Origin of the sequence: Streptomyces yokosukanensis (genome assembly GCF_001514035.1) — a bacterium.
GTDB classification, from domain to species: Bacteria; Actinomycetota; Actinomycetes; order Streptomycetales; family Streptomycetaceae; genus Streptomyces; species Streptomyces yokosukanensis.
On the sequence record NZ_KQ948222.1, the window covers coordinates 1 to 95,843 of the forward strand.

The following is a 95,843-nucleotide window of genomic DNA, read 5'->3' on the forward strand; positions in this document are numbered from 1 at the left end:
CTAGGCGGGCGGATCTTCCAGGTCCGCCCCGTTCGGGCCCTGCACGTAGCGCAGGACGCCCCACATGCCGTGCTCGTCGGCGTGTGGGGCGTCGTTCTTGCACGCCTCCAGTTCCTTGCCGAGGGCTCGCGCGTCGATGCCGGAGCCGATCAGGACGAGCTGGGTGAGGCGGGCGGTGGCGGGCGGCCAGGGCTCGGGGTAGAAGCGCAGGAACCGGCCGACGGCATGGACGGCGTACCGGTTGACGGTGTCGTGGGGTCCGAAGTCGACGTAGCCCTTGACCCGGTACAGCCCCTCCGGGCGGCTGTCCAGGAACCGCATCAGCCCGCGGGGTTCCATCGGCAGGTCGGCGACGAAGGACAGGCTGTCGTAGCCGGCGTGCAGATGACCGGCGTGGTCGTGGTCGTCGTCGCCGTGCTCGTGAAGGTCGTCGAAGGACAGCTGGCCGATCCGCTCCCGGCTCGGCCTGCAGTCGAAGAGGAACTCCGGCTCGATGCGGCCGTAGGTGGCGGGGACGACGGCGGCGCGGTCGGTGAGGGAGCCGACGAGGCCGAGGACGCGGTCGGCGTCCGGTGCCCGGTCGAGCTTGTTCACGACGACGAGGTCGGCGAGGGCGAGGTGCCGGTCGATCTCGGGGTGCCGGGCACGCGTGTCGTCGAACTCGGCGGCGTCGACGACCTCGACGAGACCCCCGTAGACGATGCCGGGATGCTCGCTGGCGAGCACCATCCGCACGAGTTCCTGCGGCTCGGCGAGCCCGCTGGCCTCGATCACGATGACGTCGATGCCTGCGGCGGGCGCGGCGAGCCGGTCCAGGTAGAGGTCGAGTTCGCTCGCGTCGACGGCACAGCACAGGCAGCCGTTGCCGAGCGAGACGGTCGAGTCGCCGAGGGCTCCGGCGACGGCCATCGCATCGATCTCGATGGCCCCGAAGTCGTTGACGATCGCTCCGATGCGACTGCCTCCGCTGCGGTGCAGGAGGTGGTTGAGGAGCGTCGTCTTCCCGGATCCGAGGAATCCGGCGAGTACGACGACGGGGATCTGCTGCGGGGTGCGACTGCTGCCCAACGGGCGCCCTCTCTTCCGTGGACCGACTGCCGGACCAGGATAAGAGGGGCGCCAGGGGCGGGCTCACCGCAGAGCGGGCACCGCCGCCGCCGGCTCCGGTCCCACATACCGCGCCACCGGTCGGATGATCTTCGAGTCGGCCGCCTGCTCCAGGATGTTGGCGCTCCAGCCGACCACGCGTGCGGCGGCGAAGGTAGGGGTGAACATCTCGCGGGGCAGACCGCAGAGTTCCATGACCACACCGGCGTAGAACTCGACGTTGGTGTGGAGTTCACGGCCGGGTTTCAGCTCGGTGAGGATCGCCTCGACCCGGCGCTCGACCTCCACCGCGAAGTCCACGCGCGGACCGCCGAAGCCGAGGGCGATCTCACGCAGCATCCGCGAACGGGGGTCCTCCGTGCGGTAGACGGCGTGCCCGAAGCCCATGATCCGCTCGCCGGCGAGCACGCGCTCGCGGATCCAGGCGTCGATCCGGTCCGGCGTGCCGATGGCGTCCAGGGTGTCCAGGGCCCGGCTGGGCGCGCCTCCGTGCAGCGGTCCCGACAGGGCGCCCACGGCTCCGGTCAGACAGGCCGCCACATCGGCGCCGGTGGAGGCGATGACGCGGGCGGTGAAGGTTGATGCATTGAATCCATGATCAATGGTTGAGATCAGGTACTGCTCGACCGCACGGGCCCGCCGCGGATCGGGTTCCCGGCCGTCCAGCATGTACAGGTAGTTGGCCGCGTACGGGAGATCCTCGCGCGGCTCGACCGGGTCGAGGCCCTGCCCGAGCCGGTACAGCGCGGTGAGCAGCGTGGGCACGGCCGCGCAGACGGCCACGGTGTCGGCGCGACGCCGGTCCGGGTCGATGTCGTAGACCGGTCGCAGTTCGCGCGCCGAGCCCAGCAACGACAGCGCCGTGCGCAGCCCGGACAGCGGGCCCGAGAGCCGGCTCGCCGAGGCGATCGCGGGCAGCGCCGCACGTACCCCCTCGGGCAGCCGCCGCAGCGCCGAGGTCTCGGCCGTGAAGGCGGCGCGGCGCGGCGCGTCCGGCAGCGTGCCGTGGACGAGGAGATGCCAGACGTCCTCGAACCCACGGGTCTGCGCGAGCTCGACGGCCGAGTACTGGCGGTAGTGGTAGAAGCCTTCCCGTCCCCGGACGTCGCCGATCTCCGTCTCGGTGACGACGACTCCGGCGAGACCGCGCGGTGCGTCGATGAGCGGGGTTGCGGTCCTGTTGATGGCCATGGTTCTCCTCCCTGGACTTGATCCGACTGTCCATGCTTGACTGATTTCTTGTAAATATTGATTCGATCAACCCTGCGATCAAGATGCGGAGAGACGGCTACGGTGACACCCATGCGTGATCACGAACCCGCTCCCGGCCGTCCCGGCCGAAGGCTGACCACCAAGGAGACCGCCGAACTGCTCGGCGTGAAGCCGGAGACGGTGTATGCGTACGTGAGCCGGGGCCTGCTCAGCAGCAGACGCGAGCCCGGCGGCCGCGCCAGCACCTTCGAGGCGAAGGAGGTCGAGGCCCTCGCCCGGCGCCACCGGCGCGAGGCGGCGGGAAGCCCCGGCTCCGGCGGGGACCTGTCCGTCCGCACCCGCATCACGCTGATCGACCGGGACCGGTACTACTTCCGGGGCGTGGACGCCGTCGAACTGGCCCTGCGGCACTCCTACGAAGAGGTCGCGGAGTGGCTGTGGACGGGCCGGCTGACCCCGGGCGTGACCTTCTCCGTGCCCGGCCCCACCGTCGAGGTCGCCCGCCGCGCGGTGAACGCCCTGTCCGAGCATGCCTCCCCCACCGACCGGCTGCGCGTGGCAGCGATCGCCGCGGCGGCCGAGGACCCGCTGCGCTTCGACCTGGCGGAGGGGGCCGTGCTGAACACCGCGCGGATCCTCATCCCCACACTCGTCTCCGCGCTGCCACCGGTCCTGTACGCCCACCAGGACGACGGTCCGCTCGCCCACCGGCTGTGGAGCAGGCTGACCGGGCACCCCGCCGACGAGGCGTCCCTGCGGGTCCTCGACACCGCGCTCGCCCTGCTCGCCGACCACGACCTGGCCGCCTCCACGCTCGCGGTCCGGGTCGCGGCCTCGGCCCGCGCGCACGCCTACGCGGCCGTCTCGGCCGGGCTGGGCGTCCTGGAAGGCCCCCTGCACGGTGCCGCGAGCGGTTTGGCCCACCGCATGCTGCTCGATGTGCTCGACCAGGGCACGGCGGTCCCGGTGATCGCCGACGAGCTGCGCGCGGGCCGCCGCGTCCCCGGGCTCGGCCACCGGCTGTACACCGGCGAGGATCCCCGTGCGAGCGTGCTGTTCGACCTGTTGGAGCAGGTCCCGCGCGCGGAGCCGGCCCTGCTGGCCGCCCGGGACATCGTCGCCACAACCGCCCGGCACACCCCCCTGCACGCCAACGTCGACCTGGCGCTGGCGGTGTTCACCGCGTCCAGCGGCATGCCCGCCACCGCCGGCGAGACGATCTTCGCCGTCGCCCGGACGGCGGGCTGGATCGCACACGCCCTGGAGGAGTACGGCGAGCGCCCCCTGCGCATGCGCCCCGTCGGCCACTACGTCGGCGCACGGCCTCCCCGGCCGCTCCCGGAGGCGGATGAGCCGCTCCCGGCAGCGGAGAGCGGTCCGTACCCCCATTCCCTGCCGGAGTAGGACACACCTCCCTCCTGGAGCAGGACCGGCTACGGCCGGAAGTCGCCCCGGAGAGAGTCAGGTTAGGCTCACCTCTGTGAGTAGGTGCGCGACCGTCTCCCGGAGCCTCGACGAGCCCGTTTCCGGTACGGCGGCCACGGCGACGACGTGGCTGCTGCTGGAACAGCCCGGCCCATGGGGCGTGAAGGCGCTCACTTCGAGCCACCTGGACCCCGCGCTCGGCCGGGCGCTGGAGGCGGCCGCGGAGGGGACCGGCGTACGCGTGGCGCTCATCCGGCGCCCCGGGCGCCACGCCGACCCCGGCAGGGCCGCCGTCCGGCAGGTGTACGCCGCCCACACCGTGCCGGGCCGCGTATGGCTGCACAGCGCCACGACCCGCGATCCAGAGCAGCTGCTCGGCCTCGACTTCGCCGCACTCGGCGCCGGTGACCACCGTTCCTTCGGCGCCGCGCTCGGCGGGCGCCCGCACCACGGCGACCCGCTCGCGCTCGTGTGCACCAACGGCAAGCGCGACCGCTGCTGCGCTCTCCTCGGCCGCCCGCTCGCCACCGAACTGGCCGCCTCGGGAGTGCGCGGCGTCTGGGAGGTCACCCATCTGGGTGGACATCGCTTCTCGCCGACGGTGCTCGTCCTGCCGTACGGCTACGCCTACGGCCGCGCCGAGGCACACACCGTCAAGGAGGCCCTGCACGGTGTCCAGGAGGGGCGCGTGGTGGTCGAGGGGTGCCGCGGCTGCTCGGCCTGGGAACGGCCTGGCCAGGCGGCCGAGCTGGCCGTCCGCTCGGCCGCGGACGAGTACCGGGCCGGCGTGCTGAGCGTCGTAGGGACCGAGGGCGCGGCGCCGCACTGGGAGATCACCGTCGCACACGCCGACGGTCGCCGCTGGCGGGTGACCGTGGCGCGGGGCGCGTCGCTGCCGCCCCGCCCGGAGAGCTGCGGTGCGACGGCGTTGGGCGCACCCGCGCGGATGGACGTCGTGTCCGTGCGCGAGCTGCGCCCGACGGCGCTGGCGAGCTGAGCGGCCGCTTCTTTCAAGAACTGGTCAAGAGATCCCCACCACACCCCCTGGGGCCTGTCGGGCGTTCCCACGTACCGTCGTGGCCATGAGCTCCACTCCCCCCGCGCGCCGTCTGCGCCTCGGCCTGCCACGGCGGGTGTTCTCGCAGGTGCTGCTGATGCAGGTGGCGATCGCCGCGGGGGTCGCGGTGCTCGCGACCGGGCTGTTCCTCGCCCCGCTCAGCAAGCAGCTGGACCACGAGGCGATGCGCAGGGCGCTGGCCATCGCGCAGACCACGGCACAGGACCCGCAGATCGCCGAGGGCATCCGGGCCACCCCGCCGACCAGGGACGGTCCGGTGCAGAAGGAGGCCGAACGGATCCGGAAGGCCACGCACGCCGAATACGTCGTGGTGCTCGACCGGAACTGGGTGCGCTGGTCGCACCCCACGCCCTCGCAGATCGGCCGGCCGGTCTCCACCGACCCCCGCGACGCCCTGGGCGGCAAGGAGGTCATGGAGATCGACAAGGGCACCCTGGCGCGCTCGGCTCGCGGCAAGGTGCCGTTGTACGACGCCGAGCACCGCATCGTGGGGGCGGTATCGGTCGGTATCGCCTACGACAGCGTCCGGGCGCGGCTGATCAGCGCGATCCCGGGCCTGTTCGCCTACGCCGGGGGCGCTCTCGCGGTGGGTGCGCTGGCCGCCTGGCTGATCTCCCGCCGGGTCCAGCGACAGACCCGGGACCTGGCCTTCTCCGACATCTCGGCGCTGCTCGCGGAGCGCGAGGCGATGCTGCACGGCATCCGGGAGGGCGTGGTCGCACTCGACGGCGAAGGCCGCGTCCGCCTGTTCAACGACGAGGCGCGCCGGTTGCTTGGCATCGACGACGCGGCCGTCGGGCAGACCCCCGACGAGGCGCTCGGCGCGGGCCGTACGACGGACGTCCTGGCCGGCCGGGTGACCGGCACCGATCTGCTCACCGTGCGCGGCCAGCGCGTGCTGGTCGCCAACCGTATGCCCACCGACGACGGCGGTGCCGTCGCGACCCTGCGCGACCGCACCGAACTGGAGCAGTTGGGGCGCGAACTCGATTCCACGCGCGGTCTGATCGACGCGCTGCGCGCCCAGGACCACGAGCACGCCAATCGCATGCACACCCTGCTCGGCCTGCTGGAGCTGGAGATGTACGACGACGCCGTGGAGTTCGTCGGCGAGGTGGTCGGCGACCACCGGGCCACCGCAGAGCAGGTCACCGAGAAGATCCAGGATCCGCTGCTGGCCGCGCTGCTGGTCGGCAAGGCGACCGTCGCGGCCGAGCGCGGGGTCGCGCTGTGGGTGTCGGAGCGCACCTGGCTGCCGGACCGGCTGATCGATCCCCGGGGTCTGGTGACAGTGGTGGGCAACCTGGTGGACAACGCCCTCGACGCGGTCGCCGGCACCCTCCACGCGCGCGTGGAGGTCGAGTTGCGCTCCGAGGGCCGTACGGTCGTGCTCAGGGTGCGCGACACGGGCCCCGGGATCCCGGCCGACCAACGGGAGTTGATCTTCACCGAGGGGTGGTCCACCAAGAAGCCGCCCGCGCACGGCAAGCGCGGCATCGGGCTCTCGCTGGTCCGCCGGCTCGCCGAACGGCAGGGCGGGGGCGCGACGGTGAGCGCGGCGCACGGCGGTGGCGCCGAGTTCACCGTGGTCCTGCCGGAAGCACTGACGGAGGCCGCACCGCAGCCGGCGGCACCCGAAGAGTCCCCCGCACCCACTGCCGTCGCCGAGGAGGAGACGCGATGATCGAGGTCCTGGTGGTGGACGACGACACCCGTGTCGCCCAGGTCAACGCCGCGTACGTGGAGAAGGTGCCGGGATTCCACGTGGCCGGCGAGGCGCACAGCGCGGCGGAGGCGCTGCGCCTGGTGCAGACGCTGCCGCGGCTGGACCTGGTCCTGATGGACCACTACCTGCCCGACGACACCGGTCTCGCGGTCGTCCGGGAGATGCGCCGACGCGGCCACCAGACCGACGTGATCATGGTGACGGCGGCGCGGGACGTGTCGACAGTCCAGGCCGCGATGCGACAGGGCGCGCTGCAGTACCTGGTGAAACCGTTCGCCTTCGCCGGCCTGCGCGCCAAGCTGGAGGCGTACGCCGAACTGCGGCGCACCCTGGACGGCGGCGGCGAGGCCGAACAGGCGCAGGTGGACCGCATCTTCGGCGCCCTGTCCGCGTCCTCCGCGCCCGAACTGCCCAAGGGCCACTCCCCCACGACGGCCGAGCTGGTGCGCCAGGCGCTCATGAGTGCCGAAGGACCGCTGTCCGCCCAGGAGATCGCCGAGCGGACGGGGGTGAGCCGGCAGACGGCCCAGCGGTATCTGAAGCTGCTGGAGCGCACCGGGCGGGCGCGGCTGACTCTCAAGTACGGCGACGCGGGCCGCCCGGAACACCGTTACGTGTGGGCGACCCGCGGCTGAGCGAGTGTCACACCGCGGTCACTTGGCCGCCTTGACGAACTCGGTCGTGTACGTCTTGCTCAGGTCGACGTTCGCGTTCTTGATGACGGGGTTGAACGCCTTGAGGACCTTCTCAACAGTCTCCGGGCCTCCCTTGGGCATCACTCCGTCGTCGGTGAACATCGGCAGGGTGCTCTTGACCGCCTGCGCGTAGAGCGCCTTGTTCCCCTGGGAGTAGTCGGCGGGCATCTTGGCGGCGATCTCGTCGGCGCTGTGGGTGGACATCCACGCGAGCGTCTTGACGAATGCATTGACCAATTTCTGGACAGTGTCCTTGTGTCCATTCACCCAGTCCGTCTGCATGTACAGACTTGACGACGGGTACGGCCCGCCCAGCGCCTCCTGTGAGCCCTCGGGAGTGCGCATGTCGAGCAGGACCTTCCCCGCCTTCTTGTCGAGGATGGTCGCGACGGTCGGGTCGGTGGTCATACCGCCGTCGATCGCCCCCTTCTGGAGGGCCGCGACGAACGTCGGTCCGGCCCCCACGGCGACGGGCGTGAACTCGCTGACGTTCACGCCGTTCTTGACCGCCAGGTACTTGGTGAGGAAGTCGGTGGACGAACCGAGTCCGGTCACACCCAGCTTGCGGCCCTTGAAGTCCTTGGGCGACGTCAGACTGCCCGCCGCCTTGGCGGAGACCACTTCGACCTCACCGGGCGCGTGCGAGAACTGCACGACCGACTCGACCGACTTGCCCTTCACCTGGAGGTCGAGCGTGTGGTCGTAGAAGCCGACCGCTCCCTGCACCTGGCCGGAGACGAGCGCGGTCTCGGCCTGCACACCGGCGGGCTCGCTGAGGAGCTGGACATTCAACCCCTCTGCCCCGAAGTAGCCGAGGCGCTGGGTGAGCATCGCGGGCAGATAGATGACCTTGTCCAGGCCACCGACCATGATCTTGACGGTCTCGCCCTTGCCGCCGCTGCCGGTGTCGGCCGTGGAGCCGGCCGCGTCGTTGGCGCAGGCGGTGAGCGAGGAGAGCGCGAGCAGGCCGACGGCGGCCAGGGAAGCGTATCTGGCGGGGTTGCGCATGGGGTTCACGTCCTTGTGAGAGGGCGGTGCGGGGCGGGCGTTGGGGGCGTGCGGGGGGCGTGGAGGCGTGGAGGCCGGTCCGGAGAGGCGCGGGTGACCGTCCGGAGCGGTGTGGGGGCCGGCCCGGACAGGTAGCGGTCGGCCGTCGGGTGCCGGTCAGCTGTCGGATGCCGGTCAGCTGTCGGAACCGGCGGGCCTCCAGCGGAAGATGCGGCGCTCGGCGAAGGTCAGCAGCCCCTCGGCGGCCAGGGCGACGACGGCGAGGATGACCATCGCGGCATAGACGCCAGCCGAGTTGAAGGTGTTCTGCGACTGGGCGACGAGCAGGCCGATGCCCTTGGTCGCGCCGATGTACTCGCCGACGATGGCGCCGATGAGCGCGAAGCCGAAGCTGACGTGGAGGCTGGTGAAGATCCAGGAGGTGGCCGACGGGATGACCACCTGAAGTGTCACCCTGCGGTCGCCGGCGCCCAGGATGCGGGCGTTGGCCACCAGGTTGCGGTCCACCTCCCGGGCGCCCTGGAAGGCGTTGAAGAACACCGGGAAGAAGACCAGCACGACGGCGGAGGCGACCTTGGAGGACGGCCCGAGCCCGAACCAGATCAGGAAGATCGGCGCCAGGACGATCCTGGGGATCGAGTTGAGCACCTTGATGTATGGACCAAGGACCTCGGCGAGCAATCTGATCCGCCCGAGCGCGATACCCAGGAGCACACCGGCGACCACACCGATGACCCAGCCGAGCAGTGCTTCGTACAACGTGTACCAGATCTGCTCGCCCAGCGAGCCGAGCGCGGTCCCGTGCGTCACCCAGGTCCAGATCTGGTCCCAGATCTTCGAGGGCATCGAGAAGTTGAACGGATCGATGATCTTCGCGCGGGAAAGCCCCTCCCACAGGCCGAGGACAGCCACCAGCAGCAACACGCGCGCGGCCGTGACAAGGGCCCTGCGACGGCGGGCGGCCTGGGCACGGGTCTGGGCGCGGCTCGGCTTGTCGGTGGGCTTGGTCTTGTTCAGTGCGGCCTGGGCCTCGGGCATGACGTCAGGCGACATGGGCGGCACCTCTTTCGCGGGTGATGCGGACCTCTTCGCCGAGGGACTCCCAGATCTCGCGGTAGATCTCGATGAACCGCGGCTCAAGGCGCACCGACTCGACCTTGCGCGGCCGGGGCAGGTCGATGTCGAAGATCTGCTTCACGGTCGCGGGTCCGGCGGTCATCACGACGACCTTGTCGGCGAGCGCGATGGACTCCTCCAGGTCGTGGGTGACGAAGACGACGGACGCGCCCGTGCCCTCCCACAGCTCCAGCAGTTCGTCCGACATCAGGGCCCGGGTCTGCACGTCCAGCGCCGAGAACGGCTCGTCCATCAGCAGGATCTCGGGGTCGTTCACGAAGGTGGCGGCGAGCGCGACGCGCTTGCGCTGACCACCGGAGAGCTGGTGCGGATAGCGGTCCTCGAAGGCGGCGAGCCCCACCCGGGCCAGCCACTCCCGTGCGCTCTGCCTGGCCTCGGCCTTCGGTACGCCCCGAAAGCGCGGGCCGGCCATGACGTTGGACAGGACCGTGCGCCAGGGGAAGGTGGCGTCCTGCTGGAAGACGAAGCCGACCTTGTCGCCGACGCCGTCGACCGGCTCGCCGGCCACCAGCACCTCGCCCTCGGTGGGCTCCTCCAGACCGCTGACCAGGGTCAGGGTGGTGGACTTGCCGCAGCCGGTCGGCCCTACGACGGCCACGAACTCGCCGCGCCCGACCGTGAGGTCCAGACCGCGCACGGCCGTGTGCAGTCCCCCGGACGGGGTTCTGAAGGTCTTGCTCGCGCCCCGCAACTCGATGGCGGGGCTGGTGTGTGCGCTCATGGGCCGGGACGGTAGGTGGGGCCCGGACACGGCAGGAGTCTTGTGAGCACAAGCCGTTCTTTTGCTCGCGAGAGCCTGTTGTGCTCATTTTGCTCGCGCTACAACTGCGGAGCCGAAACACGGGCTCAACGCTCGTCGGCCTTGAAGGAGAGGCCTGATGATTGACGTCCTGGTCGTGGACGACGACTTCCGCGTCGCTGAGATAAACGCCAAGTACGTGGGAAAGGTTCCCGGCTTCCGGGTGGCCGCCCGCGCACACAGCGCCGCCCAGGCCTTGGCCGTCGTGGAACGCGGCACCATCGATCTGGTCCTGCTCGACCACTATCTGCCGGACCAGACCGGCCTCGACCTCGTCCACCGCATGCGGGAACAGGGCCACGGCACAGACGTCATCATGATCACCGCGGCCAGTGATGTGACCACCGTCCAGCAGGCCATGCGCCTGGGCGCCCTGCACTACCTGGTCAAGCCCTTCACCTTCGCCGCCCTGCGCGCCCGCCTCGACTCCTACGCCGCCCTGCGCCGCACGGTGGACCGGGTCGGCGGCCGAGGTCTGACGGGGCAGGACCAGGTCGATCGGATGTTCGGCGCGCTCCGCACGGCCCCCGCACCCTCCGCAGCCGGCCTGCCGAGCGGCCAATCGGCGCCCACGACCGATCTGATCTGTGGCGTCCTGCACCACGCCGGCCAGCCGCTGTCGGCCCACGAGGTGGCCTCCAGAACCGGTCTGAGCCGCTCCACGGCCCAGCGCTATCTCCGCCACCTGGAGCAGGTCGGCCGTCTTCGGCTCTCCCTGAAGTACGGCGACACCGGCCGCCCGGAGCACCGGTACGCGTGGGTGGCGCCGTAGCGGCCCGTACGACACCGCCGGCGGCCGGCGCCGGTGTCCCCCTCCCGGGGCAACGCTTACCTGTCGAGGAGCGGCGAACGGGGACACCTCCCGCGCCCTCGATGCAGCAGGAGAGCGTGCATGGTGTCGCGCGGCTGGGGGTCCCCTCTGGGGGGAGGGAGTTCGACGACACCCCCTAGACCGCTCCCGCGCCGGTCAGTGAGCGTACCTCCGTCTCGGCGTACTTGGCCTCGTCCGCGACCTCGTCCGAGGTGATCGTGCCCAGCCAGCCGGCGAGGAAGCCGAGCGGGATGGAGACGATGCCCGGGTTCTGCAGCGGGAAATACTGGAAGTCCACGTCCGGGAAGAGCGAGGCCGGGCTGCCGGACACCACCGGGGACAGCAGGACCAGCCCGAGCGCCGGAATCAGCCCGCCGTATACGGCCCAGACCGCGCCTCGGGTGGTGAAGCCGCGCCAGAACAGCGAGTAGAGCAGCACCGGAAGGTTTGCCGACGCGGCGACGGCGAAGGCGAGGCCGACCAGGAAGGCGACGTTGAGATCACGGGCCAGCAGACCGAGCGCGATCGCCACGGCGCCGATGCCGACCGCCGCCCACCGTGCCACGGCCACCTCGCTGCGGGCCGTGCCCCGCGATCGCCGCAGCGACGCGTACAGATCGTGCGCGACCGACGCCGACGAGGCGAGGGTGATGCCGGCGACGACGGCGAGGATCGTGGCGAAGGCGACGGCGGCGACGATCGCGAACAGGACCGTGCCACCGGTGGAGCCTGCGCCGCCGCCCAGGTGCAGGGCGAGCAGCGGTACCGCCGTGTTCCCGGCCGCGTTCGAACCGCGTACCGCCTCCGTGCCCACCACTGCGGCCGCCCCGAAGCCCAGGACGATCGTCATCAGGTAGAAGCCGCCGATCAGCCCGATGGACCACACCGCGGAACGGCGGGCGGCCCGCGCGGTGGGCACGGTGTAGAAGCGGGACAGGATGTGCGGCAGTCCCGCAGTACCCAGCACGAGGGCGAGACCCAGGCTGATGAAGTCGAGGCGCGCGGTCCAGGTCCCGCCGTACTTCAGGCCCGGCGCGAGGTACGCCCTTCCATGACCGCTGCGGTCCGCGGCCGTGAGCAGCAGGCGGTCGAAGTCTCCATGGAAGCGCAGCAGGAGAAGCACGGTCAGCGCGATCGTGCCGCTCAGCAGCAGCACCGCCTTCACGATCTGGATCCAGGTGGTGGCCCGCATCCCTCCGAGCGATACGTAGATCACCATGAGCGCGCCGACCCCGACGACCGCCCAGGCCTGGTCCGCCGTGCTCGTCCGCCCCAGCAGCAGGGCCACGAGACTGCCCGCGCCGACCATCTGCGCCACCAGATACAGAACGGAGACCGTGACCGAGGACGTGCCCACGGCGATCCGCAGCGGCCGCTCGCTCATCCGCGCCGCCACCACGTCGGCCAACGTGAACCGCCCGCAGTTGCGCACCAGTTCGGCGGCCAGGAACAGCACGACCAGCCAGGCCACGAGGAAGCCCACGACGTACAGCATCCCGTCGTACCCGTACAGCGCGATGAGTCCGGTGACCCCCAGGAACGAGGCGGCCGACATGTAGTCACCCGCGATGGCAAAACCATTCTCCATGGGGGAGAACAGCCGCCCTCCGGCGTAGAACTCCTCCGCGGAGCCCTGCCGACGACGGCTCACCCACGTCGTGATCCCGAGGGTGACGGCCACAAAGCCGCTGAACAGCACCAGCGCCAGCGTCTGATGCTGTCCGGTCACGAGACGTCTCCCCGCACCCCGCGGGTCAGCTCCTGGGTGTCCCAGCGCAGCTCCAGCGCCGCCCGGTCCCTGCGCAGCCGTGCGTGCCGGGCGTAGGCCCAGGTGAGCAGGAACGTGGTGAGGAACTGTCCGAGTCCGGCCAGCATCCCCACGTTCACCGCTCCCGCCACGGACCGGGCCATGAGCCCGGGGGCGGTCGTGGCCGTGATCAGATAGCCCACGTACCAGGCGAGGAAGACGACGACTCCGGGTACGACGAACCTCCGGTACCTGGTCCGCACTTCCTGGAAGGCCGCGCTACGCTGCACCTCGATGTACACATCGCGGGCGCGAACCGCCTGTGTGCCGTGCTCCCCACGAGCGGGCGGCACCGCCGGTGCCCGCGCTCCGGTGCCGTCCACTTCGCCCCAGCCGGAGGCCATCGCGTCGTACCAGGGGTCCTCGTACGGCACGTCGCGGGAGGGGACGCCGGGGTCTGGATGGTTCTCGGCCGAACGCTCGGAACCGTCCCCGGCTCCAAAGGCCCGGCCGTTGCTTGACTGCATGCCCAAGGATGGACAGATCGGGAAGATCCCTGACTCTTCTTCCTCCGGCTCTTCACCCCATCAGGTGATTCACTGCGTGGGCGGCCGCACCAGTCCTTTGCTGTAGGCGTAACGCACCGCCTGCGCCCGGTCCTTGAGGCCCGTCTTGGCGAAGAGATTGTTGATGTGCGTCTTCACCGTCGCGGTCGACACATGCAGCTTGCGGGCGATCTCCTGATTGCTGAGACCTTCGGCGATCAGCCGCAGGACCTCGGTCTCGCGCGCGGTCAGTCCGTCGGGAGTCGCCTCGGTGGTCGCCTGCGGGCTGGGCTCGGGCTGCGACAGCCGCTCCAGCAGCCGGCGTTGGACGCTCGGAGACAAACCGGCGTCCCCCGACAGCACGCTCTCCACGGCACGCACGATCTCGTCACCCCCCGCGTCCTTCGTCAGATAGCCCCGGGCACCTGCCCGCAGCGCGGGGAACAGCGACTCGTCGTCCGCGTACGTGGTGAGCACGACGACCTGGGTGTCCGGGTACTGCGTCCGGATCCGCCGGGTGGCTTCCACTCCGTCGCACCGGGGCATCCTGAGATCCATCAGGACGACGTCCGGGGACAGTTCCCCCACGAGTTGCACCGCCTCCTCGCCGTCTCCCGCGGCACCCACGACCTCCACACCGGGCAGCAGCCCGAGCAGCATGACGATGCCCTCCCGGACCACTGTCTGGTCGTCGGCGACCACCACTCGTGCGGGCTTCTTCTCCCCTTCCACCTGGGTCATACAGGCACCTTCAGCGTCACCACGAACCCCTCCTCGCCCGGCCCCGCGTCCAGTGAGCCGCCCAGCAGCTCGGCACGCTCGCGCATCCCCAGCAGACCGTACCCGCCCCCTGAGCCGGTGAGTTCGCCCGGCCGACCGCCCGAGTCCCGTACGTCCAGCTTGACTTCGTGCTCGCTGTAGTCGAGTCGCAGGTGCACCTTGGCGCCATGGGCGTGCTTGCGGACGTTCGTCAGCGCCTCCTGCGCGACCCTGCGCACCGCCTGGGAGGCCTCGGCCGGCAGAGGTCTGCGCTCACCCGTCACGGTGACCTCGGCTCCGTCGGCCCCGCTGACGAGTTCGCTCAGGAAGTCCTCCAGCGGGGTCAGCTCGCCCCGCAGCGCCGACAGGGCCTGCCGGGTCTCCGCCAGTCCGTCGCGCGCCATGCCCCGGGCGGCCACCACCCGCTCCAGGATCTTCTGGCGGTCCGCGCCGTTCTCGATCAGCAGACGCGCCGCCTCCAGGTGCACCAGCTGGGCCGAGAGGCTGTGGGCCAGCACGTCGTGGATCTCCCGTGCGATACGGGCCCGCTCGGCCAGCGCCGCGGACTCGGCCTCGGCCGCCCGTGCGGCACGCTCCTGGGCGAGCAGCCGCTGCGCGTTGCCGCGGGCTTCCGCGTCCAGCCGCAGGACGTATCCGGCGAGAGCCATGCCCGTCACCGAGGCGGCCGTGGTCAGCCAGACGTCGTTGTTGAAAGCGGAGTAGGCGGCCAGGCCGACCGCGGTCACCGGGGTGGCGGCCGCGAGCGGCAGCCGCTCCAGGGCGGTGATCCCGCAGCCGCACCAGAGCACCAGCGCCAGTGCTCTGAATCCCGTGGCCTCAGCGGCGACCGCGATGCCCATGAGCGCGGCCAGCATCGACAGGGAGGGGACCATCCGATGCTGGTAGGTGGCCCGGAAGAAACCCCACGCCAGCCCGGCCGCGGCGACGACCCCTGCCGCCGCGGCGAGTCCGCTCCAGACGCCGAGATGTCTCTGGTTGAACGCGCCCCACAGCAGTAGGGCGATCACCAGGGCCCTCACGGCCCAGGCGAGCATGCGCCGGGGCCGTGAGATGCCCACGCGGCCGAGCGCTTCCGGCGACGGCCAGCGGGTCCAGGCGTTCTCCGTCACGCGCGCTCCCTCCTGACCGACCGCATGTCGTCACCGTACGCCGGGGCGGGACGGCTCGCGGCGCCGAGGGGCTGTGCCCGCCAGACCAGGATCCCGCTGCGGACCAGCAGGGTGGCGGCGAGGCCGAGCATCAGGGCGGAGCTGTCCTGGTGAAGGCCGAAAGCGCGGCCGATGGCGAAGAGAGCGATCCGCGCGCCGATGCCCACGACCCATACGGCGATGCTGGCCTTGGTGCTCCTGGTCCATACGACGCCGTCCGGTTCCGTCCAGATACGGGTCGTCCAGGCCCATCCGGCGCCGGTGGCCAGACCGACGAGCAGCTCCACCACAAGGAGCACGGCGGATTCCGTGCGGTGATGGCTGTCGAGGATGCCGGGCTCGCGCAGTGCCACCACGGCGAGGATCACAGGGAGCAGCCACCAGCGCCGGTCTGTGTTGATCGCGCGGGCGCGAAACTGTCGCGCGATCACTATGGCGGCGACGGCCACGATCACCAACGCGTTGACGAGCCCGGACATCAGAGCCTCCGTGAGCGAGAAGACGGTGCCGGGAGCGGGCGCCGCCGACACCTACGAAGCTACGGAAAGGCGCAGGTCGGGAGATCGGAGCCGGGGTGGATCGCGGGTGGAAACCGAAAGCGGCTCCTCTCCACCCACGGGTGTAGATCCCATGAGTGCGAACCCCACGACGCGGATCCCACAGCCGCATATACCGGGCAGACGCGGAAGCGGACGTGAGTCGAGGCAGTACTGCATGACCGACCGGCGCAGGACGACCCACCCTCGCCCTCCGCCGGTCCCAGGTCCCGTCGGTCACCAGGTCCCGTCGGACCCATCCCTGCAGGCCCCGCGCCCCGCCTCGGGCAGTGCGCGTCGGCCATGGCCCAGCGCAGGGACTACGCGTCGATGCGCGACCGGTCCAGCGTCGCGGCCGAGCTGGAGATGAACTCCTTGCGGGGCGCCACGTCGTTGCCCATCAGCAGGTCGAAGACCTGTTCCGCGGCCTCCAGGTCGGAGAGGTTGATCCTGCGCAGCGTGCGGTGACGCGGGTCCATCGTGGTCTCCGCCAGCTGGTCGGCGTCCATCTCACCAAGACCCTTGTAGCGCTGGATGGAGTCCTTGTAGCGGATGCCCTTGCTCTGGAACTCCATGAGCTTGTCGCGCAGCTCGCGGTCCGAGTAGGTGTAGACGTACTTGTCCTGGCCCTTCCTCGGCTGGACGATCTCGACGCGGTGCAGCGGCGGCACCGCGGCGAAGACCCGGCCGGCCTCGACCATCGGCCGCATGTAGCGCTGGAACAGCGTGAGCAGCAGGCAGCGGATGTGGGAGCCGTCCACATCGGCGTCGGTCATCATGATGATCTTGCCGTAGCGAGCCTGGTCGATGTCGAAGGTCCGGCCCGAGCCCGCTCCTATGACCTGGATGATCGCGCCGCACTCGACGTTCTTGAGCATGTCGGTCACCGACGACCGCTGCACGTTGAGGATCTTGCCTCGGATCGGCAGCAGAGCCTGGAACTCGGAGTTCCTGGCCAGCTTGGCCGTACCGAGCGCGGAGTCACCCTCGACGATGAACAGCTCGCTGCGGTCCACGTCGTCGCTGCGGCAGTCGGCGAGCTTGGCCGGCAGCGACGAGGACTCCAGAGCGGTCTTCCTGCGCTGGGCGTCCTTGTGCTGGCGGGCCGCGACGCGCGTACGGGCGGCGGCGACCACCTTCTCCATGACGACCCGGGCCTGGGCGGCGGCGTCCCGCTTCGTGCTGGTCAGGAACGCCTTCAGTTCCTTGGTGACCACGTTGTTCACGATGCGGCGCGCCGCCGAGGTGCCCAGGACCTCCTTGGTCTGGCCCTCGAACTGCGGCTCGGCCAGGCGCACGGTCACGACGGCGGTGAGCCCTTCGAGGGCGTCGTCCTTGACGATGTTGTCCTCGGCCACCCGCAGCAGCTTCTTGGCTCGCAGCACATCGTTGAAGACCCCGGTCACGGACTGCTCGAAGCCGGAGACGTGCGTACCGCCCTTGGGGGTGGCGATGATGTTGACGAAGGACCGGACGGTCGTGTCGTACCCAGTGCCCCAGCGCATCGCGATGTCCACGCCCAGCTCACGGGTGACCTCGGTGGGGGTCATCTGCCCGTGCTCGTCCAGGACGGGGACGGTCTCCTTGAAAGTGCCCTTGCCCGAGAAGCGGACGACATCGCAGACCGGCTTGTCGTTGGCCAGGTACTCGCAGAACTCGCTGATGCCGCCGTCGAAGCGGAAGGACTCCTCGCCCTTGCTGCCGCCCTCACCGAGGCCGAGTTCGTCGCGCACGACGATCGTCAGGCCCGGCACCAGGAAGGCGGTCTGCCGGGCGCGCTGGTGCAGCGTGTCCAGGGAGAGCTTGGCGTCCTTGAGGAAGATCTGCCGGTCGGCCCAGTACCGCACGCGCGTGCCGGTGCGGGTCTTGGGGATCTTCTTGGTCTTGCGCAGACCGCTCTTGGCCTCGAACTTCCCGTCGGCGCCGTCGGTGGCGAAGGCACCGGGCACACCGCGGCGGAAGCTGATGACGTGGGTCTGGCCGCTGCGGTCCACCTCGACGTCGAGACGGGCGGAGAGGGCGTTGACCACAGAGGCACCGACGCCGTGCAGACCGCCGGAGGCGGCGTACGAGCCGCCACCGAACTTGCCGCCCGCATGCAGCTTGGTCATCACGACCTCGACGCCTGACAGGCCGGTCCTGGGCTCGACGTCCACGGGGATGCCCCGGCCGTTGTCGCGCACCTCGACGGAACCGTCGTCGTGCAGGATCACCTCGATGCGGTCGCAGACGCCCGCGAGGGCCTCGTCCACGGAGTTGTCGATGATCTCCCACAGGCAGTGCATCAGACCGCGGCTGTCGGTCGAACCGATGTACATGCCCGGACGCTTGCGCACGGCCTCGAGGCCCTCGAGGACGAGCAGGTGCCGCGCGGTGTAGTTGGAACCGTCCCGGTCTGCTCCTGCCAGCAGCGCTGTGGACGGCACGGACGTATCGGCGGTCACGCGGTTCGCTCCTCGCTGAATTTCAGTTGACCCCCTACTGGGTAAGGGGACGGCTTCGGTCGCCGCTCAGAGGGTACCGAGGCCTGGTAGAGCCGGTGTAACGCCACCCTCGTCCAGAACTCAGACTAGTCCAGGCTCGCATACATGTTCGATCCCTCGATGGAGTGAAGTACATATCACGTTCCCTTGGAGGCATGAACCATTTAGGCTCCGGGCACGTCCTCATGAACAACAGGCAACCCGGCCTGGAGGACCGAGACACAACACTGCGCGAAACCGTAAGCACCATAAGAGACGCACTACGGCACATTCGCCGCCAACCGGCAGCAGACAGCCGCCCCGGAAGATTTTTCGAGGAAAAGCCACGAGCGGGAACGTTTTCGGGCTGGTTGGATGTTGACCCTGGTACGACAGCTCGTCGAGCTAGAGAAGAGGCGACGTGACTACTGTTCTGACCCCCGCGAGCCCGCTGACGGCCGCCGATCGCTGCGACCGCTGCGGCGCCCAGGCATACCTGCGCGTCGTCCTGCTGAGCGGCGGAGAACTGCTCTTCTGCGCCCACCACGGTCGCAAGTTCGAGCCGGAACTCAAGAAGATCGCCGCTGAGATACAGGACGAGACGGAACGACTGACTACCGTTCCCGGCATCGCTTCCGAAGAAGAGCGCTGAACCTCGCACACACGACGAGCCAGCCCCGGCACAGACCGGTGAACGGGCGGCCGCTTCCTCTGCGGGAGCGACCGCCCATGCTCATGTCTCCGAGCGGGCCTTCAAGACCCCTTGTGGGGCAGTTTCCGGCCCGCTGAGGCCGCGTCCAGGCCCCGGACGACCTCAGACACACGCGTGTACACACCAGGGCTGCCCTGCCTGCCGCAGCCGCTCCCCCAGGACACGAGCCCGATCAGACGCCCGGCCGCGACCAAAGGGCCGCCACTGTCTCCCTGACAGGCGTCCGGGCCGCCGGCGGCCTCTCCCGCGCAGAGCATGCTCCCCGCCTGGAAGGTGCCGTCGGGACCGCCCGGGTAGGCGCGGGCACACTGGTCGTCGGGGAGCACGCTCACATGTGCCGCGTACAGCCTGCGCGCGTAGGCACCCTCGCCGGTCGTGTCCCCCCACCCGGAGACGAGGGCCTGCGTGCCCGGCTTGTAGGCCGGGTCGCCGGCGCCCGCCATGGCCACGACCGCGCTCTGCGGCAGCGGCTTGGCCAGGGTGAGTACGGCGAAGTCGCCGGTGTTGGTCCGGCTGTCGTACCCAGGATTGACCCGGGCGTCCTGCACGGCTATCTCCTGGCCCTCGCTCGACAGCAGATGGGTGCGGCCCGCGATGACCTTGAGGTCGCGCACACGGTTCGGGGGTGCCCCGAGGACCCCCTCGGCCAGGCAGTGGGCCGCGGTGATCACGGTGGTGCGGGCAACCGCCACACCGCCGCAGAACTGGCCTGCGCGTGTACCGCCGAATCGGTCACGGCTGGACAGCGCCACGGTCCAGGGGGCCTGGGAAACGTCGATCGGGAAGCCTCCCACCACCACGCTGTCGGCGGCCACGGGGGCCGCGCCGACCAGGGGTATGGCGGTCAGGGTGGCCGCCAGGACCAGCGGCCGGATCAGTGCGCGGGCAAGGGAAGGGCGCATGCATGCTCCTCACTCTGTGTTTCCACCGGAAACCCCAGAGTCAGCCATGTCGGCTCGGCGCGCAGCACGAAGGCCCGGCTCCCGCGAGGGGGAACCGGGCCTTCGCCGTCGTGGGACCGCGACCTAGTCGAGGTAGTCGCGCAGCACCTGGGAGCGCGACGGGTGACGCAGCTTCGACATGGTCTTGGACTCGATCTGGCGGATGCGCTCACGCGTCACGCCGTACACCTTGCCGATCTCGTCGAGGGTCTTCGGCTGACCGTCGGTGAGACCGAACCGCATGGAGACGACGCCGGCCTCGCGCTCGGACAGGGTGTCCAGAACGGAGTGCAGCTGCTCCTGCAGAAGCGTGAAGCTGACGGCGTCGGCGGGGACGACGGCTTCGGAGTCCTCGATCAGGTCACCGAACTCGCTGTCGCCGTCCTCACCCAGCGGGGTGTGCAGCGAGATGGGCTCGCGGCCGTACTTCTGGACCTCGATGACCTTCTCCGGGGTCATGTCGAGCTCCTTGGCCAGCTCCTCCGGGGTGGGCTCACGGCCCAGGTCCTGGAGCATCTGGCGCTGCACGCGCGCGAGCTTGTTGATGACCTCGACCATGTGCACCGGGATACGGATGGTGCGGGCCTGGTCGGCCATGGCGCGGGTGATGGCCTGACGGATCCACCAGGTGGCGTACGTGGAGAACTTGTAGCCCTTGGTGTAGTCGAACTTCTCGACCGCGCGGATCAGACCGAGGTTGCCCTCCTGGATGAGGTCCAGGAAGAGCATGCCGCGGCCGGTGTAGCGCTTGGCCAGGGAGACCACCAGACGGAGGTTGGCCTCCAGGAGGTGGTTCTTGGCGCGGCGGCCGTCCTCGGCGATGATCTCCAGCTCGCGCTTCAGCTTCGGCGCCAGCTTGTCGGCGTTGGCCAGCTTGTCCTCGGCGAACAGACCCGCCTCGATGCGCTTGGCCAGCTCGACCTCCTGCTCGGCGTTGAGCAGGGGGACCTTGCCGATCTGCTTCAGGTAGTCCTTGACCGGGTCTGCGGTGGCGCCGGCCGCGGCGACCTGCTGCGCGGGCGCGTCGTCCTCGTCCTCGTCGGACAGGACGAAGCCGGCGTTCTCGGCGCCCTCGGGCTCCTCGGCGACCTTGGTGTCCTCGAGGACCTCTTCCTCGAGAATCTCGCCGTCGTCCTTCTTGCCCGTGGTCTTCTTGGCGACCGTCTTCTTCGCGACGGTCTTCTTCGCCGCCGCCTTCTTGGCGGTCGTCTTCTTGGCGGCGACCTTCTTGGCGGGTGCGACTTCCTCGGCGGAATCGACTGCGGCCGCAGCGGTGGGCGCCGCGGAGGCGGCCGTGGTGGCGGTGGCCTTCCTGGTCGTCACCGTCTTCGCCGCGACCGTCTTGGTGGCGGTGCGCTTCGCCGGACTCTTCGCTGCGACGCTCTTGCGGGTGCGCTTGGGCTCTGCGGCACTGACCATCAGCGTCACACCCTCTTCCTCAAGAATCTGGTTGAGGCTGCGCAGTACGTTCTTCCACTGAGTGGCCGGAATCTGGTCAGCTTCGAAGGCCCGACGCACATCGTCGCCGGCGATCTGCCCCTCAGCCTTTCCCCGCTCAATGAGCGCCATGACAGAGACGGACTCGGCGATCTCCGGCGGGAGCGTACGGGATGTGCTGGCCGACACGAACAACCTCTCGGAACGTTGGAAAACGGCTTCCGGCACCGTCCACTGCGGACGGCAGCCGACCACCGGCCTGGGGATGGGCCGACGGTGCGGGCGGGGCCGGGAAGATGCACAGCGCCTTTTATGGCGTCCGTATTCCCTCCGCGGCTGTCACCTCTTAGGTCATCGCGCTGTTTCCACAAGCGTTACGCCCAATCTGCGTGGCCCGAGTCACACCCCGTAAGCGGTCAAAAGCAGTCAGACACGGACAGAGGAGATCACCGATGTCGTCATGCCCGGTCACGCACATGAGCTGCGGTGGCCCGTCGCACCGCCGGACCCCGCCGGACCGCACAGGGTCCGGCGGGGTCCGGCGGGGTCCGGCGACGGCCGGCACGAGCCCCGCACCGCCACGAGCACCACGAGGACGCCGCACACCGGCGACCGCACCGCCTTGGCCGCGCGTCAGTGCTCGCGCGGGGCGGGCACCACACGCTCGACCTCGGGGTGGACCGTGAGCAGTTGACGCATGGCCGCCTCGGCCGCCGCGCCGTCGCCGGTGCCGAGCGCGTCGACGATCCGCGCGTGCTGCGCGAGTGACGTCTCGTTCGCCCGGTCACAACCCGTGACGGGGCCGCCGGAGACCTGGAGGGCCGCCGAGACGATCCCGGAGAGGTGCTCCAGCATGCGGTTGCCGGCGGTCTGGATGAGCAGGCCGTGGAACTCGCTGTCGGCGCGCGAGTAGGTCAGCGCGTCGCCCTGGGCCATGGAGTGGCTCATGATCTCGACCATGTCGCAGAGGCGCTGCTGCACCTCCTCACGTCCGTGGCCGGCGGCGAGGCGGGCGGCGAGCGGCTCGATCGTCCACCGCAGTTCGCTCAGCTCGCGGCGCTGGTCGTCGCGCTGGGGGCCGAAGGCCCGCCACTCGATGATGTCCGGATCGAGCAGGTTCCAGTCGCTGACGGGACGCACGCGCGTGCCGACGTTCGGGCGGGCGCTGACGAGGCCCTTGGCCTCGAGGACACGGAGGGACTCGCGGACGACGGTACGGGAGACCTCGAAGCGCTGGCCGATCTCCTCGGGCACCAGCGGGCGGTCCGCGCCCAGGTCGCCCGAGACGATCATCTGTCCCAGCTGCTGAACGAGTTGGCCGTGCAGTCCGCGTCCGCGGCTGCCCGCGGCACGTCGGCCGACGCGGCCGAGGTCGGGGTCCGCGCCTTCCCAGGAGGGCACTCCGACGCGATCGGGCACCTGGGGCTCCGCGTAGGGGTAGCGGTCGAGTTCGCCCGGGCCGGCCAGACCGGAGTCGGTGGAGCGGGCGGCGGTCATCATGGTGTGCGCAAGGGTACTCACGGATCCTTTGTCGGCTCCGCCTCCAACTCCCTTGAGGTCTTTGGTGAAAAGCACACGAAAGGGTGATCGCTCACCCCGTCGCAATTGACGCCTTATCGGAAAGAAATGGGCGTTCCGACGGGGAGTTGTGTGCATGGCGAGATCGGAAGTGCGCGTATGACGGTCACCGGAACCGGGTGTGCAGCGTGGTGCACACGTACGCGCACAGCAGCGCCGCCAGCGACAACACCATGGCGCTGCCCACGGGTTGGGCGAGCACCCGCACCATCCCGAGCAGGTAGCGCTCGCCTCCGAAGGGCCACTGCAGCAGGAGCACCTCGCGCATTCGCCCGGGGAGTCCGGCGGCCACGCGCAGCGACGGCCCCTGCATCGCCTTGTGCACGAGGGGGACGACGGCTACGGGTACGGCGAGTACGGCGGCCATGCCGCCCGCGGTGGACCGGAACACCCCGGCCGCCAGCACACCGGCCCAGGCGCAGCCCACCATGAGAGCGAACCAACTCGTGCTCAACGAAAGCCAGTCGGCGGGAACTTGTGCCAGCTTCCGCCCGTAGACGAGGTAGAGCACTTCGGCGTCGCAGCCCATGGTGAGGAAGGCCAGCAGCACCGCGGTGGCTCCGGAGACGAGCAGTTTCGCGGTGAGCAGCCCCAGTCGGCGGGGCACGGTGCCGCGGTCCGCCGCGAGGGCGGGGTGGCGGAACTCGTCCCCGAAGGCCAGCGCTCCGAGCAGTCCCGCCGCCAGGGCCGCGGGCGGCAGCGGCAGCTCCCGGGGCCACGCGGCGAACAACCGCTCCTGCGGGGTGTGGCCGAGCCGGGCGAGCAGTACGGCGGTGAGCGCGGACACCAGCAGTACGGCGCCGCAGGTGAGGAAGCCCACGCCGATTCCGGCCGCGCGCCGGATCTCGTAGCGCAGGGGACGGAGGGGGCGGGGGGCAGGGCGGACGGAGATGGGAGGCGGAAGGGGGGACATGGCATCGAAGGAGCGGGGGCCGTCGGTCCGGCCGACACGGTCGTCCTGCGGCTGACGGGCGCCGGATTTCCTGGCGCCGGGGAGGCGGGTACGGGGCGCGGAGTCGCCCGAGGCCGTGGTGTTCGCGCTGCCGGTCCGCCGCTCCTGGACGGCCGGAACCGCACGACGCCCGGCATTCGCGTCGGCCGTCGCGTCGGCGTTCCGGCTGCCGTCGGCGCCTGCGAGCACCTCGGCGGGAACCGCTTCGGCATCGGCGCCGAGCGCGTCCCCGTGCTCGGGATGCCCGGGCTCCGGGCCGCCGTCTCCCGGTCCGGCGAGTCGAAGGCGACGGACCGAGTCGGCGCCCGCTCCGGGCGCGTCCTCGCGGCCGCCGGGCTCGACGCCGTCGTGCGCCGGCCCGCCCGCCGTCCTGCCGGTTTCCGATTCCGCGCCGACCGGCGACGCGCCCGCGGACGGTACCCGCGGGGTGGTCTGCGTGTGCCCGGTCCCCCGCCCGGCCCCGGACGCCTGTTGGTGCGCCGAGTTCTCGCCACCGACGGTTCGCGGCCGCTCCCCCGCCGGATGCTTCTCACCCAAGGGCTCGCCGGACGCGGCCCGCCGCGGCCCCGGAGTGTCCCGTGCGGCGCTCTCGCGGTCCTGTGCCGAGAAGCCGAACGGCAAGGTGCGCCGTTCTTGCGCGGAAGGATCGGACGCCTTGCCACCAGGCTCTTCTGACGGTCGGTCGGACGCCGCGGCGGCATGTTCCGGCGCCGGCGAGTCATTCGCGGACGGGCCGGCCTCCGCAGCCGACAGGCCGGGCGCCGAGGCGCCCGTCGCCGACGCCGCCACACCGAGTCCCGAGCCCCCCGGCTCCGTCGTGGTCAAGCCGCGCGCGGTCGCCGCAGGTTCCACCGCTGGCAAGCCGCCCACCGTCGCTTCCGACTCCGTCGCCGGCAGACCACGCACGGACTTCTGCGACTTCCGCCCCAGCAGACTGCGTACCGCCGCCTGCGGGTCCGCCGACGACGAGCCGGGCACGGCACGGCCCCGGTCCGCGGACGCCTCGTTCTCGACCTCCGCGCCCGCCCCTGCCTCCGCCGCCGCCAGCGAGACATCTTCAGGTCCGGCACCGGCTCCCGGTCCCATGTCACCGACTTCGTCGGCGAGTTGGTGGACGAGGATGCCGTGCCGGAACGCGGTCTCGCCGACATCAGCGGTCGTGGAGCCGTACACCGAGAGGCGGTTGCCGCCCTCGCGTACGACCTCGACGGAGCGGCGCGCGGTACGGGCCTCTTTGGTGAGCAGGGTCGCGAGGCGGGCCGCGTGCGGACTGCGGACAGCCACACGCGGGCGCAGCCGGGTACGGGCGAACTCCCTTCCCGCCTGGTCGGCCACGAGACTGCCGTCTTCGAGGGTGACGACCCGGTCGGCGGCGCGCGCGGCCTCCTTGGGGTCGGCGGTGGTGCACAGCACCGTGCCGCCCTGGTCGGCGTGGGCCCGCAGCATGCTGTGGAGCCATTGCGCTTCACGGCGGGAGAGACCGTCGGCGGGTTCGTCCAGGACGAGCGTGTGCGGGTCGGGCAGCAGGGCGCAGGCCAGGCCCAATCTGCGGTCCATTCCGCGCGAGAGGGTGCCGAGGCGCTCGTCGCGGAGGCTGACGAGGCCGACCGCTTCGAGGACCTCGTCGGCCCGGCGCGCGCGAACTCCCGAGGCCGCGCACAACATACGCAGATGGCCACGGACCGAGCGGCTCGGATGCCCGGGGACGTCGCCGAGGAGTACGCCGACTTCTCGCGACGGATGGGCGATCCGGTGCAGGGGGCGCCCTCTGAAGTAGGCGATGCCACGCCCCTGTTGCAGTTCGAGCATCAGCCTGAGCGCCGTCGTCTTGCCCGCACCGGCGCCTCCGAGGAGCACGGTGACATGTCCCGCGCGCGCTTCGAACGACACGTCGTCGACGGCGGGCCGGTGCGCCTTGCGGGAAATGCTGGTCAGTCCGAAGGCCTGGATCACCTGCAGCAAGATAGCGCGCAATGTCCAGTTTTTCTGGTATATCCCGATCTACTGCCGTGTGCGATGCGCTCCGTGCGCCGCGCGTGCCCGGTTCGGCGAAGCCCGTTGGGCCATCGGGCCTGCCCGCCCGGTCGTCCATGCGGGCCGACCGCGAACGCGTCAGACCTCCGTGCGCAGCGCCCGCGTCAGACCTCCGGGCGCAGCATCGGAGGGTTGAGCAGAGTGGCGCCGCCGGCTCGGAAGAGCTGTGCCGGCCGGCCGCCCTGGCGCGTGGTGGTCCCTCCGGTGGGGACAAGGAATCCGGGGGTCCCGGTGACCTTGCGGTGGAAGTTCCGCGGGTCGAGAACCACTCCCCACACCGCTTCGTAGACCCGGCGCAGCTCGCCGACGGTGAACTCGCTCGGACAGAACGCGGTGGCGAGCGACGAGTATTCGATCTTGGACCGGGCCCGCTCCACACCGTCGGCGAGGATCTGCGCGTGGTCGAAGGCGAGCGGGGCCACGGGCTCGCCGTCGCGGCCGTAACCACCCTGTTGGAGCAGTTCCTCGACCGGCGCCCAGCGTGCGTTGCTCGCGTCGCCTCCCGCGCGCGGAGCGGGCAGATCGGGTGCGAGGGCGAGATGCGCAACGCTCACCACACGCATGCGCGGGTCACGCTTGGGGTCCCCGTAGGTGGCGAGCTGTTCGAGGTGGGCTCCGTTGTCCTGGGCCGGGGCCGCGGGATCATGTGCGCACAGCCCGGTCTCCTCGACCAGCTCACGAGCCGCCGCCTGGGAAAGGTCCTCGTCGGCCCGCACGAAACCGCCAGGCAGCGCCCAGCGCCCTTGGAACGGGGCCTCGCCCCTGCGGATCGCCAGCGAGCACAGGGCATGGCGGCGCACGGTCAGCACGACCAGGTCCACGGTCACGGCGAAGGGGGGAAAGGCTGACGGGTCGTAGGGCATGTCGCGATCATAGTCGTCTGCCTGACGATAAACACTCCCTCCGCCGTTCGCATCGGTGGCGGTCCGCTTCGTTCCTATATGAGGCGCAGGACCGGCTCCTGATCTTCGTCCTGGTGGCGTCGTACGAGGTCAGACTCCCAGTTGCAGGCCGTCCGCCGCCTCTTCGACCATGGCGAGGCCCAGCCGGCTCACCCGCACGGCGAACGGAGCCCCGGCGACGCGCAGCCCGGTCAGACCCAGTTCACCGAGCGGCGCGCTCCGTATGGGCGACAGGGTGACCGTACCGGCGGGGGTGTCGGGGCGGATTCCCGCGAGTGAGGTGAGCATCGCGATCGCGGAGGCCGCTGCGGTGGCCGCCGGCCGGCAGGCCGCGGGGTGCGGGAGGGGAGCGCTCCCGCTGAAGCGCTGTTCTCCGGCGAACATGTCCGGCAGCCGGTGGCCGAAGTGTTCCGCCGCGTCCAGCAGTCCTCTCAGCAGGCCGCTCGCTTCTTTCTCGAAGCCGGCGGCGGCCAGTCCGGCGACCGCGAGTGCGGTGTCGTGGACCCGGACTGCTCCGGTCCGATGGCCGAACGGGTTGTGCCCGCACTCCTTGGCGCCGAGTCCTCTCAGCCCCCAACCCGCGTCCAGGACGGGGGTGCCGAGCAGCCTGGCGAGCTGTTCGGTCTGAACGGGATCGAGAAGGCCGGGGGCGAGCCGACCGGAACCGAGCAGACCCGTGTCGAGGAGGTGGACGGCGGTCGAGCCCAGGTGCGACACGGGTCGACCGTCCGGCGTCAGGGCCGCGGCAGGGCGTCCGCCGCCGTGGTCCTCGATCCAGAAGTCGGCTCGGAAGGCGGCTTGCAAGGCCTGGGCCCACTGGCGCAATTCGATGGCGCCGGGCCGGTCGAAGGCGTCGAGGAGATCGGCGCCGAGCAGCGCCGCCCGGTGCGCGTGGGCCTGTGTGTCACAGCGGGCCGGGCCCCCGGGCTGGGGGTCGGGGAGGTAGGGGCCGTCACCGGCGGTGGTCCGCAGCCAGGTCAGACAGCGTTCCGCGGCGGGCAGCAGCTCTCTCGTCTCCTGCTCCGGAAGTCCCCAGCGTCGGGCCTCGGCGAGCAGGACGGGGAAGAGCAGGGTGGCCTCGGTGCCCGTGCAGCCCGGTGGGAGGAGCGGGCCGGCGTCTCGTCGCGGCCCGGGGATCAGGCCGGCTCGTGGGCTCCGGTCGGCGAGCTGGGTGCGGGCCAGAGCGCGCAGGGTGCCCGCGGCCAGCCGGGTACCGAGCGGCAGGGCCATCCGGGCCGCCGCCAGGGCCTCGGCGGGGGCCAGTCCGCACCGCCAGGGAGCGCCCGCGGCGAGGTGGATGTCGGAGGGGTGGGCGGGGTCACGCAGAAGCAGGGCCTGGAGGTCGGCGACCGCCGCCTGCAGCAGCGGGGCCACCCGGGGGTCGTCGCCGCTCGCCCGGGCCGGGGCGAGCGGGCTGGTGGTGGTATGTCCCGCCGGCCGCAGCGGTCCCGCGCCGTCGAGCCGCACGCGGAGTTCGACGGCTGCCGTACCGCCGGGCGGCAGTTCCACCTCCCAGCGGAGCAGTCCGGCTGACGCGAGGGCGTCGGAGGGCGGCGGGTCGGCGATGACGCAGGCGGCGGCACCGGCCATGGCCCAGCGCAGGCCCGAGTCGTGGACAGTGGCGGGGAGTTCGGGGCCTGCCCTGCCGGAGGCGATGACGGCGAGTTCGGCGAGGTCCGTACCGAGGGCCACCTCGACGGGCAGTCTCAGCGCTCGCACGGCGGCGTTGCGCAGGGTGATCCGTTCGGTTCCGTCGGCACGGCGGGTGCGCTCGACCACGACATCCGGATCGGGGCCCGCCGCCGGGGAGACACGCAGTGTTCCCACGAATCGGGCACTGTCGGCGCTCGTCATCCTGGCCTGCACGGGCAGCGGTTCGCGGCCGGCGACCCGAAGCTGACAGCGTGACAGCAGGCGCCTGCCACCACGGTAGAACCCGTCCAGTCCCCGACCGGTCAGCTGCCCCTCACCGGAGATCGCGAGGCCCGGCAGGGCGACACAGACCAGGGCGGCGTGCGTGGGCGGCAGCTCGGGCGCCGCGCTGCCGCCCTCCGGCGCCCGTGCCGCCGGGGCGGTGATGGGTCGACGCCCGCGTCCCGGTGCCGGAGTCAACGGCCTTGGGCGGCCTGCCGACGGGCTCGCCCCTGGGGCTTTGGTCGATGGCGGAATGCCGATGGTCTGCCGTGTGATGCCGGCGACACCGTCCGGCGGGAACCACTCGCGCCTGTCCCAGGGCGGACGTTCGCCGTCGGCAGCTGAGGACGTGGTCGGCTGCTGGTGCATGGGGTGGCTTCCTCCGCGCTCGGTGCGCCTCGGACGTGCTGGGCGAACAGTGGGACGCCCTGGCGGACGAGGTTCGTACGGCGGCAGGGCCCGTCCAGGCGTTCCGCCACTCAGGTGAACGGAGCAGAACTCGTCCGGGTCACGGCTCGCCTCCGGGAAGCCGGTCGAACGGCGGTGGGACGAGACAGCGCCGCCGCTGCTCGAGCGGCCGACGAACCGGTGCCACCAGCGTGCGCGCGGCGGACCGAGGCGTCGGCGGCGAGCAGTCGGACTTGCCCGGTGGGCAAGGCGTCTCAACAGAGCGACGCTGCGGCGGCAGGCCCACCGGCGGGCACGCGACCGGGACCGCAGTGAACTCCTGGGGCAGGTGACGCACTCTGTGGTCTGCCCTGAGGCACCGTGCATCGTGCGTTCGCAGACCTCCACCTCCTCGAAGCGGTACCGGCCCGCGCTCCCCACGCCGACGGTCACCTGTCCGCCTCGGGCTCGCGGGCGTCGTGCCCCTGCAGATCCGCACCGGTCGTGGTGTCGCGCGCCTCGGCCGGGCGCGTGCGCCTACCACCCGTGCCGCGGCCGCCAGGACGGGAGGGTTGGGCCTGCGACGGGTCGGGGCGGGAGCCGGCCGGCCTGAGCCGTCCGCCCGTGTTCCGAGCGTTCCGAGCCGCACAAGGCGCCTCTGCGCCATCAGCCGGTCGCACTCGGCGCCGGCGGCGAGTGCCCGACCCTCGGCGCGCATCGATGCCCTGATCATCCGTCCGCCCGCCCACCGCGGGAGGCGTCGCGTCTTCGGGTGCCGAGAGCGCGGCCCTGGCCGGTTCCTCCTCCGCATGCTGCTGAGCGCCGATCTCAGCCGGTGCCCGTCCCGGGCGCCTCGCAGGGTCCGCACCGTCCATGCGCCCCGATCCCGCCTCGCGACCCTCGCGGCCCGCGCGCAGGCAGCGACGGACCGCTTCCGGGTCGAGGCCGTCGTTGCAGGCCTGGTGCAGCAGCCGGGCGAACAGATAGTCGGGATCGGCGCCCAGCGCCATGGCCAGCGCCTCGCGGGCCTCCAGGTCGTCGCCTGCCGACCAGGCGACCCAGCCGGCCAGGGTCAGCGGAGCCGCGGCGTGTTCGCCGTAGGGTCCGACGCAGCGGCGGGCCAGAGCGCGCCAGAGCCGGAGGGCCGGACCGGCCTCGTCGCCCTCCATCCAGGCGGCCGCCCGGTCACGGGTCGTGCGGTCCTGGAGTCCGAGGATCAGCATGGCCGCCTCGTCGTGGGCGAGCAGGGCGTCGTCGCGCATGTCCGCCGGATGCGTGCCCGTCACCGGGGCAGCGGCGGCGAAGCGGCGGAAGATCAGCTCGGCGAGGCCCAGGGTCTCCTCCGCCACATCCGTACGGGACGCCGCGTCGAGCATGCGGGGCACCAGGGTCATACCGGCCGCGTCCAGGGCGATCTCCTGCTCCAGGGCCGCGGCCGTCTCCCAGGGCTGCAGCCTGGCACGCAGCTCCCTGAGCGTGCCACGCACTTGGATGCCGGCGTAGGTGGCCGCGGCGGCCAGCACGGACGTGCCGGGAATGCCCATCGGTGTGCCGTCCGCGGGGCAGCAGCCTTCGGTCGGGCAGCAGTACGACCAGAAGCGGCCGTCGGAGATGCACAACGCCTCGATGACCGGTACGTCGAGGTCGCCGCACTGGGTGCGCAGCAGGTGGGCCAACCGTGCGAGCCGTCGTTTGACGTCGTGGCCGGACTCTCCCGGGGACGGTTCCTGGCAGACGTAGGCAACCATCTGCTCGGGGCGGGCGCCACGCCGTCGGCTGCCGGTCACCAGTCCGTGGGCCAGCTGGCGTGCGGCCGCCTCCCAGTCCTCCTCCTGCGCGGGGATGCCGAGCCGCGCCCGGCCGCCGAACCTGCCCCGGCTCTCACGGTCGTGCAGGGCCACCAGCACCATGCTGTCCTCCGGGCGGTAGCCGAGGAGATAGGGCAGGGCGTCGGCCAGCTCGGCGGGGGTGCGCAGTGTGACCTGGGCGTCGTGCGGGGGCGGTCCGGAGCAGGGCTGCGGCCCCGAGATGTCGCCGTTTTCGAGCGGTCCGGTGGTTTCGCTGTGATTCGTCATGCGCCGACGATCTCGCGGATCCTGTTACTCCGCTTGAGCCTGTGGACAAGTCGAATCAGGGACACGACAAGCCTGCCCGGGTTTTCCACAGCCCCGGCCGGAGCCCGCCCGATTGTCAGTCCCGTCCTGTTGCATCGAGCGCATGGAGCACACGAGTTGTGTCGGACACGTCCCACACCCGCCGGCAGCCGCCGCGGCGGCTGCCGGACGCATGCGCGCCGGCATCCGGCGGAGAGAGGGACCGGTGCCGGCCCAGCACGACGCGCTGGGGGAATCCCGCCCCCCCCACGGCGGCGTCGGACGAGAGCCGTCGCCGTGCTCAGCCCGCTGCGGCGAGCACGAGCGGCAGCACCTGCCCGCTGCCGGCCCGGCGGAGCAGGCGGGCCGCGACCGCGAGCGTCCAGCCGGATTCGGTGTAGTCGTCCACGAGCAGGACGGGGCCGGGCGAGTCGGCCAGAGCGGCGGCCAAGTCGTCCGGGACGGCGAAAGTGCCCGACAGCGCCCTGAGGCGTTGGGCCGAGTTGCTGCGGCGCGCCGCGTGCGTGCCGTTCGGCCCGGTGTACGTCAGGGCGCCGAGGTAGGGAAGGCGGCCGACGGTCGCGACTCCCCTGGCGAGGGAATCGACCAGGTGCGGGCGGGTCATCGACGGTACGGACACGACTCCGACCGGCCGGGCCGAGGCGTCCGGGACGTTCGGCGCCCAGCCGCCCGCAGAGCGAGCCCAGTCGGCGAGGACGGCCACCGCGGCCTGCAGCACATCGTCGGGGACCGGGCCGTCGGGGGTGTTCTCCGCCAGCAGCGGACGCAGTCGGTTGCCCCAGCCGATGTCCGAGAGCCGGCCCAGGGCGCGCCCGGTGGAGCACTGCTCGCCGGCCGGGATACGGCCCTTGAGGTCGATGCCCAGGGCGGGCATCCCCGTCGGCCACATCCGGCGCGGCTCGACCTCCACGCCCGGGCGATCCAACTCCTTCGTGGCGCCCTTCAACGCCTCGGCCGAGACGGCGGAGCCGATCCACGAGCCGGCGCAGTTGTCGCAGCGGCCGCACGGGGCCGCTCCCTCGTCGTCCAGTTGCCGACGCAGGAACTCCATCCGACACCCGGATGTACGAACGTACTCGCGCATGGACTGCTGCTCGGCCGCCCGCTGCCGCGCCACCCAGGCGTACCGCTCCGTGTCGTACACCCAGGGCAGGCCGGTGCTCTCCCAGCCGCCCTTCACCCGCTTGACCGCGCCGTCCACGTCGAGGACCTTCAGCATCGTCTCGAGCCGGGTGCGCCGCAGATCCACCGCGGCCTCCAGGGCCGGTACGGACAGCGGACGTCCCGCGTCGGCGAGGGTCGAAAGGGTCTGGCGGACCTGCGCCTCGGGCGGGAAGGCCGTATCGGCGAAGTAGCGCCAAATCGCCTCGTCCTCCGTGCCCGGCAGCATGAGGACGTCGGCGTGCTTCACCCCGCGGCCGGCGCGGCCCACCTGCTGGTAGTAGGCGATCGGCGAGGACGGTGAACCGAGATGGACGACGAAGCCCAGGTCCGGCTTGTCGAAGCCCATGCCGAGCGCCGATGTGGCAACCAGCGCCTTGACCCGGTTCTCCAGCAGGTCCGCCTCGGCCTGCAGCCGGTCGGCGTTCTCCGTGCGGCCCGTGTACGAGGCCACCTCGTAACCCCGCTGCCGCAGATAGGCGGTGGCTTCCTCGGCGGCGGCCACGGTCAGCGTGTAGACGATCCCGGAGCCCGGCAGCTCGCCGAGGTGCTCGGCGAGCCAGGCCAGGCGGTGTGCGGCGTCCGGCAATTGGACCACTCCCAGCCGCAGACTCTCCCGGTCCAGCGGGCCGCGCAGCACCAGGGCCTCACCGGCGCCGGTCCCCAGCTGTTCGGCCACATCCGCGGTGACCCGGGCGTTGGCGGTCGCGGTGGTGGCCAGCACCGGCACGCCGGGGCCGAGCGCGGCCAGCATCGCGCGCAGCCTGCGGTAGTCGGGGCGGAAGTCGTGGCCCCAGTCGGAGATGCAGTGCGCCTCGTCCACCACCAGCAGTCCGGTCGTGGCCGCCAGCCGGGGCAGCATGTGTTCCCGGAAGTCCACGGAATTCAGGCGCTCCGGACTGACGAGGAGGACGTCGGTCTCGCCGCGCTCGACCTCCTCATGGATCGCGTCCCACTCCTCCGGATTGGCCGAGTTGATCGTCCGCGCCCGGATACCGGCCCGTGCCGCGGAGTCGACCTGGTTGCGCATGAGTGCCAGCAGCGGAGAGACGATCACCGTCGGGCCCGCGCCGCGCCGCCGCAGCAGCGCGGTGGCGACGAAGTACACCGCCGACTTGCCCCAGCCCGTGCGCTGCACCACCAGCGCACGCCGACGCTCCTCGACCAAGGCCGCCACCGCCCGCCACTGATCCTCCCGCAACCGCGCCGAGCCCTCCGGGGCACCGACAAGCTCGGCAAGGACGGCATCGGCTTCGGCACGCAGCTCCACGGTGTCCATGAGCCCCATGCAACCCGATTCCGAGGGCCGTCGGCCAATTCACTCGGCGTGAGGGCATCGCGCGGACTAGCCATCCGCCCGGCGCCGATGGACTCGTCCCGAACGCCTGCGCCCCGCCACAAGGATCCTCCGTTGACGCGTTTACCCAGGTCAGAGCCTCGGTCCCGACTGGGTTTCGTATGCCGTGCTCATGCCGTCGCCTCCCGGCTCCTCCCTGTCCGTCTCCTTCGCCGTCCCTTCTCCTTCTTTCACCGGACGGCAAGTCCTGCCCCTGCGCCGGGCGGCGGGCGCCACGGCGTCGGAATCGATCTCGGAGGGAGGCATTCCGGCCGGTGAACAGGCCACCCCGGGCAGGCTCCGGGGCGAGTGTCGGACATCGGCCGGGGCATATTGTCCGTCTCCGCGCCTCGTCTATCGGGCGCCGGACACGGTCGTGCCGATCGCGCGGGCTCCCGCTGTTCGGCTCGATGGAGTACGCCGAGGACACGCCGCGGGTGCCGCGCGGCCCAGCGTGCGGCGGTTGAAAGCCCACGACGGCGCACGGGCGGTGTCGCCGCCGGCTGTGGCCGGTCCTGGCCGATCGGGTGCCCTGTCCCGGCAACCGTACGAGGCACGAACCGACGCCTCAGGCGTCGCCGGGCTAGCCTTTGGGTAGGGATATAAGCCACGCACGAGCAGATACCACTCGGTGGCCCCAATTGCTCGTTGCCGCATCCAAGTTCGACAGGAAGAATTGAGGTCCGCTCCCCGCACGGCTCGTCCGTGATCCGGTTGGGCTCTGCTGCGGTGCGCGGTCCCTCGCATCCGACCTCGCCCGCAGTGTGGGCGCGTAGCCGAAGGGAGGAACGTGACCTTCGGATTCGCCTCGTCCTCGGCGGGCACGTTGTCGACGTCCGCGTCCACCGCTTCCGCCAGTCGCCTGCTCGAGCCGGCCGAATGGGCCGCCGCCGGAATCCCTCTGCTTCGCAACCCCCGAGAGATCGTCAGCGGGCTGCATGCCCGCCATCGGCCGAGAATCTCCACGGCGATCGTGGCGGTGCTCGATCCGGAGGAGCGGCTGTGCGCCAGCGCTTCGTTCACGCGCCGACCGGCCCCGGCCGACGGCTGGATGTTCCGCAACGCATTGCTCGCGCAGCTGCGCCGGGTGATTCCGCACGACCTTCGGCGCCGGACCCCGGTGCGCACGGCCATCCTCGTCTACTGCCGTGAGGGCGACGCACGTTGGACGGAGGAGGACGGTGCCTGGATGTGGGGCCTGCGTGACGCCTGCACGCTGCACGGGCTGCGGTGCGGGGCGTACATCACGCTGACCCACGACGGCTGGCATGTGCTGGGCGAGGGGCGCAGTGGACGCCGTCCCAGCGCCGACTCCACGCCGGAGCCCTTCGCCGTGGCGGAGGCCCCGGCTCTCACACCACGCACCGGAGGCCCGGTCTCCGAGGTGCTGCGCCGCGCGGCGGCTCGCTGAAGGACGCGACGGTCTCAGCCCGGGCCGCCGCCAGGGGCCGCAGCGGGCACGCAAGTCCGTCCTGCGCCCGCTTCTCTTCCCTCCCTCGCCAGGGACAGCGGGAGCCCCGGGGCCGAGAAAGCGGAGGGTCGCGCCACTGCCGAGAAGCAGGCCGACTCATACGCCGCCCACAGCGGTCGTACGCGCCGTACACGATCCGCCGGCCACGTCGCCCCCGGCACGGCTGCACGGCCTCGGTCACCGAGCGGCCGGCCCCGGCAGACAGTGTGACGTCAGCCGGGGCCCGGTCCGGCTCCCGCCCGGCGACCGTGACTCCACTCAGGACGTCTTGGCCTGCGGCCGGGGAGCCGCTCCATGACCGGAACGGCCGCCGGTCGTCCGGGCATGCCAAAGGCCACGCCGTGCGCACACCGCCGAAGCGGCACTCTCGTCACCCCGGTGCCCCGAGGCGCCGGACCCGGCTCAGAGGCCGGCGCCCAGCACCGCGTTGATCTGCTGCGGATCGCCGCAGACGATCAGCAGGGCACCGGCCCGGGCGTGGGCCAGCGGAAGGGCCGAGGCGGCAGCGGAAGCCGGGCCCCCGTTGACGGCCACGACGACCACGGGGCGGGAGGCGGCACGGGAGACGATGGCTGCGTCCGCGCAGAAGACGTCGTCACCGGCGTCGTGCTGCGCCCAGTAGGAAGCTTCACCGAAGGACAGCTCGTGCTCCGCCCACGGATGCTGGGCACCAGTGGTGACGACGAGCACGTCGCCCGGGGCGCGGCCCGAGTCCAGGAGCAGGTCCACCGCCTCGTCGGCGGCGTCGAGCGCGCCACCGGGCGAGGCCGGGATCAGCTGGATCTGCGGGACGGCCGCCGTGGCGGCGGGAGCGGCCGGGCCCGAGGGGACCGGCTTGGCCGGAGCCACGTCACGCGGCGCACGCTGCACCGGCGGTGCCGGCCGCGGAGGGCCGGGACGACCGGGGCGGGTGGCCGCGGGGCGGGGGCCGGGTACGGGGCGGGGGGTCGGCGCGGTACGGCCACTGGCCGGAGTAGCGCGGGGACCCTGGGCACTCTCGTGAATCTGAGGCTCCTCGGGAATGAGAGGCATGAGCTGATATTTATCAAACATTGGTGCGGCGCGGGTGACCGGGTGGCACATCAGTGCGACCAGAAACGTCAGAAATCGAAGCCGAGCTGGCCCTCGATCTCCGGAACGCTTCCGTCCGCCCCGCTGCGAACCTTCTTGAGGTGCCGCCACTGAGGCAACGCATCAAGATACGCCCACGACAAGCGGTGGTGCGGGGTGGGCCCCCACTCCTCCAGTGCGGCTTTGTGCACGGGCGACGGGTACCCGGCGTTGTCCGCGAACCCGAAGTCTGCATGGTCGACACCCAGTTCGGCCATCATTTTGTCGCGCTGAACCTTGGCTATCACCGACGCCGCGGCCACGGCCACGCACGATCGATCGCCCTTGATCACCGTGCGAACCTTCCAGGGGGCGCCGAGGTAGTCGTGCTTCCCGTCGAGGATCACGGCGTCGGGGCGGACCGGCAGGGCGTCCAGCGCACGGACCGCGGCGAGCCGCAGTGCCGCCGTCATCCCCAGGTCGTCGATCTCCTCGGGAGAAGCATGCCCCAGCGCATAGGCCGTCACCCATGTCCGCAGGACCTCGGCCAGTTGCGTGCGCCGCTTGATCGTCAGCAACTTGGAGTCGGTCAGCCCCTCGGGCGGACGACGAAGTCCGGTGACCGCGGCGCAGACGGTGACAGGTCCGGCCCAGGCGCCGCGCCCCACCTCGTCGACACCGGCAATGACCTTTGCTCCGGTCGTGGCGCGCAGGGAGCGCTCGACGGTGTGAGTAGGCGGTTCGTACGACATGGCGCCCTTAGCGTACGCCGCCCGGATCATCACCCGACACCCCGGTCGCCCGACCGCCGCACAGATCACCGGCGCGCGGGCTCAGCGTCCGTAGGGCCGGAGCAGCGGGAGCATCAGCGCGTCGATCATCTCTTCCAGATCCTGATCACTCCATTCGCTGGCGCACATCTTCGAGCGGTACATCATCATGGCCGGAACGGCGTCGAGCACATAGCCGTTGAAGGCGTCCGAACGAACCTCTCCCCGCCCTATTCCACGGGTGATGACCTCGCCGAGGAGCCTGACGGTCGGCTCCACCACACCTCCGACGATCACTTCCTGGAAGCGCTCCGCCTGAACTTGATCGCACTCGTGAATCACCGAGCGCAGCGCCACGCCGGGCAGCGAGTACATGATCTGTCGCACCTGCCGACACAGAGCCAGGAGGTCCTCGCGCACGCTGCCGAGGTCCGGGGCCATCTCCACCCGAGGCAGTCCGGCCACCAGCGCGTCCGCGACGAGGTCCTCCTTGGATGTCCAGCGGCGGTACACAGCGGCCTTGCCGGTCTGGGCGCCGGCCGCGACCCCTTCCATGGTCAGCCCTTTCCAGCCGACCTCGCCGAGCTGTTCCAGTGCGGCGTCCAGGATCGCGCGCTCCAGCACCACGCCGCGCCGACGAGGGGAAGCCGCCCGGGCAGAAGCGGCCGTCCAGCGCGAGGTAACCATCCGTGTATCTCCAACATGCAAGGTGAGCGGGGAATCCGGGGCGAGTGCACCGCGACGCAGCAGCAGGGGACGCGAGGCGGGGCACGGGATTAAGTGAACGCTTGCGTTCACTGTCGAGGACTCACTACCGTGGACGCGACAGTGAACGTGATCGTTCACTAACGTCTTCGTGGGGGACCCATAGTGACAACCTCTCAGCTGCTCAAGGACCCGAAACCGGGCGTGGCCCGCCGGGAGGGGCATCCCGGCATCGCACTCACCGTCATCGCAGCGTGCCAACTCATGGTGGTACTCGACGCGACCGTTCCATCGCGCGTTTCACCGTCCCCGTCTTCGTCGTCGTCCGTGAGGAACAAGCGGGGTTCGACCACGCCCTCGACCAGCATGTCAGGCAGCGGCGGCTCTTTCGACGGTTCGGGCACCGGAACGACCGGAATCGTCTGGAACCCCGCCAGCACCTCCACCACTCGCTCCCACGTGCCGTCCGCGTTCCAACGGGTCCAGCGGCTCATGAGGGACTTGCCCACGCCATGATTCATGCGGGAAGCGGCCTCACTCCACTGCTTCGCTGACCGCGCTTTCCAGAGGATCGCCTCGACCGCGTCACGAACTGGTAGCTCGGTGGACTTCCCCGATCCTCGGCCGGTCCTCGTGACGATTGGTTGGATCAACACCCACGCCTGATCGGACACCTCAGCCGGAATGCGCAGACGGCGCTCTTTGAACCACGCGCCCACGGCACAGCCCGAGCGTCCCTTGCGTACCGGGACGGGGCTCTGGAGGGTCACCTTGACGTCGATGAGATCGATCACATCCGCCCGGTCCTCGTCACTCATCAACGGCATCTGGGCACGGGCTCGTTCGGCGAGGGCACAAAGATCCCTGGCCCGGCGCTCCGCGGCTCCCGTCTCGCGCTGCCATGCGACGGCCTCCTCGCGGAGTTTGCTCAGCTGGCCAAGTTCGGCGTTCATGGGCGCGGTGGCCTGGGTCACCAGTTGGACCGCGGCGTCTTGATCCAGCCCTTGCCGTGCGGCTTGGACTGCCGTGACGGACATCACCGTGGCGATCGCCTTCTCCTGGACCACGATCTGGGAGTCGAGTTCCTCGATACGGTCAGCCTGCCCGCTGCGCGCGCCGAGCGTGACATCGGCCCACTCCCGGGCCAGCTCCATCAACGCCTTCCGATTCTTGAGGAGCTTGCTGATCCGCCGCCACACCTCCTCCTCGATCCGTTGGGCATCGATCTGGCTACAGCCGCACGCCGGGCTCCCCGGGTGACGGACTTGTTTGCCCGAGCAGGTGTACTTCCGCCTGTCTGTGGTGGTCTGGAGCTGCCCGACGTAGTGGGCTCCGCATCGGCTGACGATGCGCTTGGAGAGCGGGTATACATGCGAGCGTCGACGCAGTGCTCGCTGCGCACCGATCCGGGCGGCCGCTTCCTTGAGCTCCTGGACTTCCTCCTTCGTGAAGACTTCGTCCAGCTCGATGACCACGGTGGCCCCGAAGACGGGGTTGCCGTTCCTGTCGACCTTGGTGCCGCGCCCGGATCGCGCGTCCTTGGAGCGCGGGTCCCTGAACACCTGCACTCCTTCGAGTACCGCGCGGGACATCACGCGCGCCCGGAGGTTCTCCCGGGACCAGGGGACTCCCGAGAGTGTCAGCATGCCCTCCGCGTTCAGGGCGACCGCCGCCTGGGTCCAGTTCTTCAGCTCGTGCACGAGAAGGTACCGGGCGCGCCGCAAAGTGATCGCTTCACCCTTCGGAACGTCCTGCTCCTGGTAGACGTCCAGGACCAATCGGCTCTCGCCCTTCTTTCCCTGGTCCTGAATCCGCCAGCCGAACGGCACCGTGCCACCGGTGTAGCCGCCCTCCTCCGCCTTCTCCTGAAGGCCTCCCTGTGTGCGGTCCCGGATCTTCTCGCGCTCGTCCTCCGCATAGTCGGCGCCCTTGCGCATCTTCGAGCGACCCGTCGGGGAGGTGTTGTCGTAGTCGTCCTTGACGACGGCCACGAAGACACCGAGGTCTTCCAGCTCCCACACCCACGGCCAGAACGCCCGTCCTCGGCGGCCGATGGCCCGCTCCTCGTAGACCACGACGACATCGAATGGGCGGGGCTCGGTGCGGGCGTCCCGCATCAGCCGGCTGAGGTCCTTCCGTTTGTGCGCCTCCAGGCTCCCGCTGAAGCCCTCGTCGGCGTACGTGCCTGCGTGCGACCAGCCCTTCGCCTCGATGTACTTGGCCGTCTTCTTGCCCGTATAGGCAATGCCGTATCCCTTTGCCTGATCCTCGGTGGACACGCGCAGGTAGTCCACGGCTCGCAGTTGAGGAGCGGAGGTTGCACGCCGATCGGTGCCGACGCTGTCCGTGACAAGTTCTGTCATCTTCGTCCCAGATACTCAGGGCGTGACGGGATCCCGGAGAGCTGTAACCGCGCCCGGGATCGCATGCGGACAGGCAGCGTAGCTCTGTTCTCGCAAGAGCGCCGGTACACTCTGACCAGGCTGTTTACCACTATTCGGGCTCGTGGTCGTCGTCGCAGTCTTCGCGCAGAGCGTTGCCGAACAGGATCCGCGCGAAGCGGAGTCGTTCGGTCCTGCTCCAGCGGCCCGCACACCACCGGACCGTGATGCGTCCCGCTCCCATGTCTGGGAAGCGGTCCTCCGGGCCGGGCTTCACCGGGCCGGCCGGGGCCTTGGGCGAATCGAGCTCGCGATCTGTCGGAGCAGTGGGGTGCTCCAGATCGACGCGCGGGCCGTGTTCCATGTTGTGCACTCGGCTTGGCGCCGGGCGTTGCTCCATCAGCATCCACCGTCCAGGGCACCGTCAAGCTCCGCATGCGAGTCTGGCGCCCAGCCGCCATGGAGAAGGATGTCCAGGGGGTGCGCTGCTTGAGCGGGGACAACAGCGCCACCGAACACGGGGAGTTGGGTGACGCGGGACAGGCCAGTGCCGCCGGTCACCCATCGCTGCGGCAGAAGCATCCATTCGCCGAGCTCGGGGGACAGACATCGGGTTCCGGAGACGGTACGGCTGAGGGCGGGGCCGCCGATGACGCTTCTCCAGCGTCGGATGGCGGAGAGACACTCGGCCCACCACTCGTTCCCGAGACCGGTCAGGTCCGCCAGTAGCACGCTCAGCGCCCGTATGCGGGTTTGATCGGGTGAGCCTCCCGTAGACCGCGGGCAAGGTTCCACGGGGCGAGGACTGCGGGTTCCAGCCGGAGTGGAGAGCAGGCCCCGGACATGCGCGATCACCAGGTAGGGGCCGAGGACCCTGATGGTGCTGGCGATGTGGTGCCACAGGCCAGAGCGGGTGCCGCGGGCGAGCGCGGTCCGAGGGCTTACCACGGAGAGGCCCGGGCAGGGAAATCCAGCTGTGAGTACACACACGAGTTCGGTCTGCGACCCGTCGATGGTCCGGATGTCGCCCCAGCTGAGACTGCGGGGCCAGTGCCGGGCGACGACCTGAGCTGCGCGGGGGTCAGCTTCGATGTGCCAGGCGATATGGCCTCCGAGTGCGGCCTGGACACCAAAGTCCAGGCCGCCCGCGCCGGAGCACAGCGAACCGATCAGCAGATCACCGGCGGCCATGGCGGGATCCGACGGCGCAGGTGCGCGAACGGATAGCGCGGCGTGTGTGGGGCTTGCTCATGGATCCTGCCGTGCACCGTGCAGGACCAGCTCCGCGGTCGCCGTGGCTGAAGCACGGTCGGTTGATTCCTGGCCGGGCGAAGACCAAGACGTCCTCGTGCTGGATCACCGCGAGCGGGATGCCCTGGCGGCGTGCGTCGCTGACGTTCTTCATCTGGAAGAACGACGGGCGTGTGATCACGCGGCTGTCGCGGATGCCGGCGAGTAGCGCGACGCAGCGTTCGGCGGGGATGAGTCCGGCGGCCTGGCCGGCGGCGAGGACGGCGGAGGGCAGGTCGATGAGTTCGCCGCGCTCGCGCCACGGGCGCGTGGTGACGACGACGGTCCCCCCGGGGCGCACGACGTGTCGGCACTGGGCAAGGATCTGGGTGAAGGCTTCCAGGAGCCGGTCGGTGGAGACGTGGGCAAGGTTGGAGGGGTCATGGCTATAGCGATAGTCCCTTTTCACCACGCCGCGTTCGCCGGTCTCACGGGTGGAGCGGACCTGTCCGTGTACGGAGTTGCCGTAAGGCGGTGAGGTGACCACGAGGTCCACCTCGCCGTGGAGGGCGGCGGGCAGGATCTGGGAGAGCTGTCTGGCGTCTCCGCAGTGCACGGTGCTGGTACCGGACCCGCCCTCCCGGCTGGCGGAGGCGGCGTTGAGGCGGGCCAGTCTGGCCCACTCGGGTTCGTACTCGACGCCGAAGGCGCTGCGGCCGAGGTGGACGGCCTCGACGAGGGTGGTACCGATGCCGCACATCGGGTCGAGGACGAGGTCGCCGGGGCAGGTGTAGGTGGAGATGGCATGGGCGGCGATCCGCGGAAGCATCTTGGCGGGATGAGCCGCCGAGCCCGGCACGTAGCGGCCTTTGCGCTGCGCTGGGGCCGAGGTGGGGGCGGTGTTCCACACCGAGAGCGGGGAGGGCATGGGCGTTCTCCTCTGCCTTGGCTTACCCGTGACGGATCGCCGAGAGGGCGATCAAGTCGCAATGGGCAACCCCGCGGGAGGTGTCCGCGGGAAGGGCGGGTACGAGGCGGTCGCCAACGGGGTGGGCGTAGGCGACGACGATGTGCTGGAGGTAGCGGAAGCCGGCGGTGCGGGCGGACGCGATCAGCGTGCCGAGCGGGTCGGTGAGGCGTCCGGCCTCCCGGCGCTGGCGGGTGGCCAAGAACAGAAGCCCGCCTGCGGGGAGGAGCCGGTGGCCACGGTGGAAGAAGCCGTGCCAGCCGTCCTCCAGGGCGTCGGCCATCTCGGTTCCGCCAGCCGCCAGGTCGTCGCTTTGGGCGGGGAGGGCGTCGGGGTGAAGTTCGGCGAGAAGGACGGACAGCCTTTCCGTGCCGTCCTCGTCGTCGGCCGTGGCCGTGAAGGGAGTGGTCGGGATACGGGCGTCCATACCCGGTGCCGTGTCCCGGATCGCGATCTTGAGGAGCGGAACGGGCCGGTGGCCGGGACGTCCGACGAAGTCGGTGCGGATCTTGTCGATGGCCCAGGCCGGCAGCACCGCGCCGGGGATGGGAGCGGCGTTGGGCTCGTCCGGGCCAGGGAGCCAGACGGTCGTGGGCAGGGGATGGCCGGTACGTGGACGGGGAGTGATGGAGTTTGCCATGGGCTGAGCGGCACCCGGAAGCAGGATCCGGCCGTGCTCGTGCTGACGTGAGTAATAGGGAGTCGGTGGCTGATCTTTGCCACCGCTTCACATGTGTTCGATCTCCCGGGCAGTCGTACCGCGATCGTTGCAGGCTCCCTGCTTTGCCTCAGCGTGTAGCGCATTTACGCAGTTCATCTTGTATGCGAGCCAGTCGCGTGCCATCTGCGAGCCACCACCGAACCGGTGAGATCCGCCTCTGAACAGAGGCTCGGATCAAGGTTGAGAATTTCTTTGTTCGATTCGCGTTGGTCCGTCTGAGGCGTCACTCCAGGCCGTCGCGAGAGAGCCCGGGCCGGGCCATCGCACATGCCGGTCCATGCGACCGGCGGTGACTCGGCACTGGTCTGTAGGTGGGTCGGCGGTGACACGGAGGCCTGGGAGGGGTGGCGGCGGAAGTAGTCCACGTCCTCATGGGAGATGCGCCATGCACCACCGTCACCAACCCCACCGTCCCGACGCCCGCCTGCAGAGCACCCTTCGTTCTCCGCTCGGGGAGCTGGAACAGGAGTTCCTGGCCCTCGCCTACGGCGCGGAGCCGCTCTCCTTCCCCGCGCACATGGTGTCCGACGAACCCGACCGTGCAGCGTGGCCGGTCGACCGGGTCCGCACTCATCTCGCTCATCCGTCCACCCGCGCCGAGTTGCGCGAGCGGACCTGGCGTGAGGTTGTCCGGCGCGCCCGCGAGCTGGGCGAGCCGTGGGATGTGGTCGCCGTGGCCATGACCGTGCCGGTACTGCGCCGGATGCTGGCTCGGCTGGCCCGGCCCGCCCATCTGGAGCGTGCCGAGGTCGAGCAGGAGGCCTTGGCCGCCGTCGCCATGGCCTTGTGCACGGTGGACCTGGGGACAGAGCGGCTGGACCGGGAGCTGTTCCGTACAGCCGACCGGGCCGTGCACCGGCTGGTGTATGCGGCGCGTCGCCACGCCCTCCGTGAAATCGGTGCGAACGCAGCCTCTCTCGACCATCTGTGCTGCACGTCGCAGGCAGACCACGGTGAGTCGGTGGATGAGCTGATGGTGCTGGCCCGTGCCGTGCAGGCGCGGGTTGTTGACGTGGCCGAGGCGCGGCTGATCGCCCGTACGCGCCTCGAAGGCGAGCCCATGAGCCGCCTTGCGGCCGAGCGAGGGGTGAGTGTGCGTCAGCTCTACCGTCACCGCAGCGCCGCCGAACAGCACTTGGTCGCACATCTGCGACGCCGACTCCAGGACCTGTAGGACACCCAGCCGAGTGATCCTCGGTGGCGGAATGTCAGTTCTCGTCGGCAGAGTCTCTATTCACCATGACGGCGGCCCTGCCCGGCTTCGGCTGCGGGCCGGCCGTTCTGGTTCGGGGCGGCGGCCGGCGCCCCGAACCGAGTTCCGCACGGTGCGGGGTGAGCACGACCGTCTCGTGCTGACACCCGAGAAACCCGCCCTGCCGCACCCCATGAGGAGGTCGGCCCCGGGTCCAGGGCTCTGTTCACCCCGCGCCTGTCTCTCCCCTGCACCTCGGGCGCCCTCGCGTCCTGCTCCCTCTTCCACCCTGCCCGACTGCGTGTTCGATGGAGGTTTTGCTGCCATGTTCGCGAGGCTCCGTCGGTCGTACCGGCCGGTGGTCCGGGCGCTCGGCCACTGGCTCATCCGGTTGGGATTCGTCGCGGCCTGCTCCACTTCGGTGTTGCTGGCGGACCCACCTTACGTATGGGCGGTCGCGGACATCCCGACCGTCATCACGAATCTGCGGAACTGGATCGTCGGCATGCTCGCCGGGCTCGCCACCCTGTTCCTGACCTTCGGCGGGGTGCGCTACCTGATGGCGGGCGGCGATCCCGGCGAAGTAGAGGCCTCCAAAAGGGGGTTGAAAGCTGCGGCCATCGGCTACGGGCTGGCGATCCTGGCCCCGGTGATCGTAACGGTGCTGCAGAGCATCGTCGGCGCCGGCGGGGGCAAGCGGTGATGCGCACCAGGCGTCTGGGCCGTGCTCTGCCGCCCCTGTTGCTGACTGCTCTCTTGGTGGTTCCGCTCGCCCAGCCGTACTCCGCCTACGCCGTGAGTACGGTTGCCTTCGCCCCGGCCGCCCCTGATCCGCCTCAACCGGAACCACAGCCCGCGCCCGGCCCCGCAGCTTCTTCCCCAGGGCCAGAGCCCGGACCTAGGCCGGATCCCACACCAGGCACCACACCATCTCCGGGCCGCCCCGCGCCGAAACCGGAACGGCCGTCCTCCCCCGAGCCGACGCCAGGCGCCAGCCCTTCGGCGTGCGAGGCCGCAGGCGTCGGATGTGACAAGGCGACCGGCTGGGGCTTCCTCGACATCCCCGGCATGATCATGAACGCGATCACCTCGTTCCTCGGCACGCTGATCGAGCAGATCATGAAGCCTGCCCGCGAGTTCCTCGCCGACACCCTGCTGGCCACCCCCGACGTCACCAAGCACGCCGACGTCAAGCGGCTGTGGACCTGGATGCTGAGTATCACAGCAGGGGTCTACGTGCTGTTCGTGACCGCGGGCGGCATCACAGTGATGGGCTACGAGACCGTCCAGAACCGCTACGCCCTACAGCAGATCGCCCCGCGCCTGCTGCTGGGCATGGTGGCGGCGGTTGCCTCTCTGACGGTGATGGGCAAGGCGATCAGCCTGTCCAACGCCCTCGCCCACGCGATCATGGCCACTGACATGGCGGACGCCGGTCAGGGCATGGTCGAGCGCATCCTGCCGTTCGCCCTGTTCGGCGCCCTGGGACTGCAGCTGTACCTGCTCATCCTGGCGATCGTGACGACGGCGTTGGTCTTGGCGGTACTGATCGGCTTCTTGGTACGCGTCGCGGTGATTGCGCTGCTGGCCGCGTTCGCGCCCCTGATGTTGGCGTGTCACGCCCATCCGCTGACCGAACCAGTCGCCCGCCTCTGGTGGCGAGGTCTGGCCGGATGCCTCGTCATCCAGATCGCCCAGTCGATGACGTTCGTCCTGGCTTTGAAGCTGTTCTTCGCTCCCGGCGCCACCGCCCTGGGCATCCCCAAGTCCGACCAGCTGGGCACGATGCTCGCCGGAGTGGCCCTGTTCTGGGCGCTGTTCAAGATCCCTGCGCGACGCCTTCGGGGATCTGCACCTCCACGTCCAGCCGCAGGTCGACGGCCAGCGGGCTTCTGCCCACATCGGAGACTCGACGCAGCCGACGCGTGAGTTCGTTCCGAGTCGGCCCTTGGACGCTCGCAGGGCGCCGGTTGTGCTCGCGCACAGCGCGTTGCACCGCTTCCAATTCGTGCAAAATCTGTGCGGCCTCGGGGACCATGCCCTCGCCCGTGCCGCGCAGCCGCCCGATCAGGTGGGACAGCGGATCAGTGTCTGTCATCGGCGCGCGCAAGCTGGTGACCAGAAACTTCTCCTGCACCAGCGTGCCGAGCAGTGTGCTGATGTTCCGCGGCTCGGTTCGGGGAAAGGAGGCGGCCAACTGCTCGGCGAGGGCAGCGAAGCGGACCGGCCCGCGCGCGAGGTCCTCGATCGTGCGTACCGCGCTGGTTCGCCGGACGGTGGCTCCCATCGGTCCGCCATGCGGGACGTGCAGGCGTCCACCTCGGCGCGCCGCCAGGTTGTTCAGGACGACGTCCAGGCGCTCCAGCAGCGCGGGGCACGCCTCCAAGCGGACGATGACGTCGTCCAGCCACTCGGTGTCCACTCGCGCCACGGCCCGGTGTGCGTCTCCCCATCTCGCGTACGGCGTGGAACCCATGCGGACCAGGGCCACCCCAGCGAAGAGGCCGAACGGGGTCGGCCGCCCGGTGGCCCGCAGTACGTAGCGGACCGTGGCCATGGCCGCGCGCCGGACCTGCTTGGGTCGTGCCGGCCGCCCGGCGCAGATCACGTCGACCCGCGACGCGAGATCGCCGCTCGCCTGCCGAACGGCATCGGCGAACCGTGCATCGGTCCACACCTGCTTCAGCCACCTGCCGCACGCGTCCGTGTCGAACGGATCCGGCCACCATTCCGGCAGACTCGTCAGCGGCATCGCGGCGGCCCGGAGCAGGGCCGTGCCCGTGTGCTGGTAGAGCTTTCCGTCGCTTCCCATCCCAGTGCCTCCGCCATCAGTGCTGTGAACGGACGGGACCGGGGGCTGCAGCGCCCCCGGCCCCATGCGCGAGAGCCGTCAGACGGCGCTCGCGCAGGACGAGGCGCAGGAGGGCGCACACCCGTCACCGCTGCCGCACGCCTTGGGAAGCAGGTCGGCGCCGACCTCCGTGACGATGGTCAGGTCGATGTCGAACGGGTCGGCGGGCGCCTCGGGGACGGCCGTCGCGCCGAACGCCTCGGCGTTAGCCCTCGTGTACGGGGCAAGCGTGGTCGTGGTCATCGCACTTCCTCTCCTGTCAGTGAATCCGAGCGGTTCGTCGTGCTGCCTGGCCGGTGTGCGGTGGTGCCGCACATCCGGGCGGGGCCCTGCGTTCGCACCCTGCGGTGCGGCCCCTCTCCGGCTGAACGGATTCCGTGGGGGACGTGGATTCGAAGCAGCCGGAGAGGGGAGCCAAGGACACGGGCGGCGCTACGCAGCTGGCCCGCGTAGAGCGTGGTCAGCGTCGTGCCGGTCACCAGGACGGGCAGGAGCAGCAGCTGGAAGGCGCCGAAGCGAGACCGGCGGACGTACTTTGTCGGGTGTCGCGGGACCCATCCGACCCGGCCCAGCAGCTGCCGGAAAGACCGTTGCCACATGGTGGTCGCCGCGCCACCAGCCTCCCTAAGACGGTGGAGCCGGCGGCGTTGACGACCGCTCGCGGCACCGTGATCAGCGCCCCTGTCCGGGCCTGCCAGGCAATGCGGTGTGTCCCGTGCTCTTCCAGACGGCCCAGCACCGTAGTGCGGTCCGCCTCACACTGCTCATTCCGCGTTACCTCCAGCCGGTGGCCAAGGCGCCAAGGGCCGGCGCCTCGACGAAGAGCCTCGCCGGAAGCAGTCGGCGGCGGTACGCCGTCAGTACGCCGTTCGTCCGCCGTCTGTCGGCGCGCGAAGAGGCAGAGGCGCGGCGTACCGCCGCGCCTCACGCGTGGCGAGGCTGGTCGGTCCAGTGCCTACCGGAAACGAGAAGCGGCGATGGACGTGGTGGACGAGGAACGCCTCTGCAGGCGGACGCCAGTGCGGCGTCATTGGGTGAAATTGACCGACTGCGCCGAGCCGTCGGGCATCGCGCGCAGGCACGTACGCGAGGCTCTCGAGGGACGTGCCTCGCCAGAGCGGGTCGACGACGCCGTTCTGGTCGCCTCGGAGCTCGTGGGCAACGCGCTCAGGCACACAGCCGGCGGTCCGGACTGCATGTGCGTGGAGGTCTACAGCGACGCGGCGGTACTGCGGGTCCACGACGCGGGACGGGATGCGTCCAGGGTCCGGGCACGGTCCGCAGGGGTGTCGCTGGATGAGCTGACGGACAGTGGTCTCGGGCTGCTGCTCGTCGGGGAGTTGGCCTCCGGCTGGTCGGTTCTGTCGACCGCGATCGGCAAGGAAGTGGTCGTGGTCCTCGCCCTGGGTGCAGGTGGGCTATCCGAGTGGGACGTTCTTGCGTACATCCCAGCGGTACGTCCGCCCCTCACGGCGAAGTTCCACCAACTGGACGGCAGAAACGGAGAGTTCGACGGCCGGCCGAGCGCGGAGTCTTGAAACCGCCTCCACGACGGGGGCGGCGGGGCGGCGACGGTTGTTGTACGCAATGCTCAGGTGCGGCCGGAAGACGGACGTCGGCTTCTTCGGGGCCAGACCGACGCCGCTCCCCGCTTCGGCCAGTTCGTGGTGCAGCCAGAGCAGCGGCTCCCAGGGACCGAGGGACAGGCGGACGGCGCCTCGGGAACCGGCCAGCGGCATGGCGTGTATGGAAAACGCGGAGGGAAGCAAATCCTCAGCGTCCAGGGCCAGGCCTCCCAGTTGGCTGAGGGTAACGGTGCCCGGCGTTCCCACTCGGGCGAGGGTGATGTGCAGTCCGTCCGTCGGCACCGGATCGAGGCCGAGGGGCGCCAGCTCCTCCTGGCAGTGCCCAGCGAGAGCCGCGAGCCGCTCATCGTCCGGGAAGGTCAGCATCCAGTAGTACGCCCGGCTGCCGTCCGCCCAGCCGGGACGTGCCCAGTGATCGGTCATCTCATCGAGCGCCCTGAAAGCCGCCCAGTCGTGGGCCGCTGTGACCGCCGGGTCGTGCGTGTCGGCGGGTGGGTCGGCAGGGAACGCGGCGGGGTCGGCGCTGAGCAGCGGCACGCGGCGTACTCCTTCGGGTTCACACGGGCCCGGAGTGCGACCCCACCCGACGGCACCTACGACGCGGATGACGCCATGGCCAGGGCCGCTGGCTGCGAGCTCCAGGTCCGGAACTCGTCGCCATAATCGCGTACCGCAGGGTGATCGCGCCACGGCCCGGCCTGTTCGTGCAGGTCGCGTGAGCGTTGGTAAACGGAGCTGATCGGCGTGTCTCCGCACAGCCGCAGAGCCTCGCGGCCCAGCGCCATCGCCTGGGCGATGTCGGGCAGGCGTTGCTGCAGCAGCGCCGTAGCCACGTCGAGGCGTACGAGCGAACGACTCCAGGAGGAGGATGAGTGCTCCACAAGATCGTCGATGTGCTCGGCATCGCGCAGAACCAGCACCGTGTTGCTCAGGGCCACGTGTGACGTGACGGCGTTGGCCAGCGTGCGGGCCCGTCCGTACGGCTCGAAGGAGATGCAGGAGGTCAGCCCGACGGGTACTTCGTGGAGGTCGGAGAGGTGGAGGGCCTGCCCGACGACCCGCTCGACGGCCCGTCGGTCGCCCGTCTTGCCGAGGGCTCGGGCTCGGCCGTTGGCGAGCAGACGGATGGACTGAGCGTGGCGTGGCGCCCGCTCGACGGCCGCGGCGGCGCAGGCGTCCGCCGCCCCGTACCGGCCGGCGTAGTAGAGGCTGAAGGAGAGGGTGCCGCACGCCCAGAGCTCTGTGTCCAGGTCTCCGATCTCATGGCCGAGTTCCCGGGCTTCGGCGCAGTACGCCTCCGCAAGCGCGAAGTCGCCCATGTTCACCGCCATGTAGCCGAGCAGGCCCGAGGCGCGGGCGGCGAGGCGGAAGAGTTCCTTGCGCACACGAGGGGGCTGGCAGCCGTCGAGGAGGGTGTGGGTGAGCTGCCGCGCTTGGCGGGCCTGGGGGCGGAGGACGTACGGTCCGTCCTGTTCGTACCGGCTGGTGATGCCTTCCAGGGAGGCATCGAGGAACGCGAGCGTCGCGTCGTCTGCGTTGCTGGCCATCAGCTGCCGGGTCCGGGTGACGATGTCCAGTGGGTTCTCGTCGTCTTGGCGCGGCGGAGAGGGACTCGGCGGCTGCCGGCGTGTGAGCGGCTCTTCCACACGATCACGCGCACAGTCGGCGTACGCCGTGGAGAACAGCTCGGACACGGCACTGCCCAACATGTGCTCCAGCACCCGGCAGGCATCAGGGCGGGGCAGAGTGAGTAACTCCCCGCCGTACCAGCGGTCGAACTGGCGTGGAGAGACCTGGAGGGACTCCAGGCGGGGGTCACGGTCGAGCTCCGCCAGCCTGGCGGCGGCCCGCTCGTACTGGGCGGCGAAGGCCTCGTGCGTAGTCAGGTGCCGTTGCTGGAGCAGCTGCCGGAGCAGCGTTGTCCGTGGCATGGCCCACCCTCCCGGTGCGATGTGCGGGACCGACGCAAAGGCGCGTGCCGACAGTGGGGTGGTGGCGATACGTTGCCCATCGGTCGGCCATGGCGCACGCCCATACGAACGCGCGCTCTGACTCCTGACAGCATGCCGACGCAACCACCAACTAGGCAATATGTCTGGAGATGTTGACCCGTATGGGTTGTAGAGGCGTCGTCGGTGCGGAGAGACTTCCGGCATGGCCTTGAAGAGAAGCCTGGTCCCTCAGTCCGTGTACCGGAGACAGCTCGCGGCACGGCTGAAGGAGCTGCGCGACGCAACTGGGCTCACCCTCACCGAGGTCGCCGATCAACTGGAGGTGAACCAGGGGTCACTGAGCCGGATCGAGAACGGCGAACGCGGTACGACCCCGGTCCTCGTCCGGGCTCTGCTGGACCTGTATGGCGTCGAGGACGAGGACCGGCGTGCCGACGTACTCGACCTCGTCCGGGCGGACAAGGAGCAGCAGAAGCCCTGGTGGCGGAAGTACTCGACGGTCCTCACCCCGACCCGCTACGACGGCTACCTTGCGCTGGAGGCCGGCGCGACACACCTCGCCAGCTACCAGCCGATGCTCGTGCCGGGGCTGCTCCAGACCGAGGACTACGCCCGTGCAGTGATCTCCCAGATGCGGAAGGACCTGTCCCCGCCGCAGGTCGAGGCCCTGGTCAGGGTCCGCATGGAGCGACAGAAGAGCCGCCTGGGCGGTGAGGCCCCGGCCAGGCTCTGGGCGGTCCTCGACGAAGCAGTGCTGCGCAGGACGGTCGGCTCCGTCGAAGTGATGCGCAACCAGATGCGCAAGCTCGTGGAGGCGAGCGAGCAGCCCAACGTGACCGTGCAACTACTGCCGTTCTCCCTAGGGGCGCATCCCGGACTGTACGGACCGTTCGTCATCCTGACCTTCCCGGCCCCCACGCCTGACCTGGTGTGGCTGGAGAACCCAAAGAACTCCGTGTACCTCGAGTCCCGAGAGGACGTCGACAACTACACCGATGTCTTCGACGAGTTGAAAGGCAGCGCCCTCGACCCATCGGAGACGCGCACCGGCATCGCACGCATAAGCAAGGAGCTCGAAGAGTGAGCACGTCCAGCATGGCCGCCCCGCACGAAGTCACGGCAGCTCCGTACGACGTCGATCTCGCGTACGCGCAGTGGCGAAAGAGCTCGTACAGCGGGGGCGCCAACGACTGCGTGGAAGTTGCACAGCTGGGCCAATGCGCCGCAGTACGCGACTCCAAGGACATCGGCCGCCGGCCACTGCTGGTCTCGAACGTGGCCCTGCGCACGCTGATCGGCGGGATCGCCCGCGGGCTCATCGGTGAGCCCTGAGCAAAGGCCCGGGAGCAGAGCCTCACGTCACGCGGCGCCTTCCAGCGGCTCGCCGCAGAGGCGCTGGCCGGGCCCTTGGTGAGCTGAGCGGAGGTGACTCATCACCCGGTCGAGACGCAACACTGGAGCGAACTGCCCCGATTTCACGGAGGCCGACCTCTCCTGACTTCCGCACGGCTTCATTTCCGGACACCGCCCATTACTGCGCCCAGCGTCGGCACCCGGGAACTCACTCGGTCAACTGTGTGGACGCTGAGCGTGAGGCGCAGCACGACCCCATGCCGGCTGACCAACTCGCTCTGCCGCCCGCCCATCTCATGAGCCAGATCACGCCAACTCGATATCACTCACATTGCGTCTGCAACGCAGGTACGAGAGGATGTTCGATGCGTTGTGCATGCTGAACGCTGCGAGATGAAGCTCTGGCGCTCTCAGCGCACAACACGCTTACGGGTGGGTGGATGAAGTTCAACGGCTCCGCTCAGGCCACCCTCGCCAAGGCCCGGCAGCTGTCGACAACATCGACGACACGCCTGGGCTAGGCGGGCGAAGCACCCAGTAGACGCATACGGGGACGAGGGGATTGTCTTGACGGGGTGGGACATTCACCCGGCCGGGGTGTACAAGGTGCTGACCGACTGCGGCACCGCTGCGAAGGACATGTCGGACGCGGGCAGCGCGATGCAGAAGAACCTGGAGGAGGCCGCTTCCGCGGCTGGCACGCTGACCAGCCAGTTCGGGCCGTACACCAGCACGGCCGGGCTGGTCGGCTCGGCCCTCGGCCAGTTCATGCAGCACTGGAGCCGTGACCTGGTGTACATCGCCAAGCGCACCTCCAGTTCTCTGCACGGGGCGGACCAGGCCACCCGCTACTACATGGCCGGTGACCTCGAGCACGCCGCGAACGCGCAGGGTGAGGCGGCCAAGGAACCGAAGGTGGACATGCCCGGCAGGGGTCAGACGAGCCACCGCACGAAGGGCCGCTGACGATGGGCGACGAGGCGAAGCTGATCGACCCGTCCGGCATACCGCACTTCATCGGTGACCTGGCCACCCTGGACACCGATGTGATGCTGCTGACAGCGGACGCGGGCCAGTTCCGTGCGTCCGGCTCGGACGTGCACACCACTTTCCAGCATCTGTCCTCCTTCTACTCGGCTCCTGAGGCAGAGCAGTTGTTCAGCACCACGCGTCCGGTGCAGAAGAAGTCCGACGTCTTCGCCGGCGATCTGGAGAAGGTCGCGAACACACTGTCGGACTACGGTCTCGAAGTCCAGCCTCTGGTGAAGAAGCTGGACACGCTGAAGGCGGAGGCAACCGCCTTTGTGAACTCGGTTTCCGGGGACGACGACTGGCGCAAGGACCACGACAAGGTCGACCACAACAACGACCTGTGGCACGACGTCAACCACACGGTCGCCGCCTTCGAGGCCGCGGAACGCAAGGCCTACAACAAGATCATGGCTCTGATCAGCGGCACCCCGCTGACAGCCGACGACGGCTCCCACAGCTGCAACATGTACGGCTTCAAGGCCGCCGACCTCGACCACGCGAAGGAAACTCCGTGGGGCGCACCCGCAGAGAAGGAGTACGAGGGCTGGTCCTGGCTGGCCCACCAGGGCAAGCAGGTATGGGACGGTTTCTGGTACGACGGCGTGGTGGGCACCGTCCACGGCCTGGGTACCCTGGTCGGCTGGGACGGCGCCGACGCCGCCGGAGAAGCGTGGAAGAACCTGGCCAAGCTCGGCACCGGCATCGCCATGACCTTCGGGACCTTGGGCACCTGGGGGTGGGTGCCCGACAAGGACCTCCCGTCCTGGCTGCGGGACTCCCGCCACGTCCTCAACCAGACCGCCAAGGGCTTCGTTGCCTGGGACCAGTGGAAGACCAACCCGGGCAGGGCCGCGGGCGCCTTCGGCTTCAACCTACTGACCGTCGTGGGTACCGAGGGAGCCGGCGCATCAGCCTCCGGCGCCGGGAAGGCCGGTGCGGCAGGCCGCACCATTTCAGCCGTCGGCAAGGTCGGCCGGGCCGTCGACCCCATGACGTATGTCGGCAAGGCAGGAAAGTTCGCCTTCGTCAAAGTCGGCGAAACCTTCACCGCACTCAAGAACCTGCACACCGGCGTGACAGCCGACCTGCTCAAACAGGCCGACGCTCTCCGCTCCCCCAAGATCCCGGACAACGCGATCCCGTACGTCGACGCGAAGACGGGCGAGCTCGTCTACCTCACGACCAAGGGTCACGTCCTCAACGCCGACGGAAGCCTCCACCAGCGCGCCAGCGAAGCACCTCACGAACTTTCCGCGAACGACCATGAGGTCCTTGGTGCGGAGGGGAACAGAGATCACTCGCATGGCCTGGTCGGGGCCGGCGCACGAGCCGAGCACACCGCTGGCGGCGCCCATACTGGAGAGCGGACACCAAGTCAGACAGGCAGAGGCGACGGCGGTCACGCGGCTTCACACGCAGGCTCGTCCAACCGAACGGCTGGTGCACAATCAATTGACCGGCCGGGAGGCGGTAGCGGAAGAGGGGGGCACGGCTCTCCCGGGAGGGGACACGGCGACGGCGCCCACGATGAGCGGCACCAAGAACTGACTGCTGCCGAGCGCAAAGCCATCCAAGACGAGCATGTCCGGAAGGCCAACGGAGATCCTGAGTGGCGAAAGGCCCACTACGACACTCTCGGACGCAGAAGGCCCAATATCGGGCTTGTGGACGGAGTCCAACTCCCTCAGCTAGCAAAGGATGCTCAGGGACACTTCATCGCCAAGCATGATTTGCCGAGCGGCCCATCCGAAATCCGGTTCGGCTCGAAGCCGCTCCCGCGAGGCACCACACCCGACGATGTTCTGCCGACCCTCGACAAGAGAGCTGCGGACCGTCAGGCCTATCGGGACCTCATGAACGCACAGAAGGCGTTTGGCGAAACGCCATCCACACCGCACCACGACGCCCTCACCACCGCACAAGAGACATACGACAAACAGCTCGGTGACGTGCCCCCCAACAGCAAGATCTCGGAGAAGCTGGGCGAGGACGCATCGAGACTCCATGCGATTCCACGCACCTTCAAGGTGGTCGAAGTCATCCACCTCCCGAAGACGGCCAATGGGGCCAACATGTTCGACGGGGCCTACAGGATCAAGGACGACGAAATCCTGATCGCCGAGGACAAGGCTCCGGGGAACGACCTCGACTGGCGGCAGGGGCGTGCCGATCCCGAGGATCCCGCGAATCCGAACACCGGTGACGACGGTGGCGCAGCGGGCATGCGAGTGAAGCAGGGCACACTCCTGTACCTGCGGACCATCTTCGGCGAGATGGCGAAGCGCGGGGGTCATGATGCCGAGCTTGCACGTGAGTTCCGGAACGCACTGAAGGCGAAGAAGTTGAGATATGTCCTGGTAAAGGCCATGGAGCCCGACGGTTCCCTCTATGCTGGCGCCGTAGTGGAAGAATTGAAGATCTACTGAGAGAGGGAGCACGTGGTCATCCACATTCCCCGCCACGACTTCCCCGTGGACAACGTGGACGAGGCCATGGCGCCGATCGTCCAGAGCACTGAAGAGGTACTCTCGGAACTTGAGACGTCAGAGTTCGACCGCTTCGACGCTCTGGATTACTCACTGACCGTCGCCAAGTGGGCCTGTCTAACAGATCCGATGGTAGGGGAACTCCCAACATGGGAGGCATGGGCCACGGCAATGCAGGTTGGTTCGGGCCTGTTCATCTCGGGAGCTGCCAAGGAAGGCCCTGTCCCGTGCCGGATTGGGCACAAGGGTGAGATTAAGAACCTCCCCGCAACCGGCCCTCAGGAATACCTGCACGCGAGTAATTGGCTCACCTCATACTATCTGGCCGTAATCTGCCGCGAAAATGAGCGTCTCGACCAACTTGCCCGTGTTCCCGTCTCGTTCCTTCGCGCGTCCGGAGCGGAGTTCGACGAATACATCTACGCATGGGTGGAGACCCTGCAGAACGCCTGGTTCGGCCGCCAGGAGACCTGGGACACCCTGGTGACCGCCGTCAACGGCACAGATCCAGCGGCGCCCCACATCGCCAGTGCCGAACTCATGCTGAAGATCCTCTATCCACCACTGGAAGTGTTCCATCGCTACCAGCGTCAAGAGCCGGAACGGTTCAACGCCGCCCTGGCAGAAGCACTCACCTGGCACCGCGAGTACTGGACCAGTGATGAGGCACGGGCCAAGAGCAGCGAGGGACTTGTGGCGTTGGGTCCACTAGCCATCGCCTGTATGGCTTTTGATGCGGATATCCCGGTCGAAATCGAGTCCGAGTACCTCCCCAAGTACCTCTTGGAGCGTAGGTGGATCGGCGCAATCCGTACTTGATGAATTTGAAGCCTCCCGTGAATCGTTGGTGGCCACTGAGAATCGCAGAGGATTCGGCTCCATGAGAGGAACGATGGTTCGACATTAGTATGGGAACACTGCATCCTGTGCGGATTCGGCCCGATGATAGGTTCAAACGAGTGATATCCCGGGACACTGTGAGCCGTACGGCACTGAGTCGAGTCACGTTGGTCGGTGAGCAGCGTCGGGTGGATCTGGTGCTGCCGTCCCAGGAGCCGGTCGGGCTGTTGTTGCCTGAAGTGATGCGGCTTCTCGGCGACCGGGTGGGCCATCGTCCCGAGGACCGGCATCTGGTGACAGCCGACGGCACTGCCCTGGAGCCGGAGGCGACTCTCGAGTCGGCAGGAGTGCCTGACGGTGCCGTGCTGCGCCTGGTGCGAGTCGAGGACGCGCCGTCCGCTCCTGCGGTCCATGACGTGAGTGATGAGGCAGCCGGCGATCTGGATGTGCGGGCCTGGCGGTGGAACGCCCGGACGCGGCGGATCGTTGCTGCGGGCGCCGGTGTCGTGTGGGCGCTCGCCGCCGGGTTCGTCGCGCGCGAGGGGTTCGGCGCCAAGACCGCCGGGTCGGCGCTCCTTGCGAGTGCGGCGGTGGCTACCGTAGCCGGTGCTCTGCTTGGGCGTGCGGGGCGTAAGGGGCTTGCCGCCGCCCTGGTTGTCCTGAGCGCTGCTGTGGGTGTGCAGGGCGCCTGGTCGGTTGCCGACGCTCAAGCATGGGCGGGGCCTGTCCGGCTGGCAGTGGTGCTCGCGGTCGTGATCGTGGCGCTGTCACTGCTCGGCTCGTTCTCGCCGTTCGGGCGGGGTGCTCTGGTCGGGGCCGGAGCACTGGCCGGGGCCGGAGTGTGCTGGGAGGTCGCTTTCGCGGTCCAATCCGGCGGAACGAGCACGGTCGGGTCGGCACGTGCCGGGGCACTGCTCGCCGTGGTGTCCGTGGTGGCACTGGGCGTGCTGCCCCGGTTGGCGCTGGCGGCGGCGGGACTGTCCGCATTGGACGATCGGCGCTCTGCGGGGTCGACGGTCAGTCGTTATGAGGTGACGGCCGCCTTGGCCGCCACGCATCGGGGGCTGGTGCTGGCGACAGTCGTCACCGCGATCTCCGGTGCCGTCGCCGCAGTGTTGACGGTGCGTACCGTGACGGTGTGGACGGTGCTGGTGGCTGTCGCCGTCACGTGCGTCCTTGCGCTGCGGGCGCGGGCCTACCCGCTGGTCGGGGAGGTCGTCGCGCTGCTCGCGGCGTCCATGACGGTAGCGCTGCGACTGGCCTGGTTGTGGCTGGAGCGCTCCGGAGCGGCGGCTCCGCTCGCCGTTCTCGGCACGTTGGTCATCCTGTCCTTGGGTGTGCTGGCCGTGCAGCCCGCCGAACATGCTCGGATACGGCTACGCAGGGCCGGCGACGTACTGGAATCAGTAGGTGTGATCGCGCTGCTCCCGTTGGTGCTCGGAGTGTTCGGCGTGTACGCACGGCTGCTCGGCACCTTCGCGTGAGGTGGCGGTGATGACGAATTCCGGCCGTTGGCAGGACGCCGTACTGCGCGAGCTGCACGCTGGCTCTGCCGGCGAAGTGCGCGAGCAGCACTCCCCGGCAGAAGCGCAACCACACCTGCCCGAACACCGCCCGGACGAGGATGGTCTCCAGCTCGGGCAGCCGGCCAACCTGCACACCACGGTCCCTGACCCGCATACGTGCAACGCACCGTCGGTCCCTCACACCCCGGCTCAGGCAGCGCCACCGCACCGTGCGAACGACGCTCTACCAGCACCGCAGGCCCAGGCTCACCTCGACACCGGCTCCCCCGTTCCCGGCGCCGGGGCAGCACCACAGACCCGAACGACGCCGCCGGACGCCTCCTCCGCCGTGCGCCCGCGCCGCCAGGCCCGTCTGCCGATGGCGACACCCGAGCCCGTACCGACGCTCGACCCGCGCCTTGCCATAGCGCTCGGTTCCCCCCGTAATGGCGACTCACTCGCCCGGCGTTCAGGCCGGTCGCTACGCAGGCTGACCTCTTCAGCCGCGCAGGAGGTCACCGAGGAGAGCCGGCTCGGCAGCCTGCTGCAACAGCCGGTGACCACAGGCCGGGCGATCGCTGTGACGTCGATCCGCGGTGGCGTCGGCAAGACCACGACCGCCGCGTTGCTGGCGAAAACGTTCAGCCACTACCGGCACGACCCGGTGCTCGCCCTTGAAGCCGACGCCGCCCTGGGCACGCTACCGGTGCGGATGGGAGCACAGTCCGTACGCTGGTCGTGTCTCGAACTCGCCCGCATCCTCACTCCGTCGATGCAACTGACCGATGTGACGGGGTACTTGGTGCCAGTGGCGGACGGCGGCTGGCTGCTGCCCGCCGGCCAGGGGCGGGTCGGCGCTCCGTTGGACGTTCCCACCTACCGCACCGTCATGCTCGCTCTACGTCGCTACTTCGCCGTCACAGTCGTGGACTGCGAAACACTTCCTGGCGAGGTGGCTCGTACCGCGATGGACACCGCGCACGCGCGTGTGGTGGTCGCCCCACTCACCGCGGAAGGGGTGGGCGGAACCCGGATCGTCCTCGACTGGCTCGGCCAATTGCCGCATGCCGCGCTCGCCTCCACCGTCGTGGCACTCACCTCGAACACGCCCGACGCGAACCTCGATCTGAAGGCTGCCACAGCACATCTGCGGGAATCCGGAGTCACCCCCGTGCATCTGCCCTACGACCGGCACCTGGCCGGTGGCGGACCGATCATGCCCGACCGGCTCGGCGAGGCCACCCGCCGCGCGGCCACCCAGCTCGCCGCCGAGGCACTCCAGCGGGCGGTGCGCGTCCGTTGACCCAGCAACAGGTCCACCGTCCCGCCCGCTCGACACACCCTCTGCTCCCACCCAAAGCTCGCACGATCGAGCCCCCGCCGAACCTGCCCGAAGGCAAGACCGGCAGCCCGGCAACCGCTCTGCTGCCCATGGCTGGCGTCATGAGCTCGGTCGTGATGATGACCGTGATCCGCTCCAGCCAGTTCGCAGGCCTGGGCGCCGTCGTACTGGTCATCGCGCTGCTCGGTGCGGTCACACTTTTCCTGTCACAGCGCGGGAAGACCCAGCGGCTGCGCCGCATCCAGCGCGAGCGGTACCTGGAATACCTGGAGGAGCTGCGCGCCGAGTTGGGCGAGGCGCAGCGCGAGCGACGGCGTGCCGCACGGTTCCTCCACCCTGCTCCCGGGGCCTTGTACGACGTCCTGCGTGACCCCGCTCGTCTGTGGGAGCGGCGCCGAACGGATGCGGACTTCCTTCAGGTGCGGGTGGGTGTCGGTGAGGTACCGGTGCAGGAGCTGGCCATCGGCCGGCACTCGGCAGGGGGAGTACTCACTCCGCCCGATCCGTTCATGCTCAATGAGGCGCGTGCTCTGCAGGCCCGCTACACCACCGTGTCCGACCATCCCCTGACCGCGCCGCTGGACCGGGCCGGCAACGTCAGCATCATCGGCGACCGCGCGGACGTGCTGCGCGTCGCCCGGTCCCTGCTGGTGCAGGCCGCGGTGACCCACGCACCGGACGACCTGGCCATCGCACTCGCCGTACCCGGGGATCGTATCGAGGAGTGGAAGTGGGCGAAATGGCTCCCACACGCCCTCGACCCGCAGAACCACGACGGCACCTTCGCCACTCGGCGCATCGCCCCCAGCCTGGCCCAGCTGGCTCAGGTGGTCGGCACGGATCTGGGGCGGCGCGCCTCGTACGCGGCCGAAGTGCGCCGCGGGCTGTCCGACAAGAAGGCGCTCGATCTGACCGACCGGCTGCTCGTGCTCAGCGACGAGCACGGCGAGAACGCCGTGGAACTTCCGCGTCCGGACACTGCCGTCGCCCTGGACGACATGGGGGTCACAGTCCTGCACCTGCTCGCCGAACAAGTCCACGAACCCGATCACGTCTCCGTCCGCATCACCGTCGACGGCGACCAGGTCACGATGGAGGACCTGCGCGGACAGCAGATCACAGCGACGCATGGCGTGGCCGACCGCACCAGCCACCCCCAGGCCGAGGCCCTCGCCAGGGAGCTTGCGCCGCTGCGACTGTCCGCCGAGTCGGCCGCGGAAGGCACCTCCGTCTCCGGGCCCATCGACTTCCCGCAGCTGCTGGGCATCGACGACATGGCCACCCTCGATGCGGCCCGGCAGTGGGCGCCACGCGGCGAGCGGGACTTCCTGCGCGTGCCGATCGGTCTGGACGACCGGCACCAGCCGGTGCTTCTCGACTTGAAGGAGTCCTCCGAACTCGGCATGGGCCCGCATGGGCTGTGTGTCGGCGCGACAGGTTCCGGCAAGAGCGAACTGCTGCGCACCCTAGTTCTGGCGCTGGCGACGACGCACACGCCGGATGATCTGGCGATGGTCCTCGTGGACTACAAGGGTGGTGCCACGTTCGCCCCGTTCGCCCCTCTGCCACACGTGGCGGGCGTCATCACGAACCTGGAGAACCAGGCCGGTCTGGTCGAGCGCGTGCACGCCTCCCTGGCCGGTGAGATCAAGCGCCGCCAGCAGGTCCTCAAGGATGCGGGCAACGTCACTGACATCGGACACTACCGCGCGCTGCGCGCCACGGACCGGCCTGATCTCGGACCGCTGCCGCATCTGTTCGTCGTCATCGACGAGTTCGGTGAACTCCTCACTGCGAAACCGGACTTCATCGACCTCTTCCTGACCATCGGACGCATCGGCCGTTCCATCGGCGTCCACCTGCTGCTGTCCAGCCAGCGCATCGAAGCCGGCAAGCTCAGGGGCCTGGAGACATATCTGTCGTACCGGCTCGGTCTGCGCACGTTCTCGGCGGACGAGTCGCGTACGGTCCTGGAGACCACCGATGCCTTCCATCTCCCGCCGCTGCCCGGCTTCGGCTACCTGAAGGTCGACACCTCCACCTACACCCGCTTCAAGGCTGGCTTCGTCTCAGGTGCATACCGCGGTCCCGTCGAACGAGACTGCGAAGCCGCCGCCGCACCTCTCGCCCTGCCGTATCCGACGTTCAACGCACCCGCCGCCGCGCAGACAGCCGCGTCGGACGAAGACGCCCCCCTGCCGCGCGAGCGCGAGACGGGACCGACGGTCCTGGGCGTCGCGGTCGACCGGCTCACCGACGCCGCACAGCCGGTACGCCGGATCTGGCTGCCGCCGCTGCCCGAAGCACTCACCTTGGAGACGGCCGCGGGCCCCGTACAGGCGTCCGCCGACGGTCTCCGTCTCACCCAAACCGGTGGCACATTGCGGGTACCGCTGGGTGTCCTCGACGATCCGGCCCGGCAGTGGCAGGGCTCATGGATGCACGACCTGAACACGGCAGGTGGGCACACCGCCGTCATCGGCGGCCCGGCCTCCGGCAAGACAGCGCTGCTGCGCACGCTGGCGCTTTCCCTCGCTCTCACCCACACCCCACGTGACGTCGCCGTCTACGGCCTGGACCTGGTCGGCGGCGGGCTGAGCGCACTGGCGGACCTGCCGCACGTCGGCGGCATCGCGACCCGTATCGACCATGAGCGCGCCGCCCGTACCGTCGCCGAAGTGCGCGCCATGCTCGCCGACCGCGAGGAGATCTTCCGCGAGCGGAGCATCGACTCCGTCGACCAGCTGCGGGCCCTGCGCGCCAGGGGCGAGCTGCCCCGGCTCGGTTCCACCGATGTGGTGCTGCTCATCGACGGATTCGGCGCTCTGCGAGACGAGTTCGCGCACCTCGACGACGACGTGGCCCACCTCCTCAAGCGCGGCAGCGGCTACGGCATCCATGTCGTGGCGGGCATGCTCCGCTGGAACGACGTACGCATCGCCACCCAGTCGCTGTTCGGCAGCCGCATCGAGCTACGCCTGAACGACCCGGCCGACTCCTGTGTCGACCGCAAGCTCTCCGCGACCCTGTCGTCGGACCCTCCGGGGCGGGCTCTGACGAACGGCAAGCTATTCGCCCAGGCGGCACTACCCCGCATAGACACGCACACCACCACGGACGACCTCGGCCCAGCCCTCGAACAGGCCGTGGCCACAGTGCGCGCCACCTGGCACGGCGGACTCGCCGCGCCCGTACGGGTGCTGCCGACCAGACTGCCGGCCGGACGCCTGCCCTCCACCGTGGCGCAGCCGCGTGCGGTCCCGATCGGTGTCGACCAGGAGACGCTCTCCACCACCGTCCTCAACCTGCTCGGCAGCGACCAGCACCTGCTGGTCCTCGGCGACAGCGAGTGCGGCAAGACAAACCTGCTCAAGCTGATCTCCCGCTCCCTCATCGACCGCCACGACAAGGACGACCTGGTCTTCGGCGTGTTCGACCCTCGGCGCGGCCTGCGGAAGGTCATCCCGGAGCCGTATCGCGGCGGCTACGCGCACAACGCCGCCCTCTCCCACGCGCTCGCCACCGGCATCGCCACCGAACTGGCCAAACGCCTGCCGGAAACTGCAGACCCCGACACCCTCACCGACGAGCCGTCCTTCACAGGCCCGCGGATCGTGATCCTCGTCGACGACTACGACATCCTCACCACTGCCGGACAGCAGCCGCTGACCTCGTTCCTGCCCTACATCTCCTCGGCGAGGGACATCGGCCTGCATTTCGTCGTCACGCGCCGTGTCGCCGGGGCTTCAAGGGCGCTGTACGAGCCGTTCCTGACGGCACTGCGCGAGACTGGCGCCACGGCACTGGTGATGACGGGCGACCGTACCGAAGGGCAGCTGTTCCCTGGTGTGTACGCCTCCGCCCGGCCGCCCGGCCGCGGCACCCTGGTCCGCCGCGGCCACCATCAGCTGATCCAGACCGCCCTCGCACCCGAGGCCGAGCCCACGGAGGCCCCGGCATGACCAACGACATCATCGCGCTCACCGAGAAGATGCCCGACCCGACTACGCTGCTCGCCGCCCTGCACGCCGGCGGCCCCGACCTGAGTCTGACCGCCACGGACGACGGGGCGGTCATCCAGCTGTGCACGGCTGCCGGCCGCCCCCTGGTCTCCGTCGAATCTCCCATTCTGATCCACGTGCCGGGCGAGGCCGAACGTCTCCTCGGCCCGGACGTCACCCCGCCTCAGCCGCCGTATTGGTGGACCGAGACACGAGCCTCCAACGCGATCCCCGAGGCCGAACCTCTTGCCGGATCGGTCTGCGGACGCCTGGCGATGCTGTTGGGGGGAACGACCTGGCCACGCAAGGCGGGCGGCACGACGGTCGTGGAGACTCCTCAGGACAGCGACGACGTCACTGCGACCCGGCTGCCGGACGGAGCCCTGCCCGCCGTCGACGTCCTCACCGGGTCCACCGCAGTGGTACTCGCCGACCGCCCAGTCCTTCCGCTCACCACCTGGTTGTCCGACGTCCTGCGCGCTACGGCAGCGTCCGACCGTGCCCTGCACATCGTCACTCCGCCCCATGTTCGCCTCACCGTCCCGCTGCGAACAGCCCTCGTAGGCGCACCGAACCGCTGGGTCATCAAGGATCCGGCAGGCGGGTACTACGACGGCCTGTCCGGCGCCGAACTCGTCTGGAAGGACGGCACCTTCGCGCCGACCGAAATGCCCGCGAAGGTCGCGGACGCCTTCACGAAAGGCACGAAACCCAGCGACGAACGCCGGCTCACCGTGGCACTCCGCACCGTCCGCTCCCCCGACGCCGACCTCGTCCTCGGCACCGCCCTGGAAACAGCCTGGCGCCGCCTGACCGGCGCCCCACCCGCCGGATGGGGCACAGCCGAGCCGATCAACCTCCCCTGGTCGCCACGCCAGCTGACCGATCTGGCCCGCAACCGCTCCCCCAAGCCCACCCACGCCTTGGCCATCGGAACCCCTGACCGACCGGCTGTCGCGACCCATCGCACGTCACGTACCACGGCCGGGATCGCCGAGGATGTCACGCTCACCATCGGATACCCGACGACCGAGCAGGTCCCCCTGGACGCCATCGAGCCACTGGCCGCCGAACTCGTCGACACCCATGGTCTGACGACCATGCTGACCACCCTGACAAAGGCCAGCGCCGACCTGACTCTGACTCCCCACCTCACCTCCCCGCCCATCCCCATCACATTCACCCTCGGCACCAGAGATGTCCGATCCACAGGACTCACCCACGCCCGCCGACCCCCACTCGCGATGAAGCCCGTACAACTCGGCACAACCACAGCCCCGGCCCTGCACTACCCCCTCGGCGACGGATCCGACTCCGACGCCTGGACAGCGCTCCAGACCCTCACCACACACCTCAAGGCCGGCACGCCGGAGGAAGAAACCCGCACATAGCGCGCTGGGGACCGACGCTGGACCGTGGCCAGGGCCCAATGGCAGACGACTCTCGCTGAACACAGACTCTGCCGTGCAGGTCATGTCCCCTGTGGTGGGCAACCGCGTCGGAGTATCTTCGGCCGTCGGGCAGATCGAGTCCATTCCTTGATGCATGGAGCCCGCCGGGGCTGAATCCGGATCTTGAGTGGTGGGTGCCTCTGCGGCAAAATCGGCATCCATGATCAAGGGGGAATCGACTTTGGTGGGTAGCGCGTTGGCAGGTCGGCTTCCCGGCTTGGTGCGTGTCGTACTCGTGTCGGCGGTTTGCTGCATCACAGCGGTCGGGTGCGGTGGGACTTCCACGGAGCCGACCGCCGGGGGCGCTGCCGGCTCGTCCGCTGCCGGCCCGTCCAGCAGCCGAGTACCGGTCGCGGACGCCACACAACTGCAGCCCGTTTTGCCCACAGGTCTCAACATGCCCGCGGACTTGTCCGAGGAACGAACGGTCCACGCCTGGGACTTGACGAAGGAACCTTCCCAGTGTCAGGACGAGGAGTGGCCCGATGGCTGGTGCGCCAGGGCTGGCGCAGTGGGCCTTTCTGCGTTCACCAATCTTGCCGATCAGGAACTCGGGATTCACCTGGTCTCCTTCCCTGACGAACAGTCGGCGGCGCAAGCCTTCAAAACGAGGGACAAATCAGATGACATGGGGCGCTATCCGGGTCCGGCCGGTGAGCCTGTGTATACGCTCGACCTCGTTGCACCGAGGGACTATTTGCTCTGGACGGGTAGAGGCACGACCTTCCGGCAGGGCACGGTCATCGGCAGGATCGAGTACGCATGGAAGCCGGGAACGCATGTGCCGGCCGACCGTCTGTCGGCAGTGACGCGCATGGTGATCCAGCGGATCGATGAGAAGGAAAGGGGCTTGAACCCTACGGCCTCGGCGCACTGAGGGGCCGGGTACAGAACACGTTCAGTTCGGTGTCCAGGGCACTGCAGATGCGGGAGACCGCGCTCTTGGAGATGCCACTGTCCGCGCCCAGGGCCTTGGCCAGGTCGTCCACGCCGCGGGGGACACCCCGTACACATGTGCCTCCATGATCACGGTGTAGAGGGCCTGGTCGATTCGGCGCCGGCGCTCAAGCAGTGACGGAATGAGACCTGGTGCAGACCTTGGGAATTGCCAGGTCCAGGCCCCCGGCCTACGTGGTCAGCACCTTCTCGCGGTGCCCGTTGAGCATCGCCGTGCGCGTCTACCTGCGCTCCCGCGGTGCGGCACCGATGTGGGCGGTGGCCTCGGCCTCGATTAGTTCACACAGGACCCATTGGGCCAGGCCACGGATCAACTCGACTTCGTCCGCCGTACGCAGTGACTCCATCAGCCGGAGTAAGTCAGGCTGGAACAAGGCCATCGCGCGTCCTCTCATTGAACGAGCCTCTCCACTCGCAGAGTTGCGCGGCAACCGCCCCATGACCAGGGGCTATACGGAGGTCGCCGTTACACCCCTCGACGGGACACCAATCCTCGGGTGCGTGCCACGCAGCGGTAGCCGGCCAATGGCGCTCCCGGTTTCCAGTCCCCACCCGGGACTCGAACCTCTCCACAGCACCCCCTCGACACCCTGACTGCCGAGCCAACTCACACCCCACCTACCGCTCCCCAAATTTCACGCCGTTGCACACTCGCGTGGGAGCCCTCCGCGAGAGCGCGACGGCCACTCCCGCCTCTGCGGGATCACCTCCCCGCCAGCGCATGCCCGGCCTGACAGCACTGCAGTTGGGTCCGCCGACCTTCTCAACCCACCGCGCCACTTCGAGGCCAACCCCCTTAGAGAACGCTTGTGTTCACGAAGGCCGACTCGCTATCGTCCCGAGTAGTGAACGCATACGTTCACTACTTCGTCTCTGGGGGACCTTCTGTGACGCACGACCAGATACAGACGCAGCCACCCGTGCCCGCGCCGCCGAGGCCTGCCTCACGCCCGTCACACCCGGGCATCGCTCTCGTGGTCATTGCCGCGTGCCAGCTGATGGTGGTACTCGACTCCACGATCGTCAACATTGCCCTGCCCCACATCCAGACCGCGCTGAACTTCTCCACGACCAACCTGACGTGGGTGGTCAGCGCCTACACCCTCACCTTCGGCGGCCTGCTGCTGCTCGGCGGGCGGGTCGGAGACATCCTCGGGCGCCGCAGGGTCTTCATCGCCGGCATCCTGCTGTTCACCTTCGCCTCGCTGCTCGGCGGACTCGCCCAGGAACCCTGGCAGCTGCTGGCCGCACGAGTCCTCCAGGGAATGGGCGGCGCGATCGCATCACCCACCTCACTCGCGCTCATCACCACCACGTTTCCCGAAGGCCCTGAGCGCAACAGGGCCTTCGGTATCTTCGCGGCCGTCTCCGCGGGAGGCGGCGCCATCGGACTCCTGGCTGGCGGGCTGCTCACCGACTGGCTCGACTGGCGCTGGGTGCTCTTCGTCAACGTACCCATCGGCATCCTCATCGCCGCACTCGCTCCGCGCTACATCAACGAGTCTGAGCGCCACCCCGGCCGCTTCGACGTGACCGGCGCACTCACCTCGACGCTCGGCATGGTCGCGCTGGTCTACGGGTTCATCAGGGCGGCATCCGACGGCTGGCGGGACTCGCTGACGCTCGGCGCGTTCGGCGCGGCGGTGGTACTGCTCGTCGCCTTCATGTTCGTCGAGAGCCGCGCCAAGGAACCGATCACCCCTCTGCGGATGTTCGCCGACCGCAACCGCTCGGGCACGTACGTGATCATGATCAGCCTCGCGGCGGCGATGTTCGGCATGTTCTTCTACATTGTGCTGTTCGTACAGAACGTGCTGGGGTACTCCCCCACCCGCGCCGGCCTGGCCTTCCTGCCGGTCACCGTGGTCATCGCGGTGGGCGCGGGGATATCGCAGCGGCTGCTGCCAGTGCTCGGCCCCAAGCCGTTCCTGATGACCGGTACCACCCTCGTCGCCATCGGCCTCGCCTGGCAGTCTTTGGTCGGCTCGGGCAGCTCGTACGTCGGCGGGGTGCTCGGCCCGATGCTGGTCTTCGGCTTCGGCATGGGGCTCAACTTCGTCACCGTCACCGTCACCGCTGTATCCGGCGTCGCCCCCCACGAGGCGGGCGCGGCCTCCGCGCTCCTCAACGCGACACAGCAGGTGGGTGGTTCGCTCGGCCTGTCCATCCTCACCACCGTCTTCGGCTCGGCCAGCCGCGACGAGGCGACCAAGCAAGTCGCGTCGTTCATGACTCGGGCTACGCCGGAGCAGAAGGCCGCGTTCGCCAAGTCCCACCAGCTGCCCGCCCCGTGGAGCCACGAAGTCCTCGCCCAGGGGATCTCCACAGCCTTCATCCCGGCCGCCGCCATGGCCGTCCTCGCGTTCGTCGTCGCTACGGTCGTCATACGCGTCCGCAAGAGCGACTTGGAAGCCCTCAGCGGCGCGGGCGGCGCCCCGGCCGTGTGACCCCGCGCGTCCCCCGATCACGGCGTCCGTAACCGATCGCCCCGCCCACCACGAGTACATGGGCCTACGGACGCCGTGCGCCGCCCTCTGACCAGACGTCTCGGCCCGGTGGTCCTAGCCCCGACACCAGGGAGCAAGTAACGCATCGGTAGGCCCCCCCGAGGGCCATTTCCTGGAGTTCATTGTGGAGTTCTCGCAGCCCGCTGCCACTTACGTCGCCGGTCTGGCCAAGTTGCCGGCAATGGAACTCGCGAAGTACGACCTGGCGGACTCGAAGCGGCACCGGAAGCAGATCCGTGAGGTGTGGGGGTTCCGGCTGTCGAGGCTCACGGATGAGGACCGGCGCGGGCTGACCGGACCGTTCTGGTCGAACATCAACCCCTACGGAACCTTCCGGCTTGCGATGGAGGAGCAACACGATCTCGGGGTTCCGGTTGCTGTGCCCCGCTCTCGTCATTGGCGGCGTCCGGGAAGCCCCAGTGCCAGCAAGTGAGGTAAGTCAGTGAAGGGCTTGTGGCCTGCTCTGCTACGGTCCAGTGGCCGGCCGAGGACTCCGGTGCGACTACCGGAACCTGGCTTCTCGCTCACTAGCGAACGCAGCGGCTTCACGAGCCGGAGCTGCCTTCTCGCGTGCGACGACCTCCTTCAATCCGCTACGTATCGGTGAGCCGTTGGTCTTCCGTCTGACGCTGGGTGCTGATGAACTCCTCCAGAGCAGCCGCCTCGGAGAACCCGAGCTGTTCGACCATGCCCCGGACAACTGCCCGGGGTCACGTCCGCTCGCGTGGAGAGTAGAGCGGCGCCACCGAGGCCCGCTACCCGGACCAGGGTTCACCTCCGCGCGCGCGGAGAGCAGTGCCGCCGCATCGTCGCTCCCCCAGAACGGCGCGGTTCACCTCCGCTCGCGCAGAGAGCAGTAGATCTCATAGCCCTCGGGCGCCTTCACCTGCGGTTCACCTCCGCTCGCGCGGAGAGCAGGGCATGACAGGGCCGCGTGACATGCTGCTCGGCGGTTCACCTCCGCTCGCGCGGAGAGCAGGTGGCGTTGGTGGTGCCCAGCCACGATTCGCCCGGTTCACCTCCGCTCTCGCGGAGAGCAGTGGGTCTTCGGCGCGTTGTCGGCGGCGCACTCCGGTGCACCTCCGCTCGCGCGGAGAGCAGTCACGATGGGGTCAGCGGAGTGCACGAAGGGCCGGTTCACCTCCGCTCGCGCGGAGAGCAGAGTACCCGCGGCCGGGCGGTGTGATGGTGCGGCGGTTCACCTCCGCTCGCGCGGAGAGCAGATCCGCAGACCCCTGGTTACACACAGGGCGATCGGTTCACCTCCGCTCTCGCGGAGAGCAGCATGAGCGTGCGTTCGATGACGATGGCGCGGACGGTTCACCTCCGCTCTCGCGGAGAGCAGTTGCTGTTCATGTGGGTCTCCTCGGTGGTCTTCGGTTCACCTCCGCTCTCGCGGAGAGCAGACCATGACGCCATGTCACGCCCTCCGGTTGTACGGTTCACCTCCGCTCTCGCGGAGAGCAGGAGACTGATGGCGCGCGCCTGTATCTGTATCGCGGTTCACCTCCGCTCTCGCGGAGAGCAGGCTGCTAACACTCGGTACAGATCCTCGGGGGGCGGTTCACCTCCGCTCTCGCGGAGAGCAGACCGCGTTCACGTTCGAGACCGGCCAACCCTGCGGTTCACCTCCGCTCTCGCGGAGAGCAGCACTCGGTGACGGCGTCCGGCTCCGCCTGGTCCGGTTCACCTCCGCTCTCGCGGAGAGCAGCGGCCCCGGGTCTCCTTGGTCTTCTCCAGCTCCGGTTCACCTCCGCTCTCGCGGAGAGCAGACACAGGGCGAACGTCCGCCGTCCACACGCGCCGGTTCACCTCCGCTCTCGCGGAGAGCAGGTGACCCATGGTCAGTTTCCTCCCCGCTTGGTCGGTTCACCTCCGCTCTCGCGGAGAGCAGCCAAGGAGGACCAGGACCAGGCCGAGGCCGGCAGGTTCACCTCCGCTCTCGCGGAGAGCAGCGCGCCGTACTGGAGCAGGTGATCAACACCCGCGGTTCACCTCCGCTCTCGCGGAGAGCAGGCTTCCCGACCTGGGCTTCTTCAGCCGCTTTGCAATTTCGTTGCCTTGGACGAGCGGGCTGGCCCTGTCACGGCGGCCTGTTGTGCTTGGTGAGGTTCCACGCCTTGGATCGTACGGCTCGTCTGTGTTCCGGTTAAGGCTTTTACGCAGGTGGGGACGCGTTGTCAGTGGGTTCTGTTATGGATTGGCGCCATGATGAAGCGCAAGTCGGTTGCCACAGAGCAGGATCGGGTCGAGGTTTGGTTATGGGGGAAGGAGCATGGTCTGCCGCGCCCCTACCCCGTGATCTGCCATCTGCTTGATACAGCGGGGGTGTTCCAGGCGCTGTGGGATGTCCTCCTGAGTGATCAGCTGCGTGTGAGGATCGCGCAGGCGTTGGGGTTGTCGGCAGGTGAGGCACGGGGGGTGCTGTCGTTCTGGGCGGGTCTGCATGATCTGGGGAAGATCACGCCGCCGTTCCAGGCGCAGGTGCCGGCGGCGTTCGCCATGCTGCGGAGTGACCCGGCGTTTGCGTTCGCTGCCGGAGCCGATCGGGAGCGGGCGTTTCGTCATGAGATGGCCACGCACTGGGCGTTGGCGCAGCTGCTGGCCGAGGCGGGGTATCCGGGCAATGAGCGGATGACGCGGCGGGCGGTGAGTCATCAGGTCGCGCAACTGTTGGGCGGTCATCACGGCTGTTTCGGGGTGGCCCTGCGGCCCAGGGAAGTGATGCATACTGACGCCTATCAGCCCGGGCTCGGCGGGGAGGGCTGGGCGGCTCAGCGGCGGGCGCATTTCAATGAGGTGCGGCGGGTCACCGGTGCCTGGGAGGTGCCGACGCAGCAATTGCCGGCGGAGCTGGCTGTGATCGTGAGCGGGCTGGTGGTCGTCGCGGACTGGCTGGCGAGCCAGACCGAGGCGATCGTGCCGCTGCTGCCTCCGCCTGGCTGGCAGGCCACGCCCGAGGAGATCGACGCTCATTGGGCCCGCTCCCGGAAGGCGGCCGCAGGGCTGGTTTCCACGGCTCGCCTGGGTCGCGCCCGGTTCACCGCCATGGGGTTCAAGGAAATGTTCCCCTTCTCGCCCAACGGCCTGCAGAGTGATCTGGCAGCGCATCTGCCGCAGCTGGTCGCAGCGAAGGGGACGGGATTGTTACTGGTCACAGCGCCTACTGGGGACGGTAAGACTGAGGCGGCCTTGTATGCGGCGTCGGTGCTGGGGCGTGCTGCGGAGGCGCGGGGGCTGTTCTTCGCACTGCCGACGATGGCCACGGCTGATGCGATGTATCCGCGGGTAGGCGATTTCGCAGGGCGGGCGCTGTGTGGCGAGCGGGCGTTGACACTGCTGCATTCGATGGCCTGGCTCAGCCCCGCCTACGACGCCGCCGCGTTCTCCGACCAGACGGGATCCGGGGTGGTCAGCGCAGATGAGGGCACTGCTACGGAGGCCGGGAACTGGCTGCGCGGATCGAAGCGAGGGCTCCTGGCCCCGCTCGGCGTAGGCACGGTCGACCAGGCGCTGAGTGCCGTGCTACCGCTGACCCATAACGCACTGCGGTTGTTCGGGCTCTGCGACAAGGTATTCGTGGTCGATGAGGCGCACGCGTACGGGCCGTGGATGCACCAGCTGATGACGCGGCTTCTGGAATGGATGGGCGCGTTTGGTGCTCCGGTGGTGTTGTTGTCGGCGACGTTGTCCGGGCGGACGGCCTCCTCGCTGGTGGACGCCTACCGTCGCGGAGCCGGATTCCTGGAGCCGTCCATGGTGAAACCCTGCTATCCGGGCTGGGTGTTCACCGATGCCGCAACAGGGGAGGTGTCAATCCCGCGGGAGGTGGGCAGCGGGCGGGCCCGTCGGCTCGACGTGCAGGTGCGGCCTGTGGTGTGGGACACCAAGGACACGGCCGGCAGTCCAGTGCTCGCCGGGGACCGACGTGCTGCCCTGCGCCAAGTACTGGAACCGGTCGTCACGCACGGTGGGACCGCGCTGGTGTGCTGTACCACGGTGGCCGAGGCGCAGCAGACTTTCCGGGATCTGCGCGCCGGCTTCCCTGATCTTGCTGCACGGGCGGGCGGGGTACGGCTGCTGCACTCGCGGTACCCGGCCCACCTTCGCCAGCGCATCACAGCCGAGTGCGAGGTCGCCTACGGCAAGCCGCGCTCACCTGAGGACGTGGCCAGGCCGCGTCCGGCGTCGATCCTGGTGGCCACCCAGGTGGTGGAGCAGTCCCTTGACCTCGACTTCGACCTGGTCGTCACGGATCTCGCCCCATTGGCCCAGGTGCTGCAACGTGCCGGCCGGGGGCGCCGCCACGCCCGTGGCAGTGCCGGCCGTCCTGTATGGGCCCTGCCAGAGGAGGAGCCACGTCTGGTCGTGCTCGAGCCAGTCGGCGACGACGGCCGCACCCTCGTACCCAAGACCTGGGGCAGCGTGTACGACGCGGGACTGCTCCAGCGCACCTCCCATGTGTTGCACGAGCGGGAGGAAGCCGGCATCGCCGTGCCCGAGGCGGTGCAGGAACTCATCAACACCGTGTATGCCGAGGACTTCGTGGACCAGCTGGACGGGGCCGCTCGGCGGGAGCTGCGCCAGAAGGATGCCGTCCGGCAGGCCGAAGAGGCGGCACAAGCGCACCTGGCCGAGATTGTCGCCATCCCTGCTCCGGCCGATGTGGCCGGGGACCTTCACCGGCTCAGCCGTCGGGAAGCGGGCGTCAGCGAGGAACTCCTGACTACCCGGCTGGGCGCGGACAGCGGACGCGTGCTGTGCCTGTACGAACAACCGGACGGCGCAGTCACCCTCGATGAGGTGGGCAGGCTGGCCCTGCCCCCCGCTGGTGGAAACGGCCTCACGCATGCGGAGCTGAGGCAGGTCATGGCACACGTGGCACCGGTGCCCGGCAGCTGGCTGCGCGGCGCCGAGGTCCACCCGGCGCCGCCGGCCTGGGACAACCATCCGGTGCTGCGTGAGGTAGCCCTGCTCCGGGTGGCGCCGGCCGGCCGCGAGGAGATCGGTGCGGTGTGGAGTGGCCACCTGGGCACCCGCACGATCCGGACCTCCCCCGTCGGCCTGGAAGCCGGTTAATCATTCCGGGCGACCAGAACCGGCGAACCGGCGTCCTTGAGCTACACACTTGGCTACGGTGCTCAACAGCCGTCCCGGCAGGGGCTGTTCTCCGGGGCCACGGCCGGGACAGCGTCAGCCCGCTTGCACGGGCAGGGGGACGAGCGTCGTAACGCTCCATGAGCCACGCACGGCTCACCTCCGCGCCTGCGAAGACCCCGAACCCATTGTGACCGGCACCCTGGCGAGAGGAGCCTGATGCCGACCAACACGCACAACTTGTGCGACGAACCATGGATCCCGGTCCGCTGGACCGACACTGCGCCCTCTCCCCACCCTGAACGGGTAGGACTGCTGGAGCTTCTGCTCCGCAGCGGCGACATCGCAACCCTCACGATCACCGACCCTCCCGCGCACTCTGCACTGCTGCGGGTCCTGTACGCGCTCACCGCCCGGGTAACCGAACTGGACGAGGCCGCCCCCGGCGACTGGGGAGAACGGCGTCTGGACATCCTGGACGCCGGCCAGCTCCCCCGAGAGGGGATCGACGCCTACGCCAGCCGCTACCGACACCGATTCTTTCTCTACGACTCCGACGGGCACCGCCCGTGGATGCAGGACGCCCGGCTGGCCGAGCAGTGTGATGCGGACAAGACCGCCGGGGTGAACAAGCTGATCGTGACACGCCCCGCAGGCAACACCCACGCCTGGTTCCGACACGGCAGCGACGCCCGCCCCGACCTTCCCACCGCGGCAGAGGCGACGCTGAATCTGCTGGTGTGGCACTACTACGGGCCCTCCGGCCGCTGTTCGGCCCGCGAGGTAAACGGCATCAAGACTGCCAGCGCCACTGCCGGCCCGCTGCGCACCGCCCTGTCCTACCACCCTGAAGGCGCCAACCTGCTGGAGACGCTGCTGGCCGGCCTCGTCCCGCCCGCGCAGACCGTACGGCGGCAGGACGATCCATGTCCATGGGAATGGGAGGAGCTGCCCGACCCCGATGACGTCCCGCCTGTGCCCTCTGGTCCGTGTTCACGGCTGACAGCATGCTCTCAGCATGCCCTGCTGCTCGTCCCCGACGAGGCGAACCCCCACCTGGTCCGGGATGCCTACATCACGTGGGCCTACCGCAAGGGCCGCATCCCCCGCGACGACAACTACCTGATCTGGCAGATCAGCCAACAGGGCAACCGCTACCCGCGCCCCGCCGACTCCCGACGCGCCCTGTGGCGGGACCTGGACGCCCTGCTGCTGAAAGAACCCCCCGGCACCGCCCAGCCCCAGCGTCCCGAAGTCTTCACATACGCCGCCGAAATCTCCGAAGACTTGCGGGTACGGGCGCTCGGCTTCGAGCAGGAAGGCCAGGCGAAGGACACCCAGTTCGTTGATGCCGCCACACCCCCCGTCCTCGGATTCGCAGAACAGCAGGCGCCCGCGACCGCACCGGCCGTGGGGCGGCTGCGGCGGCTCGGCGAATTGTACGGACGCCGCCTGGAAAGGGCGGTCAAGCGTGCCTGGGCCGAGTACACCAACGACTCGAAGGCGAATGGCGACACCTGGGCGGCCGAGGCCGCAGCCCACTACTGGCCGAGCGCGGAGGCAGAGTTCTGGCACCGCTTCCGTGAACTCGATCCCACCGGCCGCCAGCCGCACGCCGGCTTGGACCCGTCCGCCGCCCGGATGGCCTTCCTGCGCCTGGCTACCGATGCCTACGAGATGGTGACCGCCTCCATCACCCGCACGCAGCGCGGTGCGAAAGCCGTCGCCAACGCCCGGATCGAACTCTACGGCGGCCCGCCCAAGAAGACCGCACCTGCTGAGGCCGCGTAACCGGCCGCACCCCGCCCAGCCCCTTTGCCCGAAGAAGGCCAAAGATGCCCCCTGAGACCGACACCAATGATTCAGCGACCGGGCGGCGCCGCCGTCTGGTCGCCTACACCCGTTGGATCGAGGAACTCTGCCGGGAGGACCCTGGCGCGCGCACCGCGCTGCGCAGTGGTCTGCGCCGCGGACTGGACGACGTTCCCCGCATGCACCGATTTGTCTCGCCCTGGTTGCCCCAGGACCGGCGGGCCCCCGACAGCGAGGAGCGCGCGTACTACGCGGTGGCAGCGATGATCGCCGCCCAGTCTCGAAGTCCCCTCACCGCCCCCGAATCCGGCCAGCAGGACCAGGCCCCGTCGGCAGGAGATGCCGCCCCCACCATGGGCTATGGAACGAGCCTCGGCCTGGCCTTCGCACTCGCGGTGACCGAAAGCCCGGGTCGTGAACGCGAGATGCGGGAATCCACCGCCGAGTCGCGCCTGAACCTGCTCACCCGGCAGAGCATCAACGGCCTGCACCGGCACCTGCCCGCCGCCGTCGGCTATCTGCGCGATGTGGACGTGCCCGTCGACTGGCCCCAATTGCTCGCCGACCTGATCGCCTGGCCCACCCACTCCGGCCGAATCTCCCGCCGCTGGCTGCAGGACTACTACCGCCAACGCACCCAGACCCTGCGTGAGCAGGCCGACCAGGCCGACCAGGACAAAGTTGAAAACCCCGCTCCCGTCACCTGACCCACCGACCATCCGCCCCATGGCACAGCCCCGTCCACGCCCTCAACGACAAGGAGCTACGTATGCGCCACGCCGCCCGTTTCATCGACATCCACGTCCTTCAGTCCGTCCCCTTCGCCAACCTCAACCGCGACGACACCAATTCCGTCAAGACGGTCCAGTACGGCAACGCCCTGCGCACCCGCGTCAGCAGCCAGTGCTGGAAGCGCGCCATCCGCACCGTCTTCGAAGACCACATCGGTGAAGCTGCCTTGCGCACCCGCCGCATCGGCGAACGCGTCAGCAAGGAGTTGGAAATGCGCGGCTGGCCCACTGAACTGGCCCAGCGCGCCGGAGGCCACGCGGCAGCGGCCAGCGGAATCAAGTTCGAATTGGCCAAGGCTCCAGGCGACGCCAAGCAGACCGTGCCCAACAAGGTTCTCACCAACGCCCTGATCTACCTGCCCGAAGCCGCCGTCAGCGAACTGGCCGATCTCGCCGACCAGCACCGCGGCACGCTGGAACAGGCCAAGGACATCAAGAAGCCCGCTGACAAAAGCGTTTTGCCCACCGACGATGTGACCGCAGTACTGCGCTCACGCAATGGTGTCATCAACCTGTTCGGACGTATGCTCGCCGAGATCGACGACGCGGGCGTGGACGGCGCCGTCCAGGTCGCCCACGCCCTGACCACCCACACCACCGACGTCGAACTGGACTACTTCTCCGCCGTCGACGACGTCACCGCTCTGTGGGACGACTCCAGCGGCAGTGGCCACATGGGCCACGCAGAATTCAGCGCCGGCACCTTCTACCGCTACGCCACCCTCGACCTGCGTGACCTGAGCGCCAACATCGGCGACGACCCAGCCGCCGCCCAGGAACTCACCGTGGCCTTCCTGGCCTCGTTCATCACCGCACTACCCCAGGCCAAGAAGAACTCCACGGCCCCACACACCATCCCCGACCTGGTCCACATCGCCGTACGCACCGACCGGCCCCTGTCGTATGCAGCCGCCTTCGAAAAGCCCGTCCACGCCAGCCCGCAGGGCGGCTTCGCCGACCCTTCCCGCACCCAACTCGCCGCTTACGCCAACGCTGCCAACACCCTGCTGGGCACGAGCGGCATCCTCGCCTCCGGCTGGGCCGGCCTGGAGACCAAGGACCTCACAGGGCTCGGCGAACGCCGCGACTCCTTCGACGACCTGATCACCATCACCCTGAACGCCGCCCACCGCCCCGTCGAGGCCACGACCCGATGACCTCCACCCCGCAGCCCGGGCTGCTGCTGCGGCTGAGCGGACCCCTGCAGTCCTGGGGCGAGCGCAGCCACTTCAACGAACGCGACACCGCGGCCTTTCCCACCCGCTCCGGCGTCATCGGCCTGATCGCCGCCGCCATGGGCCGCCACCGCGGCCAACCCCTTGACGACATCACCCAGTTGTCGATCGTCATCCGCGCCGACCGGCCCGGCCTGCTCCTGCGCGACCTTCACACCGTCGGCGGCGGCCTACCCCCCAAAGACACCGTCACCACCGCCGAAGGAAAGAAACGCAGCGGCGACACCACCACACTGCTCACTCACCGCACCTACCTCGCCGACGCGGCCTTCACCCTCGCCCTCACCACCCCGCACGGCAACGCCACTCTCCTCGAAAAGGTGGCTGTGGCCCTGGCCGCCCCGCACTGGCCGCCCTACCTGGGCCGGCGCTCCTGCCCGCCCGAGGGCCCCCTCCTCCTCGGGCACTTCGACGACGTCCTGCACCACCTGACCCACCTTCCCCTCGCCGCACCTCGCCCCCGAACGAGCACGCGCGGCGTGGCCTTCCTTGCCGATCAGCCCCTCCACAGCCTGCGCCCGCCCGACGGCGCACAGGCCGACAGCACATCCGGCGCCCACCCGGTCGGCCAAGTCAACGACCAGCCGCTCACCTTCCACCCCCGCCACCGCGCCTACCAGGCCCGCCCCCTTTACCGGCGCACCATCCACCTGCCGGCCGACCAGCACACTGGCCTGGGCACCGACCACCTCAACACCCTCGCCACCTACCTCACCCGGCACCAGGCCGAAGGGAGCACCCGTTGAGTGTCTGGCTGACCCGCATCATCCCCGACCCCCGCTCCCCGGAAGCCCGCCGCGACCTCACCGGACGCCACACGGCCATGAACCTCCACCGCCGCCTCATGTCCCTCTATCCCACCGAAGCCGGCCCCGACCCCCGCGCCCGCTTCGGCGTGCTCTTCCGCACCGATGACACCCCCACAGGACCTCACATCCTCCTGCAAAGCACCCACCAGCCCGACCTCACCGAACTCCCCGCCGACTACGGCACTGCCCACAGCCGCCCTCTCGACGCCCTGCTCGACGCCCTCAAACCCGGCCTGACCATCCGCTACCGCTGCGCCGCGAGCCCCGTCCGTAAACCCGGAGCCACCACCCGCGCCCTGTACAACCTCCCCGCCGCTGTTCCTCTCACCGGTGCCCATGCCGACGAATGGTGGACCCGCCAAGCCCACACAGCCGGCCTCACACCCCTCACCCTCCACTCCCACCCCCTCGACGCCGCCCAGGCGACCCGCTCCCCAGGCCGGAGCGCCGCCCCGGAACGCATCCGACACACCCGAACCCGCTTCGACGGCACCGCCACCGTCACCGACCCCGACCTCCTTCGCCAGAAAATCACCGAAGGCATCGGCCGCGGCAAGGCCTACGGCTGTGGTCTCCTGAGCATCGCCCCCGCAAGGAACACTCCATGAAGCGCCCCACCGCCGCACCGGGCCCCGAACGATCCCCCAGCGAGGCACGACGCAGACTCGCGGCACCCACCGTCGCCATGCTCCCTCGCATCGCCGACTCGCTGTCCTTCCTCTACCTGGACATCGTGCGCATCCACCAGGACGACACCGGAGTCCGTGCCGAAGTGACAAGCGAGCAACGCGGCATCGAGACCGTCTACTTACCCACTGCCGCCTTGAGCTGCGTCCTCCTCGGCCCCGGCACCTCCATTACCGCCCGCGCCCTTGCCACCTTCGCCCGACACGGCACAACCGTCGTCATCACCGGGGCAGGAGGGGTCCGCACCTACGCCGCAGCCCTGCCCGATTCACTCACGACAACCTGGCTCGAACGCCAGACCCGGACCTGGGCCGACGACAAGCAGCGGCTCGCCGTAGCCACCGCCATGTACGAGAAACGGTTCGGAACAGGCACCGTCCCGGCCGGCACGAGCCTCGCCCAACTGCGCGGACTCGAAGGCCAGCGGGTCAAGGCCCACTACCGCCTCCTCGCCCAGCAGTACCGCATCGGCCGATTCCGCCGCGCCTACGACCCCGCATCCTGGGACACCCAGGACCCGGTCAACCTGGCACTCTCATCCGCCAACACGTGCCTGTACGGAATCGTCCACGCTGCCATCCTTGCCCTCGGCTGCTCACCGGCCCTGGGATACGTCCACAACGGCAACCAACAGGCATTCGTCTACGACATCGCCGACCTGTACAAAGCCGACCTGACCATCCCCCTCGCCTTCTCCCTCCACAATTCCACCAACCCTGAAGCCGAAGCGCGGCGTTCCTTCCGTGACGGTCTGCGCCTGTTCAAACTCCTCCCGCGGATCGTCGCGGACATCCAGGAACTCCTCGCCCCCGAAACAGACTCCAACGTCCCTGACCCGGAGGAACAACTCGTCGATCTCTGGGATCCGGTAACCGGCCCCGTCCCTGGCGGAATCAACCACGCAATCGACATATAACAGCAAGAACACTCAAGGAGCATGAGACCACCACCATGCCCTCCATGATCACCATCTCGGCAACCGCCGTCCCCGCCCACCTCCGCGGAGCCCTCACCCGCTGGCTCCTCGAAGTCACGCCCGACCTGTATGTGGGCACAGTCTCCGCACGAGTTCGCGACGAACTCTGGGCATCGGTAGCAGCATGCACCGGCGATGGCATGTCCGTCCTGGTCTACCCCAGCGACAACGAGCAGGGCTTCGAACTCCGCACCGCTGGATCACGACGTCGCCGCCCAGTCGACTTCGACGGCTTGACGATGGTCAGCTTCGAGGCGGCCCGTAAAGAAACAGCAAACCCGATCTAACGCCCCAGGTCAGAAAGCCTGCTCTCCGCGCGAGCGGAGGTGAACCGCTGTTGATGACGATCGTGCCAGACGTGGTCCACTGCTCTCCGCGCGAGCGGAGGTGAACCGATCAACGAGGCGACCGGGCTCCCCGATGCGTCCTGCTCTCCGCGCGAGCGGAGGTGAACCGTCCTAACGGGAGCCGCCCAGAGCGCGGGACCGCTGCTCTCCGCGCGAGCGGAGGTGAACCGTCGTTCCACCAGGACGCCGGCTGGACGGAGTTCTGCTCTCCGCGCGAGCGGAGGTGAACCGCGGCCGGCCTCCCGGACCGTGAGCGGCAGGTGCTGCTCTCCGCGCGAGCGGAGGTGAACCGGACTGCACGGTGCCTCCTTCAGGCGGTCGCGGCTGCTCTCCGCGCGAGCGGAGGTGAACCGCGCCTCCTCGGGGGTGGACGGCTTGGGATGGGCTGCTCTCCGCGCGAGCGGAGGTGAACCGCCGCTTATGTTCGATCCGGAGTAGCCGTGGGGCTGCTCTCCGCGCGAGCGGAGGTGAACCGAATGAGCAGATGACTGCCGAGCAGCGAGAGAACTGCTCTCCGCGCGAGCGGAGGTGAACCGGCATCGAGGACTTCACGGAGGGTGCGGGAGAGCTGCTCTCCGCGCGAGCGGAGGTGAACCGGCCGAGGTCTTTGCAGATCTCCTCGATCTGCTCTGCTCTCCGCGCGAGCGGAGGTGAACCGTTCTTGCCGGTCGTCGTCAGCGCGGCGTTGGCCTGCTCTCCGCGCGAGCGGAGGTGAACCGCCCTCAAGGGCTCCAGCTCGAGCAACTACCGGCTGCTCTCCGCGCGAGCGGAGGTGAACCGTGGCCGGCTACCAGTCCTCCGGCGGAACCCTGCTGCTCTCCGCGCGAGCGGAGGTGAACCGTACCTGACCCCGGAGTGGGCGTACTTCGAGTGCTGCTCTCCGCGCGAGCGGAGGTGAACCGCGGTCCGGTAGCCGGCCCTCGATGTGGAGGGCCTGCTCTCCGCGCGAGCGGAGGTGAACCGGAAGGACGGGTTCTTCCACCGGTTCATAAGGACTGCTCTCCGCGCGAGCGGAGGTGAACCGAGGAAATGGGTCGGGCCGCCTGAGTGCGGCCACTGCTCTCCGCGCGAGCGGAGGTGAACCGCACCTCACCAGCGTCGGCAAGGCTCTGATCAGCTGCTCTCCGCGCGAGCGGAGGTGAACCGACTGGCAGTCACGGGCGCAGGGCCCAGCTTGGCTGCTCTCCGCGCGAGCGGAGGTGAACCGGACGAGGACGACGCCGAACGGATGGCCCAGATCTGCTCTCCGCGCGAGCGGAGGTGAACCGCGGGAATTCGTCCTGGTCCACAACCTGACCCGCTGCTCTCCGCGCGAGCGGAGGTGAACCGGGGGAGACATGGCACAGCCGTTCCGGGTCGTCCTGCTCTCCGCGCGAGCGGAGGTGAACCGAGCAGGAAGGCGGCGATGACGGCGAGGGTCTTCTGCTCTCCGCGCGAGCGGAGGTGAACCGAAACCCCGGTCGGGTTGTGGCCGACCGGGGTTCTGCTCTCCGCGCGAGCGGAGGTGAACCGATCCAGCTCCAGGACGACGCCTCGGACAGCTCCTGCTCTCCGCGCGAGCGGAGATGAACCGGTGGGCCCGGCGGGGGCGGGTTGCCCTCCGCCCTGCTCTCCGCGCGAGCGGAGGTGAACCGCTGTACTTCGTGGATGCGCTCAGCCCGGTGACCTGCTCTCCGCGCGAGCGGAGGTGAACCGTGCGCCGGATCCGAGGACGCGATGCGGATCTGCTGCTCTCCGCGCGAGCGGAGGTGAACCCGCCTCCGTGGAGCCGGCCCGCGAACTCGCCGACCTGCTCTCCGCGCGAGCGGAGGTGAACCCCTTCACCTCGGCCTTGACGGCGCGCTGCGTGCTGCTCTCCGCGCGAGCGGAGGTGAACCGGTGCCGAACTTGGTGCGAGACAGCTTGGGGTCCTGCTCTCCGCGCGAGCGGAGGTGAACCGGCTGGTTACGACAAGTCCGAGCGCACCTTCCGCTGCTCTCCGCGCGAGCGGAGGTGAACCGCCATGCCGGCCGTCGCCGAGTACGACTACGTCCTGCTCTCCGCGCGAGCGGAGGTGAACCGGCACGGAGCCATTCGGGACCGGGCCTTGAACCCTGCTCTCCGCGCGAGCGGAGGTGAACCGCTGCCCTCCGGCGCCTGGATCCAGCTCAAGGACTGCTCTCCGCGCGAGCGGAGGTGAACCGCCGATCGGCGACCCGGACGGCCGGATGACGATCTGCTCTCCGCGCGAGCGGAGGTGAACCTCAGAACAACGGACACGCGAGCTTTGCGGCCGACTGCTCTCCGCGCGAGCGGAGGTGAACCGTTGCTGAACGTCGTCAGGTACCCGCCGCCCGCCTGCTCTCCGCGCGAGCGGAGGTGAACCGCCTCCTGGTACACGAAACCCGGCGCCGAGATGCTGCTCTCCGCGCGAGCGGAGGTGAACCGGCGTACGCGTCATGCTCCGCCTCCGGGTTGGCTGCTCTCCGCGCGAGCGGAGGTGAACCGATCATCCAGCCGACCCACCAGATCCGGGTGGGCTGCTCTCCGCGCGAGCGGAGGTGAACCGCTCATCCCCAACGAACCTTCCGCTCCCCGGACCTGCTCTCCGCGCGAGCGGAGGTGAACCGGGCTACTGCACCCGCTGCTACGAACGGCACGTCTGCTCTCCGCGCGAGCGGAGGTGAACCGGGGTGCAGGCACGGCCGGGAGTCCCACAGTGCCTGCTCTCCGCGCGAGCGGAGGTGAACCGCCTTCACGCTCGCCGGCCACCGCGCCGTCGGCCTGCTCTCCGCGCGAGCGGAGGTGAACCGGCAGACGAGCGGGGCCAGCATGAGTGGCTACGCTGCTCTCCGCGCGAGCGGAGGTGAACCGGCAGACGAGCGGGGCCAGCATGAGTGGCTACGCTGCTCTCCGCGCGAGCGGAGGTGAACCGAGCGTGTAGTCCGCGGCGTCGAACTTGTTGAACTGCTCTCCGCGCGAGCGGAGGTGAACCGCAGTGCTGAGGCGGTGCTGCAGTCCTTCGGCTCTGCTCTCCGCGCGAGCGGAGGTGAACCGTTCCAGGATGTCCAGGGGACCCGCGAGCAGTACTGTTCTCCGCACCAGCGGAGGTGATCCGGCTTCTTCAGTACGGACTTCGAGAGCCAAGGCCTGCTCTCCGCGCGGACGGGGGCGATCCGGGATGCCAGCTACCCATACATAATCGGGTGGGCGCGCACCGTGGTCCGAGAGAGCTGCGGCTTGCTGATGGCCATGCTCGCATCGAATGGGTTGGCTTGCCCGCGGCCAGCATTATGCCTGGACACCGCCCTCTACTACGGCAGGCACCCCCTCCGAGGGCGAGCAGGCTCTCTACATGAGCATGCCCTGCCCCTGAGTAGACAGCAGGCGGCACACGGACGGGACGGTCCCGTCTCCCGGCGCGACTGTGACGGTCAGCAGCCAGGCCGGGCCTCCCGGAAGGGCTGCGGCCCGCTCGTACACTCCACCCGATGCGTCAAGCAGCCGACGGCTCGCCGCCCGGCGGGTGGCGTACCACCTCTGGAGGCGCTCGGACAACCACACCGCGAGCGGGACGGCCCGCTCGCCGCCGGTGCGGCGGGAGCCGCGGCCCACCACGCGCAGAGCCGCTCCCGGCGCCGCCGGAGGGGTCTGTTCCACCGGCACACCGAACGCCTCGGCGACGTGCAGAACGTACGCCATGCGCTCGGCCTTCGGCGGCGCTCCGAGCACCGCCATGCCTTCGTCCTACCGCACCCCCGACTAGTGTTGGAGACCAGCCCAGTGAGCCGGTTCATCTCCCGGGACCTAATGCCACCCCGGCCGTGTAACCAACCCGTGCAACGCCGATCACGGCGTCCGCTCACCCGGCTGTCCCCGCCGTCACAACGTCGCTCCCAACCAAAACCTGATAACGCGCGTTGGAACGCCACCGGACGCGACGATTGTGAACATCGCACTCCCGCACATTCAAGACGCACTCAAGTTCAGCACCACGGACCTGACATGGGTGGTCAGCGCCTACACACTCACCTTCGGCGGTCTGCTGCTGCTCGGTGCGCGAGCCGGTGACATCCTCGGCCGTCGCCGCGTGTTCATGGCCGGCATCCTGCTGTTCACCTTCGCCTCGCTGCTGGGAGGCCTGGCCCAGGAACCCTGGCAACTGCTCGCCGCACGAGCCCTGCAGGGCGTGGGCGGCGCGATCGCCTCGCCCACATCGCTGGCTCTGATCACCACCACGTTTCCCGAAGGGCCCGAACGCAATCGGGCCTTCGGCGTGTTCGCGGCCGTGTCGGCGGGCGGTGGCGCCATCGGACTGCTGGCGGGCGGCATGCTCACCGACTGGCTGGACTGGCGGTGGGTGCTGTTCGTCAACGTGCCGATCGGCGTGCTCATAGCGTCGCTCGCACCGCTGTACATCAACGAGTCCGAGCGGCACCCGGGGCGCTTCGACATCTCGGGCGCGCTGACCTCCACGACGGGCATGGCCTCGCTTGTCTACGGGTTCATCCGCGCCTCGGAGAACGGCTGGCGGGACGGCCTCACCCTCGGCTCCTTCGGTGCGGCCCTGGTGCTGCTGATCGCCTTCGCCTTCATCGAGACGCGGGCCAAGGAGCCGATCACCCCGCTCAGGATGTTCGCGGACCGCAACCGCTGGGGCACGTACGTGATCATGCTGAGCCTCGCCGCGGCGATGTTCGGCATGTTCTTCTACATCGTGCTGTTCGTGCAGGACGTGCTCGGCTACAGCGCCATCGAGGCCGGCCTGGCCTTCCTCCCCGTGACGGTCGCGATCGCGGTCGGCGCGGGCCTGTCGCAGCGCTTCCTTCCGGCGTTCGGCCCGCGGCCGTTCATGATGGTCGGCACCGGGCTCGTGGCGATCGGCCTGATCTGGCAGACCTTCATCCGGCCGGACAGCTCCTACCTCGGCGGGGTGCTCGGACCGATGCTGGTGTTCGGCCTGGGCATGGGACTGAACTTCGTGACAGCCACCGTCACGGCGGTGTCCGGCGTCGCCCCGCACGAGGCGGGCGCGGCTTCCGGACTCCTCAACGCCATGCAGCAGGTGGGCGGTTCGCTCGGACTGTCCATCCTGACGACCGTGTTCGGCTCGGCCGCCAAGGACGAGACGAAGAAGCAACTGCCGAAGTTCCTCGCCGGTGGGTCGCCGGAGCAGAAGGCCCAGTTCGCCAAGACGCACCAGTTGCCCGCGCCCTGGGGGCACGACGTGCTCGCCCATGGCATCTCCACCGCGTTCGTGCCGGCCGCGGCGATGGCCGGGGTCGCCTTCCTCACCGCCTGGCTGGTGATCAGGGTCCGCAAGAGCGATCTCGAGTCGCTCGCCGGCACGGCGGGACCGGGCATCGGCTGATTCCGTCTGCGCCGCAGACGACCGCGCCCGCGTCAGCGCCAGCGCCAGCGCCAGGACGCAGACCAGCACCAGAAGCGACACCGCGCCCGCCATCGTCACTCCCTCCGTCCGACCGCCGCCCCGCGACTCTCCGTCGATCCCGTCACCGAAGGCCACGACCTGCGGTGGATACGGGAAGAACGGGCGGCGGTCACGGAGAGTTCCCGGCGGGCACGGAGAGTTTCGGAGTTGTCCACCGAGGGCTCCCCACATCGGACCGGGGGCGGGAGGGGAGGCCGAAAGACGGCTCCGACCTCGGTCTTCGGACCCCTCGGAGCCCCGCCAGAGCCCGTCAGAGCCCCGTCGGCACCCACTCCGGCAGCGCCTCGACGTGTTCCGCCCACACCGCGGGCGGAGCCCCCGCCTTGCCGGCGGCGAGCACACCACCCACGATCGAGCAGGTCGTGTCCACATCACCGCCCACGCCGGCCGTCGTCCAGAAGGCCGCCTCGTAGTCACCGAGGCTGCGCGCGGCGGACCAGAGGGCGAAGGGAACGGTGTCGTGGGCGGTCGTACGCCGTCCACAGCCCAGCACCGCCGCGACGGTGCCCGCGTCGCCGTAGTCGAGCATGTCCCGGGCCCGCCGGAGTCCCTGGCCGACGGCGCTCTTGGGCACCAGGGCGATGACGCCGTCGAGGAGGGCCTCGGGGCCGGGCGGACCGTCGGGGGAACCGGCCAGTGCCGCCGCGGCGGCCACGGCCATGGCGCCGACGACGGCCTCACGGTGCTGATGGGTGGGGTAGGCCGAGATCTCCGCCTGGTGGGTCGCCTGCTCCGGGTCGTCCGCGTACCAGGCGCCGAGAGGGGCGATGCGCATCGCCGCTCCGTTGCCCCAGGACCCCCGTCCGTTGAACAGCCCGGCGGCCAGCTCACGCCAGTCCCCGCCCTCTCGGACGAGTCTCAGCAGGCGGTTCACCGCGGGGCCGTAGCCCCGGTCGAAGTCGTGGCGCTCGGCGAAGGAGCGGGCCAGCGCGTCCTGGTCGATGCGGTGGTGGACGGCGAGGACGGCGACCACGGAGCAGGCCATCTCGGTGTCGTCCGTCCACTGCCAGGGGCCTGCGGGCAGCGCCTGCCGCTTCAGCAGGGGGTAGTTCGCCGGGACGAAGAACTGGGAGCCCAGGGCGTCCCCCACGGCCAGTCCGCGCAGGCTCGCCAGGGAGCGCTCCAGGCGCCCGGAGGAAGAGGAGTCAGCGGTCATCGCTCTGCCACTCTATCCGTTCACCCAGTACGGGGCCGGTTCCCGCCAGCGCTCGAAGGGCCGGTCGAGCGTGTACTTGCCGTCCTCCCCGAGAACGAGCATGCGCACCTCGGCGTTCCCGGGGTTCGACAGCGACTCGAATTCCGCGACCGTCCAGTGGAACCAGCGCATGCAGAACAGCCGCATCGCGAGTCCGTGCGTCACCAGGAGGACGTTCGGCGGATGGTCCGGTGCCTCGAAGCTCCGGTACAGGCTCTCCAGGAAGCCGCCGACCCGGTCGTACACATCGGCACCGGACTCGCCCTGCGGGAACCGGAAGAAGAAGTGGCCGTACGCGTCCCGGTAGGTCTTCTGCAGACGCACGTCGTCGCGGTCCTGCCAGTTGCCCCAGTCCTGCTCGCGAAGGCGGGGCTCCTCCCGGACGCGTATGAGATCCGGGTCGAGGTGGAAGGCGCGGAGCGTCTCGTGCGTCCGGCGGTACGGGGAGACGTACACGCTCACCTGTTCCCGACCGAAGACTTGCCGCAGGTCCTTGCCGGTCCGCTCCGCCTGCCTCCAGCCGCGCTCGGTCAGCGCGAGAGCGTGGTCGGGCTCGCGCTCGTACACGGAGTCGTCGACGTTGCCCGTGGACTCGCCGTGCCGGACAAGGACGATGCGCCGTGGTCGTGCCATGCCAAAACCCTAGATGGAACGAGGGAAGGTCGAGGACTCGTAGGGGCCCCATACGGCGTAGGTCACACGAATCCCGCGTCGTGAGCCGGTCCCAGGACCCTCGATGCCACCCAGAAGCGGTGAGTCGGACATCCGCATGCACGCGCGGTGCGTCAGACCGTCCAGGACGGCTCCAGCTCCACGATGTCGCCCGAGAGCGCCGCGACGTCTGCCTCGGTCTGGGCGCGCAGCGCGAGGCGTTCCACTCGCTCGGTGCGGTACTTGCCGTGTTCGGCCGCCGACCGCCACATGGACATGATCAGGAACTCCTGCTCGGGTGCCTCGGCGAACATGCCGCGGATCATGCCGGGCGAACCGGCCATCGCGGGGTTCCACACCTTCTCCTGCATGAGGGTGAAGTGCTCGACGCGCTCCTCGTGGATCCGGCACAGGGCCACCCGGACCAGATCGGCGTCGGTGAAGCGCGGCTCGAAGCCCGTCTTCACATCGAAGCGGTACTCGAAGAGCTTGACCTGCGCGTCCTTGAACGTGCCGGACTGGGCGGACGCCAGGCGGTCGTGCGAGCGTGCCATGAAGGAGTCGTAGAAGGCGCGGCTCTCCCAGAACGCGAAGGTGTGCACCACGCCCGACCGCTGCCTGCTCCAGCCCCCACCCTGCCCCCGAAACCCCGGCTCCCCCAGAAGCCCCGCCCATTTCCGCTGCCCCCGCTCGAAGCCGCGGCGGTCCACCACGGTGCAGCGAATCCACTTGACCAGCACCGCGCCATCGTAAGGCCACCGGGCGTGGCGCCGGTCACGCTCCGGCGGAGATCACCCGCGCACATGCCCCCGCCCGCGTGGCACGATGGACAAGGCACCCCGACTCCACGGCAGTTGGGGGCGTGGGAACCACCAGGGGGGAAGGGGAAGCCTGTTGACCGGCTTCAGCAAGGGAATCCGCAAGGTCGAGGTCGCGCTCAAGTGGGACCCCAGTCCGGCGGGTCAGCCGCCCACCGACCTCGACATCGTCGCCGCTACGTTCGCGGCGAACGACGCGTACGGTGCGCCGGCCTATGTGGTGCACTTCGACAGCCGCTCACCGGACGGCACGATTTTCCTCAACCGGGACAGCACGGACGGCCGGGGCTTCGGCTGGGACGAGGTCATGACGCTGGAGATGGACCGGCTCGACGGCCGGTACGCGCGCGTGGTGGTCGGCGTCGTCATCCAACAGCGGCCCGGACACAAGCCGTTCGCCGATGTGCTGAATCCGGCCATGCGCGTCCGGGAGGGCTACACCGTGCTCGCCGAGGACGACTTCGGCTCGGTGCTCGGGGCGACGGCGGCCACGATCGCCGAGTTCGCGCGGGACGACGCCGGGGAGTGGACGTTCCGTCCTGGCGTGCACGGTTTCCAGGAGGACCCGGCGACCTTCATGCGGGTCCTGGGCAGTAGGCGGTGACAACGTTCTGGGCGCGGCCCGGCAGAGGTAAGGGGCGCCGACCATGGGTCGGCGCCCCTTACCTCACCTCAGCAACCGCGTGTCATCAGCTGCAGCCGCTGGTCGAGCCGCAGCCCTCGCAGATGTAGCAGGAACCGGCCCGCTGCATCTTCGTACCGCAGGAGAAGCACAGCGGGGCGTCGGCCTGGATGCCCAGCTGCATCTCCACCAGCTCGGCGCTGGTGTGAGCCTGCTTCTGGGCGGGCTCGACCGCCTGGGAGACGGGCTTCGGCGCGGCGACCGCCTTCAGTTCCTGGGCGCGCGGCGCCGACTGGGCCAGGCCCTCGACGTCGACCTCGTCGTCGGCCGGCTCGTAGGAACCGGTCTCCAGGTGCCGCTGACGCTCCTCGGCGGAGTGGATGCCGAGCGCGGAGCGGGTCTCGAAGGGCAGGAAGTCCAGCGCCAGGCGGCGGAAGATGTAGTCGACGATCGACTGCGCCATCCGCACGTCCGGGTCGTCCGTCATGCCGGCCGGCTCGAAGCGCATGTTGGTGAACTTCGAGACGTACGTCTCCAGCGGCACGCCGTACTGGAGGCCGACGGAGACCGCGATGGAGAAGGCGTCCATCATGCCCGCGAGAGTCGAGCCCTGCTTGGACATCTTCAGGAAGACCTCGCCGAGACCGTCGTCCGGGTAGGAGTTGGCGGTCATGTAGCCCTCGGCACCGCCGACCGTGAAGGACGTCGTGATGCCGGGACGCCCCTTGGGGAGACGCTTGCGGACCGGGCGGTACTCGATCACCTTCTCGACCGCGGTGCGGATCGCGGCCTCGGCCTTCTCGGTGATCTCGGCCTTCTCGGCGCCCTTGTCGTCCTTCTTCTTGGCGGAGAGAGGCTGGCCCACCTTGCAGTTGTCGCGGTAGATCGCGAGCGCCTTGACGCCCAGCTTCCAGGCCTCGTAGTAGATCTCCTCGACCTCCTCGACGGTCGCCGTCTCCGGCATGTTGACCGTCTTGGAGATGGCGCCGGAGATCCACGGCTGGATCGCGGCCATCATGCGGACGTGGCCCATCGGGGAGATGGCGCGCTCGCCCATGGCGCAGTCGAACACCTCGTAGTGCTCGTGCCTGAGGCCGGGGGCGTCGATCACATTGCCGTGTTCGGCGATGTGGGCGACGATCGCCTCGATCTGCTCCTCCTGGTAGCCCAGGCGGCGCAGGGCCTGCGGGACGGTGCCGTTGACGATCTGCATCGAGCCGCCGCCGACCAGCTTCTTGAACTTCACGAGCGCCAGGTCGGGCTCGACGCCGGTGGTGTCGCAGGACATCGCGAGACCGATGGTGCCGGTCGGGGCGAGGACGGACGCCTGGGAGTTACGGAAACCGTTCTTCTCACCAAGACGCAGCACGTCCTGCCAGGCCTCCGTGGCGGCGGCCCACACCGGGGTGTCCAGGTCGTCCATGCGCACGGCCTGGCCGTTGGCGTCGGCGTGCTGCTTCATGACGCGCTGGTGGGCGTCGGCGTTGCGGGCGTAGCCGTCGTACGTGCCGACGACCGAGGCCAGCTCGGCGGAGCGGCGGTAGGCCGTACCCGTCATCAGGGAGGTGATGGCGCCGGCGAGAGCGCGGCCGCCGTCGGAGTCGTATGCGTGGCCGGTGGCCATGAGCAGGGCGCCGAGGTTGGCGTAGCCGATGCCGAGCTGGCGGAACGCGCGCGTGTTCTCGCCGATCTTCTGCGTCGGGAAGTCCGCGAAGCAGATCGAGATGTCCATCGCGGTGATGACCAGCTCGACGACCTTCTGGAAGCGCTCGGCCTCGAAGGACTGGTGGCCCTCGCCGTCGTCCTGCAGGAACTTCATCAGGTTCAGCGAGGCCAGGTTGCAGGACGTGTTGTCCAGGTGCATGTACTCGCTGCACGGGTTCGACGCGGTGATCCGGCCGGACTCGGGGCAGGTGTGCCAGTTGTTGATGGTGTCGTCGTACTGGATGCCGGGGTCGGCGCAGGCCCAGGCGGCCTCGGCGATCTTGCGGAAGAGCGCCTTGGCGTCGACCTCCTCGATGACCTCGCCGGTCATCCGGGCGCGCAGGCCGAAGTTGCCGCCGTCCTCGACCGCCTTCATGAACTCGTCGTTCACACGGACCGAGTTGTTGGCGTTCTGGTACTGGACGGACGTGATGTCGTCGCCGCCCAGGTCCATGTCGAAGCCCGCGTCGCGCAGGACGCGGATCTTCTCCTCCTCCTTGACCTTGGTCTCGATGAAGTCCTCGATGTCGGGGTGGTCGACGTCGAGCACGACCATCTTGGCGGCGCGGCGGGTGGCACCGCCGGACTTGATGGTGCCGGCGGAGGCGTCGGCGCCGCGCATGAAGGAGACCGGACCGGAGGCGTTGCCGCCGGAGGAGAGCAGCTCCTTGGAGGAGCGGATGCGGGAGAGGTTCAGGCCGGCGCCGGAACCGCCCTTGAAGATCATGCCCTCTTCCTTGTACCAGTCGAGGATCGACTCCATGGAGTCGTCGACGGACAGGATGAAGCAGGCGGAGACCTGCTGGGGCTGTGCGGTGCCCACGTTGAACCACACGGGGCTGTTGAAGCTGAAGATCTGGTGCAGGAGGGCGTACGCCAGCTCGTGCTCGAAGATCTCGGCGTCGGCGGGCGAGGCGAAGTACCTGTGGTCCTCGCCGGCCTTCCGGTACGTCTTCACGATGCGGTCGATCAGCTGCTTGAGGCCGGTCTCGCGCTGCGGGGTGCCGACGGCACCGCGGAAGTACTTGCTGGTGACGATGTTGACCGCGTTCACCGACCAGAAGTCGGGGAACTCGACGCCACGCTGCTCGAAGTTGACCGAGCCGTCGCGCCAGTTGGTCATGACGACGTCACGGCTCACCCACTCGACCTCGTCGTACGGGTGCACGCCGGGGGTGGTGTGGATGCGCTCGATACGCAGCCCCTTGGTGGCCTTGGTGCCCTTCGCTCGGGAACCTCGCGCCGGACCGCTCGCCGTCTCTGTCATGCCGCCTCCCTGGTACGGGCAAAAACGCCCAGAAGTGCCCCGTTTGTTCCCGTGGCACGGTGTTCTGTCATGTGTTGCGGGCACCCTCAGCTGCCGCCCGCAACAGGTCTTGGTCGCCGCCGTCCGGCCGGAACCCGGGCCTCCCCCCGGTTCCCGGCCCGCCGATCAGTCGGCGGCGTGGGCGGGCACGGGAACCTGAGTGGTCCCGCCGGGCCCGCGGTCGTCTTCCTGGCTCCCCGCTCCCGCGTCGTCCTCGTCCGCGGCGGGGCCTCGCGTCGCCTCCCTCAGCTCCGCGATGGCGGCCTCGAAGTCCTCGAGCGAATCGAACGCCCGGTAGACGGAGGCGAATCGCAGATAGGCGACGAGGTCGAGTTCCTGCAACGGGCCGAGTATGGCCAGCCCCACGTCGTGGGTGGACAGCTCGGCGCTTCCGGTGGCCCGCAGCGCCTCCTCGACCCGCTGGCCGAGCTGGGCGAGTGCGTCCTCGGTGACAGGCCGTCCCTGGCACGCCTTGCGCACGCCGTTGATGACCTTGGTACGGCTGAACGGCTCGGTGACCCCGGACCGCTTGATCACCATGAGCGAGCACGTCTCCACGGTCGTGAAACGACGGGAGCAGTCCGGGCATTGGCGGCGCCTGCGGATCGACGTGCCGTCGTCGGTCGTACGACTGTCGACCACACGGCTGTCGGGGTGCCTGCAGAAGGGGCAGTGCATGATCTCCAACCCTCCTCACAGCAGACTCAACAACCTCACCGGACCCATGGGCCCCGCGAAGCAGCCCTAAGCATAGGCGATCGCGGAGCCTCGTCAGACCCGGGGGACCACAACTTCTGGGCTGCTGTAGCCATCCAACCACTAGATGTAGGGATTGGCTCATACACCCAGGCAGTCACGCGTGTCGCAGGGAAACGGCGGCGAACACCCGACACGGGCGGCCGTCCGGAGACACGCGGGCGCAGAGCCGTACCCCTGTGGCACTTACGGAGATACCGTGGGCGCCGCACGGAGGACGCGTGGGGCTCCGGCACAGAAGAGACCCGGAGCCCGGACGTGCGGATTCCGGATGGCAGACTGGGGTGGCGACTCACGAGGTCGGCAACCCCGGCGGTGAAGAGTACAACAATGGGCGCTTTTGTCCGCCAGGTGGGGCGTCAGCAATACACCCAGACACATGATCGCGTCAGGCGAATCGCACTTTTTCACTCGAACGTGTGTTTGGCGCAACCTTTCGAAAGCAACTACCGTTGTCCAGCAGGGAGACCATCGAGAGGGGCCGACGTGACCACCACCGCAGACAGTGCCACCATCACCGCCCAGGACCGCTCCCAGGGCCGAGTCGAGCCGGTACACGTGATGAACGAAGCCACGAATCCCGAGGGGCACAAGCGCTCCCTACCGGGCCGACCTCCAGGGATCCGGGCGGACAGCTCCGGACTCACCGACCGGCAGCGCCGCGTGATCGAGGTCATCCGGGATTCGGTGCAGCGGCGCGGCTATCCGCCGTCGATGCGCGAGATCGGCCAGGCCGTCGGGCTCTCGAGCACGTCCTCGGTGGCGCACCAGCTGATGGCGCTGGAGCGCAAGGGCTTCCTCCGCCGTGACCCGCACCGCCCGCGCGCGTACGAGGTGCGCGGCTCAGACCAGGCGGTGACCGTGCAGCCCACGGACACCGCCGGCAAGCCCGCCGCGTCGTACGTCCCGCTGGTCGGCCGCATCGCCGCCGGTGGCCCCATCCTCGCGGAGGAGTCCGTCGAGGACGTCTTCCCCCTCCCCCGCCAGCTCGTCGGCGACGGTGAGCTGTTCGTCCTCAAGGTCGTCGGCGACTCCATGATCGAGGCCGCGATCTGCGACGGCGACTGGGTCACCGTGCGTCGTCAGCCCGTCGCCGAGAACGGCGACATCGTGGCGGCCATGCTCGACGGCGAAGCCACCGTCAAGCGCTTCAAGCGCGAGGACGGCCACGTCTGGCTCCTCCCGCACAACGCGGCCTACGAACCCATCCCCGGTGACGACGCGACCATCCTCGGCAAGGTCGTCGCGGTGCTGCGGCGCGTCTGACGCCTGCGGCGGGCGTGCCGCACGGCTGCTCGCTCCCTGACCGGGCCCCGGAACCCCTGCGCCGGTTCCGGGGCCCTGCCGTGTCCCGATCCAGCGCCCCGCAGTGTCCAGGGTGGCCCCGGCGCTTGCCCATCGCGGGGTAGCCTGACCGGCGCCGGTCAGGCTACCCCGCGATCACTCCGCCTCCGCCTGCTGTGCCTCCGTCCGCGTCGCCGCCTCGTCGATCGCGGCCAGCGACCTGCGGACCTGGTTACGGTCCGTGGTGTACCAGAAATCCGGCAGTGACGTCTTCAGGTAACCGCCGTACCGAGCGGTGGCCAGTCGCTGATCCAGTACGGCCACCACGCCCCGGTCCCCCGACGCGCGGACGAGCCGACCGGCGCCCTGGGCCATGAGCAGGGCCGCATGTGTGGCGGCCACCGCCATGAAGCCGTTGCCACCGGCGTCCTCCACCGCCTTCTGCCGAGCGCTCATCAGCGGATCGTCGGGACGCGGGAACGGGATCTTGTCCATGACGACCAGCTGGCAGCTCGGGCCGGGGACGTCGACGCCCTGCCACAGGGACAGGGTGCCGAACAGGCAGGTCTTCGGATCCGCCGCGAAATTCTTGATCAGCTCGCCGAGGGTCTCCTCCCCCTGGAGCAGGATCGGGAACTCGGGGATCCGGGAGCGCAGTTCCTCCGCCGCGAGCTGCGCCGCCCGCATGGACGAGAACAGCCCGAGCGTGCGGCCCCCCGCCGCCTGGATCAGTTCGGTCAGCTCATCGAGCATGTCGGAGCGCTCGCCGTCCCGCGCGGGGCGCGAGAGATGCTTGGCGACGTAGAGGATGCCCTGCTTGCGGTAGTCGAAGGGGGAGCCGACGTCGGCGCCCTTCCACTGCGGCAGATCCTCGCCCTCCGTGCCCTCCGGGCCGAGCCCCAGCGAGGCCCCGACGCCGTTGAAGTCGCCTCCCAGCTTGAGGGTCGCCGAGGTGAGGACGACCGAGCGGTCCGCGAAGAGCTTCTCCCTCAGCAGACCCGAGACCGACATCGGAGCGACGCGCAGGGACGCACCGAAACGGTCGTGGCGCTCGTACCAGACGACGTCCCACTCCGAGCCGTTCAGGACCCGCTCCGCCACGTCGTGCACCGTCTCCACCGAGGCCAGCGCCTGCTTGCGGACCGCGTCCTCGTCCTGCACCGACTTGTCGCGCGTCGACCCGATCGCGGAGATGACCGTGCGGGCGGCGTCCCGCAGGGCCGCCAGGGCGTAGCCGAGGTCCTCCGGGATCTCCTCCAGGCGGCCCGGCAGGGCCAGCTCCATCAGCCGCTCGAAGCCCTCGGCGGCGGTCTGGAGCTGATCTGCGGCCTTCTCGTTCGCCAGCTTGGCTGCGCGGCGTACCGCGCGGTTGACCTGGCCGGGCGTGAGCTCGCCGGTCGCGACACCGGTGACCCGCGAGACGAGTTCATGGGCTTCGTCCACGATCAGCACCTCGTGCTGCGGCAGCACCGGAGCGCCCTCGATGGCGTCGATGGCGAGCAGCGCGTGGTTCGTGACCACGACCTCGGCGAGCTTGGCACGCTCGCGGGCCATCTCGGCGAAGCACTCGGCGCCGTAGGCGCACTTCGATGCGCCCAGGCACTCCCGCGACGACACCGACACCTGCGCCCAGGCTCGGTCCGACACGCCCGGAGTGAGATCATCCCGGTCGCCGGTCTCGGTCTCGTCCGACCAGTCCCGCAGCCGCAGGAGGTCCTGCCCCAGCTTGCTCGTGGGCGCGGCGGCCTCGAACTGGTCGAAGAGTCCGTCCTCCTCGTCCTGCGGAATGCCCTCGTGCAGTCGGTGCAGGCAGAGGTAGTTCGACCGGCCCTTGAGCATCGCGAACTCCGGGCGGCGGCGCAGCAGCGGGTGCAGGGCGTCGACCGTGCGCGGCAGATCGCGCTCCACGAGCTGCCGCTGCAACGCGAGGGTGGCTGTCGCGACGACCACCCGTTCCCCGTGCGCGAGCGCCGGCACGAGGTAGCCGAGCGACTTTCCGGTGCCGGTGCCGGCCTGGACCAGCAGGTGGGATCCGTCGTCGATCGCCTCGGCGACCGCTTCGGCCATGGTCACCTGGCCGGGGCGCTCCGTGCCGCCGACGGCGGCGACGGCGGCGTGCAGGAGTTCGGGGAGTGAGGGCTTCGTCATAGCCCGACCACCCTACGGCCCGGCACTGACAAAGGGGCGATCAAGGCGGGGACGGGCGGCGGGATCACGGCCGGGCTCCTGGGTGAGGTGGGCGGACGGAGGCGGAGGGGGTGCGGGCTCAAAGGGGTGCGGGGGGCGGG

The 95,843-nt window shown here is 69.6% G+C and carries 71 protein-coding genes, 2 pseudogenes and 2 CRISPR repeat arrays; of the genes and pseudogenes, 34 read left to right on the forward strand and 39 right to left on the reverse strand.

Features of this window, described 5'->3' with window-relative positions:
• Both AQI95_RS33775 and AQI95_RS33780 read right to left on the reverse strand, forming a co-directional pair.
• Entirely contained in the window at window positions 1–1,068 is a 1,068-nt protein-coding gene (locus AQI95_RS33775; protein ID WP_067132963.1) for a CobW family GTP-binding protein, read from the reverse strand.
• Window positions 1,069–1,131: 63 nt separating this feature from the next.
• Window positions 1,132–2,298: a citrate synthase/methylcitrate synthase gene (locus AQI95_RS33780; protein ID WP_067132966.1), complete on the reverse strand. Its 1,167-nt coding sequence runs from the start codon at window positions 2,296–2,298 to the stop codon at window positions 1,132–1,134.
• A gap of 111 nt (window positions 2,299–2,409) precedes the next feature.
• Between AQI95_RS33780 and AQI95_RS33785 the strand changes: the two genes are divergently transcribed.
• The 4 genes from AQI95_RS33785 to AQI95_RS33800 all read left to right on the forward strand — a co-directional run bounded on the left by AQI95_RS33785 (window position 2,410) and on the right by AQI95_RS33800 (window position 7,183).
• Complete coding sequence (locus AQI95_RS33785) at window positions 2,410–3,723, forward strand: citrate synthase (RefSeq protein WP_067132969.1); 1,314 nt, start codon at window positions 2,410–2,412, stop codon at window positions 3,721–3,723.
• 76 nt (window positions 3,724–3,799) lie between these two features.
• The gene (locus tag AQI95_RS33790; RefSeq protein ID WP_067132971.1) at window positions 3,800–4,741 is read left to right on the forward strand and encodes a sucrase ferredoxin; all 942 of its coding nucleotides are present in this window, start codon (window positions 3,800–3,802) and stop codon (window positions 4,739–4,741) included.
• 85 nt (window positions 4,742–4,826) lie between these two features.
• Entirely contained in the window at window positions 4,827–6,506 is a 1,680-nt protein-coding gene (locus tag AQI95_RS33795; protein ID WP_107121830.1) for an ATP-binding protein, read from the forward strand.
• A complete protein-coding gene (locus AQI95_RS33800) occupies window positions 6,503–7,183 on the forward strand; it encodes a response regulator (RefSeq protein ID WP_067132974.1) in 681 nt (226 codons plus the stop codon). The genes AQI95_RS33795 and AQI95_RS33800 overlap by 4 nt, the downstream gene beginning before the upstream one ends.
• Window positions 7,184–7,201: 18 nt before the next feature.
• Here the strand turns inward: AQI95_RS33800 and AQI95_RS33805 are convergent, their stop codons facing one another.
• The 3 genes from AQI95_RS33805 to AQI95_RS33815 all read right to left on the reverse strand — a co-directional run bounded on the left by AQI95_RS33805 (window position 7,202) and on the right by AQI95_RS33815 (window position 10,109).
• Window positions 7,202–8,251 carry an ABC transporter substrate-binding protein gene (locus AQI95_RS33805; RefSeq protein ID WP_067132976.1) on the reverse strand — a complete coding sequence of 350 codons (1,050 nt, stop codon included), beginning with the start codon at window positions 8,249–8,251 and terminating at the stop codon, window positions 7,202–7,204.
• Window positions 8,252–8,425: 174 nt separating this feature from the next.
• A complete protein-coding gene (locus tag AQI95_RS33810) occupies window positions 8,426–9,304 on the reverse strand; it encodes an ABC transporter permease (protein WP_067132979.1) in 879 nt (292 codons plus the stop codon).
• Window positions 9,294–10,109: an ABC transporter ATP-binding protein gene (locus AQI95_RS33815; RefSeq protein WP_067132981.1), complete on the reverse strand. Its 816-nt coding sequence runs from the start codon at window positions 10,107–10,109 to the stop codon at window positions 9,294–9,296. Before AQI95_RS33815 ends, AQI95_RS33810 begins: the two co-directional genes overlap by 11 nt.
• Before the next feature lie 157 nt (window positions 10,110–10,266).
• Here AQI95_RS33815 and AQI95_RS33820 point away from each other — a divergent pair, with 157 nt between their 5' ends.
• Entirely contained in the window at window positions 10,267–10,959 is a 693-nt protein-coding gene (locus tag AQI95_RS33820) for a response regulator (RefSeq protein WP_067132984.1), read from the forward strand.
• 175 nt (window positions 10,960–11,134) lie between these two features.
• Here AQI95_RS33820 and AQI95_RS33825 read toward each other — a convergent pair whose 3' ends face one another.
• The 6 genes from AQI95_RS33825 to AQI95_RS33850 all read right to left on the reverse strand — a co-directional run bounded on the left by AQI95_RS33825 (window position 11,135) and on the right by AQI95_RS33850 (window position 18,198).
• Entirely contained in the window at window positions 11,135–12,727 is a 1,593-nt protein-coding gene (locus tag AQI95_RS33825; RefSeq protein WP_067132987.1) for a solute symporter family protein, read from the reverse strand.
• Entirely contained in the window at window positions 12,724–13,272 is a 549-nt protein-coding gene (locus AQI95_RS33830) for a DUF485 domain-containing protein (protein ID WP_067133303.1), read from the reverse strand. Before AQI95_RS33830 ends, AQI95_RS33825 begins: the two co-directional genes overlap by 4 nt.
• Before the next feature lie 69 nt (window positions 13,273–13,341).
• Entirely contained in the window at window positions 13,342–14,031 is a 690-nt protein-coding gene (locus AQI95_RS33835; RefSeq protein ID WP_067132990.1) for a response regulator transcription factor, read from the reverse strand.
• Window positions 14,028–15,179, reverse strand: a complete 1,152-nt coding sequence (locus tag AQI95_RS33840) for a sensor histidine kinase (protein WP_067132993.1) — start codon at window positions 15,177–15,179, stop codon at window positions 14,028–14,030. The genes AQI95_RS33835 and AQI95_RS33840 overlap by 4 nt, the downstream gene beginning before the upstream one ends.
• Window positions 15,176–15,697, reverse strand: a complete 522-nt coding sequence (locus AQI95_RS33845; RefSeq protein ID WP_067132996.1) for a DUF1453 family protein — start codon at window positions 15,695–15,697, stop codon at window positions 15,176–15,178. The genes AQI95_RS33840 and AQI95_RS33845 overlap by 4 nt, the downstream gene beginning before the upstream one ends.
• 377 nt (window positions 15,698–16,074) lie before the next feature.
• A complete protein-coding gene (locus AQI95_RS33850) occupies window positions 16,075–18,198 on the reverse strand; it encodes a DNA gyrase/topoisomerase IV subunit B (RefSeq protein WP_067132999.1) in 2,124 nt (707 codons plus the stop codon).
• 439 nt (window positions 18,199–18,637) lie between these two features.
• Here AQI95_RS33850 and AQI95_RS33855 point away from each other — a divergent pair, with 439 nt between their 5' ends.
• On the forward strand, window positions 18,638–18,868 hold the full coding sequence (locus AQI95_RS33855; protein WP_067133002.1) for a DUF7455 domain-containing protein: 231 nt from the start codon (window positions 18,638–18,640) through the stop codon (window positions 18,866–18,868).
• 101 nt (window positions 18,869–18,969) lie between these two features.
• On the opposite strand, the gene AQI95_RS33860 is transcribed toward AQI95_RS33855, so the two are convergent.
• From AQI95_RS33860 to AQI95_RS33895, 8 genes are all read right to left on the reverse strand, one after another.
• Entirely contained in the window at window positions 18,970–19,830 is an 861-nt protein-coding gene (locus AQI95_RS33860; protein WP_067133005.1) for a serine protease, read from the reverse strand.
• 123 nt (window positions 19,831–19,953) lie between these two features.
• Window positions 19,954–21,495 (reverse strand): RNA polymerase sigma factor, encoded by a 1,542-nt coding sequence (locus tag AQI95_RS33865; RefSeq protein WP_067133306.1) that lies wholly within the window; start codon window positions 21,493–21,495, stop codon window positions 19,954–19,956.
• A 444-nt stretch (window positions 21,496–21,939) separates the two neighbouring features.
• Window positions 21,940–22,827 carry a FadR/GntR family transcriptional regulator gene (locus AQI95_RS33870; RefSeq protein ID WP_079071661.1) on the reverse strand — a complete coding sequence of 296 codons (888 nt, stop codon included), beginning with the start codon at window positions 22,825–22,827 and terminating at the stop codon, window positions 21,940–21,942.
• Between the two features lie 163 nt (window positions 22,828–22,990).
• Window positions 22,991–25,789 (reverse strand): ATP-binding cassette domain-containing protein, encoded by a 2,799-nt coding sequence (locus tag AQI95_RS33875; RefSeq protein ID WP_067133309.1) that lies wholly within the window; start codon window positions 25,787–25,789, stop codon window positions 22,991–22,993.
• Window positions 25,790–25,974: 185 nt separating this feature from the next.
• Complete coding sequence (locus tag AQI95_RS33880) at window positions 25,975–26,733, reverse strand: NUDIX hydrolase (protein ID WP_067133010.1); 759 nt, start codon at window positions 26,731–26,733, stop codon at window positions 25,975–25,977.
• Between the two features lie 129 nt (window positions 26,734–26,862).
• On the reverse strand, window positions 26,863–28,800 hold the full coding sequence (locus AQI95_RS33885; protein WP_208614334.1) for a glycogen debranching N-terminal domain-containing protein: 1,938 nt from the start codon (window positions 28,798–28,800) through the stop codon (window positions 26,863–26,865).
• A gap of 722 nt (window positions 28,801–29,522) precedes the next feature.
• A complete protein-coding gene (locus AQI95_RS33890) occupies window positions 29,523–31,148 on the reverse strand; it encodes a DUF4192 domain-containing protein (RefSeq protein WP_079071663.1) in 1,626 nt (541 codons plus the stop codon).
• Window positions 31,149–31,467: 319 nt separating this feature from the next.
• Window positions 31,468–33,627 carry a RecQ family ATP-dependent DNA helicase gene (locus AQI95_RS33895; protein WP_067133315.1) on the reverse strand — a complete coding sequence of 720 codons (2,160 nt, stop codon included), beginning with the start codon at window positions 33,625–33,627 and terminating at the stop codon, window positions 31,468–31,470.
• A gap of 847 nt (window positions 33,628–34,474) precedes the next feature.
• Between AQI95_RS33895 and AQI95_RS33900 the strand changes: the two genes are divergently transcribed.
• Window positions 34,475–35,095, forward strand: a complete 621-nt coding sequence (locus AQI95_RS33900) for a hypothetical protein (protein WP_067133013.1) — start codon at window positions 34,475–34,477, stop codon at window positions 35,093–35,095.
• A 462-nt stretch (window positions 35,096–35,557) separates the two neighbouring features.
• Here AQI95_RS33900 and AQI95_RS33905 read toward each other — a convergent pair whose 3' ends face one another.
• The 8 genes and pseudogenes from AQI95_RS33905 to AQI95_RS33940 all read right to left on the reverse strand — a co-directional run bounded on the left by AQI95_RS33905 (window position 35,558) and on the right by AQI95_RS33940 (window position 42,898).
• Window positions 35,558–36,187, reverse strand: a complete 630-nt coding sequence (locus AQI95_RS33905) for a hypothetical protein (protein WP_079071667.1) — start codon at window positions 36,185–36,187, stop codon at window positions 35,558–35,560.
• A gap of 68 nt (window positions 36,188–36,255) precedes the next feature.
• On the reverse strand, window positions 36,256–36,957 hold the full coding sequence (locus AQI95_RS33910) for a ribonuclease HII (protein ID WP_067133019.1): 702 nt from the start codon (window positions 36,955–36,957) through the stop codon (window positions 36,256–36,258).
• Between the two features lie 81 nt (window positions 36,958–37,038).
• The gene (locus tag AQI95_RS33915) at window positions 37,039–37,662 is read right to left on the reverse strand and encodes a TetR/AcrR family transcriptional regulator (protein WP_067133022.1); all 624 of its coding nucleotides are present in this window, start codon (window positions 37,660–37,662) and stop codon (window positions 37,039–37,041) included.
• Window positions 37,663–38,138: 476 nt separating this feature from the next.
• Window positions 38,139–40,043, reverse strand: a pseudogene (locus tag AQI95_RS33920) (recombinase family protein); the annotation flags it as partial.
• Window positions 40,044–40,173: 130 nt separating this feature from the next.
• The gene (locus AQI95_RS33925) at window positions 40,174–40,467 is read right to left on the reverse strand and encodes a hypothetical protein (protein ID WP_159056623.1); all 294 of its coding nucleotides are present in this window, start codon (window positions 40,465–40,467) and stop codon (window positions 40,174–40,176) included.
• The gene (locus AQI95_RS50420) at window positions 40,461–41,252 is read right to left on the reverse strand and encodes a DNA cytosine methyltransferase (protein ID WP_067133031.1); all 792 of its coding nucleotides are present in this window, start codon (window positions 41,250–41,252) and stop codon (window positions 40,461–40,463) included. Before AQI95_RS50420 ends, AQI95_RS33925 begins: the two co-directional genes overlap by 7 nt.
• Window positions 41,239–42,219 (reverse strand): TRM11 family SAM-dependent methyltransferase, encoded by a 981-nt coding sequence (locus tag AQI95_RS33935; protein WP_067133034.1) that lies wholly within the window; start codon window positions 42,217–42,219, stop codon window positions 41,239–41,241. Before AQI95_RS33935 ends, AQI95_RS50420 begins: the two co-directional genes overlap by 14 nt.
• A 22-nt stretch (window positions 42,220–42,241) precedes the next feature.
• A complete protein-coding gene (locus tag AQI95_RS33940) occupies window positions 42,242–42,898 on the reverse strand; it encodes a hypothetical protein (RefSeq protein WP_067133037.1) in 657 nt (218 codons plus the stop codon).
• A 466-nt stretch (window positions 42,899–43,364) separates the two neighbouring features.
• On the opposite strand from AQI95_RS33940, the gene AQI95_RS33945 reads away from it, so the two are divergent.
• From AQI95_RS33945 to AQI95_RS33955, 3 genes are all read left to right on the forward strand, one after another.
• The gene (locus AQI95_RS33945; protein ID WP_067133040.1) at window positions 43,365–44,153 is read left to right on the forward strand and encodes a hypothetical protein; all 789 of its coding nucleotides are present in this window, start codon (window positions 43,365–43,367) and stop codon (window positions 44,151–44,153) included.
• A gap of 343 nt (window positions 44,154–44,496) precedes the next feature.
• Window positions 44,497–44,874, forward strand: a complete 378-nt coding sequence (locus tag AQI95_RS33950; protein WP_067133043.1) for a pilin — start codon at window positions 44,497–44,499, stop codon at window positions 44,872–44,874.
• A 365-nt stretch (window positions 44,875–45,239) separates the two neighbouring features.
• Window positions 45,240–46,100 (forward strand): TrbL/VirB6 family protein, encoded by an 861-nt coding sequence (locus tag AQI95_RS33955; protein WP_244188927.1) that lies wholly within the window; start codon window positions 45,240–45,242, stop codon window positions 46,098–46,100.
• Here AQI95_RS33955 and AQI95_RS45415 read toward each other — a convergent pair.
• Both AQI95_RS45415 and AQI95_RS33960 read right to left on the reverse strand, forming a co-directional pair.
• Window positions 45,991–46,983: a lantibiotic dehydratase family protein gene (locus AQI95_RS45415; protein WP_244188928.1), complete on the reverse strand. Its 993-nt coding sequence runs from the start codon at window positions 46,981–46,983 to the stop codon at window positions 45,991–45,993. The genes AQI95_RS33955 and AQI95_RS45415 overlap by 110 nt on opposite strands.
• 78 nt (window positions 46,984–47,061) lie before the next feature.
• Window positions 47,062–47,265 carry an FxLD family lanthipeptide gene (locus AQI95_RS33960; protein WP_067133046.1) on the reverse strand — a complete coding sequence of 68 codons (204 nt, stop codon included), beginning with the start codon at window positions 47,263–47,265 and terminating at the stop codon, window positions 47,062–47,064.
• A 734-nt stretch (window positions 47,266–47,999) separates the two neighbouring features.
• On the opposite strand from AQI95_RS33960, the gene AQI95_RS50210 reads away from it, so the two are divergent.
• Entirely contained in the window at window positions 48,000–48,560 is a 561-nt protein-coding gene (locus tag AQI95_RS50210) for an ATP-binding protein (RefSeq protein WP_341849489.1), read from the forward strand.
• On the opposite strand, the gene AQI95_RS33965 is transcribed toward AQI95_RS50210, so the two are convergent.
• Window positions 48,441–49,145 carry a 2'-5' RNA ligase family protein gene (locus AQI95_RS33965; RefSeq protein WP_067133048.1) on the reverse strand — a complete coding sequence of 235 codons (705 nt, stop codon included), beginning with the start codon at window positions 49,143–49,145 and terminating at the stop codon, window positions 48,441–48,443. The genes AQI95_RS50210 and AQI95_RS33965 overlap by 120 nt on opposite strands.
• Window positions 49,146–49,201: 56 nt before the next feature.
• Entirely contained in the window at window positions 49,202–50,539 is a 1,338-nt protein-coding gene (locus AQI95_RS33970) for an NsdA family TPR-like regulatory protein (RefSeq protein WP_067133051.1), read from the reverse strand.
• Between the two features lie 223 nt (window positions 50,540–50,762).
• Between AQI95_RS33970 and AQI95_RS33975 the strand changes: the two genes are divergently transcribed.
• The 10 genes from AQI95_RS33975 (at window position 50,763) to AQI95_RS34020 (ending at window position 65,447) form a co-directional block, all read left to right on the forward strand.
• The gene (locus AQI95_RS33975; protein ID WP_067133054.1) at window positions 50,763–51,644 is read left to right on the forward strand and encodes a Scr1 family TA system antitoxin-like transcriptional regulator; all 882 of its coding nucleotides are present in this window, start codon (window positions 50,763–50,765) and stop codon (window positions 51,642–51,644) included.
• Window positions 51,641–51,892 carry a DUF397 domain-containing protein gene (locus AQI95_RS33980; protein ID WP_425264938.1) on the forward strand — a complete coding sequence of 84 codons (252 nt, stop codon included), beginning with the start codon at window positions 51,641–51,643 and terminating at the stop codon, window positions 51,890–51,892. Before AQI95_RS33975 ends, AQI95_RS33980 begins: the two co-directional genes overlap by 4 nt.
• A gap of 588 nt (window positions 51,893–52,480) precedes the next feature.
• Window positions 52,481–52,879 (forward strand): DUF6507 family protein, encoded by a 399-nt coding sequence (locus AQI95_RS33985; RefSeq protein ID WP_067133057.1) that lies wholly within the window; start codon window positions 52,481–52,483, stop codon window positions 52,877–52,879.
• Window positions 52,880–52,881: 2 nt separating this feature from the next.
• On the forward strand, window positions 52,882–55,371 hold the full coding sequence (locus AQI95_RS33990) for a hypothetical protein (protein WP_067133060.1): 2,490 nt from the start codon (window positions 52,882–52,884) through the stop codon (window positions 55,369–55,371).
• A gap of 45 nt (window positions 55,372–55,416) precedes the next feature.
• Entirely contained in the window at window positions 55,417–56,250 is an 834-nt protein-coding gene (locus AQI95_RS33995) for an immunity 49 family protein (RefSeq protein ID WP_244188929.1), read from the forward strand.
• Window positions 56,251–56,390: 140 nt separating this feature from the next.
• Window positions 56,391–57,755 carry a type VII secretion integral membrane protein EccD gene (eccD, locus tag AQI95_RS34000; RefSeq protein WP_079071678.1) on the forward strand — a complete coding sequence of 455 codons (1,365 nt, stop codon included), beginning with the start codon at window positions 56,391–56,393 and terminating at the stop codon, window positions 57,753–57,755.
• A gap of 400 nt (window positions 57,756–58,155) precedes the next feature.
• Entirely contained in the window at window positions 58,156–59,079 is a 924-nt protein-coding gene (locus AQI95_RS34005; protein ID WP_107121839.1) for a MinD/ParA family ATP-binding protein, read from the forward strand.
• The gene (eccCa, locus tag AQI95_RS34010; RefSeq protein ID WP_067133063.1) at window positions 59,076–63,080 is read left to right on the forward strand and encodes a type VII secretion protein EccCa; all 4,005 of its coding nucleotides are present in this window, start codon (window positions 59,076–59,078) and stop codon (window positions 63,078–63,080) included. The genes AQI95_RS34005 and eccCa overlap by 4 nt, the downstream gene beginning before the upstream one ends.
• Window positions 63,077–64,510: a DUF6177 family protein gene (locus AQI95_RS34015; protein ID WP_067133066.1), complete on the forward strand. Its 1,434-nt coding sequence runs from the start codon at window positions 63,077–63,079 to the stop codon at window positions 64,508–64,510. Before eccCa ends, AQI95_RS34015 begins: the two co-directional genes overlap by 4 nt.
• 502 nt (window positions 64,511–65,012) lie before the next feature.
• The gene (locus AQI95_RS34020) at window positions 65,013–65,447 is read left to right on the forward strand and encodes a hypothetical protein (protein ID WP_159056624.1); all 435 of its coding nucleotides are present in this window, start codon (window positions 65,013–65,015) and stop codon (window positions 65,445–65,447) included.
• Here AQI95_RS34020 and AQI95_RS50425 read toward each other — a convergent pair.
• Window positions 65,434–65,907 (reverse strand): annotated as a pseudogene (locus AQI95_RS50425) (transposase); the annotation flags it as partial. The gene AQI95_RS34020 and the pseudogene AQI95_RS50425 overlap by 14 nt on opposite strands.
• Window positions 65,908–66,447: 540 nt before the next feature.
• On the opposite strand from AQI95_RS50425, the gene AQI95_RS34030 reads away from it, so the two are divergent.
• The 10 genes from AQI95_RS34030 (at window position 66,448) to cas2e (ending at window position 79,728) form a co-directional block, all read left to right on the forward strand.
• Complete coding sequence (locus AQI95_RS34030) at window positions 66,448–67,974, forward strand: MFS transporter (RefSeq protein WP_079071706.1); 1,527 nt, start codon at window positions 66,448–66,450, stop codon at window positions 67,972–67,974.
• 184 nt (window positions 67,975–68,158) lie between these two features.
• Window positions 68,159–68,467 (forward strand): hypothetical protein, encoded by a 309-nt coding sequence (locus AQI95_RS34035; protein ID WP_107121833.1) that lies wholly within the window; start codon window positions 68,159–68,161, stop codon window positions 68,465–68,467.
• Window positions 68,468–68,801: 334 nt separating this feature from the next.
• A CRISPR array of direct repeats spans window positions 68,802–70,050; the repeat unit is 29 nt; unit sequence CGGTTCACCTCCGCTCTCGCGGAGAGCAG.
• Between the two features lie 192 nt (window positions 70,051–70,242).
• Entirely contained in the window at window positions 70,243–73,113 is a 2,871-nt protein-coding gene (locus AQI95_RS34040; protein WP_079071683.1) for a CRISPR-associated endonuclease Cas3'', read from the forward strand.
• A 237-nt stretch (window positions 73,114–73,350) separates the two neighbouring features.
• Window positions 73,351–74,922: a type I-E CRISPR-associated protein Cse1/CasA gene (casA, locus tag AQI95_RS34045; RefSeq protein WP_067133072.1), complete on the forward strand. Its 1,572-nt coding sequence runs from the start codon at window positions 73,351–73,353 to the stop codon at window positions 74,920–74,922.
• A gap of 44 nt (window positions 74,923–74,966) precedes the next feature.
• Window positions 74,967–75,650: a type I-E CRISPR-associated protein Cse2/CasB gene (gene casB, locus AQI95_RS34050; RefSeq protein WP_067133075.1), complete on the forward strand. Its 684-nt coding sequence runs from the start codon at window positions 74,967–74,969 to the stop codon at window positions 75,648–75,650.
• A gap of 62 nt (window positions 75,651–75,712) precedes the next feature.
• Complete coding sequence (gene cas7e / locus AQI95_RS34055; RefSeq protein WP_067133078.1) at window positions 75,713–76,891, forward strand: type I-E CRISPR-associated protein Cas7/Cse4/CasC; 1,179 nt, start codon at window positions 75,713–75,715, stop codon at window positions 76,889–76,891.
• Complete coding sequence (gene cas5e / locus AQI95_RS34060) at window positions 76,888–77,715, forward strand: type I-E CRISPR-associated protein Cas5/CasD (RefSeq protein ID WP_067133080.1); 828 nt, start codon at window positions 76,888–76,890, stop codon at window positions 77,713–77,715. The genes cas7e and cas5e overlap by 4 nt, the downstream gene beginning before the upstream one ends.
• Complete coding sequence (gene cas6e / locus AQI95_RS34065; protein ID WP_067133084.1) at window positions 77,712–78,386, forward strand: type I-E CRISPR-associated protein Cas6/Cse3/CasE; 675 nt, start codon at window positions 77,712–77,714, stop codon at window positions 78,384–78,386. Before cas5e ends, cas6e begins: the two co-directional genes overlap by 4 nt.
• On the forward strand, window positions 78,383–79,381 hold the full coding sequence (gene cas1e / locus AQI95_RS34070) for a type I-E CRISPR-associated endonuclease Cas1e (protein WP_067133086.1): 999 nt from the start codon (window positions 78,383–78,385) through the stop codon (window positions 79,379–79,381). The genes cas6e and cas1e overlap by 4 nt, the downstream gene beginning before the upstream one ends.
• 35 nt (window positions 79,382–79,416) lie before the next feature.
• Window positions 79,417–79,728, forward strand: coding sequence for a type I-E CRISPR-associated endoribonuclease Cas2e (gene cas2e, locus AQI95_RS34075; protein ID WP_067133089.1), 312 nt, complete (start codon window positions 79,417–79,419; stop codon window positions 79,726–79,728).
• Between the two features lie 18 nt (window positions 79,729–79,746).
• A CRISPR array of direct repeats spans window positions 79,747–82,946; the repeat unit is 29 nt; unit sequence CTGCTCTCCGCGCGAGCGGAGGTGAACCG.
• A gap of 172 nt (window positions 82,947–83,118) precedes the next feature.
• On the opposite strand, the gene AQI95_RS34080 is transcribed toward cas2e, so the two are convergent.
• On the reverse strand, window positions 83,119–83,505 hold the full coding sequence (locus AQI95_RS34080) for a hypothetical protein (RefSeq protein ID WP_067133092.1): 387 nt from the start codon (window positions 83,503–83,505) through the stop codon (window positions 83,119–83,121).
• Window positions 83,506–83,674: 169 nt separating this feature from the next.
• Here AQI95_RS34080 and AQI95_RS34085 point away from each other — a divergent pair, with 169 nt between their 5' ends.
• Window positions 83,675–85,138, forward strand: coding sequence for an MFS transporter (locus AQI95_RS34085; RefSeq protein ID WP_067133096.1), 1,464 nt, complete (start codon window positions 83,675–83,677; stop codon window positions 85,136–85,138).
• Between the two features lie 331 nt (window positions 85,139–85,469).
• Here AQI95_RS34085 and AQI95_RS34090 read toward each other — a convergent pair whose 3' ends face one another.
• The 3 genes from AQI95_RS34090 to AQI95_RS34100 all read right to left on the reverse strand — a co-directional run bounded on the left by AQI95_RS34090 (window position 85,470) and on the right by AQI95_RS34100 (window position 87,805).
• On the reverse strand, window positions 85,470–86,375 hold the full coding sequence (locus AQI95_RS34090) for an ADP-ribosylglycohydrolase family protein (RefSeq protein WP_067133099.1): 906 nt from the start codon (window positions 86,373–86,375) through the stop codon (window positions 85,470–85,472).
• A 12-nt stretch (window positions 86,376–86,387) separates the two neighbouring features.
• Window positions 86,388–87,047, reverse strand: coding sequence for a histidine phosphatase family protein (locus AQI95_RS34095; RefSeq protein ID WP_067133102.1), 660 nt, complete (start codon window positions 87,045–87,047; stop codon window positions 86,388–86,390).
• A gap of 152 nt (window positions 87,048–87,199) precedes the next feature.
• Window positions 87,200–87,805 (reverse strand): YdbC family protein, encoded by a 606-nt coding sequence (locus AQI95_RS34100; RefSeq protein ID WP_067133105.1) that lies wholly within the window; start codon window positions 87,803–87,805, stop codon window positions 87,200–87,202.
• A gap of 154 nt (window positions 87,806–87,959) precedes the next feature.
• Between AQI95_RS34100 and AQI95_RS34105 the strand changes: the two genes are divergently transcribed.
• The gene (locus AQI95_RS34105; RefSeq protein WP_067133109.1) at window positions 87,960–88,487 is read left to right on the forward strand and encodes a TerD family protein; all 528 of its coding nucleotides are present in this window, start codon (window positions 87,960–87,962) and stop codon (window positions 88,485–88,487) included.
• 85 nt (window positions 88,488–88,572) lie between these two features.
• Here AQI95_RS34105 and AQI95_RS34110 read toward each other — a convergent pair whose 3' ends face one another.
• Together AQI95_RS34110 and nrdR are read right to left on the reverse strand one after the other, a co-directional pair.
• Entirely contained in the window at window positions 88,573–91,476 is a 2,904-nt protein-coding gene (locus AQI95_RS34110) for a vitamin B12-dependent ribonucleotide reductase (protein ID WP_067133112.1), read from the reverse strand.
• A gap of 165 nt (window positions 91,477–91,641) precedes the next feature.
• Entirely contained in the window at window positions 91,642–92,193 is a 552-nt protein-coding gene (gene nrdR / locus AQI95_RS34115; RefSeq protein ID WP_067133338.1) for a transcriptional regulator NrdR, read from the reverse strand.
• A 564-nt stretch (window positions 92,194–92,757) separates the two neighbouring features.
• On the opposite strand from nrdR, the gene lexA reads away from it, so the two are divergent.
• Entirely contained in the window at window positions 92,758–93,537 is a 780-nt protein-coding gene (lexA, locus tag AQI95_RS34120; RefSeq protein ID WP_055710152.1) for a transcriptional repressor LexA, read from the forward strand.
• 174 nt (window positions 93,538–93,711) lie between these two features.
• On the opposite strand, the gene AQI95_RS34125 is transcribed toward lexA, so the two are convergent.
• Window positions 93,712–95,703 carry an ATP-dependent DNA helicase gene (locus tag AQI95_RS34125; protein WP_067133115.1) on the reverse strand — a complete coding sequence of 664 codons (1,992 nt, stop codon included), beginning with the start codon at window positions 95,701–95,703 and terminating at the stop codon, window positions 93,712–93,714.
• Between the last annotated feature and the right edge of the window lie 140 nt (window positions 95,704–95,843).

Coding starts and splice junctions, on each gene's coding strand:
- AQI95_RS33805 (WP_067132976.1), bottom strand. CDS start 8,251: ATGCGCAACCCCGCCAGATACGCTTCCCTGGCCGCCGTCGGCCTGCTC.
- AQI95_RS33800 (WP_067132974.1), top strand. CDS start 6,503: ATGATCGAGGTCCTGGTGGTGGACGACGACACCCGTGTCGCCCAGGTC.
- AQI95_RS33845 (WP_067132996.1), bottom strand. CDS start 15,697: ATGTCCGGGCTCGTCAACGCGTTGGTGATCGTGGCCGTCGCCGCCATA.
- AQI95_RS50420 (WP_067133031.1), bottom strand. CDS start 41,252: ATGGCCGCCGGTGATCTGCTGATCGGTTCGCTGTGCTCCGGCGCGGGC.
- AQI95_RS33975 (WP_067133054.1), top strand. CDS start 50,763: ATGGCCTTGAAGAGAAGCCTGGTCCCTCAGTCCGTGTACCGGAGACAG.
- casA (WP_067133072.1), top strand. CDS start 73,351: ATGCCGACCAACACGCACAACTTGTGCGACGAACCATGGATCCCGGTC.
- AQI95_RS33915 (WP_067133022.1), bottom strand. CDS start 37,662: ATGGTTACCTCGCGCTGGACGGCCGCTTCTGCCCGGGCGGCTTCCCCT.
- cas7e (WP_067133078.1), top strand. CDS start 75,713: ATGCGCCACGCCGCCCGTTTCATCGACATCCACGTCCTTCAGTCCGTC.
- AQI95_RS33880 (WP_067133010.1), bottom strand. CDS start 26,733: ATGCCCTACGACCCGTCAGCCTTTCCCCCCTTCGCCGTGACCGTGGAC.
- AQI95_RS34080 (WP_067133092.1), bottom strand. CDS start 83,505: ATGGCGGTGCTCGGAGCGCCGCCGAAGGCCGAGCGCATGGCGTACGTT.
- AQI95_RS33835 (WP_067132990.1), bottom strand. CDS start 14,031: ATGACCCAGGTGGAAGGGGAGAAGAAGCCCGCACGAGTGGTGGTCGCC.
- AQI95_RS33970 (WP_067133051.1), bottom strand. CDS start 50,539: ATGCCACGGACAACGCTGCTCCGGCAGCTGCTCCAGCAACGGCACCTG.
- AQI95_RS33820 (WP_067132984.1), top strand. CDS start 10,267: ATGATTGACGTCCTGGTCGTGGACGACGACTTCCGCGTCGCTGAGATA.
- AQI95_RS34005 (WP_107121839.1), top strand. CDS start 58,156: ATGGCGACACCCGAGCCCGTACCGACGCTCGACCCGCGCCTTGCCATA.
- AQI95_RS34040 (WP_079071683.1), top strand. CDS start 70,243: ATGATGAAGCGCAAGTCGGTTGCCACAGAGCAGGATCGGGTCGAGGTT.
- AQI95_RS33940 (WP_067133037.1), bottom strand. CDS start 42,898: ATGGCAAACTCCATCACTCCCCGTCCACGTACCGGCCATCCCCTGCCC.
- AQI95_RS34125 (WP_067133115.1), bottom strand. CDS start 95,703: ATGACGAAGCCCTCACTCCCCGAACTCCTGCACGCCGCCGTCGCCGCC.
- AQI95_RS33795 (WP_107121830.1), top strand. CDS start 4,827: ATGAGCTCCACTCCCCCCGCGCGCCGTCTGCGCCTCGGCCTGCCACGG.
- AQI95_RS33815 (WP_067132981.1), bottom strand. CDS start 10,109: ATGAGCGCACACACCAGCCCCGCCATCGAGTTGCGGGGCGCGAGCAAG.
- AQI95_RS33935 (WP_067133034.1), bottom strand. CDS start 42,219: ATGCCCTCCCCGCTCTCGGTGTGGAACACCGCCCCCACCTCGGCCCCA.
- AQI95_RS34095 (WP_067133102.1), bottom strand. CDS start 87,047: ATGGCACGACCACGGCGCATCGTCCTTGTCCGGCACGGCGAGTCCACG.
- casB (WP_067133075.1), top strand. CDS start 74,967: ATGCCCCCTGAGACCGACACCAATGATTCAGCGACCGGGCGGCGCCGC.
- AQI95_RS45415 (WP_244188928.1), bottom strand. CDS start 46,983: ATGGGAAGCGACGGAAAGCTCTACCAGCACACGGGCACGGCCCTGCTC.
- AQI95_RS33785 (WP_067132969.1), top strand. CDS start 2,410: ATGCGTGATCACGAACCCGCTCCCGGCCGTCCCGGCCGAAGGCTGACC.
- AQI95_RS33810 (WP_067132979.1), bottom strand. CDS start 9,304: ATGTCGCCTGACGTCATGCCCGAGGCCCAGGCCGCACTGAACAAGACC.
- AQI95_RS33780 (WP_067132966.1), bottom strand. CDS start 2,298: ATGGCCATCAACAGGACCGCAACCCCGCTCATCGACGCACCGCGCGGT.
- AQI95_RS33905 (WP_079071667.1), bottom strand. CDS start 36,187: ATGCCTCTCATTCCCGAGGAGCCTCAGATTCACGAGAGTGCCCAGGGT.
- AQI95_RS33860 (WP_067133005.1), bottom strand. CDS start 19,830: ATGCGCCCTTCCCTTGCCCGCGCACTGATCCGGCCGCTGGTCCTGGCG.
- AQI95_RS34015 (WP_067133066.1), top strand. CDS start 63,077: ATGACCAACGACATCATCGCGCTCACCGAGAAGATGCCCGACCCGACT.
- AQI95_RS33955 (WP_244188927.1), top strand. CDS start 45,240: ATGATCATGAACGCGATCACCTCGTTCCTCGGCACGCTGATCGAGCAG.
- AQI95_RS34110 (WP_067133112.1), bottom strand. CDS start 91,476: ATGACAGAGACGGCGAGCGGTCCGGCGCGAGGTTCCCGAGCGAAGGGC.
- AQI95_RS33910 (WP_067133019.1), bottom strand. CDS start 36,957: ATGTCGTACGAACCGCCTACTCACACCGTCGAGCGCTCCCTGCGCGCC.
- AQI95_RS33890 (WP_079071663.1), bottom strand. CDS start 31,148: ATGACGAATCACAGCGAAACCACCGGACCGCTCGAAAACGGCGACATC.
- cas5e (WP_067133080.1), top strand. CDS start 76,888: ATGACCTCCACCCCGCAGCCCGGGCTGCTGCTGCGGCTGAGCGGACCC.
- AQI95_RS33945 (WP_067133040.1), top strand. CDS start 43,365: ATGCACCACCGTCACCAACCCCACCGTCCCGACGCCCGCCTGCAGAGC.
- cas2e (WP_067133089.1), top strand. CDS start 79,417: ATGCCCTCCATGATCACCATCTCGGCAACCGCCGTCCCCGCCCACCTC.
- AQI95_RS33895 (WP_067133315.1), bottom strand. CDS start 33,627: ATGGACACCGTGGAGCTGCGTGCCGAAGCCGATGCCGTCCTTGCCGAG.
- cas1e (WP_067133086.1), top strand. CDS start 78,383: ATGAAGCGCCCCACCGCCGCACCGGGCCCCGAACGATCCCCCAGCGAG.
- nrdR (WP_067133338.1), bottom strand. CDS start 92,193: ATGCACTGCCCCTTCTGCAGGCACCCCGACAGCCGTGTGGTCGACAGT.
- AQI95_RS33990 (WP_067133060.1), top strand. CDS start 52,882: ATGGGCGACGAGGCGAAGCTGATCGACCCGTCCGGCATACCGCACTTC.
- AQI95_RS33960 (WP_067133046.1), bottom strand. CDS start 47,265: ATGACCACGACCACGCTTGCCCCGTACACGAGGGCTAACGCCGAGGCG.
- AQI95_RS33830 (WP_067133303.1), bottom strand. CDS start 13,272: ATGCAGTCAAGCAACGGCCGGGCCTTTGGAGCCGGGGACGGTTCCGAG.
- AQI95_RS33925 (WP_159056623.1), bottom strand. CDS start 40,467: ATGCTGATGGAGCAACGCCCGGCGCCAAGCCGAGTGCACAACATGGAA.
- AQI95_RS33950 (WP_067133043.1), top strand. CDS start 44,497: ATGTTCGCGAGGCTCCGTCGGTCGTACCGGCCGGTGGTCCGGGCGCTC.
- AQI95_RS50210 (WP_341849489.1), top strand. CDS start 48,000: ATGGACGTGGTGGACGAGGAACGCCTCTGCAGGCGGACGCCAGTGCGG.
- AQI95_RS34090 (WP_067133099.1), bottom strand. CDS start 86,375: ATGACCGCTGACTCCTCTTCCTCCGGGCGCCTGGAGCGCTCCCTGGCG.